The sequence below is a fragment of the Candidatus Rickettsia mendelii genome (assembly GCF_057543435.1).
The window spans coordinates 1-115,343 of sequence record NZ_BTGX01000011.1; the positions used below are offsets into that span (position 1 = coordinate 1).

Genomic DNA, 115,343 nt, shown 5'->3' on the forward strand with positions numbered 1-115,343 from the left:
TAATCATAAAGAAATAATTATGACAATTAAATTACTAAAGCTAATAGTACTAATTTATCAACAATAGGTGATATAATAACTGAATTACAAAACAAAATCTTTGATGATAAAAGATATATATCCAAAGATTAATTTAATAACTTATATTCTCATGAGTTACCTTTATTTACAGGAAATACAGAAAAAATGAAAATCATTTGTTAGATATAGAAGACATAGTTTTATTATGCAAAAGATCGTTCATTCATTGAATCTATATTTAATGTTCTAAAAAAGTCTATGAATCTTAGAGCATTCAAAGCACAAATTACCTATGAACCTCCTATTCTATATCATTCTTGTGTTAATACTTACAATATAAAACTAATATTTTATACTACATTAAGCTAGCTTATTCTGAATTCCTGCCATGTAGGAATGACATAGAATATCTTTTAAATTATACTTGTAACAACATTCATATAGTAGTTGGTTGTAGCCGCATTATGATAATAAGCTTTTTAAATTGTACAATAAAGTTAAGAAAAATCAAGATCAATCAACTTATTTATAGGATATATATTTGTCTCTTAAAATTAATTTAGCTTTCATCACTATAACTATTAGTATAATATTATATTTTGCTATTCCTCCATCTCCTTTGTTAGAAAATATAAGTTTTTCACAAAGAGTGTTTGATAGACATGGTCAATTAATGCGTATTTCACTTTCTAAGGACGATAAATATAGAATATTTACTTCTCTTAATGAAATACCATCTAATTTTATAGAAGCAGTGTTATTATATGAAGATAAATATTTCTATAACCATTTCGGTATTAATCCTATTTCTTTATGCAAAGCTTTCTACTCAACTTATTTAGAAAAGAAGCGTAGAATAGGTGGTTCTACTATAACTATGCAAGTTGCTCGCTTGAGATATAATATAAACTCTTCTACTATTTTTGGAAAAATACAGCAAATTATTAAAGCAATGCATTTAGAGCTACATTTTTCAAAAAATGATATTTTGGAAGCTTATCTAAATTTAGTACCATATGGAGGTAATATTGAAGGAATAACAGCTAGCAGCTATATTTACTTTAATCGTGATCTTAAAAACCTAAATCTAGTTGATATTTTAAGCCTTGTAGTAATCCCACAAAATCCTGTTAAAAGAGGAGGTCACAATATTAATATCTTTGATGCTCGTAAATATCTATTTACTAAATGGCTAGAAGCTTATCCTAAAGATATTATTTATAAGCAATTAATTAATTTACCGATTAAATTTAATAATAATAGAAATCTCCCTTTTATTGCCCCGCATTTTACTTTAGATATACTGGCATGTAATGATAACCCTACTATACATACTACCATAGATAAATATTTGCAAACTATTATAGAAACACAAGTACGACTATATATTAATAATTGGAAAAAATATGGAATCAATAATGCTGCTGTTATGCTTGTTGATTTTACTACTATGGAGTTACTTGCAAGCATCGGGTCAGGAGATTTTTTTAATAAAAATATTTGTGGACAGATTAACGGTACAAAAAGTCATAGATCACCTGGTTCTACTTTAAAACCATTTGTATATGCACTTGCCTTTGATCAGTCATTAATACATCCGTTAACTTTATTAAAAGATATACCTACTTATTATGATCATTATAAGCCAGAAAATTTTGATGGCAGATTTGTTGGAGGATTAAGTGCTAAAGAAGCATTGATAAAAAGCCGTAATATACCAGTAATATTTCTTGCATCTCAATTAAAAAATCCTAATTTCTATGAATTCTTACAACAAGCAAAAATTAGCAATTTACAAAACCCTGCAATATATGGTTTATCTATAGTACTTGGTACAGCAGAAACCACTCTAGAAGAGTTAACTACTCTTTATGCTATGCTTGCTAATCTTGGTACTTATAAGCCGCTTAAAAAAGTACTAGAAAATACAATTCCTAAAAATGAACCGCTACACCTCATCTCCCCTGAAGCAAGCTATTTAACTCTTGATATTATAAAAGATACAACCCGCCCTATTACCTATAATAATATAAGACAAAATTTTCCGATTTATTGGAAAACAGGTACTTCAAGTTCATTTAGAGACGGAATAGCTGTAGGCATATTTGGGAAATACGTACTTGCTGTTTGGACTGGAGATTTTAAAGGTCAAACTCACGGATCATTTACTGGTAATGTTTCTGCTGCTCCTTTATTTTTTAATATAATAGAATCAATAGTCGATCAAAATAAAGATAAAGATTTAATCACTGAAAAAATTAATGAGTTAAATATTACTAAGATAAGAGTTTGTGCTGATACAGGAGATATTGATAATCACATGTGCCCTGTTCAAGCTGAAACTTTATTTATTAAAGGCAAATCACCTATAAAACAATCAGGTATTTATAGAAAGATGTTAATAGATTTAAAAACTGGTATGCCTGCTTGCACTTTTATTAAAGGACAAACGGAATATAAAATAGTAAATTTATGGCCCATTGATATGATATCAGTTTATCAAAAAGCCGGGATACATATATTACCGAGACAGATACCTATAAATCATTGCAATAGTTTAGTAAATTGGTATAATCAAAAACCTAAAATTACCTACCCATTAAAAAATTCTATATACTCAATTAAAGATAGTGATAATATAATTATAAGTGCAATGAGTGATAATAAAACAAATAACATCTTCTGGTTTGCTAATAATGAATTAATAGCCACTGCAAAACCAAACGAAACCATAATATGGAAAGCAAAAGTCGGTAAATTTATTATTAGAGCTATAAATGATAGTGGTGAAAGCGATAGTATAAAAATATATATCAAATATTAATTAAATATTATCAATATGCACATAGTATTTCCTATCTAATATTAAACTTATGCCTGAAGCAGATAATGCATATAACACTTTAATATTTAAATGCAGTATAAATTGGAATTTATCATAAAGAAACAGTTATAACAATTAGCTAATAGTATCAATTTATCAGTAATAGATTATACTAACCGGTTTATTTAATAAACTTATACCATCGTGGGTTATACTTATTTACATGAGATAAGAAAAGAAATCATTTGTTAAATATAGAAAATAAAGTTTTACTATGAAAAAAAAATTGTTAAAAGTTTATGAACCGTAGAGCACTCAAACACACAGATCACTTATAAACTGTTTAGTCTATATCATTCTTGTGTAATGCTTATAACATTAAAACTAATATTTTTAACTCTTATATTCTTAACTTCTATCTATTTTTATCTTTAATAAAAATTAATATTTTAGTAGAAAAATCTATTTTAGGTAAACTTTTATTAGCTGTAAATAAGAATTTTATAAATAAAATTATAATAATAGCCATTAACTGTTAATGTACTTATGCATGAATATAATCAAAAAAAAAACTTTAAACTTTATTACATATAAAAGATATATCAATATATTGATGTAAAGATAAGGATCGACTAATAAATATTAAGATGTATTAATAGAAAAAACTGTTGATTTAAATCAAAAACTATTAAATTTAAAAGAATTAGAAAGCTTATTTGAAAGATGTTACATATATAAGGTTGTAACATTACCTTCTAAATATATGTCTTTACAAATCATAAACAGTACTAGACGCTTAAAGCTGATGTCCATGAATTCAGATCATATGTAAATTTACTATAGGAGATTTAGCAGTATAAGACATATAGGCAATTCTCCTACGTCCATAGGACATAGGGAAGATAATTATAATGATCTTTCTAATCTCTTCTATTACCTAAAAATCTCATCAAATATAGAAAAAGGTTTATAAAATCTAAATATAAAGTGAAAGCTGCCATAATAGAAAGTTTCTGCCCTACTTCATCGTTTCCTGCCATATAATACATAGATTTAATTTTTTGAGTATCCCAAGCGATTAAGCCCATAAACACAACTATTCCAATAAGAGAAATAGCAAAAGAAAGGCCAGAACTCTTTAGAAACATGTTAAATAGTGAAGCAATTATAAGACCTACAAGACCCATAGCAAAAAATGAACCCATAGATGTTAAATCTTTACTTGTACTATAACCATATAAACTCATTGCTCCAAAAACAGAAGAACAAATGAAGAAAGTACGTGCTATTGATGCACCAGTATAGACAAGAGCTAAATACGCAAGTGACATACCTGTTAAAGCAGCATAAACCCAAAATAACACTTGTGCTGTTTGCAGAGTCATGCGGCCGAAACCCATAAAGAAGTACAAAGCAATACCAAGCGGTGCAAACATTATAATAGTACCAAAACCTGTTTGAAACATCAAATTATAAAGAGGCTCAAATGATATAGTAGTTATAGCTGCAGTTCCAGTTAATAAAAGTGCTAAAGCCATATAATTATATACTTTAAGCATATACTTTCTTAAGCCTTCATCAAAAGTTTTATTTTTTGATGCTGCGGTTAAAGTTTTTGTATAATCAATCATAAATAAACCTAAAATTATATTACTTATATAGTATAATATAGCTCTTTAAAGGTGTTTTTTCAAGCTATAATTAATTAAATTTTCGTAAACTTCACACATAGAATAAAGAGCAGGTGGTTTATCTCGTAACCAAATAGCAGCTTTAAGTGCACCATCTGCAAAAGAGTTTTTGTTAAGAGCCTGATGTTGCAGTGTGATAGTTTCATCATCGCCTAAGAACAATATATCATGTGTACCGTAAGCATTTCCACCACGCAATGAAGCAATACCGATCTCATTTCTTTTTCTTACTCTATTGCCACGATTAAATGCTATATCTAATCCTTTATTGCCTGTAATTATTTCAGCAAAATAAACAGCAGTACCTGAAGGTGAGTCTTTTTTGGCCCGATGATGTGTGTCTAAAATCTCAATATCATAATCATCTAATATTCTTGCCGCTTCTCTAGCCAAATAACCAAGTAAATTAGCACCTATACTCATATTTGCAGAATATAAAATAGGTAGACTTTTAGAAGCTCTTTCTAAACATTTTAAATGCACTAACTTAAAGCCCGTTGTGCCAATCACTAATTTAGTACTGTGTTTTAAAGCAAAATGAACTAAATTTTCTAATACTTCAGGCGATGAAAAATCAATAATTACTTCAGATTTTTTACAAAAATCATCTAAATCACTTAATTTACTAGAACTATTAAATTGTGCTGAAATTCTACAATCCTTAAATTTAGCAATTCTTTCGCTAATAGTTCGTCCCATTCTACCGGTAACGCCACAAAGGCCTATATTTATAGTCATCACTTGTCACTGTTGTAAATTTGCATAGGATTTATGGAAATATAATAAAGGATTTAGTTCATTTTTAATAGCAGTATTTATCACTTTACCAATAAATATAACATGATCACCAGCATCATAAGATGCATATTTAAGACACTCTATATGACAAATTGCTCCTTCTATTAAAGGACAATTAGTGTTATTCCCCAATTCATAAGCAGTGTTTACAAATTTATTAGCTTGTGATTTAGCAAAATGCTTAGAAATATCTATTTGGTTTTCTGCTAAAATACTAATGGCAAATTTATCACTTTTTTTAAATCCATTTATACTAAAAGAATCCTTATTAAGACCAAATAATATTAAAGGAGGTTTTAAAGATACAGAAGTAAAAGAACTAGCAGTAAAACCAAAAAATTCGTTATTATAATTTGTTGTTATTATAGTTACTCCTACAGGAAAACGACACATAGCATCTTTAAACTGATTTGCTGTTACTGCCCTAGCCATTTTTTCATAATTCTATTAATGGTTCCATCTTTCTTTAATGAATCAATCGCCTCATTAATTTCATTAATTAGTCCTGAGTCTTTAGACATACCTATAGCGAAATTGGATGAAAATTCCTCTAAGATGCTACTTTCTAAATTGGGATTATTTTCTTTCAATTTTATGCCTTGAAATTCTTCAGAAATAATAGCATCTATGACTTTAGCTTTTAATTCCTCAACTAACATTAAATGATTTGCTAAAGAATGAACTTTAATATTCATTGTCTGTGATAACTCTTGTGCTTTTTTTTCTAAAACACTACCAAGTTGTACACCTACTATTTTATTATCTAAATCTTTACTATTTTGTATATCATCACCTGCCCTATATATTAGAGCAAATCTTGCAGTAGCATAATTATTGGAAAAGCTAATATATTCAGCACGTTCTGGTGTTATAGAAAGCTCTGCTATAGCAACATCGATATTTTCACTAACTAAAGCTGCAAGTAAACCGTTAAAATCAAAATTTTTTATGATAACTTTTTTATTTAGATGTTCACCTACTGCTTTGATTATATCAATATCAATACCAACAATTTCACCGTTTTGAATAAATTCATAAGGAGGATTGTCAGCTGCAGTACCAACTATTAGAGTTGTTTCCGTTTGCTTTTTTTCACAAGCAATTAGTAAGAAAGATAGTAAAAATATCTTAAGAAATTTCATAAAAATAACATTTTTATTTATATAAAGTAAGTTTTTAAATTGTTGAATACCTCCTATAACAGATATTTTGGATATAACAGCTCATCAAGTCTAATAATTAACTTTCTAAGCCATGCTAAGAGATATTATGAATCCAACTTATCTTTTAAAAGCTGGTTTACAAGTGCAGGGTTAGCTTTCCCCGTGGTTTTTTTCATTACTTGACCAACAAAAAAACTGAATAATTTGTCTTTACCACCTTTATATGCTTCAACAGATTCAGAATTTTCACCTATTACCTCTTCAATTACTGCATTTAGCACATTAATATCTGAAACCTGCACAAGCCCTTGTTCTTCTACAATTTTATCAGGTGCTTTACCAGTTTCAAACATAATTTGAAAAACAATTTTTGCAATTTTACCAGAAATAATATTATCTTCTATTAATTTTACTAATTTTGCAAAGTTGCTAGGGGTAATTTTGCATTCACTTATTCCTATCGAGGCTTTATTTAGTTGTCCAAATAGTTCACTAGTTAACCAATTAGCAAGTATTTTAGGATTACACTCATTTGCTGCTTCTTCAAAATATTTGGCAACTAACTCATCAGCTACAATTACCTCAGCATCATATTTACTTAAACCGAATTTACTTGTATATTTTTCAATTTTTTGATCAGGTAGTTCAGGTAAATTTGCTTTTAGCTCATTTATTAACTCATCAGAAATAATGACCGGCAGTAAATCAGGATCAGGGAAATATCTATAATCGAATGCTTCTTCTTTTAAACGCATAGTTCTTGTCTCACCAACATCAGCATTAAACAAACGTGTTTCCTGAATTATAGTTTTACCGCTTTCAATCAAATCTACTTGTCTTCTAGCTTCAAATTCTATTGCTCTAATGATATTACGAATTGAGTTAATATTCTTAATTTCGCACCTTGTGCCGAGTGGCTCGTTGATACGCCTTACTGAAACATTAGCATCACAACGCATAGAGCCTTTTTCCATATCTCCATCACAGCTTCCAATATAACGTAACAAACTTCTTAGCTTTTTAACAAACTCAGCTGCTTCTTCAGGTGATGATATATCAGGTTCAGTTACAATCTCCATAAGCCCAATACCTGCACGATTCAAATCGATAAAACTATAATGTGGAGATTGATCATGTATAGATTTACCTGCATCTTGCTCTAAATGCAAACGATTAATACGAATAGTCTTAAGCTCGCCAGTAACTGCTGGTATTTCTATACTACCATCCTGTACTATAGGATAATAAAATTGTGAGATTTGGTAACCTTGTGGCAGATCAGCATAAAAATAATTCTTACGATCAAATACTGAATATTTATTTATTTTAGCCTTAAGCCCAAGTCCTGTTTTAATTGCTTGATGTACACAATGCTCATTCAATACCGGTAACATTCCAGGCATTGCTGCCTCAACATAGGACACTTGTGAATTTGGGCTTGCTGCAAATGTAGTAGCACTTCCTGAAAAAAGCTTAGATTTTGAGACAATTTGAGCATGAATTTCAAGCCCTATTACATATTCCCATTTTCCTGTCTTACCTTCAATATATGTCATAATTAAAAACCTTTTGGCTCAAATTTAATATGCTTTACACCATCTTCAATAGCAGCTGCTACTTTCAAAACATTATATTCATCTAATTGTTTGCCTATAACCTGCATTCCAAGTGGCAATCCTTTATTTGATAAACTAGCAGGGACTGAAACACAAGGTAAACCTGCTAAGCTTGCAGGAATAGTAAATAAATCATTTAGATACATAATAGTTGGATTATTTTGTTTTTCACCAATTTTAAAAGCTTCTGACGGTGCTGACGGTAATAAAATACTATCTACTTTTGCAAATGCATCATTAAAATCGTTAGCAACTAGCCGACGTATTTTTTGAGCTTTCAGATAGTATGCATCCATAAAGCGAGATGAAAGCACATACGTTCCAATCATAATTCGACGTTTTACTTCATCTCCAAACCCAGCTGATCTAGTCATTTCATACATCTCATCAAGTGTCATATTTTCATGCTCCACCCGAAGACCATACCTAATACCATCATATCTAGATAAATTTGAAGAAGCTTCAGCTGGTGCTATTACGTAATAAACGGCTACACCATATTTAGCATGTGGTAAAGTGATATCAATTATCTCAGCACCAGCACTTTTAAGAAGCTCTATAGTAAAGAGCCACATTTTCATAATGTTAGGTTCAATAATAGAGCCTTCTCCAAGATTTATAGGTACACCTATTTTCATATTTTTTATAGAGCCACCTACAGCAGATTGTAATTCTGGTACTGCCACATTAATAGAAGTAGAGTCTTTTTTATCAAACCCCATCATTGCTTCAAGTATAATAGCACTATCTAGAACACTTCTAGTAAATATTCCTGCTTGATCAAGAGAACTTGCAAATGATACCATACCATACCTTGAGCAACGTCCGTAAGTTGGTTTAAATCCTACAAGACCAGTAAAGCTTGCTGGTTGACGCACTGAACCACCTGTATCACTACCAAGCGCTGCACTAGCCATAAATCCACTTACTGCTGCCGCTGAACCTCCTGAAGAGCCACCTGGAACTAAATCCGCATTATCATCATTCGCTTTCCAAGGACTAATCACATTACCAAAACAGCTAGTGACATTTGCTGAACCCATAGCAAACTCATCCATATTTGTTTTACCAAGCATTACAGCTCCTTTATCAAAAATATTTTGCGTAACGCTTGATTCATAATTAGGTATAAAATTTCTCAATATATTAGAGCAAGCTGTAGTTCTAATTCCTTTAGTACAAAAAAGATCTTTAACGGCAAACGGTATCCCTTCAAGTGTTCTTGCTTTATTCTGAGCATAATTTTGATCAGCAGTCTTTGCCTGATTTAATGCAAGATCAAAAGTTTTAGTAACATACGCATTTAGGTTCTTATGCTTCTCTATCTGTTTAATATAAGCATTGATTAATTCTGTACTTGTAAAATCTTTCTTTTTAAGGCCTTTTATACTGTCTGCTACTGTTAATTTATTTAATTCTAACATATATTTCTTATAAATGAATGGTTAGTAATTTTGTTATAAAATATATGAATTAGTTTATATCAAAGGTGGGAAGAGCATTTCACAACATTATCTAATGACTATTTGATACCATAAACATACTCCAATGTTACTTCCTGCGGAGGCAAAAATCCAGAAAAAAAAATAGAGATAACACGAGTAGTTTACATTTATTATTTATAAATCCTAGCTTTCGCTAGGGTGATATCAAACATGCTTTAAGAGCTTATCACCGACGACATCTTTCATTTTTTATGCTCTTTAATTTACTCAACAACCTTTGGAGTGATAAAATATTTTACTTCTTTAGCAAATTGTGCTTGAGCCCCTTCTACATTATCGAATAATTCATTTGATAAATCAAAGCTTGTAACCTCATCTTTCCTTGTTCTAGCATTCATATTAGAAACCGAAATTAGTGGCTCAATACCTCTACAATCTACTTCATTTAAAATATTAATCATATCCATAATAGCGCTAAGCTGAGTAGAAAATTTTTCTGCTGTATCTTCTTCAAACTTTAATCTTGCCAATCTTGCTATTTTTTGTGCTTCTTCTTTTGTAATCATAAATTTTTTATTCTAAGTTTATGGTAAATTACTTGAAAGTGCATTATTATTCCCGTAATGCAGCGCATGCACAGACACTAATATGTTACTGTCACCTCACAATTATTAGTATCTACTATCATAGGTTACTCTATTAAATATATCCATAACCTCAGCACAACACAATTTTAGTATATTTTACTGCTCAATGTATGCTTAACTAGAATGATATTAGATAAACCTATCAAACAGTCATAATTTCTTGTTCTTTTTGTTTTATTACTGAGTCAACTTTACTACTATAATCATCAGTTAGCTTTTGTATTTGTTCAGATAAACTATGATATTCATCTTTTGCAATAATATTATCTTTTTCTAGCTTCTTAAGCTCTTCATTACCATCCCTTCTAATGTTACGTAGTGAGACTTTCGTATTTTCACCGTATTTATGAGCAAGTTTTGCAAGCTCTTTACGTCTTTCTTCCGTTAAATTTGGTATAGGTATCCTAATTAACTGGCCTTCTATTACTGGAGTTAAACCAAGATTTGCTACTGTAATTGCTTTTTCTACAGACGACACTACTCCTTTATCCCAAACTTGTACATTAATTGTTCGAGCATCGGGAGTTGAAAGAGTTGAAACCTGTGTAAGCAGCATTTTTCTACCATAAACTTCTACGATTATGCCGTCAAGTAGATTAATAGAAGCTCTACCGGTACGTAACCCTTTAAGCTCATGATCTAAGGATTTTAGAGCTTTATCCATCTTTTCTTGCAAATTTTTCTTTAACTCTCTTTTATCCATAATTATTTTCCTCAATTGTCGTATATTCACCTTTATCTTGTATTACTCTGGCAAGATTTCCTTGTTCTTTTATTGGAAATACCCTTATGGGTAATTTATTTTCTCTTGCCACTGCTATAGCCGCCATGTCCATAACTTGCAGGTTATTAGTTATAACATCTTTATAGCTAATAGTGAAATATTTTTTAGCATCTGGATTTTTTCTAGGATCAGAATCATATACACCATCAACTTGTGTTGCTTTTAATAAAATATCACAATTCATTTCGATTGCACGAAGTACTGCAGCACTATCAGTTGTGCAAAATGGATTACCTGTACCACCAGCAAAAATCACTACTCGTTTTTTCTCCATATATCTTTTAGCTTTGCGGTGAATATAAGGCTCGCATACACTCATCATGGGAATAGCAGATAGAACTCTTGTATAGATATTGAGGCTCTCCATAACATTTTGCAAAGTTAAGGCATTAATTACCGTCGCAAGCATACCAATATAATCAGCTGAAGCACGATCCATACCAACTAAAGCAGCATTAACCCCACGGTAAATATTTCCACCACCAACTACAATAGCGACTTCTACACCTAAATCAATTACCTCTTTAATATCTTTTGCAATTTTCCTTATTATGCTGTATTCATGCCCAAATTGCTTATCACCCATTAAGGCTTCACCTGAAACTTTAAGCAAAACTCGTTTATATTTTAAAGTGTTAATATCTAACATCATTTTTACTGCAAGCTATTTTTAATTTTTTCAATCATTACGCCCTTTTTCAAATCATCAATAGATGATTTATTAAGTGCATGTACTAATAACATATTATTATTTACATCTAACGTTACTGTACCAGGAGTTAGAGTAATCAAGTTACTATATACTACTTCGCCGATTCTTTCTAGTCCTTCTGCATCAATCCATTCAAAAGTTGGTACTATAACTATTTTTTTTTGCCAAATAATTTTGATAACTGAGAAAGTAGACTTACCTATTCCTAAGAGAAACCAAGGCAAATATAATAGAAATCTAATTTTAATCTGCATTAATATGTCCGGTTAATTTAATGTTTGAAGTAAAAGGTATTAGTAACATTACAAGCATAAACAATAAGCCCATTATATTAAATATATTATTTATTGCAATTATAAACGCATCATTGTTTAGCCTGTTTGCCAATAAGAAATATGAAGCTTTTTCAGGATTAAGGACTTTTCCGCTTAACAATTCAGTATAGGAATCCAGTTGTTCTATTGCCATTATAGAAGTAGACGAGATATTTTCTGATAAATATTGCATAAAGGTTTTACTATCATTAGCAAGCATAGTACTAATCATTGCAAGTCCTACTGCTCCTCCAAGATTACGAGTAAGATTATAAAGCCCGCTAGCATTAGCCACTCTTTCTTTTGGTATATTTCCAAGAGCTATGTTACTAATTGGTATAAAACAAAACATTAAGGAAAGTCCTCTAACAAATTGAGGAAGCACAAACGCAGCAAATTTAGAATCAGGTGTTAGAAAACTATTTAAGTGACATCCAAGAGCAAAACCTCCAAGCCCTATAATAAGCATAAGACGTAAATCTACACCAATTCTAAGCATTCTACCGGCTAAAGGCGCTGATAAAAATTGTGCTCCGCCTGTTACCATCATAGTAGAACCAATTTGTAATGTATCATATCCAGAAATAGTAAATAAAAATAGTGGTAATATATATACTGCTCCATATAATCCAATACCCATAACAAAAGAATAAAGACAACCAAAAGTAAAATCTTTATAAAGAAATGTTTTTAAATCTAAAATCGGATTAATAAAAGTTAGCTCTCTAATAATTAACAAAATAAAAACTAACATTACAGCTATGCTTAAAAATAATATTAAATTATCCTCAAGCCAGCCTTTTTTATTTCCTTCTTCTAAAACATATTGCAATACCCCAAGTGTAAAAGCTATTAACAATATGCCAATAAAATCAAAATTCTTAAGTAAATTATAATTTGGCTTATCAAAATGCCCATATAAGAAGACAATACTGCAAACAAAAATCCCTGGTATAACATTTAATAAAAACATAAAATGCCATGATAAACTTTCTGTAATATATCCACCTAGAGTTGGACCCAAAGTAGGTGCAATAGTTACAACAAGCCCAATTAAGATTGTAACCGTAGGACGCTGTGATGCTGAAAAAATTATAAAAATAGTACTAAAAACTGTTGTGATCATAGCACCACCAAAAAATCCTTGCAATGCTCTAAAGATAATCATTGATTCAATATTTGTTGCAAGTGAACATAATACACTCATAACAGTAAATCCTAGAGCTGCAATAAAATAAGTAATCCTAGTAGAAAGTAATCTTGCTAAAAAGCCAGTGATAGGAATAATGATAACTTCAGCTATCAAGTAAGATGTTTGAACCCAAGAAAGCTCATTACTTGAAGCAGCAAGACCTGAAGCTATTACAGATAATGAACTAGCAACAATTTGAATATCAAGTACTGACATAAACATCCCAACGACCATACCAAAAAAAGCAATTATTTGCTTTTTGGACAGAGTGGAAGGAATTTGTAAAGTAATATCATTTGACATAACTAAGCTATATGATTTAATTTAATATATTAAAAATCATTGTTGACATATAACATTTTTTTAAATGTTTATTTGAAAATAAAATTAATAAGTGATATAAAAGTACATATTTTAGAGTAAAAACATGTCGTGCAGCTTTCAATTTTTATTAGGGTATGCATATATCAAATCTAAGCCAAAATAATTATTTTGTTTGAATTTAACAAAGTATAGTAAATACATAGTTGATTCATAAAATGATATTTATTATAGTATTAATTTTTTACATAAAATGATTAAATCAAGATGCAAAATCCAACACAAAAATTTATATCTTTTTCAGAACATAAGTCTGACATAGAACGCATAAAGCAATCAATAGAAGATGGGTGGGCAATAGTAAAACTAGTACCTAATAAAGGTGGTTTCATTGGGCTTTTAGAAAAGATTTCATATACAGAAGACGAAACAATATATATTCCTCCAAGAAAAAAGATACTAGTTAATTAGTTTTTTACTTCTTGTTTTATTAGTTTACTTTTGTAGCTTACATCACAAGATATTGCTTTTATAAATTAGCATGTTGTTATTGGCCCTGCATTATAACATCTTAAGAAGTTAATAGCATTGTCTACGACTATACTATGGTTTAAGTGTCTTAGAAATCACCAATTGGATAGCTATTTTTATAAAGTTAGCCATCAACACGCAGCATGACAGCTTTCCAAAAGCTATGCTATGCAAACAGCATAGCAACTCATAATCATACTAATTTAGCATGAATCATAAATATCTATAAGTCATAAATCGGTGCCAATGTAGGGATTTGAACCCTAGACCTACACATTACGAATGCGTTGCTCTACCGCTGAGCTACATTGGCAAAAAAGTCAACATAGTATGTCTTTTGACATTACTACAAAGAAAAATTAGCTCTATTGTGTAATTCCAAAGATATCTTATCATTCTCTACCCAGTATTTTACACTAACCAGTCAGTGATTAAAGTAAAACACTGTAGATTGTTTTTTTAGATACCATATCAAGCCTACTATTCTATATAGCTACAGCAGCACGTACGCAGAGAAAAAGTTATTACAGATGCGTTGAAAACTTCAAATGAAAACGTTGTGTCTCATCATATTTTTTCTTCTTCACTGGAAATCCTAAATCCATTCTGATTGGAGCAAAACGTGTTACCCAAATAAAGCCACAACCAACAGAAGCCCTAAGTGATTTATCATTATAAAAACCATTCGGAGTTTGATATTGTTTCTTACTTAAACCAACTCCCCATACACTTCCTATATCCATAAATACTGCACCTATTAAATTAAACTCTTCAGGAACAAAAGTTGGAAAATTAAGCTCTGTTGAAAATGTGTAATATCTTTCACCACCAAGCCCTTCATTAGTAACTTTTTCACGAGGTCCAACTCCACCACTAGCAAATCCTCTTAAAGTATAATCACCTAAATTAAAGCGATCAGAAATCCTAATAATTTTTTTTCCAAGCCCTGCAATATCACCACCAGAAGCAGACACTTTTAAAGTAAGCTTATTATGCATAAACGATTTATAATATTTACAATCAACTTCGTGTTTTAAATATTTATTGTTACCTCCAATACCAGCAAATTCTTGTGTACCACTTACTAAATAACCATTCTTTGGAATAATTCTATTATCTGTCTGATCATACGTAATAGTATGTCCTATAGCAGAAGTAATAAACTTACCCATTTGCTCGTTTAAGAATATTGAATTTGATGAAATCGGTGCACTTAAAATATCACGTTTAATTAAGTAATCTACTTCATGACTTAAATCCTCTTTAATCTCATAACCACAAGAAGCCTTAACTCCTATAGAGTGAAACTTATAACTTTGATCAGTAGGAGATAATACACTAGCACCATGTCCACTATAATTTCTAAACCCGTTTATGCTAAGAGATAAATCACGATCTAAAAAGTGCGGCTCTGTAATACCACCATAATAACTTGAACTGTTCTTACCTATTTGCACGCCAGCATTAAGCAGTTTACCGGTACCAACTAAATTACGTTCTAAGAAAGAAAAACGTCCAAATAAACCGCCAGCAGTATTATATCCTAAATCAAAACCAACAGCAGAAGTAGATTTTTCATCAACATCAATATTAATATTGTATCTATCTTTAGCTTTAGTCGGAGCTAAACTAATCGCTATTTTCTCAAAATAATCTAAATTTCTAAGATTGCGCTCACCTTTTTCAATATAGGAACGATTAAGTATATCACCTTCTTCTGCTTTAAATTCTCTTCTTATAACATGATCTTCAGTTTTAAGATTATTAATAATATTAATTTTATTGATATAAACTTCATCAGCTTTCTCAATAATAAATTTAACATCAGCAGTGTAAGCAGCATTTTTTATTATACCCGGATAAACACTGATCGCAGAATAGCCAGAAGTTGTAAAATATTTCTGAATTTTTTCAGCGATATCATTAACTGTTTTTATATTAAAAATACTGCCTTGCTTAATATTAATAATTTTATTAATTGGAGCTACATCAATGTGAGTTAATTTATTATCTATTGTAACATTGCCGAAACTATATTTATCCCCTTCTTCAAGAGAATATGTCAATACAAAATATTCTTTAGTACTATTAAGCTCTGCTGATACTGAAATGACTCTAAAATCTGCAAAACCAACAGATTGATAAAATTCTTTTAATAATTCTTTATCATACTCAATACGCTCAGGATCATAAGTATCATTATTTTCTAAAAAACGAAACCAACGCGATTCTTTAGTTAAAAGAATAGATTTAAGTTCTGAATCAGAATAATTTTCATTACCATTAAAATAAATGTATTTAATATCAGTTTTTGGTCCTTCTGCAATATCAAAAATAACCTTAACCCTATTATTTTCTAAATTCTCAATTTTAGGTGTTACTGTAGTAGCAAAACGTCCACTACGTTTATAAATTTCTAATATTTTCTTTACATCCAGTTCAATTTTAGCTTGGCTAAGAGATTCTCCTGACATTGTATAAATCTCTTTTGCTAGCACATTAGTCTTAATTTTAGAATTACCAATAAATACCACATTACTTACAAAAGGTGTCTCAGTAACATGAACAATTAAATTACCTTCATTTGTCATATGAATATTTATATTTCTAAAAAGTGAAGTAGCATATAAACGCTTTATTGCTTCGTCTTCTTTAGAAACATTGTAAACTTCACCTACCTTCAGATTTAAATAGCTTTCAATAGTAGAACGTTCAACTCTAGAATTACCTTCTATAGTTATTTTGTGAATTACTGAATTAGCTAATGAAACGTGATAATAAAAAATTGTTAATAATAAAATTATTAACTTACTAATTGACCTGATCTCCACCTAAAACCTTCTTTTAAGATTTATTATTAAGTATTTATAAATTATGTTAAATATAAACAATGTATTTTATAATATATATAGTAGATAATATAAATTAGAGCAAGTAAATCTGTTATTTAAGAAAACAAATTTTGTATATCATTGGAAATAGAAATTATAATTAAAAAAATTATTATTATTGTCCCTAATTGTAACAAAATATTTTTAGCCTGAGCATTCGGTAATCTACCTGTAATTGCTTCATAGAGTATAAATACTAGATGTCCACCGTCAAGAACCGGTATAGGCAGTAAGTTCAGTAATCCTAAATTAACTGAAAGCATTGCTATAAATAACAGATACATTTCAACGCCTTGAGCTATAGATTTGCCTGATTCCTTAGCAATAGCTACCGGTCCTCCTATCTCATCAAGTGAACGTTTTCCTATAATCATTTGCGATATTGCTTTTAAAGTTAAGACTGACATATCCATAGTAGCATTAATCGATTCTAAAAAACTGGATAAAATTCCTATTTTAGTAGTAATAAGTTCACTTCTAGCTACAATACCCATGCGAAGAGTTTTCTTAATTCCCTCCCCTGGATGGGATATAATTATTTCCTCCGGTATTATACTAACAGTAAATTTCTTACCTTTTCTTTCTATCAACAAAGTACAAGAGTTCCGTCCGTTAATTAATATTTCTTTTTGTACATCACCAAAATTTTTAACTGATTTATTATTAACTTTAATAATTTTATCTCCTTCCTGTAATCCTGCTCTTTCTGCTGGTGATGAAGCTATGACCTCATCAATCATGGAAGGAATTTCTGTTTTTCCGAAGTAACAATAAAAACCAACAAATATTATTATTGCAAGTAAATAATTAATTATAGGTCCTGCTGCAACTATTAAAAAACGCTCCAAACAAGATTTAGCATAAAAAGCCACTTTTTCATTAATTTCCTTAGTTTTATCCATCATAGCACGATCATAACCATAAATCTTGACATACCCACCGAGTGGCACAAGACAAATTTTCCACCTAACTCCTCTTTTATCCATAATACCTATTAATTCTTTACCAAAACCTATAGAGAATTCTTCCACTTTTACATTAAAATATCTAGCAACTGAATAATGCCCAAATTCATGGATAAATACTAAAGTACTAATTGTTATAATAAATCCAACTATAGATAACATAAAATTTTATAAGTTTACTCGCAAGTAATTTTAAGATATAGTTTAGCAAAAATCTTTTTTATGAATTCAAATAAAATTAACAAAAAATCAATTGCACGTATTGCAGCAATACAGGCTATTTATCAGCATATATTAATATTAAGAAATAACGAAGATATAAACTATATAGTGCAGAACATACTTTCTTTTTATCAAAATGATAATTCTATAATAAATTTACCAAAGCATTTAAAAATACAACCAAGTATAAGTCATTTTAAAATACTGGTAAAGTTAGTATTTGAAAATATTAATAAAATTGATGAAATCATTGCTAATCACTTAGTAAATGATAAAGAGCAAGCACGTATGCCAATCTTACTACGAGCTTTATTGCGTGTTAGCATATGTGAGTTATTATTTTTTCCAACTACACCTGCTAAAGTAGTAATCAACGAATATACGGATATAGCAAATGATATGTTAAATGAGCATGAAATTGGTTTCGTTAACTCCATATTAGATAAAATAGCAAAAGAAAATAAAAAAATCCTATGATAAATAACTTAAGAGGTTATAGACATAAATTCGTCAGAGTTAAGACTTCTAAAAAACGTACTGTCTCCTCCAATAAATGGTTAGAACGCCAACTAAATGATCCATATGTTGCAAAAGCACGCATTGAAGGCTTTAGATCAAGAGCCGCATATAAACTACTTGAGATTCATACAAAATTTAAACTTTTTACTCCAGACATGAAAATAGTAGATTTAGGTGCTGCACCTGGAGGATGGAGTCAAGTAGCTTCTAAACTTATCAAAACTACCGATAATAATTTTAAAAAAAAAATAATCTCTATTGACTTACTTACAATTGAACCAATAACAGGAGTAGAGTTTTTTCAAAAAGATTTTTTTGAAGAAGATACCAAAAAATTAATTATTCAGGCTCTAAATGGTAAAGCTGATATAGTAATGAGTGATATGGCATCAAATACTACAGGTCATAAGGCTACCGACCATATAAGAACATCACTTCTATGTGAGCAAGCTTTTGATTTTGCTTTAAAGGTTCTAAACCAATCTGGTCATTTCATTGCAAAAATTTTTCGTGGCGGCACAGAAAATGAATTATTAAATAAAGTAAAACGTGAGTTCTCAACAGTTAAACACTTCAAGCCTTCAGCTAGCCGTCAAGAATCCACCGAAATTTATTTAGTTGCTTTGAATAAAAAATAGTAGGTTAATGTTGAGTAATGTAACAAATGCTAGTTTTTTATAAATAGTCAAAATGAACTTTACTCCAGCGCTAAACACACCACTGTCCACTCTTCAGTAGTACTATTATCACTTAACAAAATAAAATTACATTCATGAGAACTATCAACTATATTTCCAACGATATTTACATTATTTGTTACTACACTTGAAACAGCATCAGTTACATCACTGCTAACTGCTACTACATCTAAAATAACATCAATTATACTTCTACTAACTGCAGATCCACTTCGTGCTAATCTAGCTAAACCAAAAACAATACTATCTAACATACAATTTCTATATAATTATTATTTATAGTACCTATTGACTCAACTTCTTGAGCATAAGTTTGTAAATCACTACATCCCCACTGATACTTATCTACCCCAACTAAACTACTATATTTATCATCAATAACAATTCTATTTGTATCTAATAAAAACATATCATTCCCACTAGATAAAACATTTTTCAATTCTTGGGTATGTTTATTATTTTCTAATATCTTCTCTTTCCAGTCATCCATAGGTAAAATAATCTTCTCTTCTAAATTAGCAAAATTCTTTAGCTTGTGATTACTAATACCTTCTAATATTTTATTAATTCCTAGATATTCTGAAGCTTTGTAAGCAATAGATCCAACTATATTATATAAATATGCCCCCCAACCTTGGACTGTCTGTGATTCTGACTTTTCAACATTATCTAATTTTGAAAGAACTAAATTTACTTTCCCTAAATGACTATTAGTAGTATTAATAATATTATGCTTTGCATTATATACTTCAGAGTGTTTAGATAACCCTTCTAACCCACATGTCACCTTTCCAGTAAATAAATCTTGCTTAATAGCGTATCTAATCACTTCTTCTGAACCAGGACTATCAAAAGTTACAGATTTATTAAAATTTAAATTACGAGAATACAATTCTACTCCCGTTAAATCTGCAGATATTGCCCCAAGCGAATGACCACTAGTATTGAAAGTGTATTCCTTAGCTTCTACAAAACCACCTACTTTTTCGATTACTTCATCAATAAATTTTTTAAGTGTTACTAATTTATTAGGAGCATAATGACAAGCGATACACATATCATCATATATATCATATTTATCTGCTTTTGTACCAGCACTAGCAATATGAATTGCTTTAGTGTTTTTATTTATAAAAGCAACAGCTTTATAACCATATGCAGAAGTATCGAATTTATCACAAGAAGCGGCCAATATACTCCAGCCACTCCCTACTAATTTATTACCATCTGTCATCAATGCTTCTGCAGCATAACGATCTTTATAATCTGTCTTATATGCAAGATTTACTCCTAAATGAGCAAGATCTATATGACCTATACTCTTTGTAGGAATTTCTGCTACATTCAAAGATTTAAATTCTTCCATTTGTATCTCTAAATTATTATATTTCTTAAAACCATAAAATATGGTATTTCTTAACAAATGTCAATCTGAATATGAATAATTTTTAATGATTAATATTCAGATTAATATTTTTTACTTAATATTAATTGTTATTGTATATTATAATCTTTTTTAAGAAAAATAATTAGTTACTCTAAAAATTAAAAGAATATACTAATGTATATCAACTTAAAAGGCTCTTTTTTACCTTGATTCTTATACTCAAAACATTTGAAGAAGATATTAAAATATCTATTGGGCATTTTAATAATGCTATTCCTGAGACTGCGTATGTTAATGTGTTGGTATTGAGTCTTATTTTAAAGCTTAATAATTAAAGCAGTTTTATTTACTATTAAGAATAATTCTTTAAGATAAAGGTTTATCCTGATCTTGCCTAATCACTTCCTGTGCTCTTCTTTCAAAAGCGATAATCACTTTTTCTGTTACTTTAGCAAAATAAATTCCAATTAATTTATCCAGTATTACTGACTTCATTTTAAAATCAATAAAAAATTTTAGTTCTGTGCCCATAAGATGTGGAACAAATTGCCAAGTACTTTTTAAATATTCAAAAGGTCCTGAAATAGCTGTTGTATTAACTGAATGCTTTCCATCATCTGCTATTTCATTAGTAACATACGAGTTATATTTTGCTGAAAAGCCCTTTAACTGAATTACTAACTCAGCAATAATTTCGTGTCTATTTTCTGAAATAATTCTAGCAGCTGCGCACCAAGGCAAAAATTTAGGATAAGTCTGTACATCCCATACCAAATCAAATAATTCTTTTGGTTTATAAGGCAAAATCCTGGTTTGTTTAAACAAGTGCATAATACTAGAAATCAGTTACTTTACCTTTATGTTGCCAGTCCCCATATCTTGTTGGTTCCAAACCTTTAACACCACCAATTTCTTTTTTCTTTGATAAATTTTCTTCTTCTAATATATTATCTTTTTTATTATCCATAACATCAAATTATGAAATTTAATCGTATCTATATTAATAGTCGTTTAACTGAAAATAGCAAGATAGAATTAACTGCAGATCATATTCATTATATTAAAACCGTGCTACGCCTTAAAGTAAATGATCAACTACGTATCTTTAACGGTATAGACGGAGAATTTTTAGTGCAAATTACTAATATCAGTAAAAATAATCTCTTAGTTAAAATTAAGAGGCAGTTAAAAAAACCTTTTTCAGAACTGTTATTAACTCTTGTTATATCTATAATAAAGCAAGATAAATTAGTACTCACAATAAATATGGCTACCCAACTTGGGGTAACTAAAATTATTCCACTGATTACTAAAAGATGCCAATTTAGATCAGTAAATATTAATCGCTTGACTAAATGTGCTATTGAAGCGACAGAACAATCAGAACGTCTTACTCCGCCAATAATTGGGGAAACTATTGTGTTACAGGATTATCTTACAAGAAATAATAATTTTATATTATATGCTAATGAGCATGAAAAAACAAAAAATTCTATATTACAGATTTTATCGCCATGTAACAACAATGTTATAGCTGACATTTCAATCATTATTGGACCAGAAGGCGGTTTTACTAATGATGAGCTTAAACTTCTCGCATCATATAAGAATGCAAGATCTATAAGTTTAGGAAGCAATATTCTGCGAACAGAAACTGCAGCAATAACAGCTATAGCACAAATAAAATTATTGCAAAACATCTATAATATTGTTACAGCAAAAGCAGGAATTCATATTTAAAGAAGCATAAATTTAGAGTTTTTAAAAGAAAGAGAATACAATTTGTTGTATTATGACTTATAGATTCCTTCTTTTAGCCATTAGAATGATATTATTGAGATTACTAGAATCCTAGCAACAATACTTTGCTTTCTATATTCCAGTTTTACAGAATAATTTTCCTAAACAAAGATAAAGAATACGTTAAAGTGTTTTAACAATATCAGAATAGAATTTTTAGTAATTAATCCAATCAAAGTAATTACCATATACATATTTAAGACTATCCGATATTTGCTAAATTCATTCTGTAAATTACAACTAAATTCAATGCTTATATAGTCGGATTGTAAATTTCTATTAACTAAAGTTTAAGAAGAGCAGATTTGCTTTCATTATATCTACGAATTGCTATGAAATTTTTCTAAATCATTATATTCAAGATTTGTTTGAATGATCAATTCTAAGTAAGAATAACAGCATTATCGCTAACCATTGAATGTGGATCCATAGCAAAAATCAACATATCAGATATTTCAGAAAATTGTTTATTCATCATGTTCTTACTAGTAGAAAGTTCCATAGCATACATTATACTAAAAATACTGACCAATGATACTGGGATCGTTACAAACAGAATTAAGGTAATTAAAGCAGACACAAAAAATAAATAAGTGACTAAACCACCTATTAAAGGCTCCAAAAATTGTTTTAAATACTCTATAACCCGATGCTTTCATAGGTGCGCTCTATACATATACATATACAATAGACATACTTATTCATTTTAGTATTGATTTTTTAATTCTTGCTAATTCTTTAGTTACTTCGTTTGATTGTTCTATGACATTAGCTTTTGATTCTTTTATAAGACCAAGCACACATAGTTTAATGCTATTTCAATAGCATTAAATACTAGAAATTATAAAATATACTATTTTTACTGATTGAGATTTATGAAGTTATAGTCTAAATCCTTCTGTCTTTAAAGCTGTCTCTATACATGTTATTATTTCTTTATTCTATATATAAAGCATCAGCACCTGCATAATAACATTGACCTTTATAATAAGAACTGCAAATATCAGCAATTCCTTTAATTTATAGTTTAGTAAAAAATTGTTTCAAGAACTATGATAACCAAACTAAAAACTGTAGCAAATATCAGATGCTTAATACAAATTTTAGATAGTAACATTAGATTTAATGTATATTCTTAGAAAGATTTTATTCTAAACTAGAGTTTTAATAAAAATTTTTACTTTCATTACTTAATTAAGATAGTTTTAATAGTACAACTGATGTAAAATGGCTACATTTTTCTATAAATTAATATAATAAAGTATATATTTTAAACTTTGTAAATATCTGACATTTGCAGTACATAGGTAGTTTGTTATAATTAACCCACATAAAAAATATATTGATGTATATTATTGCTAGTTGTATATATTTATATATAAAAAACATCAATACATATTAACCCATCAAAAGAGAGTGGATTTTATTATGAGTACACAGCACAAAACAGAACTGAAAAAAATGAATAAGACAGAATTTATAACATTTATGACCGAGTCTAGTCATCGTAAGCACCCTTCACATAAATCACTAACAAAAGCTGACGCTGAAAAAGCACTTAATTTGGTACTTGATTCTATAATTAACGCTATTGAACATCGTTATAGTATAAATATAACAGGTTTTGGTTCATTTGGAATACATAGCAGAAAAGAACGAGAAGGTCGTAATCCAAAAACTGGGGCAAAAATGACTATACCTGCTTATAGACAACCTGTTTTTAGAGCAGGAAGAAAAATGAAAGAAGCTTGCAATTTATAAACAATATAATTGTGTAAAAAATTGTTTTTATTTTATATCGTTCAAAAAGATTATCTAAATGTCATTGCAAGTAAAATTACGAAGTAATTGACTAAGCAATTAAGTAAAGAACGCTAGCTTTTTAGCACTTTTCTATTTCATGGATTGCCACCTTAAGTCGCTTGCAATGGCAACAAGTGTCTCTAAAACAACATTTTCAATTACTTGCAATAATTTTTTATAAACTCATGATCCACCATGGTGCCACCTAGCTTACATTATGATAATCGAACGTCTAGAATTTAGCTTAAAACATAATAAACTATATAATAGTTGGCTTATTGAAGCTGAAAATATAGAACAAACTTTGAAAAATGTAGAAGAATTCATACACTTTAAGCTTTTTAACAGTAATATTCCTCTTGAAAATCATCCTGATTACTATTTTGTTGCTAGGGAAACTTCAAGTAGAATTAATGCTAAAAATATAGCTATTGAACAAATAAGAAAATTACAAGCATTTTTAAGCAAAACTTCAGCAATTTCTAAATATAAAGCTGCTATAATTTATGGTGCAGATCTCATGAATTTGAATGCAGCAAATTCATGCTTAAAAATTCTTGAAGATACACCAAAGAATAGTTACATTTTTTTAATTACTTCAAGAGCTGCAAGTATTATTTCTACGATTAGATCAAGATGTTTTAAAATTAATATTAGATCATCTACCCCTAATATTCAAAATGAATTATATTATCAGTGTATCCAATTAATTTTAGATAATGAAAATATAAATTGTAATTTAGAGTTTATTAATCGTTTTACTGCTAAAGACAGAGAGTTATGGTTAGATTTTATTGATAATGTATTATTATTAATGAATAGAATTCTTAAAAAATCTGCTAATATTAATATTGAACTTTTAGATTTAGAAAAAAAGATATTTAATAAACTACCAAATCAACATCCTTCATATTTACTGCAGAAATTTACTAACATAAAAAAGCTAATATATAATACCATTGATTATGATCTTGACTTAAAGGCAAGTTATGTACTAGTAATAAGAGAGCTTTTTGCTGGTCATAATGAATTAATCTAATGCCAGTAGTGTTGCTTACATTGCTTTGAAAAATCTGATTTTTGTATCATGGTTAAGTTATAATATCTAGAAATGTAATATCAATAGTATATTTTTAGAGATTCTACGATTGTAATTGTGCTTCCTCTATGCTTTTCATTAACTCTTCAAAATTATTAAGTTGGAAAATTAGCTAAGTTTATTCTCTAAAACATTTGTCATCACTAACTTATAGATTTATTATTTTATAATTGATAATACAATCTTTTGAAGAGTTCGCTTTATCTGTAGGCTTAATATAATTATCCAAAGTAACTAGCTTGTGTAGTTTAAGCGATCAATTTTTATGTGGTTTTATCAATGCATTATACTCAATGTCAGTTTTAAGCTACTGGATTGCCTATTTTTAGCTATCAGTCATACATAAAGCAGTATTAATCATTACAATTTCTACTTCTTCTCTTATATAACAATTATGAGGTTTAGCTTAAATTATTTTGTTAATGATATGCTTTTTAAGCCCTTTTATTTGAGTCGTATCATAAATAAGATCACCTACATCAGTAGTAATTTCAAAAACCTTTTCATCTCAAGGTATATATTTTATAATAATATTAGTTGTATTAATAGCTGTTTTTACATTTTTGATATACTCTCTTTTGTTTCTGTATTATTCTATTATATGTTATACTTAAGATGTGATAATGCTTATTGGCTTTTTAAAGATTCAATTTGTTTTATGAGTTCTAGCTTTTGTCTTACATACTCTAAATTAGAACTGTTTATCTGTTTTGTAATAATAAGTTTAATAGCTCTTTCAAAAGAAGTTAATGCCTTTTCATAGCACCCTAAACTATATAAGTTTTTTCCTTTTAAAAAATAATAAACACTTGTAATTTTAGACATTGGTTAATCTTATACTTTAAAAGTAATCAACTAGTTAAATGCATTTTATTTATAAATAATTTAAAATGTTAATCATTTTTATATTTTAATTGCTGCTTTATTAAACCTTACGATTACTTCATTGCATTAGTTAAATTCGATATGTTACATAAAAGACACGCAATATTATTGTTGCTAAAACATATTGAGAGAAATATATTAGAATTTTATTAAATCAAATTATTTGTATGTTTAAAACATTAACACAAAATCTAACAAAAATTTTTGATCGTTTAGTAAGCTCTGGTATTTTAACAGAAGAGAAAATAGATGCTGCTTTACGAGATATAAGAGTTGCTCTTTTGGAATCAGATGTTGCATTGCCAGTCATAAAGGATTTTATATCAGAAGTTAAACAAAAAGCACTAGGTCAAGAGGTTATTAAATCTGTTTCACCTGGGCAGATGATAATTAAAATTATCCACGAGGAGATGATAAATATCTTAGCTGCTGATGAAAGTGAAACAAAGCTAAATTTAAATTCGAAACCACCTATAAATTTCTTAATGGTAGGTTTACAAGGTAGTGGTAAAACTACTGCAAGTGCAAAACTCGCTCTATGTCTTAAAAATCAAAATAAAAAAGTTTTACTTGTATCTCTTGATACTTATCGACCAGCAGCACAAAAGCAATTAGAGATACTTGCAAATTCAGTGCAGATTAATTCATTACCTATTGTTCAAGGTGAGCAACCTCTAGATATTGTTAAAAGAGCTATTACTGAGGTTAAAATCGCTACATATGATGTAGTGATCTATGATACTGCAGGACGAACACAAATTGATAAAAAAATGATGGAGGAAGTATTAGCAATAAAAAAGATAGTGGAGCCTAAGGAAACTTTATTAGTAATTGATAGTATGACAGGGCAAGATGCAGTAGTTACCGCAAGTGGCTTCAATGAAAAGTTAGAAATTTCTGGATTAATTTTATCTAGAATTGATGGAGATTCAAAAGGTGGTGCAGCATTAAGCGTAAAATATATTACCAAAAAACCTATTAAATTCTTAAGCAGTGGTGAAAAATTAACTGATTTAGAAGAATTTGATGCTAAACGTTTAGCTTCTCGAATACTGGATATGGGTGATGTTATATCATTTGTAGAAAAGGCAGCAAGTATAGTAGATAAAGAAGAAGCAGAAAAAACAGCAGCTAAATTAAAAAAAGGTAAATTCGATTTAAATGACTATATGCAGCAAATGAGAAGTATAAAAAAAATGGGAGGCTTTAGAAGTATACTTAGCATGTTACCTGGCAGTGGTAAAATTATTGATAGAATAGATCAGTCAAAGTTAAATAGTAAAATAATTGAACATCAAGAAGCAATTATTTTATCCATGACACCAAAAGAGCGTAAAAACCCTGATATAATTAATGCTTCTCGTAGAAAACGTATAGCTGCAGGAGCTGGTACTACAGTACAAAAGGTAAATATTTTATTAAAACAATTTAAACAAATGAGTGATATAATGAAAAAAGTAAGTAAGATGAATCCCAAACACATGATACGTCAAGGGCTTGGAAAATTGTTTTCATAATGCAATCTTTAAAGGATTTAAGTATCTATATCCATTGGCCATTTTGTTTATCAAAATGTCCATATTGTGATTTCAACTCCCATATAGCAAATACTATAGATCATAATCAGTGGCTTGAATCTTATATGATAGAGATCGAGTATTTTAGCCGAATGATTCAAAATAAATATATAAAATCTATTTTTTTTGGGGGAGGCACTCCTTCATTGATGAATCCTATAGTAGTTGAAGGGATAATAAATAAAATTAGCAAGTTAGCAGTGATTAATAAGCAAACAGAAATAACATTAGAAGCTAATCCCACATCATTTGAAACTGCTAAGTTTAGAGCATTCAAGACTGCTGGAATTAATCGTGTTTCAATCGGAGTGCAATCTTTAAGGGAGAATGATTTAAAAAAATTAGGTAGAACTCACAATGCAATGCAAGCTATTAAAACGATTGAAACAGCAAATACAATTTTTCCAAAAGTCTCTTTTGATCTAATATATGCACGCAGTGGTCAAATATTAAAAGATTGGCAAGAAGAGTTAAAGCAAGCAATGGAATTAGTAAGCGGTCATATTTCTCTTTATCAGCTAACTATTGAAAAAGGTACTCCATTTTATAAATTATTTAAGGATGGTAACATGATCTTGCCACATTCGGATAGTGCAGCTGAGATGTATGAATGGACAAATTACTATTTAGAATCTAAAAAATATTTCCGATATGAAATATCCAATTATGCTTTAGAAAAGCATGAATGTTTACATAATTTAACTTACTGGAATTATAATAGTTATCTAGGCCTAGGGCCAGGAGCACATAGTAGGATAATTAATAACCATAATTCGGTATCAGCAATTGTAATGTGGCATAAACCTGAAAAGTGGTTAGATATAATTAATACAAAAAATGTTGGTATTAAAACTAATACTAAGCTATCAAGTCAAGAAATAATTGAAGAGATTTTAATGATGGGCCTACGCCTGAGCAAAGGCATAAACATTTCTACATTAGAGCAACAAGTAAACGCAAAATTAGAGAATATTTTAGATATAAACAATCTTAAATATTATCAGAAGCATGACTTAATCAAGCTAAATAAAAATATATGCCTCACCGATAAAGGCTTAATGCTGCACAATTATATAGTACCTAGACTCATTAGGTAATTTTTTATATTAACACGAATTACTATTGTAGGAATTGCAAATTATAAAATAAAGCTTCAGAGAAAAAGAAATTAAAAGCTTTGCAAGTTACCAACTATAGTAGTATATTTTTATTTATCATCATAATTAAAGATCTTAAGATCACCATATTTTAGATTGCTAAGTTACAGCTAAAGAATCTAGATATGGCTAAGATTAGTTCTACCGCTTGTTATGATGTCACAACTATTTAGAGAAAAAGATACTGCTGCTTACTTTATTGATTCAACCAAATTATCTATATACTACACAAAATTACAAGTAATAATTAAATATTTGGTAATCTTGTTATAAAATAGCAATAAGCAGTTATAGGGAATCTATAGAGTATTCATTTAATATTAACAACTAATATTTTTAATCTCTCTATTCCTAACTTCTATCTATTTTTATCCTTACCTAACATCTAGAATTAGTTATAATATTATATGATTTTTCTATCAATATTTTTATATGTATAATTTTGTATTATTATTTATGGCATCTTTAATTTCTTTTTACATTTATATATAAAAAAAATACAGTAATATGAGATAGTTTTACTATTACTGCAATAAAAGAAAAGTTTTGTAACTTTCTTTTATGAATTCAGACTTTAGATAAATATCTTTCTTTATCTAAACTATCCTCACTGTTATCAATAATCATAGTAATTGTTGCATCACCAGTAATATTAATAGTAGTACGTAGCATATCAAGCACTCTATCGATACCAGCAATAATTGCTACTCCCTCAATAGGTAAATGAACTGAAGAAAGAACCATAGGAAGCATTATCAATGAAGCACCAGGGATACCAGCACCGCCAATAGAACCAAGTGTTGAGGTTAAGATAATCACTAAATAATCATGAGGAGCAAGCGTTACTCCCATCATTTGAGCAAAAAAGATAGTGGTAAGAGATAAATTTATAGCAAAACCATCCATATTAATGGATGCTCCTATAGGAAGTACAAACGAAGTACTTGCATCTGAAATACCTAGTTTTTCACGACAAACTTGCATCGTAGTAGCAAGAGTTGCTTTGCTACTTGAAGTAGAAAAAGCTAAAATTTGATATTCGAAACTTTTTTTGTAAAACGGTATAGGAGATACTCGGCAAAATACATAAATAAGTAATCCAAAAACTAGATATTGAAATGTCATTGCTACGACTACTGCTAAAACAAGCTTTGATAAACTTATCATTACTTCAACTCCTTGTGTACCTATAATCCAGCCAGTTAAAGCAAAAGCACCGTAAGGAGATAACTGAATAACAAATTCTATCATTTTTAATATTAATTTTGATATTAAATGAACTAAATCTGTAAGAGATTCACCTATAGCTTTCATTTTATTTAATGTAATACCGACAAAAATAGCAAAAAATACAACTTGTAGCACATTTCCATTTGCAAGAGCACCAACAGCATTATCAGGGACAATTTTTATAAAAAAATCAATTATATTAAATGAAGTTCTATCAGAAGTTCCTGAAGAAGCAAAATCTATATGTATTCCTACTCCAGGCTTTAACACTAGTGCAACAGTAATCCCAAAAATCGTAGCAAAAAAAGTAGTACCTAAAAAAGCTGCTACTGCTTTCATGCCCACTCTACCAAGAGCAGAAGTATCATTCATGCTAGTGATACCAGAAACCAAACTGAAAAAAATTAAAGGCGTAATGATCATTTTTATTAAACGCAAGAAAACATCACCTATAGGTTTAATATACTCAACATATTGTGGTAAATAGATACCAAATATAATACCTAAGATTAATCCTAAGGTAACTTTTTGCCATAATTTCATAATTTATTTACTTACTTAATTTTAAAACTAAAATTTATTTACTAGAGGTTTATTTACTATTTTGATTAATCCATTCTAAGTACTTTTGAAAGCCATAATCAATATTTATTTTTATTATTTGTGGTAATTCATAATTATGAATTTCAAGGATTTTATTTTCAATTTTGCTGTAATTAGAAGATTTTGCTTTAATTATAATTCTATACTCCTTTTCTAGAACTACTTTACCATTCCATCTAAAATAACTCTTAATATCATCAATTTGTACACAGGCAGCAAGGTTTAATTCTAATAAAACAACAGTTATTTTTTCAGTAATTTGCAAATCATTAGTAGTAGTTAAAATTAAACAGTAATCCTGCACGTATCTAAACCTCAACAAAACAATTAGGCGTTTCAAATAATTTAATGCTAGTTACGAAGAATTTTTTACTTACGAAAAGTTTAGGGAAAATCTCATTCTTTAAATGCAAAGCAATATTTTCGGCAGTTGGATTATATCGCATGTAATATATTTTTTGGCCGGTACAATCTTCTATTTTTTGTCCCATTTCTTTGTCATCTTTATGTAGTATTAAACTATGATCAAAATTTTCGTCAATCCATTTTTTAGCTAAACCCTTAATCAAACCAAAATCAGCTACCATACCGAGATTATCGATTTCATTTGCAGCTATAGCTATCTCAAGAATATAGCGATGACCATGCAAAAATTGACATTTGTTTTGATGTCCGATAATTCTATGCCCTGCATCGAACTCAATACGACGGGTACATTTTATCATTATTATATATGTTTATTATAAATTTAACAATAATTTCTCTGGATTTTCAATGAGCTGCTTAATTTTTACTAAAAATGACACTCCTTCTTTTCCATCAATTATACGATGATCATAAGACAACGCTATATACATCATCGAGCGCACTTCAACTTTACCATCTATAACCACTGCCCTTTCTTCAGTTTTATGTAAACCTAAAATACCTGATTGAGGCGGATTAATAATCGGTGTAGATAATAATGATCCATACACTCCACCATTAGAAATTGAGAATGTACCTCCTGATAAATCAGCCATAGAAAGCTTACCTTCACGGGCTTTTTTAGCTAGGATTCCTATTGCTTTTTCAATATCGGCAAATCCCATTTTATCAGCATCTCTAACAACAGGTACGACAAGTCCCTGCTTAGTTCCAACTGCTACACCTATATCGTAATAATTTTTATATACTAAATCATCATCTTCTATTTCTGCATTTACTGAAGGAATAAGCTTTAATGCTTCAATAGTTGCTTTTACAAAGAACGACATAAATCCAAGCTTTATGCCATGCTTTTTCTCAAATTCATCTCTATATTGTGCACGCAAAGCTATTACTCTTGACATATCGATTTCATTAAAAGTCGTCAAAATAGCTGCTGTATTTTGTGAATCTTTTAAACGCTGTGCAATAGTCTTACGCAGACGTGACATGCGAACACGTTGTACTCTATCTTCATTAGTTTTATTTCCTGAATAGGTAGCAGGAGCAATAGATGAAGAGGTTGCTATCTCAAGTATATCACCCTTAGTAATTCTACCATCTCTTCCTGTTCCTTTTATGTTATTTGGGTCAAGCTTATTTTCAGTAACTAATTTTTGTGCAGAAGGAGCAAGAAGAATATTACTAGTGATAGCAGGTTTTTCTGCCAATTTTATGTTACTTGTCTGCATATTCATGTCTTTCTGGGGCTTAACAACTTCGCTATTACTAGAAGTATTTTCTGTAATATCCCATTCATTAATCTCTCCTACTGCTTCACCAACAGCAACATTTGCACCATCAGCTTTTAATATTTTACCTATAGTACCATTGCAAGGAGCATTAACTTCTAACGTTACTTTCTCTGTTTCAATCTCAAGTAGCAACTCATCGGTTTTAACCTGATCTCCTTCTTTCTTATACCACTTAGCAATAGTAGCTTCTGTTACCGATTCACCAAGAGACGGTACTATAATTTTAACTCCCATATTATTTTACTCCTAAGGCTTCTTTTACTAATCTTTCTTGCTGTTTATTATGTGCTTGAAGTGAGCCGACTGCTGGCGAAGCAGCTTCTTCTCTACCTATATATTTGAATTCATTATTAATGCTAGCTTCCTTTAAAACATCATTTAAATGAGTAACGATATATCTCCAAGCTCCCATATTCTTTGGCTCTTCCTGACACCAAATAAATTCTTTTGCTTTATTATATTTTTTTAATAACTCAACTACAACTCCTTTTTCAAAAGGATATAATTGTTCTATCCTAATAATCGCTACATCACTATTACTACCACGCATTTCAACTAAATCATAATATACTTTACCACTACATAAAATTATTCTGGTAATATCATTTATATCTACTGTATTTACTTCATCTAAAACTGGTATGAAAGTAGTATTTTCACCAAGTTTATCAAGTTTAGATACTACATATTTATGACGCAGTAAAGATTTCGGTGACATCACAATTAATGGTTTTCTAGTGTTACCAAGTATTTGACGACGAAGTAAATGAAAAATTGAAGCAGGAGTAGTTGGATATGTAATATACATATTATCTCCTGCAGCGAGCTGTAAAAATCTCTCAAGTCTTGCTGAGCTATGTTCTGGTCCTTGCCCTTCAAATCCATGCGGCAATAACACTACAAGCCCACTCATACGAAACCATTTAGTTTCACTACTTGAAATAAATTGATCAAAAATAATTTGAGCACCATTAGCAAAATCACCGAACTGTGCTTCCCATAAAATCAAATTTTTTGGATTGGCTAAAGAATATCCATACTCAAAGCCAAGGACAGCATATTCAGACAAATTACTATTGGCTACTTCATATTTAGTAGCTTGATTTTCCAATAAATTATTAAGCGGTATATAAGTAGTACCATCAATTTGGTTATGTAGTACTGAATGGCGATGTGAAAAAGTACCGCGTTCTGAATCCTGTCCAGTTAACCTTATATTAATACCGGAAGTAAGTAGACTTGCAAAAGCTAGCTGCTCTGCTGTTGCCCAATCAATAGGCTGATCTGCTACTAAGGTAGCTTTTCGCGCCTCAAATAATTTAATAAGTTTTGGATTAGCAGCAAAATTTATTGATATCTCACATAACTTAATTCCTAAATTTTGTAAGGTTTTTTTATGCACACCTGTGACCACTACTTTTGAACTAACACGAGAAATACCTTGCCATAGACCTTCTAAAAAATGTACTTCTGGCTTATAATTCTTAGCTTGTTCATATTCCTGATCTAGTTTTGCCTTAAACTGTGCTTTTAATTTAGGGAAATAATTATCATTAATTATACCGTTTTTTACTAAATCATTTGCATAAATACTTCCAGGAGTAGGTTTATTCTTAATAATACTATACATCTCTCCTTGAGTATACATAGGCTCATCACCTTCATTATGCCCATATTTTCGATAACAAATGATTTCTACTACAATATCTTTTCCAAATTTTTGTCTATATTCTACAGCAATAGCAGTTGCTTTTAAAACAGCTTCTATATCATCACCATTAACATGTAAAATTGGTGCTGCTATTATTTTTGCAAACTCCGTAGAATATCTACTAGTTCTAGTATCAGTAGCATTCGCTGTAAATCCTAATTGATTATTAACTACGAAATGCAATATTCCACCAACATTATAGGCAGCTAGAGGTGACATTGATAAGCTTTCTGCGACTACGCCTTGACCACAGAAAGCAGCATCACCATGTACTAAAATGGCTTTGACTTTACTGCGCTTAGTATCTTTTAAAATATCTTGCTTTGCTCTTACTTTTCCTGCAACTATAGGATTTACAGCTTCCAGATGCGAAGGATTGTCAGCTAATGATAAATGTATCTTCTTATCACCCTTTACTCTATCTGCTGAATAACCTAAATGATATTTCACATCACCTGAAACATTTAACTTTTCAGGGAATACATTATCGCTTATAAAGCCTGCAATGACTGCTTTATAAGGTTTACCTACCACTTTAGTGATAGTATTTAATCGTCCACGATGTGCCATACCAATTACTATTTCTTCAACACCGTGATTCATAGATAAATCTATAGCTTTATCTATAGCAACTATAGAAGCATCTCCACCTTCAATAGAAAAACGCTTAGCGCCTGGAAATTTTGTATGTAAATATTGCTCAAATCCTTCTACTTCTACTAAATCATTTAAAATAATTTTCTTTTCTCCTGCAGTAAAGGTAGATGCTACTGACTCTAACCTACTATATAACCAGTTTTTTTCTTCTAAACTTTCTAACTGCTTAAATTCTACCCCTATATGATTTGCATAAATTTCATCAAGCTTAGTAACTAACTCTAATAATTTACAGTTTGCAATACCCATAAATTCATTGCTAATGTTAATATTTTCTTCTAACTTATTATTATCAAAGCCAAAATCTTCTATATTAAGCTTTAAATCATTTCTTGTTTTTAATATCTCAAGACCTAGCGGATCAAGATTTGCTAAATAATGTCCATAATTGCGATAAGCATCTATCATTTCTTTAGCTTTAAAACTGTTTAATGTTTCAGAAGATAAATCATTATTTACTATTTGTGTAGTTTCATTTTGAATAATTATTTTCGCTGTGCTTTTATTAATACTAGGCTTACTATTATCCTTAATCTGATTAAAAAATTCTTGCCATGTTTGATCAACAGAATTTGGATTTGATAAATAGCTGCTATATAATTCTTCAATAAAAAGAGCATTTCCACAAAATAAAAAGCTTGTTTTTTTAAAATAATTGTCCATAAAATTATTTAGTATTGTTTAATTTTATTATAAAATTGTAAATGGTTAGCCACTTTATTGCATGTGTCTCTTACGTGCTATGTATATTTTTCTTCCAAATATTTTATATATATCTCAGGATTAATTTTTTCTTCACCGCTAACACTTTTTAATAAATCAGCTGAATTCTTTAAAGAACCAAAATTCCTAAAACTCTTATTCAGATAGTGATTTAAATTACTGAAATTACCATTTAAAATATCATCTTTTATATTAGGATGAATCTCTTTTACCTTTTTCATTACCATTGACGCAATAATTGCACCATTTGTATAAGCAGGAAAGTAACCAAAACTGCCATTTGACCAATGAATATCCTGAAGGCAACCGCTACTAAAACTAGTAGGTTTGACATTTAAGTATTCTTGCATCTTGTTATCCCAAAAACTCGGTAACTCATCAAGATTCAATTCACCGTTAATGAGTAATTCTTCTATCTCAAAACGTAATATTATATGCATTTGGTAAGTTACTTCATCAGCATCAATTCTTATAAAATCAGGTTTAACTCTTGTAATCTTTTTATATAAATAATCCGCTGAATATTCATCGCCTTTAAGAGCAAATTCATCTCGCAATATCTTTGCTAAGAGATCTATAAATTCCCTTGATCTACCTATTTGCATTTCCATCAATAGAGCTTGACTTTCATGAAAAGCCATCCCTTTCGCTAAGCCTACTTGTTGACTCTTATATACATCAGGCAAATTTTGCTCATATAAAGCATGCCCAGTTTCATGAATAATTCCCATTAAACTACTTACAAAATTATGTTTATCATATCTAGTAGTTAAACGTATATCGTTTGGTGTCCCACCACAAAAAGGATGCATCGATTCATCAAGTCGTCCTTTTGTAAGATCAAACTCCATAATCTCCATAATGCGATTTCCAATACGTTTTTGTATTTCTGGACTTAGTTCACTACTTTTTATTAATTCTTTTTCACTTTTTTGTTTTTCTAAAACTTTGGCTATTAGCCGAGAGAGATTTTTTTTAAGATATGCGAAAACTTTTTTGATTTCGCTACTTGTCCTACTTGGATCGTACATATCTATCAATGCATCATATAATCCGCAATTAAAAGTACTTGCTCGTGCTTTTGCGACTTCCTTTGTATAATCCAAAACTTCCTGTAAATATGGCTTAAATAAATTATAATCATTATTTGTTCTTGCTTTTTGCCAAACAAGTTCAGCTTTAGTAGTAGCTGCTACTAATTTCTTTTGCAATTCCTCATCAACACAACTGGCATCCAATATTTTTTTTTCAATTTCTCTAATATTAGCATTTTGCCATTCATTAAGATCTTTTGATTCTTCTTTTGCTCTATTTAGTAAGTCTTGAAGCATAGGTGATTTGAGCATAGAGTGAACTAACGATGTTAAAGTTAGTATCTCACTCGTTCTACTTTCCCCTGAACCTATAGGCATATTTGTAGCAATATCCCAATATAATATGCTTAGAATATTATTAAAATGTGAGATAGTGCGAAATTTATTTTCTAATTTTATATAATGGTTCATAATTTGTATTTTAACATTACATGTTTATAGGCCTTATTGTATAGATCAGTTAATACTTTTATCATCCTGCAATTAAATTCACAGGATTCTATAAAATACACTACTAAAAATTATTTTTGAGATACCAGTGTACATTTTTTACAAATGCAATAACTCTTTTGCAGCCTTTAGGCTTGCATCAGTAATTGACTTACCTGAAATCATGCGTGCTAGCTCTTCTTGTCGCTCAGCTAAACTTAAGATTTTTACTGTTACTTTTGTCTCTTTTTCTAACTGCATTTTATAAATTTTTATATGCAAATCTGCTTTACCTGCTACTTGAGGCTGGTGTGTAATAACTATTACCTGAGTAACTGAACTAAGTTTTTTTAGCCTATCACCAACTTTATCTGCAACTTCTCCACCAATTCCTATATCTACTTCATCAAATATAATAGCTGGTTTAACCATTTTATCAAACAAAGATGTTTTTAAAGCAAGCATAAATCTTGATAATTCACCACCGGAAGCAATCTTATTGATTGCTTCTATCTCCATTCCAGGATTAGTCGAAGCCTTAAAAACAATATCATCATTACCGTAAGCTGTAGGTTCTCTTTTAGAAGTTATATCAATCCTAAAAATTGCCTTTGCCATTTTAAGCTGTTTTAATTCTTGATTTAACGCATCCTCAAGATATTTTGCAGCAATAAGACGCTTCTTAGATAAAATTTTAGCTAATTTATAATATTCTAGATTTAATTTTGTCTCTTGTACTTTTAAATCAACCTGATTTGCTATTTTAGCTTTTAATACATCTAACTGCTTTAAAGATTTATTTAAAAATTCTTTAATCTCATCGGCAGGAACATTATACTTACGGCTAATTGCTTTTATTAAAAATAATCTTTCTTCTATTTCTTCAATGTTATATTCATCTTGACTAAAATTTTCTAAAAGATTTGATAATTTTTGGCGTGCTTCTTCTAGATTATTATAAGCTTCTTCAATGCTTGCAGCGATACTCGTAAAATGTTTGTTATGTCCTTGTCTTGCTAATAACTTTTCTGCTTTACTAATTGATGTGTTTATTTCAGGATTGTTAATTTGCTCTAGAATATCTTTTATTAGCTGCAAATCCTTATCTCGATTTTGTAAGTCTTTTCTTATATTTACTAACTGCTCTTCTTCACCTACCAAAACATTAAGTTTAATTAACTCTTTAGTGACAAAAGTTAAATAATCAATTTCTTGCTCTATAGAATTTTGCTTTAGCTCCCATTCGATGATTTCATTACGAATACCCTGCCAATCATAATAACATTTAGAAATCTTTGCACGTAGTTCAGAAAGATCACCGTAACTATCTAAAATATTAAGCTGTGTAGCTGCCTCTAGAAGAGAAATATTGTTATTTTGTCCATGCAGTTCAAATAAATAAGTAGCTAATTGCTGTATAATAGCTTTATTAACTACTTGATTATTAATAAAGAAAATTTTTCGTCCTTTTGCTTTCTGTACACATTTTATAAGCAATAATTCTTCAGGTTCAATGAAATTCTGAATTAAAAAATCTTTTATTTCTTCATTTAATGAAAAAACTATATTAACAGCTGTATAATCTTTTCCGTATTTTATTATGTTATTGCTTGCAGTTTTATAACCTAAACAAAATAAAATAGCATCAAGTAAAACAGACTTACCGGCACCGGTCTCACCAGTAATAACGCATAAGCCTTCAGTAAATTCAATTTCCAACTCGTCTATCAGAATAAAATTTTTAACTGAAAGACTATGAAACATAAATTACTCGTGTTCATAACCTTTAACTAACTTATATGCGTAACCATACCATTGGCTATCAGGGTAGTTATAACCAAGGACTGAGGCGTATTTTTTTGCTTCCTCAGGTAAACCAAGCATCATATAACTCTCAACTAAACGGTAAAGAGCTTCTATAGAATGAGAAGTAGTTTGATAATAATTAATTACTTCTTCAAATCTATTAATTGCTGCCATAGGATTCTTTCTCTTTAAGTAAAATCGACCTATAGCCATCTCTTTACCAGCTAAATGATCATTTACTAGATCAATTTTTAAAGATGAATCAATAGCGTATTTAGTATTTGGAAACTTTGCTATTACTTCTTCAAAACTACTTTTAGCTAAGAAAGTTCTAGACTGATCATGATCCACGTCAGAAATTAACATATAATATGATAAACCTTTAAGGTAATATGCATAAGCAATGTCGATGTTTGCAGGATGTAAATTAATAAACATATCAAGGACGTCGACTGCTTCTTCATATTGAGTAGCAAGAAACAAAGAATAAGCTTGCATCAATTCTGCTTGCGGCGTTACTTCATTACCTGGATGTTGGTAAAAAACTCTTTCGAATTGTTCTGCGGCTTTTTTATAATTTTTCTTTTCTAATAAAATAATACCTTCATTATAAAGAGTGAGAACAGGAGTTACTACCTCATCGCTACCTTTGTTGCTTTTACACCCACTTAAATATAGCCCTATAATTAAAATGATACTAAATAATTTTGCTAATTTCATAAGAACTTAAATTTAGTTAATACCTCAATATACATATAGGCCTACAGAATTTCAAGGATTCAATTCTTGAAATCTTGTAAACTTTATATTTTTACTAGGTTCCCCTTATCTGCTGTATGTATTTAGGCTACCACATAGCTTCGAAAAACCTGCTGTTATCACACTAGCTTGTAGCTGCTCTTAAAATAAATCACTATAAGTTGTTTTGTGGGATAACATAGTTATGATATTTTAGCTATTTTTTGAATCGTGTCACAATACCTATTTTTCTTTATAATTTTTTCAATAGCTAACCATGTATTAACCTCTCTATATGCATTATCACATCTTTTTCCTATAGATTTATATATTGCATAGAAAACCTCTCAAGATAAATATCTTGATCGTGAGTAGAAGATGATTTTTAACAAAATAAGGCAAGACTATTATTATATAGCACTGGCTTCCACTAGTTATAAGTGAGAGATTAATTATTTAAAAATTTATCTTCTAACACTTTAATAACATCAATAACATCAAAGATTTTATTTCTATACGAAAAACTCAATCCAAACTCTACGACCATAAGCTTTTCATTTTATTAAAAAAGCTACTATCATTTTCTTTTTCATTTATAGACTCTTTTTTAAATTCTTCCAATAACTCACGCTGTCTTTTAGATAAATTTTTAGGCACTTCAACATGAACATGTGCGAGCATATCACCCCTAATAGTCGATCTCATTTTAGACATACCTTTGCCTCGAAGCCTTAACTGATCAGCATTTTGTGTACCAGCTGGAATTGTTAAATTTACTTTTCCACCTTCTATTACCGGCACTTCTACTTCGCCCCCAAGAGCAGCATTCACAAAACTAATAGGTAATTTACAATGTAAACTTGTTCCATCTACTTTATAAATATCATGAGGTTTTATTGCTATATCAACATATAAATCCCCGCTATTTCCACCCCTGATACCAGCTTCTCCTTCTCCAGGATGCCTTATCCTAGTGCCATTTTCAACACCTGCAGGAATATTTACCGATAAGTTTCGATGTTTACTGTAACGCCCCATTCCATGACATTTTTTACATGGATTTTTTATAATTTGCCCATTGCCCTGACATTTGTGACAAGTTTGCTCGATCGTAAAAAACCCTTGTTGAATCCTAGTTGTTCCACTACCACTGCAAATATCACAAGTAGTTACAGTCTCACCTTTTTCAGAACCACTACCATGACATGAATCACATATTACTTCACTAGAAAAATGAATATTTTTTTCAACACCATGGAATGCTTCCTCTAAATTAATTGTTAAATCATATTTTAAATCTGAGCCTCTAACCTTACTTGATGTCGGGCGTGATGATCTTCTACTACCACCCATAAAATCGCTAAAGAAGTCACCAAATATATCATTGATATCAGGATGAACACCTCCTCCTTGTGAACTTGTGCCTCTTGCTTGATTTTGAAAAGCATCATGCCCAAAACGATCATAAGCTGCTCTTTTTTGCTCATCTTTTAAAACATCATAAGCAGCATTTATCTCTTTAAATTTTTTTTCAGCATGTTTATCTCCTGCTGCTGCATTATCTGGATGATATTGTTTAGCTAGCTTGTGATATGCTTTTTTAAGCTCAGATTGGCTAGCTGTTCTACTAACACCAAGAATTTGGTAATAATCTTGTGACATAATTTATGTTATAATGTTAAGTTTGATTTGGTGATTCCATTAAGAACTTTGAATTTGCATATAAAGATTCTATCTCATCTTTATAAAGGTGTAGATCCAGAATAAAAATATTTAATGTAGTGTAAGAACTCATAAATTTTATAGATTAAAATATAAAAAATTTATTTTTTGCAACTTTATTACTGGATTCCTACTGTTAGCTAAAATGAAATAAGAACTGGTTGTAATATGCAAACCATACTATTTCTTATCTACAAAATCAGCATCTACTATTTTTTCATCGTTATTAGTATTTTCAGTAGCTCTAGCAGCATTATTTGCACTCTGTGCTTTATACATTGCTTCACCGATTTTCATGCTAGCATTAGTTAAGCTTTCTGTCTTTTCTTTAATTAAAGCTATATCTTCTGAGTCAAGAACAGCCTTTAAAGATGCTAAAGCTTCCTCTACTGCTCCTTTATCTTCAGGTGATAATTTATCTCCATATTCCTTAAGAGTCTTCTCAGTAGAATAAACTAAGCTATCAGCAGTATTTTTTGTTTCAATAAATTCTTTACGTTTTTTGTCCTCATTGGCATTTTTTTCGGCATCTTTAACCATTTGTTCTATTTCATCTTCACTAAGACCACCTGATGCCTGAATGGTTACAGTTTGCTCTTTACCGCTTGCTTTATCTTTAGCCGAAACATGAACTATTCCGTTAGCATCGATATCAAATGTTACTTCTATCTGCGGAACACCGCGCGGTGCAGGAGGTATACCTTCAAGATTAAACTGACCAAGTAATTTATTATCTTTTGCCATTTCACGTTCACCTTGGAATACCCTAATAGTTACTGCATGCTGGTTATCGTCTGCTGTTGAGAATACCTGACTTTTCTTAGTAGGGATAGTAGTATTACGATCAATTAATCTAGTAAAGACACCACCGAGAGTTTCAATACCAAGCGATAGAGGTGTAACATCTAATAATAATATATCCGTTACTTCTTTATTGAGTACTCCACCTTGGATAGCAGCACCAAGAGCTACAACTTCATCAGGGTTAACTCCTTTATGAGGCTCACGTCCAAAGAATTTTTTTACTGTCTCTTGTACTTTTGGCATTCTAGTCATACCACCTACAAGCACTACTTCTTGAATATCAGAAGCTTTTAAACCTGCATCATTTAATGCTTTACGACATGGCTCAATAGTTTTTTCGATTAAATCATCCACTAACTTTTCTAGTTCTGCCCTAGTAAACTTAATATTTAAATGTTTTGGCCCTGTACTATCAGCTGTAATATAAGGTAAATTAATATCAGTAGTTAATGCAGATGATAGTTCCTTTTTAGCTTTTTCAGCTGCTTCTTTCAAACGCTGTAATGCTAGAGGATCATTACGTAAATCTATGCCACTTTCTTTTTTAAATGTATCTATTAAATGATTTAATATTCTAGTATCAAAATCTTCACCGCCAAGGAATGTATCACCATTAGTTGATTTTACTTCAAAAACACCATCACCTATCTCAAGAATTGAAATATCAAACGTTCCACCACCAAGATCATAAACTGCAATAATCTTATTTGCTGATTTATCAAAGCCATAAGCAAGAGCTGCAGCAGTTGGCTCATTAATTATTCTTAAAACTTCAAGTCCTGCAATTTTACCAGCATCCTTTGTTGCTTGACGCTGCGCATCATTAAAATAAGCAGGAACTGTAATCACTGCTTTTGTTACTTTCTCGCCTAAATAATTCTCAGCAGTTTCTTTCATTTTTTGTAAAATAAATGCACTAATTTGGCTAGGAGAATATTTTTTATTATCGACTTCAACCCATGCATCACTATTATCGGCTTTTACTATTTTATAAGGCACGATCTCTTGATCTTTCTTAACCATTGGATCATTGAAATTTCTGCCAATTAATCGCTTTACTGCATATATAGTATTGCGAGGGTTAGTTACTGCTTGCCTTTTTGCTGCTTGTCCTACTAATATTTCACTGTTAGCAAAAGCTACAATTGAAGGAGTTGTTCGCTCACCTTCAGAATTTCCTATTACCTTTGGTTCTTTACCCTCCATTACTGCAACACAAGAGTTGGTAGTCCCAAGGTCAATACCTATTACTTTTCTCATATAAGTCCTCATTCTCTTATTTCTCTTATTTTTATTATGACTTTTTATTTGATATAATATGATCGTAATTATTTTACAAGAGGTGAAAATGAAAAAATTACTGATTCTACTAAAAGTTTTATTTATTAATCTTTTTTTGTTAGATAACATATTAGCCTCTTCAGAAACAAACAGTGTTATATTTGAAAAAGCGAAGAAAGCAATCGTAACAATTGATACTAGAATTGCTGTATCAGCATATGAAGAAACAAGTAGTTGGACAGGTACAGGTTTTATTAACGATAAGAAAAATGGTTATATAATTACTAACACTCATGTCGTAGGACTTGCATCTATTGGAACTTATTTTGTTACCTTTTATAATGGCGAACAAGCAGAAGCAAAACTCATCTATTATGATATTTGGCAGGATTATGCTGTTTTAAAAGTAACAAGTGCAGATATACCAAAGTCCGCAACAGAAATACCTTTTTCAGATAAATTACCAAAATTAAATCAAAAGGTTTTTGTAGTTGGTAATACTGAAGCACAAGGTTTCTCATTTCATACCGGTTATTTATCAGATCTTTATAATATTGAAGGAATGATGCCTCAATGTACTTATATTATTAATTTAAATAGTACCGGTGGTGCTAGCGGTTCACCAGTATTAAACGATAAGATTGAAGCTATAGGAGTGTTATATGGTGGAGGTAAGACTTATTCTTTAGCACTGCATGGTGATTATGTAGCTCGCACTTTAGCAAGTTTTAAAGAAAATAGAGAACCTAATAGAAAACATATAGGAATCATAAGTGAGTTATATTCTTTAAACAAGGCTGTTAGACATAATAATTTTCCAAAAGAAGAAATGGACAAATATATAAATAAATTTCCTGACAGTAGAAATAGAGTAATAAGTGTCAAAACAGTTTTAGCTGGTTCACCTGCTAAAAAATTTTTAAAAGCTGGTGATATTATTTGGGCAGTTAATGGTAAAGAATTAGGTGGAAATTTAGCATTACTTGATAGAGAAATGGATAATTTTAAAGGTATGGCTATTAAACTTACTATATTTCGCAATGGTAAAAAATTAGAACAAGATATAGATTTATATGACATAAATAATAATAAAATCACTAAAATGGTCAATTTTGGCGGTGCTATATTTTTTGAAACTGATGATTATTTTAGTAAAAAAGCAGGTATTCCACTTAAAGCATTAAGCTTAGTTTCTGTACAGTCCGGTAGTAGTTTTAGTTCTATACCAACATTTTTTACTAAAGATTATAAAAATGTTTATAGATTACAAATTTCTGAGATAAAAGATCTAAAACTAAATAATATTGATGATTTAATAAAATTATTACCAAATTTTACTAAAGATAAATTTATAACTATTAGATTTAAAAATTATCAACCTTACTATAATCATTTTGGCTATAATGAAGTTATTTCATCACATAACGATATGATCGCTGATATAACACTCGATTCTATAGACACTAAACCATACATATTGAAATATAATAATGTTTCTTATGAGTGGGATATGGAAAACATAAAATTGGATAACTAATCCATTATAATAAATAAATACATTTAGAAAAATTAATAATCAAATTAAGAACCTACTTTCAATTAATTAGCTAAGCATAATAATAATTTACATATTCATCCATTACGATTTACCTAGCTTAGACAATTATGGAAGAAACATCTGAAAAAGTAATATATGATACAACAATTTAAGAGTTACAGATTTTTTATTTAATTAAAGATAAAAGTATATTCTAATATGCTGTAGTCAAAGAGAATGAAGCCAAGTTAGTTAATACAGATGTTAGAATTGATCGTATACTGAATAGAAGTAACATATTATGGTTCAACAATGTTTAACTCAGCAGTTATAAAGAATTACTGACCTAAAAGGTATTAATACAAGCAGTTCCTGATTTAGTATAGAAAAAGATTAATAATATAAAATTCTATCACCACTAGATTATATTAATAAAAATTATAATTTTAGTAAAAATTGCTGCCTACTAAAAGTATTAGAGTATAATCAGCAATCTAAAAAGCAAATTTCTAGCAAAAGGTAGACCAAGCAAGAATGAACTAGTGAGGATAGTGCAGCATAGATTATTTATATGATAAATCATTAGATAAAATAAAAATAACTGAAGCAACTAATCTCAAAACACATACACTGATAAGGAGTCAAAATTTTATCAATAAACTAATATATTATAACTCAGTAACAGCTATTTTTCTTAGGTTTGACATCTCATAATATTTTGTCTCATGTCCATAATGAGATTCAATTCTTACTACATTACCTTGCTCAACTACTATATTTACCTGTTATTCCATGTAACTGCTTTATACTCTAACCCCAGCTCATATTTATATCTTTCAGTAGATAACAACAACTCTCTTGCTGTTTCATTTATTATGCTTATTAGATTCATTGATGTTTTTATATCTGACATTCTTTCTTAAACTCTACTTACACTTTCAGTTAAAAAATATGTTCTAACTTGTGTAAAAAATGTGTTTGCTATTATGTTAGGTTAATTTTTATTTATTTGTTGAAATACCTTTAAAATTATTTAAGGGGTAGCAGTCAGTGTACATAGCTTATTTAAAAATGTCATTTTTATAACGGCGCATGAATTAATAAATGCTAATTATTAGCATTTTCTTTATACAAAATGAAAATAACCTGCTATTAATAATTAAAAAATCTAGCATCCAAACAAATATGCATTCTGTATTTATTATTATGCTCTTTTTTATAAGTGCTTGTAATTTAAAACCTATATATAGTGAAAAATATAACAAAAGCAACGACTTAGAGGTAATTGAGGTTAAACCTATCAAAACAATTGAAGGAGCAGAATTTTATCATCGCTTAACTAGTATTTTACCACAGAAAGCAAAAGCAAAATATCTACTTAAAGCAGAGCTTACAGTAACAACCATGCCTGCTACTATTGAAAAAAACTCTAATGTTTTAAGAGAATATATTAGCCAATCAGTAAGATATAAATTAATCGAGATAGAAAGCAAAGAAATTTTGATTGAAGAAAAATTTTATCAGACTACATCATATAATGCTATTTTTACCCCATATGCTACAAATGTTGAGAGAGATAAGACAGGAATAGAACTTGCTTATCAAGCAGCTGAAGAAGTCCGCAACAGATTGATTTTATATTTTAGTCGGAAATAATAATTTATGAAGTTTTATTTTTTACAAATCAACCAGTTATTTGAACTAATAACAAATGGAAAAATTAAAGCTCTTTTACTATATGGTCCTGATAAAGGCTATATAGATAAAATTTGTAGATACTTAGTAAAAAACTTCAATATGCTGCAAACTTCTATAGAATATGCAGATCTTAATATTTCATCTCTAGAAATATTACTTAATTCACCTAATTTTTTTAGTCAGAAGGAATTAATTAAAATTAGATCAGTTGGTAACTCAATAGACAAAAACTTAAAGTCAATTCTGAGCAGTAATTATACACATTTTCCTGTATTTATCGGTGAAGACATTACTGCTAATTCAAGTTTTAGAAAATTTTTTGAAACAGAAGAATATTTAGCAGTAATTGCTTGTTATTATGATGATGAATCAAAAATTGAAAAGATAATTTCAGATAAACTATGTAAAAGTGGCAATACTATAAGTAAAGAAGCACTTAATTATTTAAAAACGTACTTAAAAGGAGATCATGATCTAATCTGCAATGAAATAAATAAATTGATATATTTTACTCATGATCAAAAAGAAATTACCTTACGTGATGCTCAAAAAGTAACTAGCAATGGGATTATAGCAAGTAGTAGTAATTTAGCTATTTATTTTTCAAAGAAAAATTATAATAACTTTCTGCAAGAACTTGCTATATTAAAAAAACAAAATATTAATGAGGTATTAATTATTAGAGCATTAATAAGATATTATTTAAATTTATATATAGTCTTATTAAAAATAAAGAATGGAGAACGTATTGAATCTGCTATAAAATCTTTATCGCCTCCAGTTTTTTATCAAAATATTAATGATTTTATGAAAATAGCAAATACTATTAATTTAACTGAATGTTTAGAAACTTTAAATCGCTTGCAGCAAGCAGAAGTTGATTACAAATTAAACCCTATGAGCTTTGATTTATTTCAAAAAATTTGTTATGCCAAGACCTAATTTTTCTAATAATTATGATCAAATTCATGAGATTATTAGAGTGAACCATGCTGGAGAGTATGGAGCGAAAAGAATTTATCAAGGACAACTAAAATACATCAAATCCCTGAATGATTATATATTGATTAAGGAAATGCTTAATCAAGAAGAAATACATTTACATTATTTTGAACAAAAATTATTAGAGAAAAAAGTAAGACCAACAGCTTTATTATTTTTTTGGCATCATTATGGTTTTTTACTTGGTGTTTTATCTTCTTTGATAGGAACAAAAACAGCAATGCTTGTAACCCAAAGTGTAGAAGAAATAATAGAACAACACTACCAGCAACAAATAAATTATTTGCAGAGTGCAGGTGTCGAACCAGAATTATTAAATAATATAACCAAGTTTCGCCTTGATGAGATTGAGCACAAAGACACTGCTATAATAAATAATAGCAAGCAAGCGATATTTGCAGAGATAACTAGTAAAGTAGTACAAACAATTTGCCGAGTTGCTATTAGTTTAAGTAAAAAATTCTAACTTTTATATCTTTTTAAGATTGCTGAATTGAAAAATCTTTAACTTCTAAGATCTTGAGAAAAAAATACAAAATATTAATAAAGCTATTAAAAATGGTAATGAAATAAGAAAAATTTTTTGTTAATTTTAAAAGCTTGAGAAGAGTTTATTTCTTCTTTTCTTCCTACATTATCACGTTTAAGAATCAATAAATTTTTGTTAACTCTAATACTGTTTTAATTTCTGTATCAATATATTTCAAACCAAATCTAAACAGTAAAAGATACCAAATATTTAAGCTCTACTGCTGTAAAACAATAACCATCCTATTATACTTCATGATGATTATACTCAATTAATAACAACAGCCCTCTAGTAAGATTATAACTTGTATTCAGTTTTAAGAGATTGCTCTCATAACATATAGAGCTTACACATTATTAATACTCTATAATAATTAGTTGAATAATATTATGAATCAAAGGATTTTAGTTACCATAATAATAATGTCATCTATGGCACAACTAAATGCAGAAAGCGTCTCAGACAAAATAAACGTCAAAGAAGAGGCTAAATATATACTAGATGCATTTCAGAAATTTGCTACATAGCATCTTAAAAGAGCTTCAGTGCAAACTATATTAATAATACTCTGCATTCCTCACATTGTAAACCTCTTGCTCTCTCACAAGTTAATTTATATTACTGTTTATTTACCAGGAGTATATATTCTTTTCTAAGAGCTGTTAACAACCTTACAGTTAACTAAAACCTTTTCTATAGAATTTGCTTTTACATAAACAATAATTTATCTAATATAATAATTAGAACTTAATGACTTGAATTATACAATTAATAAAATATGAATCAAAAAATAATTCACATTATATTGCTAAACAACACCTATTTCATATAGTTAATCCAAGTCCTTGGTTAATTCTAACATCATTTGCTTTACTTCTTTTATTGTAGGCAGTATTTCATTTACGCATGATTAAATTATAATACACATATCTTAGCTTCAGAGGTTATTTCAGTAGTTTACTAGATGTAGTAAGAAGAAATAGTAGAACATCAGCATACAATAGTAGTGAAAAAAGGTTTATAAATTATGGTATATCTTAACAGATTAATAGTATTCTTTGCTTCTTTTTTAAAGCAAGCTTATCACCTGTAGATCTTTTGTATAGTGTGGATTGTAAAGCAAGGAGTTTGCTCTTCACCCACAATTGAAACTTTTGATCAATTTGATATTCTTTTTATCAATACTTTGATACTACTCTTATCAGCTACTACTGTCACTTGAGCTAATTATGCCATAGAGAAAAACATTAAAAAGATTGTGTAACGGCACTCATACTATATTGCTTGGAGTATTTTTATAAGCATATAAATTTATCATGTAGTATTTAAATTCACAGATGGCATGTATGCTTCTAATTTCTACTTAGCAACATGTTTGCACAGAGCTCATGTAATCATAGGTACTATATTTAATGGTTTATTATTTTAGAACAAAAAGATGGGAGTTGAACACCAGAGATAATGAGCATTTAGAGTTTGAATTTGCTGCATTATATTGGCATTTTATTGATGTCGCCTGGTTATTTTTATTTACTTTTGTTTACACATATTTGGCAGTTATTGATATTCATAGCAGCACCCTGTGATTATAATGTTACTTAAAATAAGTGTTTTTATAATATTTTAGTATATTAATTAAATTTGCATATATTTAAGAGTTGATTTATATGTAAATAAACTATACATTGTCCTTTGAATGTTAACTATTTTTGAGGTAAAACATATGAACTTTCATATTCATAAATTAAACAAAGAAATTGATCATACTCTGTCATTACGCTTATTATTTACTATTTTAAGTGTAGCGATTATTATAATGGCTTTCGATAGTTTAGCTGCCGGTAGTAAGGATCCCGTAGGTGATGCATTATGTAACTTAATTAAAATATTTAGAGGTAATACTGCAAGAGGCATAGCTGTTGTTGGTATAATTGTTCTAGGGATTCAAACACTTAGAGGTAAATTACAGTGGGAAGTAGCTTTAGTTATAGTTACTGCAATTATCATATTATTTAAAGCACCTGACATTGTAAATATGGTATCAGGCGATACTAATAATCAAGCCTGTGGTGTTTAACATATTTTAACTTATATAACACCATAAGTGATAACTTATGGTGTTATAGTTTTTACTATTTTTTCATTGTTTGTTATGTCCGTAACGTGGTAACTATTTCAGAGTATCTATTAAAATATAAAATGGCTTAATTCTATTAAGTCATTTTTTTTGATATCATTGATCTATAGATGTAGTATGAGTTCTATGGCTTTAGTATACTTTATAGTTCTCGTACTTTTTCCTCCCGCAGTAACACTAATTTGGCATTCAAATTCACAGATAGTATATATGCTTCTAATTTTTACTTAGCAACAGGTTTGCACGGGACTCATGTAATGGTTAGGTACTGTATATTTTAATAGTTTATTACTTTTTTGTATGATGACTTAAAGCTGTAAATGCCAAGTAATGATAATGTTTTTTAAAATTCTTATCTTAGTTCAGTACATTTCTATAAGAAAAAATAATAAGTAGATTCTTACTTTAATAAAAGTCCTATTCTATTACCTATAACAATATCAATATATTTTGCTGTAATAGGTATTCCTTCAACACTCATTTCCATATATATTGTTTGTTTTGCAGGAATTTTTGCTTGTAATTTTGTAATTGAAACATACTCATCTAAAACATGATTATTATTGTCTATTACTTTAACTTTGATTAAAGGATCAGAAATTAGATAGTCTGACTCATTAGATAGTTTATAAAATATTTTCATGCTACCTATATTCTGAGATTCACCTAAATTAATTTCCTCTATCTTTAATTGATCATATTTACCTAAGAATTTAAAACTATCTACTAGTAATATCATTAAGCAAAAAATTATAAAGCTAGTCCATAATAGTGGAAATGCATTATATTTTTTCTTGCTAGGAATATATGGTAAAATAACTGGTACACGAGTAAGATACTGATCATTATAATAATTTTTTTTAATGCTTTCTACATCTACTTTATCTTTACTAAAATTACTTAATTTACTAGTATTATAGTCCAATTTTTGATACCATAAATGACTACATTTAGAGCATTTTACCCGTCGTCCATTTACACCTATTTGATTATTTGTAACAATAAATTTTGTTTGGCAATTTTGGCAAGTAATATACATAGTTGATTACAATTATTGTATTTGACTTTATGATAAAGTTATTTATTATTTTTAGCAATAAAACTGTTAAAAGATATGTCTGACTTTATAAAAGAAATTGAAGAAGCTTGGCAAATAAAGGATCAACTTATTCAGAATCCTTCAAAACTCATAGCATTAAAAAAAATTCTTAATGACATCATAGAAAAGTTAAATCAAGGTACTGTTCGTGTTTGTGAAAAGAAAGAACATAACTGGCAGGTTAATGAATGGGTAAAGAAAGCTATATTGCTATACTTTGTCACGACAGAATCACAGCTTTATAATAATAATTATAATAGCTGGTATGATAAAGTTGCTCCTAAGTTTGCTTCCAACATCGATCAAAATGTATTTAAAGAAGCTGGAATACGCAAAGTTCCAGGGTCTTTTGTTAGAACTGGTACTTACATTGCTAAAAATGTTGTAATTATGCCTTCTTTCATTAATATAGGTGCTTATATAGATGAAAGAACAATGGTTGATACATGGGCTGCTATTGGCTCATGTGCACAAATTGGCAAGAATTGTCATATTTCAGGTGGTGTAGGAATCGGCGGAGTACTTGAGCCACTACAAGCAAAGCCTGTTATCATTGAAGATAACTGTTTTATTGGTGCAAGATCAGAAATAGCAGAAGGCGTAATAGTAGAGGAAGGAGCAGTAATTAGTATGGGTATGTTTATTGGTGCTTCCACAAAAATAATATACAGAGATACAGGGGAAATTATTTACGGCAGAATACCTGCTTATTCTGTTGTAGTACCTGGAGTATTGCCTGCTAAGGAAACAAATAAGCCTGGACTTTACTGTGCTGTTATTGTAAAACAAGTTGACAAAACTACTAGAGCTAAAGTAAGCATAAATGATTTATTAAGAACATCAGTATTATAGCAGGTTAGAACAAGAAATTAGGTTATTACCATAGTAAAGGTGTTACTGATTATCCTTAGCTATCGTTCCTGTCTTGTAGTGAAGTATCTATTTGTAATAGGATCTAATGTTGTAGCTGTTCTTTGTAATTGGGTTTAGAATCACCTACTTTAAGATTTATATACTGCTAATAATCCCAGTATTAGTACAATTTTGTAGACTATACTCAAGGTAGTAAAAATTATAGGCTATTGGCATTTTTGTTGATTTATCTAATAACTAGCACTAGATGCCTCATAATTTAATACTGTATTATCAAATTGACTCAAACAAGTCTTAAGTAAATTAATCATATAGTTAAGATATTTTTAATTTTATAAATAAAAAAGTAATATTGATCTACCAATTATTGCAAGTAATTTTTTAAAGCACTTATTAGGCTGTCACTAAATATAGATATTGTTACATAATTAATTTAGTTAGGTATACCTTATTGATCTGTTAATTTTAAAAAGCTGTAATATGCTTTAAGTAAACAAAAAATAGAAAAAAAGATTATAATTAGGCTTGTCCAAGGTGAAGCAACCTTTTATCTTGTGGGTTATTTTATACTCTCAAATGCTCACTAGAGCAGGTAATGCTTAACTTCTTTAAAGCTTCATCTTCTACATAATTCGGAGCATGCATAAGTAAGTCCTCTGCTTGTTGATTGAGTGGGAAAGCTATAATTTCACGAATATTAGTTACTTCAGCAAGTAGCATAACGATTCGATCAATACCAGGAGCTACTCCACCATGTGGTGGTACACCAAACTTAAACGCCCTAATCATGCCACCAAATCGTTTATTAACTTCCTCTTCACTATAACCAGCTATAGAAAATGCTTTATACATAATTTCCGGTTTATGATTTCTAATAGCTCCACTAGAAAGCTCAATACCATTACAAACAATATCATATTGGTAAGCAGTGAGTTCCAGCAACTCTTCAATTGTTATTGCTCTTTCTAATGCATCTAAACCACCTTGTGGCATAGAGAATGGATTATGGCTAAAACCAATTTTACCAGTTTCGTCATTCAATTCATAAAATGGAAAATCAGTAATCCAGCAGAATTTAAAGCAGTCTTTTTCTAGTAATTCTAACTCATTAGCAAGTTTTATTCTAACCTTACCAGCAAGTTCTACAGCTTTGTCTTTCTTATCACTAACAAAAAATACAGCATCACCATTTTTTATATTAGCAGTAGTTTTTAAAGACTCTAATTGCTCGTGAGTTAAAAATTTTGCTACCGGACCTTTTGCTTCAGCACTATCACTAAATTGAATATAACCAAGCCCTCCTGCTCCTTCATATATAGCAAATTCTATCATCTTATAGAAGAAGCTACGAGGTAATGAAGCAGCTTTTGGAGCTGGAATAGCACGCACTATTGCACCTTTTTTAATATTTTCTCTAAAAAGAGTAAAATCTGAATCTCTAAATATCTCTGTAACATCAGCAATTATAATAGGGTTACGTAAATCAGGTTTATCAGAACCGTATTTTAGTATGGATTCATTATAAGGAATACGAGGAAAAGGTAATGGAGATACTTTTTTATCAGTAAATTTAGTGAATAAATCATATATTACGGGTTCAATTGTAGCAAATATATCTTCTTGCGTAACAAAAGACATTTCTATGTCTAATTGATAAAATTCACCTGGAGATCTATCAGCTCTTGCATCTTCATCGCGAAAGCATGGAGCAATTTGGAAATAACGATCAAATCCTGACACCATTAATAGTTGCTTAAATTGCTGAGGTGCTTGTGGTAATGCATAAAACTTACCAGGATGCAACCTACTTGGTACTAAAAAATCCCTAGCTCCTTCAGGAGAGCTAGCAGTGAGAATAGGTGTTTGAAATTCAGTGAAACCTCTTGCTGTCATTAAACGACGAATGTAAGCAATAACTTGTGAGCGAAGTATTATATTATTATGCAATTTTTCACGTCTAAGATCTAAAAAGCGGTGTTTGAGTCTTAAATCTTCTGGTGCTTCTTTTTCAGTATTAATAACAAATGGTAAAGTATCAGCAGCTGATTCAATAATTAATTCACAAGCAAGTACTTCAATATAACCAGTAGTAAGCATATTGTTAATGGTACCTTCCAATCTTGCTAATACTTTACCAGTTACTGTAATTACCGACTCATAGCGCAAACGACTTGCATCATCCATAAGTTGTGGGTTTCGATCGGTAAATACAATCTGAGTTATACCATAATGATCACGTAAATCTATAAAAACTAAATTACCGTGATCTCTTCTTCTATGTACCCAACCAGATAATTTAACTTCTTTTCCAACATCAGAAATTTGTAATTCATTACAATTGTGAGTTCTATATTTATGCATTTATTTTCGTTTTTAAAATCTTCTAACTATACTTAAAAGAGCTTAATTTCGCAATTGGAATTATTTAAAATATAGCCTTAATATCTAAGCAACTTAAAAAATTCCTTAGCTCCTGACGGGCAAGTAGATGTGAGCTATTAAATGCTCTATCATATCTTGCAATTTTTAGATCAAGTAATGTTAAGCCTTGCAAAAATAATTCCCTATATATCACACGCTCGCTAAAGCCTTCAATAAGCTCAAAGTTAATTCTTTTTGCAAGTTTAACTAATACATTTCCTACTCGTCTTTTATTTAATGCATCAAGGTTGCTTAGACGATTACGCAGTATTATCCAATCTATACTAGCCCTATCTCTACTAGCACGTTGCACTTTCTGTTCCCAGATCATTTGGCTATAGATTGATGGACTAATAATTTCATCTTTGCTATCAATTTTTGCTATTACATCTAAATCCAAAAAGCTATCATTAATTGGAGTAATGATTGTATCAGCATAAGAATGAGCAAGTCTTGATAAAGCAGTATGACTACCAGGTGTATCAATTACTATATAATTAGCATTCTCATTATTTTTTAAGACTTGCTCAAAGCTACTTGTTTGTTCTTCTTCTAAACCTTCAGTTATATGAAAATGCTTTGGTACTAATACCAATTTATCAGGATTTTCCTTGTTATATAAATCTCGATTTGTGAGGTAGTTAGTTAGAGAACCTTGGCGTGAATCAGTATCTATACTAACTACTGAATAATTCTGATAAAGTAGTGCTATTATCAGATGCATAGAGCAAGTAGTTTTGCCTGCTCCACCTTTTTCATTGCCAATAACAAAGATATAAGGCTTATTGGTATTTGTGTTCATAATTTTCCTTGATAAATTTCTCAAGTAATCTAACACCATACCCAACTGCCCCCTTTGGGCCAAGTAATGAAGTTTTTTTACTATTAGCTACACCTGCTATATCTAAATGTGCCCAATCCATACCTTCTTTAATAAATCGCTTGATAAAATGAGCAGCTATACAACTTCCAGCAGAACCAGGAACACTACCAATATTTGCCATATCAGCTATATCGGAGTTAATCATTGCATCATAATCACTGTGCAAAGGCATTTTCCAAAGCTTTTCATTAACTTCTTCTCCTGCTTTTATTAACTTGTCAGCAAGTTCATCATTATTAGAAAAGCACCCACCATATACACTACCTAATGATACGACTATTGCACCGGTTAAAGTAGCAAGATCAATAATACATTTAGGTTTAAATTTTTCTTGTGCATACCAAATAGCATCAGCAAGTACTAAGCGCCCCTCTGCATCGGTATTTAACACTTCAACAGTTTGTCCAGACATAGTTGTCACTACATCTCCAGGACGCTGTGCATTACCAGATGGCATATTTTCAACGAGCCCTATAACCCCCACAATATTCACCTGTGCTTTACGGCCAGCTAGAGCCATAATAGCACCTACAACCGCAGCAGAACCTGCCATATCATACTTCATTAAATCCATATTACTTGAAGGTTTCAAAGATATACCTCCGGTATCAAAAATAACACCTTTTCCTACCAAAGCAATAAAAGGTATGTCTTTACTTGTGCCTATGTATTTCATCACAACTAATTTCGACTCATTTTGTGAACCTTGCCCAACGCTAAGAAGTGCTCCCATACCAAGATTTTTCATCTCACGTTCACCGATAATATCAACATCTACGTCAAGTTTTTCAAATATATCTGCTACTCTTTCAGCATAAACTTGCGGTGTTTTAATGTTTGACGGCTCATTACTTATATCTCGTGTAAAAAATACTGCTTTAGCAATTAATTTCTTGATCTCAAACAATTCTGCTGCTTCCGAATTATTATTAGTAAAAATCTCAAAAGATTCTACTTCAAATTTTTCTGTTTCTTTTAAAGTAGTTCTATACTTGTTAAATCTGTAAGAAGCAAGAAATGCACCGCTAGCAATTAAAGATGCAACCATTTGTGGTGTAAATTTTCCAATTCTATTTATAAGATCTAAACTAATAGTTGGAATTTTTGCTGCAGTAGCTTGTTGTAAGATTTTACCGCCCAGCTCTTCAATTTTTACTTCAGTTAGCTTTGCTTTATTCCCAAGACCTACTATTATCAAACATTTCACTTCACCTGATTTAACAACCGAAGGGATTGTTTTAATCTGTCCATACTTACCGGTAAATTGCAATTTATTTTGTATAGTTTTAGAAATTAGCCCGTGATGTTGCTGATCAAGTCTTATCAAATTACTATCAAATTTTAACTGTTCATCAATGAAAATTACTAAGCCTTGATTGTTAAGTGATTCTTCATTAGTAAAATTTATATTAAGCATACTTATTCCTTATATTAACTTGCCTAGGTTAATTCTATATTAGCTTAAATGAAACTTTGCAAGTATTATAATTGATCGTTTCAAAATGTTTAAAGAAAAATCATGCTTTATTAAAGAATATTGACATTTTTTAAATTTCTTTATATTCTGCTATTAATTTTAGTTTAAATTTAATAAGTAATTAATTATGCTAGGTACACAAGATATTATCTCACTATTAATTAGAAATAAATATACAGAAATTATAAACATTGATAATGATGGCGATAGTGTTTATGAATTTACCCCTCACCCACTAAGATATAACTCTCTTAAATGCATTTTAACTTTTTCTTCTGCACCTTTGGCACTAATTGTTGGAACTGTAAGGTATTTCACTTTTGGTACTTTTACACCTACTTGGATTAATTTCGCTAAGATTTTTTTAAATAAGATGGATCAAGGAATTTCAAAAAAAATATTACATGGTTTACCTGAAGAAACCGATACAAGTCAGACTATACCTAAAATTGTTGAGTATGTATTTAAACAATATAAGGAACAGCCTGAATTGATGGGTCAGGTTCAGCCTCAAGCTTCATTAATAAGCAAACTCACAGCAAAAATTAGTGAATATATTCCTATTGTTGCAAAAATAGAAAATTTTTGGTCTGGTGGTATTAAATATACTGATGAAATAAATCAGCAGCAAGGTTTAATAAAGCTTATCTATAAGGTAATTATTTCTGAAGCTTATAATGTTGGTAAAAAAGGAGGAAAGCTTGAAATAGCAGATATAAAAGCACTTTTTCCAAAAGTCAATTTTGAAGAAAAAGAAGCAGACTCTGAAGTAATGTGTGAAGTATCTAAAAACGAAAAAGTGGTTGACGCTTCCAAGGATACAAATTTTAAAAAGGATGTACAAAGTAAATCAGAAGATGTGTTAAAAACGTTATATGAAGGAAAAGAAACAAACTCTGCAATAATAAACGAAAAGGTTGTTGATGCTTCTGAGAATGCAAATTCTGAAAAAGATATGCAAAATAAATCAGAAGATGTGTTAAAAACGTTATATGAAGGAAAAGAAACAAACTCTGCAATAATAAACGAAAAGGTTGTTGATGCTTCTGAGAATGCAAATTCTGAAAAAGATATGCAAAATAAATCAGAAGATATGTTAAGAATCTTATGTGAAGAAATTCGTCAACTTTATGCTGAACATTGCTTAGTAGAATTGCAAGTACTTAATAATCAAGAAATAAAAAGAGTTAATATTGAAGATTATTTAGCAAGATTACAGTTAAATTGTAGTAATAGTAGTGTTAATTCTAGTGCATTAGATCAGCTTACATATTCAGAAGATGCATCGGTTCATTTAGCTGCAAACACAAATATGTCACTATTAATAGATTGTTGTTAAGTCAAATAGAAATATTTGATTCATTTAACACAGAAAATCTAGTCCCTTTTTAGCAGGCTAACGAATAATCATTATGATGTTACTTAGTATTTGCTTTAATAAGTTAGATATATGTTATAGAAATATAATAAAATATGAGACACTATTAAACAATCTAATAAAAAGATTATATAAGTTTTTTCATAATTTATCAAAGATTTAAACAAATTTACTTCTAACAATCATGTACTAAAAGACTTAAAGGATAAATATCTTATACTATAGTAATAGTTTTATTATCTTGAGAAATGATTAATACTGTATTACTATAGAGAATCTTACTGAATATTCAAGAAGTTAAAGAAATTATAATAGCACCAGCTAATCTAAATCTTTTATAATCAAAAGTTGAGCTATTTTAATTTGTATTGCAAAAGGTAAGAATTTAATTTTAGTTAGGTATTATTGCATAGACCCAAAAATTTTATATAAACTACTTGCATAACATGCTAGCACTAACAAGATAAACTATAGCCTAGTAAAGTTATATAATGCTTCAACTAACTTGCTGATATTATATAGTGGTTCCAATTAAAAGTGCAATAAAAAGTCAGGAACAAGTTTTTGTTGAATGCTTTAGCCAAACTCTTACTATCTGTAATGGTTTCATTACTCTATTTAAATAATGCTATGGCAGCATTATACTAACCTCTCCCCCTTAGTCATACATTTTCTTCATCAAGCTTTGTAGCTAACTTACGCATTTTATCTATAAAGTAACCTGTTCCAGCAGGTACTAATCGTCCAACTATAACATTTTCTTTAAGTCCTCGTAACTTATCTACCTTACCAGCAATTGCTGCTTCAGTTAAAACCCTAGTTGTTTCTTGGAATGATGCTGCAGAGATAAATGATCTAGTTTGTAGTGAAGCTTTAGTAATACCTTGTAATATTAATTGCGCTTCAGCAGGTTTTAAGCCATTTTTAATTGCTTTTTCATTTATTTCATCGAATTCACGTCTATCTATTTTTTCGCCTACTAATAATGTAGTTCCACCTGAGCCTGTAACCTCTACTTTTTGTAACATCTGACGAATAATAACTTCTATGTGTTTATCATCAATCTTTACACCTTGCAGACGATAAACGGCCTGAACCTCTTTAACAATATAATTAGCTAAAACTTCTACCCCCATTACTTTTAAAATATCTTGAAGTACTGGATTACCGTCAATTAATAAATCACCTTTCTTGACAAAGTCGCCTTCATTAACTACAACATGCTTACCTTTTGGTACCATATATTCAATAGACATTGTTTCATCAATTGGATGTATAATAATACGCCTTTTAGATTTATAATCTTTACCAAATTCTACCCTACCATCTACCTCGGCAATTACTGCATGATCTTTAGGACGTCTTGCTTCTACAAGTTCAGCAACTCTTGGTAAGCCTCCAGTAATATCTTTAGTAGTAGTTGATTCTTTTGGTATACGTGCAATTATATCACCTACTGATATTTGTACTCCGTCTTCTACACTTAAAACTGCTCCAACCGGCAAGTAATACCTAGCTTCTAAACCATTTGATAAGGTAATAACTTCACCTTGAACATCAAGAAGCTGTATACGTGGACGTAACTCTGCACCACGTGAATATTGCTTTGACTCAATAATAACTTTACTTGAAATTCCAGTAGCTTCATCAGTTACGTCACGAATTGAAATACCTTCAACCATATCTTTAAATAAAACTTTACCTGATTTTTCAGTAATAATCGGTATAGTATAAGGGTCCCATTCAGCTAGCTTTTGAGTTTTAGTAACCATATCACCATCATCAACAAGTAATCTAGCACCATATGGAATTTTATGACATGCTTTTTCATTACCATTACTATCAAGTAATAATAATTCACAATTTCGACTCATAACAATTTTGCGTTCTTCAGAATTAATAACAACATTACGGCTTATAATCTTCACCTTTGCATCATATGAAGCATCTACAGAAGAAACCTCAGCTCCTTTTGTAGCAGCTCCTCCTATATGGAAAGTTCTCATGGTTAACTGTGTACCAGGCTCACCTATAGATTGAGCAGCAATAACTCCAATCGCTTCACCTTCAGATACTAACGAACCGGTAGCAAGATCTCTACCGTAACATACACTACATATACCAGTAGTACTTTCACAAGTTAATACTGATTTAATCATAATTCTGTCTAATCCTGCTGACTCAATTTGTTCTAATTTTGCTTCATTAATGAGCTCTCCTTTATTAAGAATAAGATCATTAGTTACTGGGTGAAATATATCGATAGCAGCAGTACGACCTAAAATCTTTTCAGATAAAGGTACTATAATTTCTCCACCTTCAATAACACTTTTGACTTCAATTCCTTTATCAGTTCTGCAATCTTTTTCAGTAATAATACAATCTTGTGCAACATCTACTAATTTTCTTGTTAAATAACCTGAACTTGCTGTTTTTAAAGCTGTATCTATTTGCCCTTTACGCATCCCATTAGCAGAATTAAAACATTCAAATTCAGTTAACCCTTCCTTAAAGTTAGAAATAATAGGAGTCTGTATAATTTGACCATTTGATTTAGTCATTAAGCCTCGCATACCCCCAAGCTGTTTAATTTGCTGAAAAGACCCTCTTGCACCTGAAATAGCCATCATATATATAGCATTTATTTTCTGATGATTCGGAGCATCATTAACCGGCGGTGTAGCAATCTCTTTCATCATATCATTTGCTACTCTATCAGTACATCTTGACCACGCATCAACTACTTTATTATATTTCTCTCCGTAAGTAATTAAACCATTTGAATATTGCTGTTCAAATTCTTTTATTTCAATTTGAGTTTTATTGATATGCTTACTCTTAGATTGTGGTACAACCATATCATCCATTCCAAAAGAAATACCTGAAGAACAAGCATATTTAAAACCGAGTTTCATTAACTGGTCAGCAAAAATTACCGTAGCTTTTTGACCACAATGACGATAAACTAAATCTATAACTAAAGATATGTCTTTTTTAGTTAGCTGTTTATTAATAAACTTAAATTCTATATTAGGATTAGAAGGTAATAACTCACCAACCATTAATCTACCATAAGTAGTATCAATGATAACAGGCACCATTTTACCTTCAGCATTTAGCTGATTTCGACGATATTTTATCTTTGTATGAATAGTTATAAATTTATTATATAAGGCGTGTTCTATCTCAGCTAAGTCCAAGAACATCATACCTTCACCTACTTCATTATCAAATGCAAGAGTTAGATAATATAAACCTAGCACTATATCCTTATCAGGTACAATAATAGGACGTCCATTTGCAGGACTTAAGATATTATTAGTTGACATCATCAATACCCTAGCTTCAAGCTGTGCTTCAATAGATAATGGAATATGTACTGCCATCTGATCACCGTCAAAATCTGCATTAAAAGCAGCACAAACAAGCGGATGAAGCTGTATAGCTTTTCCTTCAATCAATAACGGTTCAAATGCTTGAATACCTAAACGGTGTAATGTTGGAGCTCTATTAAGTAAAACAGGATGTTCTCTTATAACCTCTTCAAGTACATCCCAAACTTCAGGTTTTTCAGCTTCTACCATTCTTTTAGCTGCTTTAATAGTTGTAGCGATGCCGTACAACTCAAGCTTAGAATAAATAAACGGCTTAAATAATTCTAAAGCCATTTTTTTAGGTAAACCGCATTGATGAAGCTTAAGCTCAGGTCCTACTACAATAACTGAACGCCCTGAGTAATCAACTCTCTTACCAAGTAAGTTCTGACGGAAACGACCTTGTTTACCCTTAAGCATATCACTTAATGACTTAAATGGGCGCTTATTAGCATTTTTTGCTGCTCGCCCACGGCGACCATTATCAAATAATGCGTCCACTGCTTCTTGTAACATTCTTTTTTCGTTCCTAACTATTATATCTGGAGCTTTTGATTCTATTAATTTCTTTAAGCGATTATTCCTATTAATTACTCTTCTGTAAAGTTCATTTAGATCTGAAGTAGCAAACCTTCCACCATCAAGCATAACAAGCGGTCTGATTTCAGGAGGAATAACCGGTAAAACATCCATAATCATCCATTCTGGCTTATTTTCTGACTCTAAAAAATCTTCTACTAACTTTAAACGCTTTACTAATTTTTTCTTTTTAACTTCTGAAGTAATATTTTGCAATTCTTCATATAACTCTTGTTTTAATTTAGGGAAATCAAGCTCTTTAAGCATTTGTTGCACTACTTCCGCACCTATAGAAACAGTAAATGCGTCTTCACCATATTTATCTTTTGCTTTCTGTAATTCTTCTTCTGTTAATAGTTCTCCTTTTTGTAAAATTGATAACCCTGGATCTACTACTACATAATTCTCAAAATAAAGGATTTTTTCTATATCTCTCATTGTCATATCAAGAAGTGTACTAATTCTTGAAGGTAATGATTTTAAAAACCAAATATGAGCGACAGGTGCTGCAAGCTCAATATGCCCCATTCTTTCACGTCTTACTCTAGAGACTGTAACCTCAACACCACATTTTTCACAAGTAATACCACGGTTTTTCATCCGCTTATACTTACCACAAAGACATTCATAATCTTTTACTGGACCAAAAATTCTTGCACAAAATAAACCATCCTTTTCAGGTTTAAAAGTTCTATAGTTAATAGTCTCAGGTTTTGTTACTTCACCAAAAGACCATGAACGCACTTGATCAGGGCTTGCTATATTAATCCTTATCTGATCAAATTGTTGAGTATTACTTAATTGTCCGTAAAAATTTACTACACTCATAAATACTTTTCCTTAAAATTGCTTATACTCTAAAAACATATTTTTATTGTCGAAACTTATATTTTCTTCTACATTATCGCACAGATCTTATGTTTATCACTGCAAAAATAAAAATGACATCAAGTATGTTTCTCAAACTATGCTATGACTCTTGTGGTTCCTCACAATAATACTTTAAGTCTACATAAGAATGACACAAATGCCATGCAATAAAAAAAATCATCTCTAACTAACAATAACCCACTATTTAACTTGAGGTTGTAACTTCAAGTTTTACGTTAAGGCATAAAGATCTAAACTCTTTTATCATCACATTAAATGACTCAGGAATACCTGACTCAAAATTATTTTCACCACGTACTATAGAATCATAAGTTTTGATTCTACCATTTACGTCATCTGACTTAACCGTTAACATTTCTTGTAACGTATAAGCAGCTCCATAAGCCTGTAATGCCCAGCATTCCATCTCTCCAAAACGTTGACCACCAAAATGAGATTTACCTCCCAGTGGTTGCTGAGTTACTAAGCTATAAGGTCCTATGGAACGAGAGTGAATTTTATTATCAACTAAATGATGTAACTTTAATAGATATTTTTGCCCAACAGTTACTAAGCGATCGAAATATTCACCAGTTCTACCATCAATTAATCTTACTTGTCCTGAAGGATCTTGATCGGCAAGCTTTAGCATTTCTTTAACATCATGAACTTTTGCACCATCAAATACAGGAGTTGCAAAATGTACGCCTTTACTTGCTTCCTTACAGAAGTTAATAATCTCTTCTTCCGATCTTTCAAGTATAGAATTAATATTCGCTCCATATAACTCAATTAAGAACTTCTTAATTGCTTCAATACCGATCTTTTTATTTTTATACTCCTCCACTAATACGGATATTTTCTTTGCTAAATTTATTGAAGCCCACCCAAGATGCGTTTCAAGAATTTGCCCGATATTCATACGAGAAGGGAGGCCTAATGGATTGAGGACAATATCCACTACAGTTCCATCTTCTAAAAATGGCATATCTTCTTCTGGAACAATACGTGAAATAACTCCTTTATTTCCGTGTCTTCCTGCCATCTTATCTCCAGGTTGTAATTTATGCTTAGTTGCAATAAATACTTTTACTACTTTTAAAGCTCCCTGAGGTAAATCATCACCGCTTTGCAATTTTTCTACCTTGGTAGTAAATCTTTTGTTAAGAGCTTCTTTTTTTTCATCATAATGGTTTTTTATCTGTTCTATTTCATTCATCACACTCGCATCTTCTACAATAAGTTGCCAAAATTGCCCCTTAGATAAACTACTTAATATTTCACTAGTGATAATTTGCCCAGCTTTTACTTGCTTAGGACCATTAATAATTACCTGCCCTACTAAAAGCTTTTCAAGCCAACCAAACACAAAATGTTCAATAATTTCTAATTCATCATCTCTGTCCTTTGCTAACTTTTCAATTTGTTGTTTTTCAATCGCAATAGCACGCTGATCTTTTTCTACACCTCTACGAGAGAATACTCTTACTTCTACTACAGTTCCACTAACTCCAGAAGGTACATGTAAAGACGAATCTTTCACATCAAAAGCTTTTTCTCCAAAAATAGCACGCAGTAACTTCTCTTCTGGAGTAATAGGCGACTCACTTTTTGGTGTTACTTTCCCGACTAAAATATCACCAGCCTTTACCTCTGCGCCTACATAAATTATCCCAACTTCATCAAGATGACGCAAAGCTTCTTCACTTACATTTGGTATATCACGCGTAATTTCTTCAGGACCAAGACGTGTATCTCTAGCGATTACTTCAAACTCTTCAATATGAATAGATGTAAACACATCATCTTTTACTATACGTTCAGATATTAAAATTGAATCTTCAAAATTGTAACCGCTCCAAGGTAAGAAAGCTACAAGCACATTTCTACCTAAGGCAATTTCACCATTATCTGTACTAGGACCATCAGCTATAATATCATTTTTCTTAACATAATGACCGACCTTAACTAAAGGCTTTTGATTAATACAAGTATTATGATTAGATTTTTGAAATTTTAATAAATTATAAATATCAACTGAAGGTGAACCATCTGCTTTTTGTTCAGTAGTTCTAATCACAATTCTATTCGAATCTACCTGTTCAACTATACCGTCATGTAATGCAAGTACTGATGCCCCAGAATCTTTAGCTACTACTCCTTCAACTCCAGTACCTACAAAAGGTGCATCTGTTTTAATTAACGGGACAGCTTGTCGTTGCATATTTGAACCCATAAGTGCACGGTTAGCATCATCATTTTCTAAGAAAGGTATAAGAGAGGCTGCAACTGATACAACCTGCATAGGAGTCACATCAATAAAATCTACCTCATGCGGCTCTACTATTACAAAATTACCACCCTCAACTCGACAATTAATAAACTCTCCCTGTAATGCTCCATCTTTATCAACTTTAGAGTTTGCTTGCCCAATCTTGTATTTACCTTCTTCAATAGCAGAAAGATATACTACTTCATCAGTTACACAACCATTTTTAACTCTTCTATATGGACTTTCTATAAAACCATGTTTATTTATCCTTGCATAGGTAGCCATAGAGTTAATTAGCCCAATATTCTGACCTTCAGGCGTTTCAATAGGGCAAATACGCCCATAATGAGTCGGATGTACATCACGTACCTCAAAACCTGCCCTATCACGACTAAGACCTCCAGGTCCTAATGCTGATAACCTTCTTTTATGAGTTATTTCTGATAATGGATTTGTTTGATCCATAAACTGTGATAGTTGTGAAGTACTAAAAAACTCTTTTACTACTGAAACTAAAATTTTAGAATTTACTAAATCATGTGGCATTACAGTGTCAATATCACCTGCTGACATCCTTTCAATTACAGATTTTTCCATTCGAACAAGACCTATCCTAAATTGATTTTCTATCAATTCACCGACTGATCTAACCCTTCTATTACCTAAATGATCAATATCATCTATAATACCTTTACCATCTTTAAGTTCTACCAAAACTTTTACAATATTTTTTATATCATCAACTGTTAAAACAGTTACTTCTTCAGAAACATTTAGCTCTAACCTAGAATTCATTTTTATTCGTCCAACTTCAGACAAATTATATCTTTCAGGATCAAAAAATAAATTATAAAACAAACTTTCAGCTGCTTCAATATTAGCAGGTTCTCCAGGTCTTAAAACTCTAAAAATATCACATAATGCTGAGTCACGGTCCTGATTTTTATCAGCAAATAAAGTATTTCTTATATATGGACCGGATTGTGGATTGATTACTAATACATTAACAACTTTAATTTTAAGGTTATTAATAACATTTAGTATATCAATAGTTATCATCTCACCGATTTTTGCTAATACTTCACCGCTTTCAGGATCTCTTAAATCTTCAGATAGATATTTGCCAATCAAAGTTTCATGAGCTACCAAAATATTATTAAGCCCTTCCCCAAAATATTTTTTAGCTAGACGTGGAGTAATTTTTTGTCCAGCTTTCAGCAAAACATTACATGTATCTGCATCTACTAAATCATTTATTAAACGATGAGCAGTAACATGTTGAGGCACAAACTTAACTGCCCAACCTTTATTTTTAACAAGCTTATAAGTTGCAGACTGATAATAAAATTTTATAATTTCTTCAGTTCCCATACCTATAGCTCTAAGCAAAGTAGTAGCATGCAGCTTTCTTTTTCTATCAATTCTAAAATAAATAATATCCTTAGCATCAAACTCCAAATCGAGCCACGATCCTCTATATGGAATAACACGAGCAGAATATAAAAGCTTTCCGGAAGAATGCACTTTTCCTTCATCATGATAAAAGAATACACCAGGTGAACGATGCATTTGCGATACAACCACCCTTTCTGTACCATTAATAATAAAAGTACCGTTTTTAGTCATTAATGGAATATCACCCATATATACTTCTTGCTCTTTAATCCCTTTAATTTCTCTGGTATTAGTATCTTCAACTATATCCCAAATACTTAACCTTAATGTTACTTTAAGAGGCGCTGCGTAACTTAAACTTCTTTGACTACACTCTTCTACATCATATTTTGGAGTATCAAATTCATATTTAACAAATTCTAAATTTGCAATATTAGAAGAATCTGAAATAGGAAAAATTGAATTTAATATAGATTGCAAACCTTTATTTTTTCTTTCAGAATCTTTAATATTTAACTGTAAAAAATTTTTTTCATATGAATTTTTTTGGATTTCGATCAAATTTGGTATATCTGCTACTAAATTTATGTGACCAAAATTTTTTCTTATTCTTCTATTATGTGACAAGGGTTGTGCTTCTATATTATCCCTTAATGAAACCATATAATCTCCTGACTGATAAAATTACTGCCCGTATTGAAGTGACTAATTCAAGAAAGCTTAGTAAGCTCCTTACTTAGGTCTTGTGTAGAAGATTTAAATATAAACATATTTAAATCTCTCAGCATATAGCTTTACTAATAAAAATCTACACGTCAAACTTAACTATTCTCTGTTGTGCTCATTCATATCTAGTATACTTCGAATAACTGAAGCGTAATATGCGAAGACCAGCTTAGGAAAAAGCAAAAAACCTATAAGATAAAAATTCAAACTCATAATTATACAGCTCGAACCAATATTCTTATAAGAATTTGTTAACAATTTTTGAAGCTTATCGAGTATACTAGCTAGCACAACCTTAAATTTAATATTTGAACCTTATTGTTTCTTGCTATAGAATTAAGATATATGCCTATTCAAAAAATAATTTTTAAATAAAAAAGCCTTATTCAAATCTAATTACTAAAATAAGGCTTTTAAAATTTTAAAAAACTAATTTAAAGCTGTAAAACATTTTATATGTAACGTAAAAAAAAATATTATTGTAAAATAATTATTTTAATTCAACTTTTGCTCCAGCAGCCTCTAATTTACTCTTCATTTCGTCCGCCTCATGTTTCTTTACATTAAATTTGATTGATTTTGGTGCTTCATCAACTAATTTCTTGGCTTCAATTAAACCAAGAGCTGTAATCTCTCTTACAATTTTGATGACTTCAACTTTTTTATCACCTACAGCTGTTAAGACTACTTCAAAATCTGTTTTTTCAGCTACTCCTTCAGAAACAGGAGTGGCTGCAGCTGCTACAGTAATAGGAGCTGCTGCAGATACTCCCCATTTCTCTTCTAGCATTTTTACAAGTTCAGCTGCTTGTATTAATGTTAATGATGATAATTCTTTTTCAATCTTAGCTAAATCTGCCATAATTTTTCCTTTTTACTTATTATATATTATTATCTAAAATTAATTTTTATCAGTATATGCTTTTATTACTCGCACCACACTTGAAGATGGTGCTTGTAAAATACTTGCTACTTTAGTAGCTGGTGCTTGTAATAGCCCAACAAATTTACTTCTAAGCTCATTAAGTGAAGGTAACTTAGAAAGTTCTTTTATTGAATGTTCACTCAATACTTGATTATCAACTATCCCACCGATAATCTTAAGATTATCATTAATTCTAGCAAAATTAACTACTAACTTAGCAAGCTCAACCGGTTCTTTAGAATAAGCAATAGCAGTAGGTCCTGTAAACAAATCAGCAATATAACTAAGACCTGTTTGGTTTGCTGCTATTTTTGCTAAAGTATTTTTTACAACCTTAAAATTTGCGTCCTTAGATTTAAGTGATTCTCTAAGCGAGCTCACTTGACTAACAGTTAATCCGTGATAATGAGTAATAATTACAAATGGCCATTCTTTATAAATATTTATAATTTTCTCTACAACTACTGGTTTTTCTGATCTTAACACCTTTTAATTCTCCTTATTATAACACACAGCCTTAAATATATTTAATTGATATAAATCATTAGCACAATAACTTTTTTGTATATCTCTTAGTTATAAATTTCTAAGACCATTATTTGTGGTCTTACCTGTTTAAATAAAAACAGTTTATAAAAATAATGCTATACTAGCTAAATCTATCTGCACTGATGCCCCCATAGTAGAAGATAAATACATTGCTTTTAAATAATTTCCCTTTAATCCGGTAGGTTTTGCTTTAATTACTGCATCAATAAATGCATTCAAATTTTTTAGTAAATCTTGATCTGAGAAAGATAATTTCCCAAGCCCTGCATGAATTATACCTGCTTTCTCTGCTCTATACTCTACCTGACCATTTTTGGCATTTTTTATAGCACTTTTAATATCTAAAGTTACAGTACCTAATTTAGGATTAGGCATTAAACCTTTTGGCCCTAAAATTCTTGCAACTGAACCTATAGCTACCATCATATCAGGAGTAGCTATACATATGTCAAAATCAATTTTACCTGCTTTAATTTCATCAATTATATTTGTTGAACCTACTAAATCCGCTCCAGCACTTTTAGCTTCTTCTTCTCTCTCTTCTTTACAAATAACAGCAACTCTTACAGCTTTACCTGTACCAGCAGGCAAATTAACTACACCACGCACCATTTGATCTGAATGTCTTGGATCAATTCCAAGCTTCATAACTATTTCTAAAGTAGGATCAAATTTGACATATGATACCGATTTTAATTGCTCAATTGCATTTGTTAAATTATATAAAGTATCTGATTTTACTTTTTCTCTAGCTTCCCTAATTTTCTTACTACCCCTAGATCTTATAGATCTTATAGTAGTGCCTTTGTTATTTGACATAATAATTAATCCCCTACAACTTCAATTCCCATAGATGCAACACTACCACAAATAATTCTTGTCGCTGCCTCAATATCGTTTGTATTTAAATCTGGCATTTTTAATTTTGCAATTTCACGACAATCATTCATAGTGATCTTAGCTACAACAGCTTCCTTTTTAGTAGTACTAGAGCCTTTTTTAATTTTAGCATATTTCTTTATATAATAAGATGCTGGAGGTGTTTTTATCTTAAAAGAAAAACTATTATCTTCGTAAACAGTAATTACAGTTGGCAGAGGCACTCCTTTTTCTACACCTTGCGTAGCAGCATTAAAATCTTTACAAAATCCTGCAATATTAACTTTCCTTTGCCCAAGTGCTGGCCCTATAGGAGGAGCAGGAGTAGCTTCAGCGGCTGGAATAATTAAGTTAATATAACCTTTTATTACTTTCTGCGACATTTATAAACATCCTTTTTTGTCCTTATTAACATTAACATCTTCTTAATACTCTAACTTTAAGAGATTATTCTTACAACTTCAACTATGAAGATATAGATACTAAACTTTGTAAGGTAAGATAATAACTATAAACCCAAATCATCACATATGTTTGTGTATGCTACGACTTACAGCAAAACATTTTCCTAAATTTCTATCTATTAAGTGAATTTTAAAAAGTTTTTACTTGAACTTAATAGTTCTACAATTTTTTAATCATTTTTTTTTACTTGAGTAAAGCTTAGCTCTATTGGAGTTGCTTTACCAAATATCGATACTGAAACTTTTAATCTATTTTTTTCTTGATCTATGTCTTCTACTGTACCTGTAAAAGTTTCAAAAGGTCCATCTATAACAGTTACTATTTCACCAACTTCACACAGCTTAGAATTTTTTGCCTCTTTAGCTTCTGCCTCTAATTTATTAAAAATATTTTGTACTTCACTTTCTGTAAGAGCTTTTGGTGTAGTCTTACTTCCTAAAAAACCTGTTACTCCTGGTATATTTTTTACCAAATGCCAAGATTTATCAGTCATATTCATCTTTATTAACACATAACTAGGCATTAGTTTTTTTTCTACCTTGATATTCCTACCACGCTTAACTTCAGAAACTCCAAAAACAGGTATTAATATATCTTCAAAAAAATCTGTCATTTTTTGCTTAGCAATTTTTCTAAGCATATCTTCTTTTATGCGTTTTTCTGCTCCTGATGCTGTATGTACTACATACCAGCGTTTTACGCTTTTTTCAGAATGTGATAATATATTACCTAGACTTTGTTCTGTCACAATTTATTCCTTTATACTATTTACCAACATTAAGCAAAATCTGTATCATATTATGTATACTATAATCAAGTACCAAACAAATTAAGCTAAAAATAAAAACTGCTACTACCACTACTAATGTTGAAGCAACTAGCTCTTTTTTAGTTGGCCAAACTACCTTATAAGTTTCTTGTTTAACTTGTTCAAAAAACTTATAAAGCTTATATTCTTTAAACATACTTTTGTTAGGTAATTTATTATTTTATAGTAAAAAAGCTCTAAATCTACAATGGCAGGAGCGACAGGCATCGAACCCGCAACCTCTGGTTTTGGAGACCAGTGCTCTACCAATTGAGCTACACTCCTATCATATTTCTAACAAAAAATCAATAAGATTTATTAATAAAATTTGTTTTTATTAAAAAAAAATAATAATCTAAGGCAAACAACAAGCAATTTTAGCTAATTTATAAATCTTTTATAATCTGTATCTTACCATTCATTTGTTAGAAGTTTATTAATATATATATCTAGTTAGGAATCCTCAATTTATTTTTAAGCTTTGATAATATTAGCTATCTGACTCGGTACTTGATCATAATGAGAAAATATCATACTAAACTGAGCTCTACCTTGAGATAAGGATCTAAGTGTATTAACATAACCAAATATTTCTGCTAAAGGAACATTAGCAGTAATTAATTGCGCATTTGCTCTTGGGTCCATACTTTGAACTTGTCCTCTACGACTATTTAAATCACCAATGATATCCCCCATGTATTCATCAGGAGTAATAACTTCAACTTTCATAATTGGTTCAAGTAATTTAGGATTACCTTTTGGCATCCCTTCTCTAAATGCTGCTTTTGCTGCAATTTCAAATGCAAGCACACTGGAATCTACATCATGAAAAGCGCCATCAACTAAAGTAGCTTTAAAGTCAATCATTGGGTATCCAGCGATAACACCGCTTTCTCTAATATTATTTAATCCTTTTTCAACACCTGGAATATATTCTTTAGGTACTGCACCGCCAACAATTTTACTTTCAAACACAAAACCTTCTCCAGAATCTAAAGGCTCAAAAACAATCTTCACACGAGCGAATTGTCCTGCACCACCAGATTGTTTTTTATGAGTATAATCGATTTCACAAACCTTAGTAATAGTTTCACGATATGCTACTTGCGGCGCTCCAATATTTGCTTCAACCTTAAACTCCCTTTTCATACGATCAATAATAATTTCTAAGTGGAGTTCTCCCATTCCTTTAATAACTGTTTGTCCTGTTTCATGATCTGTTGAAACTCTAAATGAAGGATCTTCAGCTGCCAAACGAGAAAGCGCTAGCCCCATCTTTTCTTGATCAGCTGTTGATTTAGGCTCTACCGCAAGCTCAATAACCGGTTCTGGGAAGTCCATTTTTTCTAAGACTACTTGCTTATGTATATCAGATAATGTATCACCAGTAGTAGTATCTTTAAGCCCTGCTAAAGCTACTATATCACCTGCTGATGCTTCTTTCACATCTTCACGGTTATTAGCATGCATTAATAACATTCTACCAATTTTTTCTCTCTTATTTTTTACTGTATTAATAATAGCTGTTCCAGAAGCAACTTTACCTGAATATATTCTAATAAAAGTTAATGAGCCAACAAATGGGTCATTCATAACCTTAAATGCTAAAGCTGCAAAAGGCTCATCTATAGAAATAGGAAGATCTTTTTCTTCACCAGTATTCACTTCAATGCCCTTTACAGTACCTATATCAATAGGTGAAGGTAAATAATCTATTATGGCATCAAGTAATGGCTGTACTCCCTTATTTTTAAAAGCACTGCCGCATAAAATTGGATAAAACTTACCTTCAATAGTACCTTTTCTAATTAATTTTTTAATCACTTCTACTGTTATTTCTTCACCTGATAAATATTGTTCCATAACATGATCATCTAATTCAACGACCATATCAACTAACTTAATACGATATTCTTCAGCTTTCTCTTTTATATTTGCAGGAATATCTTCTTCGGAATACTTAGCACCGAGTGTTTCATCTTCCCAAATCACTGCACGCATTTTAACAAGATCAACTATTCCTTTAAAATTTTCTTCAATACCTATAGGTAATTGAATAACAAGAGATTTTGCTCCTAAACGATCTTTGATCATTTCAATACATTGATAAAAATCAGCACCCATCCTGTCCATTTTATTGACAAAACATATTCTAGGAACATTATATTTATCAGCTTGTCTCCACACTGTCTCTGACTGTGATTCAACACCGGCTACACCATCAAATACTGCAACAGCACCGTCAAGAACACGTAATGAACGTTCTACCTCAATAGTAAAGTCAACATGCCCTGGAGTATCGATAATATTAATTTGCTTATCTTTCCATCTACAAGTAGTAGCAGCTGAAGTAATGGTTATACCGCGCTCCTGCTCCTGCTCCATCCAGTCCATTACAGCACCGCCCTCATGAACTTCACCTATTTTATGTGACTTACCTGTATAATATAAAATACGCTCGGTAGTTGTGGTCTTACCAGCATCTATGTGAGCACATATACCTATATTACGAATATCTTCAAGTTTCATTTTACTCATAATTAGCTTACCTTATTTCATTTTTTAGGACTAAAATGAGAAAAAGCCTTATTAGCTTCAGCCATTTTATGAGTATCTTCCTTCTTTTTAATAGCAATACCTCTATTATTCGAAGCTTCAAATAACTCTTCAGCAAGTTTATCAATCATCATTTTTTCAGAACGCTTTGATGCAGCACTAATAATCCAACGAGACGCAAGAGCATAGCCTCTCCTCTCATCAACATGGGTTGGAACTTGATAGTTAGCACCTCCTACCCTAACTGAAGTTACTTCCAAATGGGGCTTTACATTATGCATAGCATTACTAAAAGTTTGATATGGATCAACTCTATGCTTCTTTTCAATTTTATTAAAGGCCGAATAAACAATCCTCTCCGCAAGAGCTTTCTTTCCTTCTTTCATAATATTATTAATAAATCTTGCTAGCAAAATACTATTATATTTCATATCAGGTAAAATTATCCGCTTTTCCGCGGCATGACGACGTGACATTTTATTTTTCTCTCTAACTAATAATTATTTCTTTGTAACTGCAACTTGTTTACGAGAAGCACCATAACGTGAGCGACCTTGCTTACGCCCTTTAACTCCAGCGATATCATAAGCACCAAGTACTATATGATATTTTACCCCTGGAAGATCAGGAACCTGGCCGCCCCTTACTAGTACTCTATCATGCTCTTTTACACTATGTTTCTCACCTGGAATATATGCATTCACAGTTCTTTTATTACTTAAACGTACTGTTGCAATCTTACGAAGGGCAGAATTAGGCTTTTTAGGGGTAACAGTTTTTACAACTAAACAAACACCGCTTTTAAAAGGATTGGACTCTAAGGCAGGAGATTTGGTTTTACGAGTTTTTGACTTTCTACCAAAACGCACTAATTGATTATATGTTGGCATTAAAAAAATACTCCAAAAAAAACTTATACATTACTATTGACAATAACTAATACTTAATCATGATAACTAAAAAGTGAATAAATCCTCTATTTTAAACACACCATACAAATACAAGTTATAAAACTTATGTAAATTACACTAAACTTAAATTATAATTACTTTTTCTATAAAAGCAAGTATGTTTTAATTAACAATCATTTTTTTCTCAATTATTTTTGCTATAAAACTAATTAACATTACTAAAATATAATAACAACAAGCAGCCACAAGCATTGGGAGAAAGTAATTATAAGTTTCAATTGATACAACTTGTGCTCTACGCATTAAATCCATCTCACCAAGCATAGAAATAATAGCTGATTCTTTAATTAAACTAATAAGCTCATTTACTAATGATGGGAAAATATTTTTAACTGCTTGAGGCAAAATAATATCCTTCATTATCAAAAACCTTGGAATAGCAAGAGCTTCTGCTGCCTCAAATTGGCCTTTATCAACTGCATTAATCCCTGCTCTAATTACTTCCGAAACATATGCACCTGAGTTAAGAGAAAAGGAAATAGCCCCAGCCATAAATACACTAAACTTCACTCCTATCAAATAAGGTGAAGTAAAATAAACAATACTTAGCTGGATTAATAAAGGAGTACCTCTAAAAATAGAAGTATAAAAATTTGCAAAAAGTCTTATAGAATAATTCTTATGTACCTTACAAACTGCTAAAAATACTCCTATTATTAAACCAAATATAACAGCAATTATACTATATTTTAAAGTGACGAAAGTTCCTTCAATAATAAATAAAATTTTAGGATAAAATTTTACAAAATATTCAAACATTTTATTAAATAATATAGTTTGGTTAAATTGGTACATAGCTTAAAAAATGTTCTATATCACTCTAGCAATAGCTGGAATGTCATCAAACCATATTGATAACGCAAGTTTTATTATATTTTAATATACTCTTTTTGCTGGCGGAATGGTATTTACTTCATCAGTTAAAGTAGCTAAAGTAACAGGTTTATAATCAAGTACTACCTTACCACTTTGATTAATAGAACTAAGTGTATGCTTCATCCAAACTTTATCATTACGATTAGGATAATCATCTCGCGCATGTGCTCCTCTACTTTCTTGTCTTGCAGCCGCGGAACATACTGTCACTAAAGCTTGATCAAGTAAATTACCTAGCTCTAAAGCTTCAACTAAATCACTATTCCAAATTAAAGATTTATCATTAACTTTTATATCTTTATACCTACTTCTTATATCATCGATCATTTGCACTCCTTTATCAAGCACTGCTTGTGTTCTAAATACTGAAGCATGGCTTTGCATAGTTCTTTGCATTTCAAGCCTTAAATCTGCAACTAAAATATTGCCATTGCCATGACGAATTTTATCAAATCTACTAATAATTTTTTCAAGTTTCTCTTCTTTTAAAGGCTTATGTGGCATAGCAGGTCTAATAAGTTCAGCTGCTTTTAATGCACTACTCCTTCCAAATACTACTAAATCAAGTAAGGAGTTCGATCCTAAACGATTAGCACCATGCACTGATACACATGCAGCCTCACCAATTGCCATAAGACCTGTTACTATAATATTATGATTGCTCCCGTTTTTAATTATTACTTGACCATAATAATTAGTAGGTATTCCCCCCATATTATAATGAACTGTAGGTAATACCGGTATTGGTTCTTTCGTGACATCAACGCCAGTAAAAATTCTTGCTGTCTCAGAAATCCCTGGCAAACGACTATATAAAATTTCAGGCGATAAATGATTTAAATGCAAAAATACGTGATCTTTATGCTCTCCGACACCTCGCCCTTCACGAATTTCTATAGTTATTGCTCTTGACACCACATCTCTTGAAGCTAAATCCTTTGCAGCAGGAGCATAACGTTCCATAAAGCGCTCGCCATTAGCATTCACTAAATATCCACCTTCACCTCTTGCGCCTTCCGTTATCAAACAACCTGCTGAATATATACCGGTCGGATGAAACTGCACAAACTCCATATCTTGCAGTGGTAAACCGGCTCTAATTACCATACCACCTCCATCACCAGTACAAGTATGGGCAGAGGTTGCAGAAAAATAAGCACGTCCATACCCGCCTGTTGCAAGCACTACATTATGTGCTCTAAAGCAATGCAAACTACCATCATCTAAATTCCAAGCGACTACACCTCTGCACTCACCATCTTCCATCAGTAAATCAAGAGCAAAATATTCAATAAAAAACTGTACCTTATGCTTTAATGATTGCTGATATAAAGTATGAAGTATAGCATGACCGGTACGATCTGCTGCTGCACACGTACGCTGTGCAGCTTTACCTTTACCGTATTCTGTTGTCATCCCTCCAAAAGGACGTTGGTAAATTTTACCTTCCTCAGTTCTTGAAAAAGGCACTCCATAATGTTCAAGTTCTAAAATTGCATCAGGAGCATTTTTGCACATATATTCAATAGCATCTTGATCACCTAACCAATCAGAACCTTTAACCGTATCATACATATGCCAACGCCAATCATCCTTTCCCATATTGCCAAGCGCGGCACTAATACCACCTTGTGCTGCGACAGTATGACTACGAGTCGGAAATAACTTAGAAATACAAGCTGTGTTAAGACCTTCTTTAGCCATACCAAATGCTGCGCGAAGCCCAGCTCCACCAGCACCTACGACAACGACATCAAATTTATGATAAATAATGTTATATGATTTAGTCATTAAATTAATTTTCTATCTTGAAACGTTCTTAGTTTTATTATTAGGGTTTTGTAAATCACTAAATGTCATTCTCATAAAAATAAGAATCTAGTAAAACTAAATAAAAAATAAATTCTACCTCAAGTTGTAATTTGAGTTAATTTACTGGATCTTCTGCGACTACTCTGCTCTCATTATTTCATAAATTAATTCTTGCTATTACTGACGCTTCTAAATTATTAGTAAAAGATATATCTCTTACACTTCTTAACTATTTCCTATAAAACATAGCTACTATAAAAGCTACAATAGTTACAATGTAAAATAATTGTATTCCTATAATTAATGCATTACGCAACTTAGCGCAGTTTATATAATCCTCAATTACCATCTGCATACCAAGTATAGCATGATATAAAGAAATAATTACTGTAATTAATAATGCTACTAAATTAAAAGGTTTTTTGAGTGCTCCAATAATAATACTGGGATCATTATTTTTGTTATTCAATACAAAATATATTAACCATATAGAACATATAGCTAGCACAATACTGCTAACTCTTTGTAGTAGCCAATGCTGTGAACCACTTTTAGCTGAGCCTAACCCTTTTACTTTTGCAATTTCTACTCTAAAATCATATGACATAAATTTAAATCCACAACAATAACATTAGTACAACAGAACAAATTACTACAGCCCACCCTGATAAATTTACTGCTTTTATAGAGAAACCATAACCAATGTCCCAAAATAGATGACGAATACCATTACATAAATGATAAAACCAAGCTAAACTAACAGCTATTAAACATCCTTTAATAATACAACAACCTGCAAGCTGTAAATAATTATTATCAAATTGGCTAAGAATTAACCACCATACTAATATTGAAACAGCAAAAAATAAAGCTATACCGGTCATACGGTGCAATATTGATAAAGTAGAACTGATTTGAGGTTTATATATAGTCAAGTGTGGCGAAGTAGGACGTTTGTTATAAATTTCCTGTTTTGTTTTACTCATATTAGTCTCTTTGAATCCAATAACCTCTGGCCGGAGCAAGATTATCCGAGACTGCTCTTCTATCGTCAAAAACAAAGCACTCACCTTGCCATAAATTATTTTTATTTTTTGTATCTTCTAAATATTGCAATATACCACCCCTTAGATGATATACATCTTTATATCCAATACTTTTAAGCAAACTTGTGGATTTTTCACATCTAATACCTCCAGTACAAAACATAGCAATTTTTTTACCTTTAAGCAACTCTTCATTCTTCTCAACCCATTTAGGAAATTGCTTAAATGTTTCTGTATGCGGATTAATTGCTGATTTAAATGTTCCAACTTTTACTTCATACTCATTACGAGTATCTATTACTATAACATCCTGTCTTGTAATAAATTTATCCCAATCTTCTGTTTCTATATATTGCCCTTTAAATAAATTAATATTTAAATTATCTACATTCATTGCAACAATTTCTCTTTTTAATCTAACTTTTAACTTCTGAAAAGGATGAATTTCACTGTAATTTATTTTAACATTAATATCTCCTGCATTAGTTAATGTCTTGAGTTCTTCAAGTATAAGACTTACATTTTCATATAAACCTGAGAAAGAACCATTAAAGCCTTCATTTGATAACAAAATAGTACCTCTAATATACTTTCTTTTACTAATAAACAAAAGTTTTGGTATTAAATTTGCTGGCTCTTCTATATTAACAAAACTATATGCACTTAAAATAGCTATTTTCTCACTCATAAATTAAATATTTAAACTTTAAATAAATAATACTGTAATCAAGTCTAGTAGTACAAACGCCCGAGCGTTGTTATATTATACTAGCCAAAGCAGGAGAATCCAGAAGAAATATAGTAAGAATTACAATTCTGATGTAATAAAATACAAAAAACTTGTTCTTCTCTACTCTTTTCACTGGATACCTGATTTCCCCATGTGAATGTTATGAAATACCTTTTCAAATCATACTTGCAACAATATCCATACAGTAATAATCAAGTTATAGTATTACAACCAAATACTCTAAAGCAACGGCAATGGCACGAACATATTATTACTACCTCTTTCAATTAAAAGTAGGATATTTTGCTTGTTTGATTTTTTAGCATTTTCATACAATTCTTCCAACTGACTTACATTATCTATGCTTTCCTGATTAACATTTGTTATTAAATCACCAATTCTAAAACTACCTTCCTCTTCATCAAGATTAGTGATAACTATACCTATTTTATCTTGAGGAATAGTAAATTTTTGCCTTAATTCTTCGGTCAAATTACTAAAAGTAATATTATTTTTAGTAATAGACGAATTATTTTTTTCTTTGCCTACTACTCTTTCCTTATCAACTTGTTCTTTATTAATTTCTTCATTATCTGCAGTAATTTTAATCGGCAGTTCAATTTCTTTTTTATCACGGAGCACTTTTACTTTCACTTCCTGATCAATAGGAATTTCTGCAACAATTACACGTAATTTCTTAGTATTTTTAACAGGCATACCCGCAAACTCTATTATGACATCACCTATTTTAATACCTGCTTTATCACCTGGACCATCTTTTTGTATTTTAGCAACTAAAACACCATTAATATCGCTAAGCCCCAGCCCTTCAAAAATTTCATCAGTTAAATCTTGTATTGTTACTCCAAGACGCCCTCTATTTACCTTCCCATCTTTTTTAAGACGCTCTATGATAGGCTTTGCAGTATTTGAAGGTATAGCAAAACCAATACCTATATTGGTACCAAGCGGTGAAAAAATCGCTGTATTTACTCCTATTACTTTCTGATCCAGATTAAACATAGGACCACCAGAATTACCATTATTAATAGCAGCATCCGTCTGAATAAAATTATCAACTATATTGTCTGTATCTATATCAATATCTCGCCCTTTTGAAGAGATAATACCTGTAGTAACTGTACCGCCAAGATTACCAAACGGATTACCGATTGCAATAATCCAATCCCCTACTCTTGCATCATTTGAATCTCCAAACTCAACAAAAGGCAGCGGTTCTTGAAAATCTATTTTCAAAAGAGCTAAATCCGTTTTAGTATCACTACCTATTAATTTAGCTGGTAATTCAGTATTATTAGCTAATTTTACATTAATTTTATCAACATTAGCAATTACATGACAATTTGTTACTATTAAACCGTCAGGCTCAATAATAAATCCTGAACCAAGCGGTACATTTTTAGGAGTTCGTTCGACCTCCTCCAAATTCAGCGGTATATTAAGACGCTCCAAAAAATCATTAATCCAGTCCAAAGTTTTTTTTTCTTGTAAAGAATCTTTTTCTGCATTCTTTGATTTACTATTAACATATTCTATTGTTGAAATATTAACAACTGCAGGAATTAAAGGCTCAACTATATCGGCAAAGCTATAACGTGTAGCCTCAGTTACTTTTAAAGGTGTAGCACTTACTTTTGTAAACTCATTTACTTCTAAAATTTCTGTTTTTTTAGTATTTTCTCTTGCTAAAGCAGTGTTGCTTAATGTCACTATTACAGCAAAAATACATTTTAATATTTGGAGATTCATAACTATTACTTAGCTAGGTTAAGATATTTTAACATCTCAGCATCAGGTGAAATTATATAATTAGTATCTTCTTTCTTTAAAGAGTTTTTATATACTAACAGTGATTTATAAAATTTATAAAACTCTGGATCAATAGAATAGGCAGAATTATATATTTTTGCAGCTTTTGCATCACCGTCACCTTTAATAATTTGTGCATCTCTATAAGCTTTAGCAAGTATTATTTTGCTTTCTTTATCTGCTTTTGAACGAATACGTACGCTTTCTTCTTGCCCCTCTGCTCTAATTTGGGTAGCTTCCTTTTCACGTGCTGTTTGCATACGACGATAAATAGCAGCACTATTTTCTTTTGGTAAATCTGCTCTTAAAATCCTAACATCTACTACATCAATACCAAAACTTTTAGCCTCTCCATCTACTTGATTTAAAATATTTAGCATTATATTACTACGTTCCTGAGTTAGAAGGCTACTCAGCGAAACTTTACCTATTACCTTACGCATTGAAGATTCAAGGTTTCTAGTAAGCCTAATTTTTACACCTTGATAATCATGCACTGTTTTATAAAACATTACAGGATTATTAATTTGAAATTTAGCATAAGCATCAACAATAACGCGCTTACCATCAGCAGCTGTTAATTCTTTTGCCTCAACCTTAACATCTAAAAGACGCTTATCAAAAAATTCAAGATTCTGAATTAAAGGAATTTTAATATGTAATCCTGGTTCTTCTATAGTTTTCACTGCTTCACCAAATTGAAATACTATAGCAGATTGACGTTGATCAACCGAAAATAAAGAGCTAGAAAGTAATACCAGCCCCAAAATAATTGTAAAAATTATGTAATAAATTTTTTGCATTTAATATTCCCTGTTATTTACAACATACTCGATGTTATTTACTGCATGCACAGTTCTTAAAAAGAATTGGATGTCATTTAGAAAAAAGAAAAGCAAATTGGACCTAAGTTATAACACTCTAAATTTTACTAGTTTAAAAATGAATTTCCACCTTCGTAGGAATAACATCAGCACCGTACAATTAATTATTACGGCTTAATAGCCATATGTGGCAACAATATATTATTAATAATCGTCTTATTTGCACCACTTAATATCTCTTCTGCAACATCTAAATATAAGCGATCTCTAGTTACTTGTTTACCTAAAATATATTGTTTATAAATTGAATTAAATCTTTGACTATCACCTTCTGCTTTTGATATTACCTCTTCTCTATAAGCCTCAGCTTCTTGCACAATTTTTGCAGCTGTACCTCTAGCTTCTGGCAAAATCTTATTGTTATAAGCTTGAGCTTGATTTATTTCTTTCTCCTTATCAGCCTTTGAAGTTTGTACATCCCTATAAGCATCTATTACTTCAGCGGGCGGCTCAGCTTTCAGTAACTGTACCTTCTCGACCATAACACCGGTATTATAACTATCGAGTATCTTTTGTGCCAATTTTTCTATTTTATAGGTAATTTCCTGCTTTTGATCAGATAGTACCCAAGAAATAGGAGCATTACCTATTACTTCTCTAACAGCACTTTCAACCGTAGCCTTTACTGTTTCTTCAGGTTTTTGTACATTAAAAATAAAATCTTCAAGATTATTAATATGCCACATTACGTCACAATTTAAAGCAACAATATTTTCATCACCTGTTAACATAATACTTTCACCAGCAATATTTTTAGTATTATCACTACCACTACGCATAGAACTGCTTGTACGATAGCCAATTTCAATTCGACGTGATTGCTTAACTTTCTCAACTATTATCTTTTCAAATGGGTTAGGTAAATGATAATTAAGCCCGGGATAACCTTTACGCACAAAACGTCCAAATCTTATTACTGCCGCTTCCTCGCCTTCTTTTATTTCATAAATACCAGAAGCAAACCATAAAGCAAATATAGCAATCACTGCTAAAATTATTGTTTTAGTATTAAAATTAAACTGAAACTTAAATTTATCAAAATTAAATTGGTTTTTACGTGGCCTTGTAAATATGTTATCTTCTTTATTGTCATCAAAATCTTTCCATGGAGATTTTTTAAAAATAGGAATATATTTTTTATTAAGCATTTGCTTTTTATGTTATTTTTTTAAAGGTTAAGTGATTATATATGTAATAGTATTTAACGTCAAGTTATGAGCTTTAATCAATTTAAAAAGGAAATTTAATTATGGCGGATTTACACCAGAAGCAAATTATTGATAAACTTCATAATATTACTTTCAAAGATGGTACCTTTTTAAGTAGAATTATATCTAATGTAGTAATTAAAGGTAATAATATTGGTTTTTCAATAGATATATCTGCTAAAGATAGATTAGAAGCAGAAGAAGTAAAAACTAAAGCAATTAACAAGCTTAATGAAATTCCAAATATTGGTAAAATAACAATTATTTTTACTAGTAGTAAGCTTTCAGAGAAAAAAACTCAGAAACTAAAGTTTTTCGTAGAAAATGTTAAAAAAATTATCTTAGTTGCATCAGGTAAAGGTGGAGTTGGTAAGTCTACTATATCAGCACTTATAGCTCAACAATTACATGCTGAAAATTACCGAGTAGGAGTAGTAGATGCAGATATTTACGGTCCATCAATTCCACAAATATTTGGCATTAATGAAGTGCCACAAACAAAGGATGGACGGATAATACCAGTACTAACCCCCAATATTCAAATTATGTCCATAGGTTTTTTTGTTAAAGATTACTCGGCAATTATTTGGCGTGGTCCTATGGCTAGCAAAACTATTTACCAATTATTATCTGTTACTAAATGGGATAATCTAGATTATTTAATTATTGACATGCCACCTGGCACTGGTGATATTCATTTAAGCATGCTCGAGAATTATCATTTAGACGGCGTAATAATCATAACAACACCACAAAAAATGTCAGCAATAGATGCAGTGCGCTCCATCAATTTATATCAAAAACTACAGCTACCTATCTTAGGAATAATTGAAAATATGAGTCATATAGTTGATCAATCTTCTAAAGAAATTTTAAATATATTTGAAGGTAATAGCGGCTGCTATCTATCACAAAAGTATAATATACCTTTAATCGCTCAGATTCCAATTATGCCACAAATAGCTAATGCTTGTGATAAATCACTGCCTCTTACTGCATTATTTAAATTACCTTTAAAGGAATATTTACCATGAGAATAGATTTCTTACAAATGACTGATAATAAAGAGGAATTTGAAGAAGACACTTCACTGCAAACTGAAGTAAACAAAAAAATATGTAAAGATTCAAGTACTGGGTCAGTATCACAACTACCTTTAGACACACCTTATGTAAGAAATCCAATATGGGTATTTGCTGATGATAGAGCAGGCAATACAAACCAAGCTACTGCTCTTGCAGAAAAATTAGGCAAAGAATACACACTAATTAAGATTCAATATAACTGCTTAGCTAAATTACCTAATCTTTTACTAAAATATTATCCTATTCATATAAAAAGTAATCTATTTCAAGGTATTATAGAAAAACCACTACCCGATATAATAATTACTGCTGGACGAAGAACTGCAGTAGTTGCATTTTATTTAAAAAAAAAATTCAAGAATAAACTTAGGTTAATACAGATAATGCAGCCTAATCTTCCTTATAACGTTTTTGATTTTGTTATCTTACCTTATCATGACTTAGTAAATTCAAGTTTGTTGCATAGCTCAATCAAAAGTAAGGTATATCATACTAACTGCAACAGAAATCTAGTAAAAATATTAGGGAAATATCTGGATCCCCGTTTTTATAAGGATGACATCGAATATAAAAACATAATCCGAATAAATGGAGCACTCAACAACGTAACTGCCAAATTTAAATCATCTAGTTTAGAACTACAAAAACATTATCATGAGCCTAAACAATTTATCGCTGTAATAATCGGAGGCAATAATAAAAAATTTAATTTTAATAAAGAAGAAATACTTTTATTTTCTTCATTACTAAACAAAATATACATAAATCAAAAAATACCTTTTTTCATTAGCTTTAGTAGACGAACTCCAAAAGTAATAAAATTAGTTATTACAAATAATATGCCTACTTCTACAATTATTTATAATCCAGATGAAAATCAAGGATATAATCCTTATATTGGCATGCTTGCTAAAGCAAAATATATAATATCTACAGCTGACTCAATTTCAATGTGCAGTGAAGCAACTTCAAGTGGTAAACCTCTTTATATATTTTGTCCATCAAATTTTCATTCCTTAAAACATAAAATCTTTATAAAACAACTGGTAGATCAGAAAATAGCAAGAATCTTTGATCAATCTGTTACTTTATTGGAAGAATATAGTTATACACCATTAAATGAAATTGAAAGAGTAGCAAAAATTATTAGACCTCTGATAAATAATTAACATAGTAATCGCCTTTAAATTAAAGCAGAAATAATGAATCAAACACAGAACACCTATAAACTGTTTTAGTCCATATACCTGCTTGCGTTAATGCTTATAATAAAAAAACAATATTTTTAACTCTTTCTTACTCAACTTTAATCTGTTATTACTGGTATTTTCAAAAATAGAATTTTGTAGTAGTTATTAAGTAATGTATAATAACATTTGCTAAAGTACTAATGATTTAATATATCCTAAAATTAGCACAGATAAAAATTTTTGATGCCTGGTAAGCAACGTAGTGCTATAACATCTTGGGTTACAATAATTCTGTTAGCTTGATCCTCATGAAAATTATCTATCAGTAAAATACTCACAGCAATGCTCTCTAAAAATATCTTTAATAAGTATTCTATTAGTGTCAGTTATTGATTCAAGAAAGTCTTTTTCTAATATTTTATCTCTTTGTATAACTCTTCTAGTTGTAGTAATAGTCATAGCATTATAGTATTCCCACGATCTGCATTTCAGTTTTATCTATAAGTTACAATATATTAGCTTTTATTTCAGCACCATTTTTAAGACAATCAAATAAGAAAACCTTTGTTGTATCTAAAGGTACTATTAGCTTGCTCTATCTCTTTTAGTAATTATAGCTAATTGCTGATTAGTTTATAATTTTTTAATTACTTCAAGATCATAAGATTTAAATTGACTAATTGCTATCTTAGTAGATATATTTTTCATGTTTAATTAATGGCAATTATTATGATATAATCCATGAAGTTTTTAAAAGAATATTTTATCCAAATGAGTATATATGCTGATTACAATATGATATAATATATGATGAAAAACTTGCTGATAAAATATAAAAGAATCAAAAACTATGTTCCTGAGTTTAAGACACTACTAAACACACTTATTGATAGAAATTAAGCTTCATATAACCACTTATTCATTACATTAGAAAGTATACAAAGATTTTATAACACCTTGCAATATTTGTACTTCCGGAGAAGAAAGATTATTTATGCGCATGAATATATTTGTAATATTTTGCTGCATAGCAGATTTTTTCTCAGAAGCTTTAAAGAATCCTGTTTGATCAAGTTTGCTGAATAAATTTGTTAGAAAATATCCTATCTCTTCTTTTGTAGCTAATTTCTGAATGTTATGAATATCTTCTCTTGGATATGAATTACGAAATAATTCATAGCATATTATAATCACAGCCTGTGCAATGTTTAATGAGCTAAATTTAGTTGTATTAATAGTAATTATTTTATTAGCAAGTGTGATTTCTTCATTACTCAGTCCATTATTTTCTCGCCCAAACATTATCCCTACTTTTGCAGAATTTGGATAATCTAAAGGTAAATTTTGTGAAAATACATAATCTTTATTCATAGCACGCTTAACGCAAGTAGTAGCATATAAATATTCAAGATCTTTAACACTATCTTCTAAGCTATTATAAATTTTTGCACTATCTATAATATTAACTGCACTAACCGCATTATTGCGTGCTTGCTCATTAGGCCATCCATCTCTTGGAGCTACTATTCTAAGCTCATTTATGCCAAAATTTTTCATTGCCCTTGCAGTAGCACCGATATTTTCGCCCATTTGCGGCGCAACTAAAATTATTACTGGAGTTAAATTAGTCATCTAAATTCTCATAACAATACAGGTATAAGCAATTGCAACAGCATCAGCTTCATCATAATTAGTGACAAGAGAAGTACCAGGCAATAAAAGCTTGATCATATGCAAAATCTGATCTTTTTCAGCATGTCCGTATCCTGTAACGGTTTTTTTGACCGTATTAGGTTTGAACTCCTGTAAATCTAAACCATATCTACCAACAAGTGACATTATTGCACCTCTTGCATAACCAAGCTTTAAAGAAGTAATGCTATTCATATTAATAAATGTTTCTTCAATTGCTACCATATCAGGTTTATATTCTAATATCACTTTTTCTAAACTACTATTAATAAAAGCAAGCCTGTTGTGATCTAGGTCTTTACTATTTGTTTTAATTGTACCGCTAGCCAAATATTTTAATTTCGTTATTCCCTTTGCCACTACTGCCCATCCAAGATTAGTAAGTGCCGGATCTATACCAAGCACTATCGATCTATACTGAGCACTATCATAAACTATTGTCATATCTTCATATATTGGTAAAAATCAGGATTATTTTCCCACAACTCACGCACTTTGATAAATAAAAATAAATGAACAGGGAAACTAAAAAATTTTTCCATTTGCATACGAGCTTTAGCACCTATCTCTTTAATTTTAGAACCATTTTTACCAAGTATAATAGTTTTATAGCTTTCTTTTGATACTACTATAACTTGATTAATTTTTATGGATTTATCTTTAAGCTCCTGCCACCTTTCAGTTTGCACAGTTAATTTATACGGAAGCTCTTGCTGCAAATTTAAAAATAACTGTTCTCTTGTAATTTCTGCTGCAATAAAGCGCATTGGTAAGTCTGTTATACTGTCTTCTTCATAAAGCCAAGGAGAAATTTTTGCTTTGCTTGTTATATATTTAAGCAACTCATCAATATTTTTGCCTGATAATGCAGAGATAGAGAAAATTAAACTATCAGGATAATGAAGCTTTAAAAAAGTAGTAATATCATTTAGATGTTTTGATTCAATATCTATTTTATTCAACAAAAATACTGGTATAATCTTAAGAGAGTGAAGTTTATCTAAAATATTGTGTGTTATACCATCTAACGGTTTCAAACTATCGATAATTAACATAATAATATCTGTATTATGTAAACTTGACCAAGCACATCTTATCATTGCTTTCTCTAAACTACCTTTTGGTTTAAATATACCAGGCGTATCATACAAAATTATCTGTGTACTTTCGAGAGTAATAATACCAGTAATTATTGATCTAGTGGTTTGAACTTTTGGAGTCACTATTGAAAGCCTCTCACCGATTATTCTGTTTAATAAAGTTGATTTACCACTATTTGGACGTCCAATTATACAAACTGAAACTGTTTTTTGAATTTGCGTGGTCATAAAATTGACATAACATGTCCTAATTTTTCTAATTCTTGTATTAACACTTATCTAAACCTATGAAGATCAGAATTTATTGGTGCTAGTTCTATGGCTTTGTTAAAATTTATAAGTGTCAGGCATATTGTTTTGAAGCATATCAAACTCCAGCGTTATTATAATACGAATAAAAACATTCAGAATTCAACTCAATAAATTCATTAATAGCTTCAAGAGCTAAAATCATATCTACATGAATTACACAATTTATCGCATTTATTATAATAATTAAAAGGCTAATTTTTGCTATAAGTTTTAAATTAGAAGGTAAAAAATTGTAAGTATTTTATCAATGATACTCTTTTATTTTATTATATTTTTATAATAGTTTAAGCCTATGCATTAAAGTTCTTGCAGCGTTTTTCTCTGCTTCTTTTATAGAATAACCGATACCAATTTGTTCATAGTTTTTAACTTTTACAAGAACTGTAAAAATTGATGAATGAGCTACTCCTTCTCTTTTAATAAGCTGATATATAGGTAAATGATGATCTCTACTTTGTACCCATTCTTGTAAAGCAGTTTTAGGATCATAATCTGTTAGGTCTTTAACATTTATAAACTCTGCCCATAATCTTTGAATGATAGCATGCGTTGTTTCAATACTACTATCAAGATAGATAGCTGCAATTAATGCTTCCGTAGCATTTTCTATAATATTAGGATTATCACGCCCGCCTGCTACCTCTTCACCATAAGTCATGATTATATAATCTTTTAAAACTAGCTTAGCACCAACTGCACAAATGGTCTCCTTACAAACCAAATATGATCTAATTTTAGCTAAATTTCCTTCATTATAATTTGCAAAATTATTAAATAAAATTTCTGTAATTATTAAATTTAATACAGCATCACCTAGAAATTCTAATCGTTCATAATCTTTATCAACTTTATATTCATGATGCTGCCTTAAAGAAGGGTGACTTAACGCTTCTATTAAAAGTTCTTTATTTTTAAAACTATAACCAAGCAATTTTTCTAATGCGTTAAATGATATCATTACTCATCCATATTATAAAGACTTTGAAAAATTCTATCAAATCTAATAGATTTAACCCAAGGTTTTAATTTTAATATTAAATTAATAATACCTATATCATTATCCCACCAAGTCATTTTTGTTGAAAACCAAATAAATTGCGCTTTGGCAATAAAATTCTCAAATGGTACAAATCCAAGATCTACTCTACTATCATTCGATTGATCTCTATTATCTCCTAAAAAGAAATATTTTCCTTCAGGGACATAAAAAACATCTGTATTACCATATCTATCATTAGATATAGTTCCAATAGCTGGAGCAATTTTATAAGAAAAATATGTTCTACCGTTTGGTAATGTTTCTTTAAATTTCAAATATTGTTTTCCTTGTTCACTAATATAAGTACCTACTTCTAAGCGTTCTATTTTTTGATCGTTAATATATATCACATCATCAATTAATTGAATTTTATCCCCAGGTAATCCTATCAGACGTTTGATATATCTAACACTCATATTATTAGGTGGACGAAAAATTATAATATCACCACGCTCTGGTTCACGTGCAAATATACGCCCTTTAAAGAGGTGAATAAAATCAAAAAAAGATAAAGAATAATTACTATAACCATAGCTATATTTAGTAGAAAAAACATAATCATTTTCGAGTATAGTTGCCTTCATAGAGCCGGTAGGAACAGTAAATGGTTCCATAATAAGTATTCTAATAAGCAAAGCAATAAATATTATAATTGCAAAAGATTTCCACTCTTGCGCAGCGGTTTTAGTATTGTTTGATTTTGTACCTACTTGCATGATTTTTTCAAAAATTATTTATTCTTTCTTCAATTTCTTTTCTAAAATGTTTTATTAAGCCTTGAATTGGCCAAGCAGCAGCATCACCTAGAGCACAAATAGTATGCCCTTCTATTTCTTTTGTAACCTCGAGCAACTCATCTATTTCAGATTTTTTAGCATCACCTTTAACTAGCCTTGTCATAATTCGCCACATCCATCCTGTTCCTTCGCGACAAGGAGTACATTGCCCACATGATTCATGCATATAAAATTTACTAAGACGTGCTATAGCATAAATAATATCAGTAGATTTATCCATAACTATAATACCACCAGTACCTAAACTAGAACCGGCAGCTTTTAGACTATCAAAATCCATGTTAACCTTCTCACATAAAGATTTAGGCAGCAATGGAACAGAAGAGCCACCTGGAATTATGGCTTTAAGATTTTCCCATCCTCCTCGAATACCACCAGCATATTTCTCAATCAATTCTTTTAATGAAATACCCATCTCCTCTTCAACATTACATGGCTTATTAACATGACCTGATATACAGAAAATCTTAGTACCAGTATTATTTGGCCTACCTAAGGAAGCAAACCAGCTAGCACCACGTCTTAAAATAGTTGGTACTACTGCAATAGATTCCACATTATTTATAGTGGTTGGACAACCATATAAACCAAAACCTGCTGGAAAAGGTGGTTTTAAGCGAGGCATACCTTTTTTACCCTCTAAACTTTCAAGTAGTGCTGTTTCTTCTCCACAAATATAAGCACCTGCACCTCTATGCAAATAGATATAACAATCAAAACCTGACCCACAAGCATTTTTTCCTATCAACCCATCTTTATATGCTTCATTCAAAGCTTTTTGAATATTAAAAGCTTCATTATAAAATTCACCCCTAATATAAATGTAACAATTATGTGCTCCTATAGCAAAACTCGCAAGTAAACTGCCTTCTATTAATTTATGTGGCTCAAACCTTAATATATCTCGATCCTTGCAAGTACCAGGTTCAGATTCATCTGCATTAACTACTAAATAACAAGGTTTTTCTGAGTTTTGAGGCATAAAAGACCACTTCATACCGGTAGAAAAACCAGCTCCACCTCGTCCTCTAAGTCCTGATTTTTTTACCTCTTCAATAATCCAGTCTCTACCTTTATCAATCAAAGCTTTAGTATTAGCCCAATCACCGCGTTTTTTGCTAGATTTTAAATCATGGGCTTGCATACCATATAAATTAATAAAAATTTGATCTTCTTTTTTTAGCATAAATTACTCTTACAAATTACAAGAGGTTATTTTTTATTGTTGAATTTTTTATTAGCAAATAACGTAAGTATAGGAGCAGAAATAAAAATTGAGGAATAAGTACCAGCTATTATTCCAAAAAATACAAGTACGCTAAAACTACGAATTGCTTCACCACCAAAAAGAACAAGTGCTAAATTAGCAAGTAAAGTAGTAACTACTGTTAAAGTTGTTCTTGATAAAGTCTCATTAATACTTAAATTAATAATCTGCGTAATATCTTTTCTATAATATTTACGTACATTTTCCCTAATTCTATCATATATCACCACCGAATCATTCACAGAATAACCAATAATAGTTAAAACCGCTGCTATAGTACTTAAATTAAAATCAAGACTTGTCATACTCATAAAACCAAGGCTTAATATAACATCATGTACCAAAGCAATAAGTATACCAAGACCAAAATACCATTCAAAACGCACCCAAATATAAACCATAATTGCTATAAAAGAAAATAGCATCGCCATAGCACCTGCCTCAATTAGCTGCCTACCAACCTGAGGACCAACAAAATCTACTTTACGATATTCAAAATTATATGGAAAATTATTCTGCAGTGCTGCTTTAATTAATTCAATATTTTTCATTAAATTGTCTTCGCCACTACTACTGAATCTAACAGATAAATCATGCTCGCTACCAAAATTTTGTAAAATTATTTCACCAATTCCAAGATCTCCAAGAACTTGACGCATTTTTGGCAAATCAGGTGTCTGATCAAGCCTTACTTCAATAACGACACCTCCAGCAAAATCAATACCAAAGTTAAATTTGTATATTCCAATCCAGATAAAGCTAATAAGTGATAAAATAAGTGATAAAGTATAGCTTACTTTTTTAAAGTTCATAAAATCAAAACTGACTTTATTAGGTAAAAGTCTTAAAGGATAAAATTGCATTACTAATATTTTATTGAATAAGAATTATATGTATTATATAGTAAATTTAAAAAGGTTAAATGATTTTTTATGTCAGAGGTAGTAGTAAAAGAACAATTAGAACAATATATAAGTAAAATAGAAAGATTAGAACAAGAAAAAGCTGATTTATCTGAAGAAATAAAAGATATTTTCCAAGATGCGTCTTCACACGGGTTTGATATTAAAGCTATGAAATCTATATTAAAGTTAAAAAAACTCGATAAAGATAAGCTTGCAGAACAAGATGCTATGCTTGAGCTCTACAGACAAACTTTAGGAATTTAAGCTTTTGTCGATTAGTGCAAAAAAGCTGTAAGTCTTAACGAAGTACATCAGTGAAGATACTATAATTAGGTACGTTAATGAATTGCTACACTCTTTTATATCGTCATTGTACAGCTTATACAACTCAAAGTCATTCAAATGAAAGCATGAGCCAGGCGAAACATAAAAAACTATATCCCTACCATAAAAAAAATTTGCAGTTCTTAATACTACATAAAATGTTTTCACTCTGGATTACTCTTTCGTGAGGATGATATATAAACAGACATCTTATTACAGTATAAACCCTGCCTATGCAGCACTACGATTACAACTCTAGCAAAAAATTGCTATGCTTTTGTTGTTTTGCTCTTAAGATTTTTAGAAATAGGTACATATCTCTCCTTAATTCTAGCTGACTTACCGCTCCTATCTCTTAAATAATAAAGTTTAGCACGACGAACCACACCATATTTTATTACATTAATAGCATGTACTATAGGAGAATACAAAGGGAAGCGTCTCTCTACACCTTCACCATGGCTAATTTTACGTACTAAGAAAGAAGAAGAAATGCCACAATTTCGTTTAGCAATAACTACCCCTTCATAAGCTTGAAATCTTTCAGTTAATTTCTCTTTTCCGTCTTTTTCAATTGATCTATCAATGATCTTAACAGTAACTTTAACGGTATCACCAGCTTTAAAACTAGGAATTGTTTTATTTTTTGTAAGCTTTAAAATATTTTCCTGTTCAAAACTGTCAATAATATTCATTAGTTTAACTCCTTATAGCTATAACTCTTTCAATAATTCCGGACGGCGCAACTTAGTAATCATAATAGACTGGTTGCGCTTCCATTCCCTAATTAACTTATGATTACCTGACAATAAAACGCTCGGTACTTTTCTTCCTCGCCAAATTTCAGGTCTTGTATATAAAGCACACTCAAGACCTCCCTTAAATTCTCCATTTTCTTCAAAAGATTCAGAAAATATGGTATTTTGATTCATTAAAACACCAGGCAGTAGCCTAATTAAGCAATCAAGAATGGTAAGAGCAGGTATTTCCCCGCCGGATAAAATGTAATCACCAACACTAACCTCTGTTATATTATACTCTTCAATTACACGCTCGTCAATCCCTTCATAACGTCCACATAAGAATATAATATTTGTATTCTGTAATATCTCTTTAGCAAAGCTTTGTGTAAAGACTCTACCACGAGGTGAAAGGTAATAAATTTTACTATTAGGTTTTAAAGATAGAGCATAATCAATACTACTTCCCAGAACATCAGGACGCATTATGAGCCCGTTACCTCCTCCATAAGCTTCATCGTCAACATTTTTGTGCTTAGTTAAACCAAAATCCCGAATATTAATAACATTATAAGACCAAATATTTTTATGTAATGCTTGCCCTGCCAAAGAATGCTCAAGTGGGCCTGGAAACATTTTAGGAAAAACAGTGAGAATTGTAGCATGTAATATAGGCATTTGTTACCAAGTTTAGCTTATTTTGCTAATCTACATAATAAAAATTCATTTTTATAGCAATAGATTTATTTAATTAATATAAAAATGTAACTGTCTTTTTTACCTAACTCAATATTCTTTATCTTTATTTTCTAGCTGCTGCTGTTTTACCATTCTCAAAATCTTTAGCTTTCCTTTGATTATCCTTAATAAATTTGATCACTTCAATATTTTTGCAAGTTACTCTGCTTACTAGATTGCTCATACTGATCTTTTATTTTATCTAAGCATTTCTAATCATTTTTACTTAACTTCACTACCGCTTTTTTCCTTTTTATTCTATTTCTAATGCTATCTTATGACTTTTCTCTTTTAAAGCAAATTTGCTTATAGCATTTACTTTGGACTGTTTGTTCATAGCATCACTATAATGATTTATCTTATCATTTTTAATTTTCTTTATTGCACTTTAACTTTATCCTTTTATTAAAATCTGCTATAATTTCTTTTAAAACTTAAGTTAAAAACCATACTTATAAATGCATGTATCTTATTTTAAGAAAAATATATTTGTAAATTAATTAAAAATCATCAACATAAGCTATAAAAACATTACTACTTCCTCTACCATAATTTGTTCTTCATTAGTTGGTAAGGCACAAACTTTAACTTTACTATCGTGTGTACTTATTACACATTCAGCTTTTTGATTTTTTACATCATCTATCTTAATACCAAGCCATGCCAACTTTTTGGTAATCATCTCACGTATTACAGCAGAATTCTCTCCAATGCCGGCAGTAAAAATTAAACAATCCAGCCCTTCAAGTGCTACTGTTAATTTACCTATCTCAAGTTGAACACGATGCACAAATAAATCTACAGCAAATTTAGCATCAGTTGAACTGCTAGCTAGCAAGGTTCGCATATCAGAACTTTCACCTGATATACCAAGTAACCCCGACTTCTTATATAATAATTCAGTTATTTCTGCTGTAGTCATTTTTTCATGATCAATAAGATATAGAACTACTCCAGGATCAAGGTTGCCGGTTCTAGTACCCATCATAACGCCGTCAAGTACGCTAAAACCCATAGAACTTGTTACACTGATACCATTTTTAAGAGCACATAAGCTACTGCCACTACCTAAATGTGCTATAATGGTACGAGCAGGTAAATCTTCGCTAGTCATTAGCTTAAAATAATTACTAATATATTTATACGATAATCCATGAAATCCATAACGAATAATACCTCTATCATAATATTTTTTTGGCAAACCAAAAGCTTTTACAATAGGCGTATTGGTAGAATGAAATGACGTATCAAAACATGCTATATGAGAAACGCTTTTATATTTATAAAAAAATAAATCCAATACCTGTAAATTATAAGGCTGATGCAATGGACTGAAAGGTATTAAAGACCTTAAATCTTCACTAATTTTCTCAGTAACAAGAATTGATTTGTTAAAAATTTTTCCGCCATGAACAATACGATGACCGGTAGCGATTAAATTCAAATCTTGCTGTTTTTCCCACCAATCCTCAAAAAGATTGATCATTATTTTAATAGGGTCATCGTTAATTTCAGTAGTAGATTCATAATTCTTATTTATATGAAATAATATTTTATTATTTTGCATTTCTAAAAAAATATTATAAATTTTATTCTTAATTTCTTTATTCCAAATTTCAAAAATAGAAATTTTTAAACTAGACGAACCAGCATTAGCTATTAAAATAACATCTTTCATATTATTCACCTGCTTGCATATGTAATTTTGCTTTAGTGTGATTATAAATAAATGAAGCAAGTACACAGGCAATAACACGCATATCCATAGGATCAGCTCTACTTGTGAGAATAATCGGCACACGCGCTCCAAGTACGATTCCTGCCATAACAGCTTGCCCTAGATATTTTAGCTGCTTTGCAAGCATGTTACCTGATTCAAGATCGGGAACCACCAATATATCGGCATTTCCTGAAACTGAAGAGCTAATACCTTTAGCTTTTGCAGCAAATAAAGATATAGCATTATCAAATGCAAGAGGACCATCAACTATAGCATTCATAATCTGCCCTCGATCCGCCATTTTCGATAAAGCTGCTGCATCAAGAGTTGTAGGTATCGCAGAAGTCACTGTCTCAACAGCCGATAAGACCGCAACTCTAACTTGCTTATCATCTTTTATCATATGCATTAAATCAATGGCATTTTGTACTATATCACGTTTTTCCTCTAAAGTAGGACGAATATTAATAGCAGCATCAGTAATGATAAAAGGTTTAGGAAAAGTAGCAACTGCCATGAGAAAAGCATGACTAATTCGACGCCCGGTACGCAGCCCGTTCTCTTTATGAACTACTTCAGACATCAATTCATCAGTATGTAGTGATCCCTTCATAATAGCTGCAACCTCTCTTTTCTTTGCAAGCTCTACCGCTTTTTTTGCTGCATCATGGCTATGCTCAACATTAATAACTTGATAATCTGCTAAATCTACATTATTTACTTTTGCTACCACTTTGATTTTATGCTGTGGTCCAATAAGAATTGGTTTTATTACATTAAATTGTGCTGCTCTAACTGCACCAAGTAATGATTCCTTATTAATAGGATGAACTACTGCAGTTTTAACAGGCTTAAAGCCATCAGCTCTAAGTAATAGATTGATAAAATGCTGTGCTGCTTTATCAAAGTCAGGATCATTATTTTCTTTTGGTGGAGTATAAGTTGTACCTAGTTTCTTAGCTAGGATTGCATCTAAAAAAGTCTCATTTATTATGTGTTGTTTCTTCATAAAAACTCTTAAATAATTAATAACTAATTAAATTAATACATAATCTAATCAATATAAGAAAAATTGAAGGATATTTTGAATGATGAATTTATAAGTGCTATTACCGCAATAGTATATTTATTTACCAATTTCATTCTTGCAACTAAAGCTAATTCTTAAAAAATCTCTCTAATTTTTAGGTAAAGACTTACCTATTTGTACTACTTATCTCTTTGATTGTTAAGTTTTTTAGGTAGATTGTGCATAATTCACACCATTAACATATATGTTTTGCCTACATAGCTCTTATTTATTCTCTAAATCTATAGGAGCTATTGCATAACTCTTGAAACAAAATGTATTTGATGTAATCCTCACTAATCATTGTTGCATAGATCAGTTTTAATGACTTTGCAAGAAAAATCATGAAGTAATTTACAAAAAAACTCAGTAAAAAATTCTTATTTATAGAACTTTTTTATTTTTGCTAGATTACTACACTCCTTATTAGTTGTTCACAATGACTATTGGAACAGCAACAGTAAGCACTCGCAAAAGTAGGAATCTATTTTTAACTAGTAAAAATTTAGATTTGTAAAATGTAAAAGTCTAATTTAGATATTAGATTCCCACAAAAGCTGAAATAACATTATATATTTAAAAAACCATATGATTAACGTTTAGTATATATTATAGTTAGTCTCAAAATAAATAAAGATTTTTGTCTTATATTTATTACTTCATTGACCTTAAATGATCTTCTAATTTTCTTAATTTTCTACCTTCATTTACTACCGGTTTTTTATATGCTTGCATTTTAGCATTTTCTCTATATTTATTAATCTGATCAATCTGGTTATTTACTACATTGGTAATAACTTGTTTTCTATCTTCTATTTTATTCAGTACTTCTGCGCTATATTCATAATTTTTAACATCAGCGTTAAAATTATTAATACCCTCAGTAATCTTCATTTCTACATTTGATGCTGGTTCAGTCTCTTTAACTCTTTGTGCTATCAATGCTGGTATCTCTTCAAGTTTTATATCATCTTTTTTAAAGTAAGTTTTAAGATTATTATAAGTTTTCTCTAAATTTTCTTGGGCTTTTTCATGCATAATATTGTAATGTTCTTGTCTACGACCATACCAATCCTCATTTATAAGTTCTTCATGCTTTCTATGAGCATTATCTATCATATTACGCATCTGAGCATCAGTAGCTTTTTCACGCATAAATCTGTCACCCATGATCACTGGATCATGTCCATCAGATAATTTACTATATATATCATGAATAAGTTTTCTTCTCGCTAATTCTTGATAATATTCCACATCACTTTGTCTACCTGAGCGCTCTAACCTTGCTAAATATTCTGGCGATAATACATCTACTTGCATAGCAAGCGTTTCCTTATTAATCTGCATTTTAAGCTCTTCAAATTCACGTTTTCTTTCTTGATCTTTTAAGTTTTCACTATAAGTTTTAAGCTGTGGATCATTATAGTTGAAATCATGCCACTCAGCACTAGTGAGATTACCTTCATAAGCATCACGTAAATCTTTACCTACTATTGCAGTCAGAGCTTCTCTTTTTATTCCTGTATAACCAGCATATATTTTCTCGCCTATACTTATACGTTTTTGCTCTTTGAGTTCTCTTTTCGCTTTAACACGGTTTTCCATTTCTTGCCAGCTTCTGACTATTCCTATATTCTTACCAAATAATCCGATCCCTCGCTCTGACACATCCTGATGAGCATTAGCATAAGCAATTTGATAATCTCTAGTAAAGCTTGCATCGCTAGCAAGTTCACGTAAATTAGTAGCTTTCAGTAATCCATCAAGTTCAACTTTTTGTTCTTTACTTAATGTACTATAATCTTTCACTCCATATTTATTTTCAGCTATTTTATCTCGAAGCTGAGTAAATTGCATTTGTGATAACTCTTTTGCTTTTAAGTCAGTACCTTTAGGTAAACTATCTAACAACCTTGAGATACCACTCTCATAATCTGCAATAGCATTTTTCTTTACATCTTTATGATCTATACCATATATTCTCTTAACTTCATCTTGCACAGCTTTATTAGCAGAAGAGCTAAGAGCTTTATCTTGAAGCCTTCTCATCATCATACCTTCAAATGTCTTAGCAAAAAACATACTACTTCCTTCTCGCATTACATTTAAAGGTTTACTTACCGCTTTAGATGCATAATTTATCGGTTTATTGATTATTTTTGCAATAGGTGCATAAGATTGTTGATTCACTGCTTGTATCGCTGTTAAATTACCTGAAGTGCCTGAAATAAACTGCGCCGTTGATATAGCAGTGTCATTAAATTTACTTAGTAAATAAATGGATACAAAAATCAATAATATTCCATCAAGCTGAACAAATCTTCCGTTTATAAAATTACTAATTCTTTTTGCATCTTTCACTAAATCTAAAAATGGTAATTCAATATAACGCTCATCCATACACTCATATGCGGCACAATGAGTACCATCATCCTTTATATGATCTTTAGGAACTAATATATTTGCTTTATGAAAATTATTCATACCACCTTTCATTGGTACAGGAAACCACCAATAAAATATAGAATTTCCAAGACTAGGATCTAAATCTTCAAGAAAATTACCAAATATTTGATTTATAGGTCCTAAATTAGGAAAATCATGCTTACATACTGCAAAGCCGAGCGTTGAATATATTTCGCTTCTAATGATCATCGAAATAAAAGCAATACCAACAAATAAAATTATAGGCTGCAATGCATATGATATTAATTGCCTTAACCAATTCTCAAATAACGAACGTGTAATATTAAACAACATGAAACAAATAAATATTGGTCCCATAGTTATAATCATACCAATAGTTATAAGAGCAGTTAAATAGATAATAGTAGCTTTAAATATAAGTAAGAAAATAAAATACAGAGCTATTAAATATAGTATGATATATATAAAACCAAGCCAATCAACAAATAGTAAAGAAAATAATTTAGATAATGTTTGAGGAGAAATAAGTAAACCAAGCAAACTTTGAGAGCCAGGACCGGTAGCTGAAGCTTCATTAATTATTTGTAGTATTTGCTGAACACCATCAATAAAGAACACAAATAAATAATCATGGAAAAATGTCCAAGCTTTATCCGTACTTAATAATATTGAGACTATACTAACTTTTAATATTCTAACTATAAGTTCAACATGTGTAAGATTTATATTCCCTATTAAAAATGAAAAACCAGTAAACATTATATAAAGAGTTAAAATAGCAGAGACACTTAACCTATAACCTGGGGTATCGATTATTTGTTGATAAGTTTGTCTTATAATCCCCGGTTCTTGGTCACTAGTACCGAATAATACTTTTTTTATCAAATCAGTTAAAAATTGTAATGGGTCTGGCCTAGTATCACTAACTCCAGATTTTATCACTAATCTATATTGTCCACTATTATCATCATAAAATTTATCCAAAATCTTAAAATATAGAAGAGATTGTGCATAACTTGCAGGATCTGCATCGTCATCGTCATATTGATAATTTATACCACCTGCCTGCAAGAATTGTCCAGTACTACTAACACTATAAAATGTATAACTATTATTTGGTGTAGGTTCTCCTAAATGCTTCGTTATGCCTTGTGGTTTACGCTGTGAATCTGGCGAAATATTCGGGTCGGTATTTTTAGCAGCAATAAGAAAATAAAGCCCTACACCATTTGTCATTATACATGGGGCATTATAAATAGGTGCATCATTTGGAATATGAGTTTGGCACATATTATTGTCAATAAACTGACATGGTTGTAGTTTAACACAAAAATTAGCTAAAGTTGTTGTATTATTTTTTTGACCATACCATGGGCACCACGCAGATAACTGCCCTGAGGTATTTTTATCGCCAAGTATATAACTCCATGGTCTTACCATAACAGTTAGAGGATAACCATTCACTTTATAACCGCTATCACGCCATGGTGCCACCTGATCTCCTTCTTGTCTTGAAGTGACTTCATCTGAATTATATCTAGAAGAAATATTAAACTTTATAAAACCAAAATCATCCGGATCAATACAGGTATCACCAGTACAACCGGAAAGCAATAATAGCGATATTAATAATGTAATAAAAATATTTATGTTCATTTATTTTTTAAATAAAAATTTATGATTATTTATCTTTTCAGGATGTTACCCCTCCCTGTGCAAGCGAGCCATTTATTGAATAGCTCTTTAATATCAATCCTGCAAAATAAGAATCCAGTAAAAACTATATAAAAAAAACAAAGTTCCTATATGAATATTTCATCAAATTTATAATTTTTGTATAATATTAAACTTTTTTACTTTAGATTTCCACTTTCATAGAAATGACATTAAAATTACTTTTTCTCTCATTCTTCTTTCTTTACATCATTACGCTCAGCTAAGAATTTATTTGTATACTTATTATCTACTTTACTGCCATCTTGAGTAGACCGGGCTCTATAATTTTGATCAATTATTTTATCTTTAAAAATTCTTGCCGGAGCCATTGCAGTATTTTTAATTGGTTGTGTGATTGAACTTATATCATGCATAATAGACAGTGTAGGATTAGAAGGCGCTTGATAATTCCCTTCTATTCGTGCTGGTGTAACATTTGTAAGCATTCCTACAACTATAGTTACAAAACTTACTAAACCATACGACATCAAACAATATGAATAAAATAATAAAGCTGTAGTAAATAATACTAAGAAAGTATTCGTATTATTTGTTAAAATATTAGAGCTACTAATTTCTGGAACATCAGGTATAAAGAAAGGTATTCCTGGTAAGAATGGTAATGTAAAAGAGAAATTTACCGGAATACCAAGATTTGTTAAATCAAGCCCCATTTTGATCGGTATAAGTGTATCCCAACAGGCTCTAACTATTACTTTTAAAAGTTGTTCCGATAAAACTTGATCTATTAATAAAAAGAAAATCAATAATATTGTCGGCTGCACTACATAACTAAACAATATTGATACCCAGTTGTCAAATAGGCTCTTAGTTTTTTCAAATAACATTAATATTATAAAAAACGGCGCTAACGAAATCATAACAGTTAGCCCTATAAATGCAATAATATATCCTATTATAACTTCTAAAATTGCTCTAAAATAAGTAATAAGAGAGTAAATAGCTATAATAGCAATAAACGCTAAACCATTATGTATTTGTAGTAGCTCAATAAACAGTAATCCCCAAATCCGACCATTAGTGTATTTATCAAATATAGGATCAATAAAACCAAAAATATTAGATCTAGAGCTTGTAGCACCAACTACGTTAGTTACAAAGAAATCAATACCGTTAGTAAATGCACTAAAGAAGTATGTATTAAAGAAATTCCAGCTTTCTGGTCTAAGTAAAAAAGATACTATAACTATTTTAAATATACGTGTTACTACTTCTATGGCAGTCAATTTTAACGCCCCCATAATAAACATTAGCCCGAATATACTAACATATAGTGTTAATGCAGCTTTAGCTATATTCTGTAATGCAGAATTTTTGACTAACTTAACATAAAAATTTTGACTAAAAGTTCTAAATTGATCAGTAATAGGTTTAATAGCACCATTATATACTATATCTGAAAACCAAGTCGTACCAGTATAATTAGCATAATTTACACTAACTACTCCTTGTATATTACTATTAGGATTTACCACTCTTAACCACAAATATCCACCTTGCGGTGCATCAGCTGCAAAATTATAATCTACTATTGTACCACGAGCAGATGAACTAGGCAACGTAGCATCTGGTGTGATTAAATATTCTAAATTTATATTTTGTTGATCACCTGGGCTAATAGAGTTTAGCCCATTACCTATTTCAACAATCATTGCATAGCGACCAAAATATAAAAAATTAGCTGACCAATCATTACTACTAATGTAATTTGCAAAATTACTATAATCTGAAAAATTTTTCCTCCAATCACTCATTAAAACTGAATTACTGAACATTCCAGTAGATTGCCAATCGCTAGTAAAATCTATGGTACCACTGCCAGTTGCTTGATAATATATAAAACTGTTTTGAATACTGCCTAATTTTATAAAACTCTGATCACGTCCCTTAATAACCTGCCCACCTACTTTAATGATCATTCCTCTACCTTGATCATAATAACAAGCAGGACTAGTATTTAAATTAGAATTAGCAGGACAAGAATTAATTAAGCTCATAAAATGCTGCAGTACACCTGTTATCATAGGTTTACCAACTAATGCCCAATTATCAGTATTTTTATATTTTGTAGCAGTACCATTACCACTACATACACTCACTCTTGAAGGATCAATAATATCACATATCTGCTGTGCAGATGAGTAAATTATCCTATTATCAAAGCTACCGAGATTACTTTGAGTATAAAGAGCAGAAGCAGCAAATATGGAACTATCAAGCTCTTGCGTTAAAATATTATCTACAGTATTAGGAAAAATTGAAGTATTAGGACTAAAAAAATTATCTTTATTAACTAAGCTAATATTTACTACATCTCCAGCATTAACTTGAATTCTTGGATTACCATTAGAATGGCTAAAATAGCTAACGTAATCAGACATTTTATCAAATGAAAGTGCATCAAGATCTTTATAAGGCAGTATCACACCATTATTTGCTGTACTAAAACTTGGGAACCCTAAAACTTCAAATTGTGATTTAGCATAATTATAAGCTTTAATAAACACTTGTGGAGTATTAAATCTTGGATCGATCCTATACAATACTAGATACCTTCTAGGTTCAGGAGTAATACCTAAAGTAGACCAGTTTATTTTTAACAATTTACCTTTCTCAACAGTATTACCTGTTGAGTGCCATGTCCCTGCAGTAGATAAATCAATACCGAGTTTACCCTCTTGAAAACTTGTGAATTCAGGCACTTCTAAACAACCAAATAAGCTTTTTAACCCTCCAAGATCAGTTGACATCCATGAGTAAGCATTATCACCTTTGGTCGGTGAAGCCATAAACAAAATTAATAAAACTAAACTCTTAAGAATTTTCATCATATTATATTATTTTGCTGTTTTAGGTTCAGGCGATTCTACGTTTTTCTTCTCAAGTTTTCCTTTGAGCATATTCTTCCTATTTTTTTCAGCTTGATCTAATGTTTTATTGCGTTGTTTTAGTCGTTCTTTTGCTCTGCTAGCAATACCTTGTCTTGTATTAGAATCCATTCCTATTTTGCGTAGTACTTTATTTTCTGTAGTATTATACATAGCAGCACCCATACTAGTAGCTGAAGGTCCTGCAGCATTCGTTAATTTTTGTACCATACGTCCTGAAAATTCAACATAACCATACATACCATAAGCAATAATAACTAAAGCTACGATATTTTGCATATTCACTCCCATCATACCTGACATATAATCCATACCCCAAGGGGCAAACCAATTAATACAAAAAATTGGTACATTAAGTAATGCAACCGGTAAAATAGTGCCGATAAACGGAATTTTTATTGGCAAAGCGCATTTCCAACAAACACTATAGCCTAAAACAAAATCCAGATAGATAGTAAATAATTGAGTCAGTACTATAATACCTGCCATCATAACTACCGGTTCTATCATATATCTAATCGTAAAACTCACCCAATTATCAAATAAATACCTAGTAAAATTAAATAATAAGAAGCTAATAAATAAAGGTGCTATACCAATTAATATACAAGTTGCCATAAATGCCATGATATAAACTGCAACTGCCCTAAGGGCTGTAATAATTACTATCATTAGTGCAATAAATGTGATGATAAAATATATGATACCGCTAAGTCCAAGAGAAAGCAGTGCAAGTAATTGAGCAATAAATGTTTGGCTAAAAAATATTTTACTCATTACTGCATCTAAAAACATAAAAGGATTAGAAATATTATTAGTAGAAGTAAATAAACTATATCCACTCATATTAGAAATAATTGCATCTGAAAAACCAACAATTGCATCGAAAAGATAGTTATTAAAAAACTCAAAAGTACTACCGTTTATAAGTCCACCAACAACTCCGATTTTTGCTATTCTAATTACTAACTCTTTTTGATTTATCTTAGTAAATCCTAGTAAAAACATTGCTCCATAAGTCATAACGTAAAGAATTAAAAGCGCTTTAATGTAGTTAAAAAAGTTAGTACAAGATGAATTATCACTAGCTTTATAGCATACCATATTCTCAAAAATAGACTGAGCAGCTCCTTGAACTTTCATTTTGAATAACTCAAGCAATGGATTCATTACTTGAATTGTAAAGCTTCCTACCTGTAGCGATGTTGAAAAATGTACTTTATAGCTACCTTCACTATCTTTATAATCGTTTTGGTCGTTTAGAATTCTCATCCATATATAACCTTTACCACTCACATTAATTTTAGCTTTACCATCACTACTATTGACATTAACACTAGTAGGTGAATAGGTTTTACCACTAGTGTTTGGATTTTCTAAACTAGGTACAATTATATATTGTACTCGCCCACGATCACTGAAAATATCATTAAAACTATTACCGTTCTCTCTATAACACTTAGTTTGTTTGATATTTACAACATACCCACCAGTATTCTTACTAGCATCTTGTGTAGTTGGACACCAAAGCCTATATTGTAGGAAGCTTTTTTCAATATTACTATTAAAAGGTATATTATATATTACTTTATATTGATTACCATATTCATGAGGTTGATCGCTGCTAGCAACAAATTTAGCAAATGTAGGATTAGACGGTAATACTTGACTTACAGAACCTGTATCATTTATCTGATATATTAATCCTGTTGGTCCATTGCCACCATTACCGTCTGCCGTATACCAAAACCTTCGATTTTTTTGGAAATCTCCACTATTACATATTCCTGAAGTACAATTTGTACCACCTATATAATCTTTATCTTTAGGACTACGATCATTTACACTATCAGGGCATTGGCCATTTGGAAGAATATTGGCGTTATTAGAACATTGAATATCAAGATAATCAATAAACAAATGACTAGTATTATTCGCCCAACTAAATGTAAAAGTACCATCATTTTTATAAGCTTCTGGCATTGTACCATATTGATTTACCCATGCTGAGCATGAATCACATCTATATTCTCCACAACATACTTCTCCTAAAAAACATGGACAACCAAGAGCACATCCGTTTAAAAAAGCCTTATTACAGTAATGAGCTGCATTACATCTCCAATAATTTTGCTTTAGTTGACAAGCATTAACATACTGACCAGAATAAATAGAATACTTTCCACAAATTGGATTATAGGTAGTTTTATTTTCTGAACAATCAGCTGTAACCATAGCACCTTTAAAGGCATCTCTAATTGCCGCTTCTGTACCTGTAAAATTAGGGGACACAGAAACTAAAATTCTATCATTAGCATATAATTCAGTAATATTACGCCATTCATTATTTTTTGCATCTATTATTAGTGAAAGTGGTGGACTATCTACATCAGTAATACGCGGAATAGGAATCATTTTATTGTTATCGTCTAAATTAGATTTACCAGGTCTTATGCTTTCAGTAAATTGCAAATTATCTTTTGGTACATAAGCTAAACATAAACTAATTTGACCAACTATTTGTACATTCAATGATTGCTCATCTTCCACTAGAATTTTAGTATTCAACCATTCACCGTAATGAGTGGGATCAGGAATAAGCTGCATTGTACCATCTGATAATATCTTAGAAGTGCTTACATAATTAGCGTTAGCATTAAGAGTTACAGTACTAGTTACAGAATCCATACTGCTTTTATTGTCTGTGTTATATCTCATATAACAACCGTTACCGATGCTTACTGCTCCTATCATACCGAGTGCTGCAAAAATAAAGCAAATTAATGTTGCTATTATAGCGAGTACTCCTAAAACTTTTAATAAGTTACCCTGCATGTTCTATTATTTACCTCCACCTGACGATAAAGCATCTTTACTGACATCTTTAGTTCCTTCCCCTGAAGCAAATGAATCATCCCCCTGAACTCCCCCCTTACGTCTACTTCCACTATCAGGCTTATCTCCAGTCGGCGGTTTACGTTGCGAAGCTTGAGCAGCATCCTTAATAAAGGCTGCTCCTTTCTTTACTAAATCAACGATTTTAGTTGGGCTTGCTGCTACTGCAGACATATTTGGACCATTAGTTAAATCAGCAGCAAATTGTCCTATAGATTTAGAGAAATAATAAAAAATAACTGAAAATACTAATACACATAAAAGTTCTGCAAGAATAGATACGACATCCTTAACAATTGATTTTATTGGAAAAAGTATTACTAAACGCTCTTCCCAACCTTCTCCTGCATAATATTGTAATAGTTTATATCCTAAGCTTTCTTGACATTTATCTGCATTATTGACAGGTAATCTTAACTCAAAAGTACTAAATTGAGTATCATTTTTTTCATAATCATGTCTTAGAAATTCACAATTTTTAAATATTGCTGAATCATACATAGTTATTAATAAAGCTATAAAACCTGCTATTACTGCTGGCTGTAATGCACATGATATACATACTTTCATCCATCCGTCAAAATAAGCTTTCGTACGAGTAAATAGAGCCATAGGAATAAATATTGGAGAAATATATGTCATAACATAAATAGTAATCATGCAAACTAAATAATGTGTAATAAAATATAAAAGTATAGATAAGAATATTATTGAAAATACTAAGCCTGCTGCAAATATAATAATATTTCCTGCCATAAAAAATCCAAACATAACAGTAAAGAATCTAAGTAATCCTACTTTACCTAAATCATTCGGACTATTTTTATCCGGAATACTAAGATTAGGTATAGGTGTATTATTACCACTAGGGCCTGTTCCATTTGTAAAGTTACTTAAAACTCCATTCTTATCAATATTATAAAGCAGATCTAAACCAAGATAATAACCTACACGACAATCAATAGCATCCCATAAACCATAAAATTGATAACCATCTTGATATTTTGAAATATCAAATTGGCATAATCCTCTAGAACCTGAAGCATTAAAGACAATCTGTGCAAACTCCGGTGCTACTCCCATCAAAAGAGGTAATCCATATTTTAACATACCATTTTCTTTTGCTGGTTGACCGCTATCAAAATTTAAAGGACCAAGGCCAATAGAAAAATAAGCAACAAATAAGAATTTTATTATAAAAGTAGCTATTTTTTCAATATTTGCATATTCTTTATTTAGAACCATATTAAAGGCAAAAAACATAGTATAAAGAATTAGTGCTGCACTGATAGCTCTTTTTAAATAACCTTGAAATGTAGAAAAAGCAGCAAGATTAGTTATTCTAGCATTTTGATCTTGAGAATTACAGCCATTTCCAGTAAAAAACACTTTATTAAGCGTTTCACCCAAACACTGAACTGCAAGACCAGAAAAGTTAATTAATGATTGGCTATAACTTGCTCCCGTATAACAACTTTTTCCTATATTACTACACTCTGGGACATCAGGTAAAGTTGGCGGCGGAGTAAAACTTAAAGCTTTACATGCTACCGGCATCGGTCCTCTTGAAGTCGGCATAAATAAACATAAATCATTATGCCATTTTTTAACCGTTAAAACGATATTTTGTAATATAGGATTTGCTCCAAGATAAGGATTATTATCAGTACTCAAATCACTAATTTTTTTAGCATCCCCTTCATTTAAAGTATATATAGTACAAGGCTTACTACTACCTTCTCTATTCTTAAAACAAAAAGTTATACCAAGAGCAGCAGGATCACAATTACATCCCGGCGCCTTCATATCAATACTACGAATTATATAACCATATGCTGTATTTGTTTCCAAATATCCATCTGCAGTAGTTGGTAAACTAGAACATGATTCTCCAAAACCAGCAAAGCTACTTAAAGCAAAACCTTCTAAACAAATTAGAACCAAAATTTTTATAATTTTATGAATTTTCATTGGAATCATTATCTATTCTTTTGCTTCTATCTTCAATTGTTCTGTCACTTCTTTCAGATCTAGTATTTGATTGTGCTTTCACATCTCTTGCCCTACCCTTTTCACTACGATATAATTCTTCTGTCTCTTTCTCAAAAGTTGCTCTTCTTTCACGAATCTTAGCGTTTTTCATTTCTTGCTTTACATATCCGACATCACCTTGTTTTAGTTCATGACTTTCTTGTTCAGTAAATATCCTATCTTGAAGCCCTCTAATAGTACGTTTAATTTTAAGATCACTATCAGACTCAATTTCGGTAGTATGTTTTATTCCGGACTCTTTCTGTATTTCTTGTTTTATTTCAGGAATAGATTCATTAGTGTTGTGTTTAACATTAAGATCTTTAGATAAATCTTCAACCTTATTTTCATTACTATTTCTTTTCACATCAAACTTACTTGGAACAGATGAAGAAGATATTTGCGTCTGCAGATCTATAGGTGTTCTTATATTAGTAGAGTCGATACTTAACCGCCCCTCCTCAGGAGCAGTACTCAGCGTTGCTCCGCTATCTGCAATTTTAGTACTAGAAGTTGCTACTGAAGATGAAATAGTAGAAACTGTAGAAGGCATTCCTATACCTCCACTTGAGCTTATAGTATCACTGCTTCCACTGCCTTTAACGCCTACTAAATCACTTGCACTTCCACCTTTACGACCGATTAAATCGTTCGCCCCGCCCCCTCTACTTGCGACCTTATCCATCCCTTTGCCTGCAGAACCTGCCGAAGCAAGTGCTGCCATAGCAGCCTTAAATATTGCTTGTGGTTTTATAGCAATATTATTAAGAGCTACACCTTCTGTCATATCTGCAGCGAATTCAGCTAGCTGGCTACTAAAATTATACATTAAGTATAAGGTAAAACATGCTGTAATTAATGCTAGCAGAATATCTTTAATTTTTTCAAAAAGTATTTTTGGTGAAATAAAGAACATTCCAGGACTTGAAACTACTCCTGATAAAAACGGAAATTTAGAAAGGAATTTATCTGTAGGAATATCTCCTGGTTTACTAGTAACGATTTCATTTACACTGTCTTTTGCAAAATTAAAAACTGATGTAATTGGATTATTTAACATGTAACCTAAACTATTCTGACAGTTCTTTGCTTCCTCTGTAGTATATTGTGTCCAATCATTATTAATATAAAATACTAAAACATCACGACGAGAAGTACCACCTTGAACTACATCCTCTATACTATTATGAATTAACTTACTACTATATTTACATTTACCGTAGAAACCAACGTCATACACTGAAAACATTGTAATCATAAAAGTGACAACTACCATAGGCTGTAACAAAAATGAGATCATTAGTTTAACCCAACTCTCAAAATAATTGCGTGTATACTGAAATAAAAACATAGGTACAAAAAGAGGAGCTAAAATACCTAGTATCACTATCGATATCATACACATAATTGTTGCATTAACCATAAAAGCAGCAACTGAAATTACAAGTAATGGATAAGAAAGAGCGAGTGATACTAACATCATATTACCAGATATTATTGCTGGAATTAGCAAATAAATATATGGCGGTGCACTAAAACTAAAAAAATCAAAATTTAAAAAATCATGGCTCCGATAAGCATTTTCGACAAGTAACGTAGATAATATATCAAGTCCCAAATAATGAGCTACTCTACAGTCTAATGCATCCCATAGGGCAATATAAGAAATACTGCTATCATAAGAAACATCAGAACCATTAAATTTACACAAATTAGAAGGAGCCGCATTCATAATCCAACTAGCTAAACCATTTATACCATCAAGTAAGAAAGGGAACGCCCACTGAATCATACCGTCCAAGCGATCATAAGGAGAACCGTTACCCTGTGTTATATTAATTCCTATTGAAAAATAAGTTACGAATATCATTTTCAATATAAAATTTATAAATTCACTTTTTGACGGGGTTTCATCTGCAAGTAAAAGTTTAAAACCAAAAAACATCACATATAAAGTTAAGAAAGCCGTAACTATTTTATACATTCCTACTTGAAACTGAAATAATGCACTAGTTTTCCTTGAAGACAAATCAATTACATGATTTACATCTTCAAAGCTACAAACATCTTTACTAATCAATAGTCTTGCAATCATTTGTCTTATACATTCTATAAGAGGAGAAGTCATGACTATTGCAGTTTTTGAAGCATTATAAGCTTTTTGATAACATCCTCCACCTGCTGCACTACATGAAACTAATTTTAAAGGATCAGTTGGAGTAGAATTAGGATCTTCACTAAAATTCTTATCGCCTACATCTATAAAACTATTATACATGGATTTTGGGAAAGGTTCTTTTATATATTTACAACCAACAGGCACATATCCGGTAAATCCAGGTGTTGCCATACATATTCGATCATTATCTTGAATAACTTTCCAAATTATTACTGGAAAACCTACATCAAACATAGTACCGCTCTCGCCAGGCTTAGCTGTATATATGTTATAATAATCTGCCTTCTTATTCTTCCAAGTTTCTCTTATATTATCCCAAGGATCACTACCTGTTAACACAGCTTTAGCAATAGCAATTGCTGATTCTGCAACAGCAGTTGTTCTTGCTACTAAAAGCTTTGTATTACTACATAAACCAAAAGTTAATTTTGGATCATTTGGATCAACTCTATTGTCACGTGTACATTGACCACCAGAGAATTGGCCTCCAAATAATTCATCATCATTTATTTTAAGCTTTAATAACGTATTCATGTATAAAACAGGAGAAACAAGATTCATTATTGCAAAAGTAAAGAACGGAGCAACAATACATGTATGTGAGAATTCACTGCGTAATAAATCACCGACTCCTTGTGTTTCACAAGTTAAGTTACTTAAAGTATTTGTAATGCTGTCAAGGGCATCAGAAGCATTGGTTTTCTTTACAAAGCCAAAATTAAGCACAAAACTTATTATTAACATTGTAAGTACACTACAAGAAAATAATTTCATAGATAAATATTTACCTCGTATGCTGCCCTTGTAGAGAATAAAACGTATTGTATAGATTTTATGTCATTCCCGCAAAAGCTTGAATGATATTGATACAGGAATGACAAAACATGCCTTTCAAGACACAACCACGACACCCATGATCCATCTAATTTATAATGTTTTAACTGCTTCATAAAATATAGGTAACCACTTATCTGGATCATTGCCGTATTTCTCTCTAATTTGATCGAGCAATATTACAGTTTCAACTCTACCAGACAAAACACTAATTATATTATTCATACCGTCTAAATCAACTTTAGCAACTACAGCATCTACACCTTGTTTTATTAAAAAATAACGTGTTGTAGGATCAGTAGTTTTAATTAAAATATATTCACGCTGACTTAACATAAACGCACTACGATAAATATCCGTAGCTTTCAAATTAGGTAGAAAAATCTGTGTGGCTGTTTGTTGAATCAATGTATCACTAATTCTACTTTTTGCTGCATCTTCTACACTCTGTGTAGCAAATATAACAAAAGTATTTAACTTTCTCAACACTTTTAACCAATCTTTAATCTTAGGTGCAAATACTGGATTATCTATTAGTGCCCAAGCTTCATCAAGCACTATCATAGTTTTTTGTCCATCTAAAGAGATATTAATACGATGAAAAATATATAACAATACCGGCGCAAGACTTATAGGATCTTTAAGTAATTCAGTCATGTCAAACCCAAATACTCTTGCTTTTTGTAAATCGATATCATCTATTTCATTATCAAATATCTTAGCGTGCGAACCTTTACCAACCCACATTGCAATCCTACTTGCTAAACTGTTCGGGGTATCAATTCCAAGAAATGCTATAACATTACTAAGACGTCTATCTTTTTTCTCTAATCTAAAATTACCGCTTACTGCTTGAGCAAGTACTTTATTATCTTGTGCAGTTAAACTCTCACCATTAGAAGTTACAAGCACACGAAGCCACTCTAAAATAAATGTCCTATTTTCGCTAGTATCTTCAAGCTGTAACGGGTTAAAGTTACATTTTAACCCAGGATCAATGATTGTATAAACTCCATTTAATGCACGTATAAATATTTCTGCTCCTCGATCTTTATCAAAAAAGAACATACGCGGTTTAAATTTTTGTGCCTCAGCACATAAAAAATTCATAAGAACTGTTTTACCGGCACCAGTGGGACCAATAATCAAAGTATGTCCAACATCTCTTACGTGAAAATTAAAATAAAATGGAGTGCCGGAAGTAGTATCAAGTACTGTGACATATTCTCCCCAATGATTATCTCGAATTTTACCAAGCGGATAATTATGTTGCGAGGCAAAGCTAGCCATGTTTAATGTGTTTATAGTAGATTTACGTACTATATAATCCATATTCCCTGGCAACTGCCCCCAATAGCTAGGTTCCATGTTAATTTTTTCTCTAACAGGCTGAATACCTGAGTTAGAAAGCTCAACTGCTGCCATTGATAATATATCTTCTAAAGCTTTAATATTATTTGCAGAACATAAAAGTGATAAATGATGTTCACCAAAACCAATATCACCGCTAGTTGCCATGTCAAGTGCTTGTGAAATCTCAGCGATTTGTGAAGTAGCTCTATCACCAGATTGTATCATTCGGTTTTGTTGTAATTGCATTTTACCTATTGCTACAGTTCTGTTAGCAAAAACAAAGCTTTGAGTCATCACAAACTCAAAAGGCATTTGCAAAAACCCATCAAAAATTCCTGCTGAAGTATTAGGACCATATTCAAGGATACTCACTATTCCAGCATATTTCGTACCTAGTGGACTTCTTGCTTCAATAGTACGAGAATCAAAAAACAAGCGATGTGTCGGCAAATATTCATCAATAGTACCGCGTGGTAATGCTATTGGTCCTGGTGAATCGCCGCAATTAATTAAAGAGGATAGAAACTCTAAAATTTCACAATAATTACCTGCCTGCGTCTGACGAACCCCGAGTAGTCGTGCTCCATAACCTCTAAATGTATTAGTTATTCTGGCCGACATTTCTTGAAGATTTTCTTTCATCTCTTTCATGTCATTTTCCCAGACAGTTTTATTAGATTTTTGTCTGAGTTTTTTTATAAAATACTCAACTACAGCAGCACCACTATTATCAGGCTTGTATAGAATACTAATGTATAATTCATTAAAAAATGACCTAGCACCTGCATGTTTTTTACGCCATTCCGCCCCTAAATAAGTAATAAAATCATTAGGTACTTTTACAGTAGGGTCATAAGTAAAGTCTGTATCATCAAATATTACTGCTTTACGTCTTCTAATAGTATGGAAATACATGACAATATTGCCTGAAGACATATTTTTTAGTAAAGAATTTCTAATATTTTTTTTTATGTCTAGATCTTCATCATCCGCAGTTTCAAACGAAAACCCATTTATTTTAATTACTTGCAAAAGCGAATTATCTTTAGTTAAAATGGTATTACTATCCCAATGACATTTATAAGGAATAAAATGCGAAGCTTGTTTTTCTTGCTTAGACCTTAATTCTTTAGCTGCTCTAGTTCTAAATAACTTCATTACCTCACCTAATTTGAACTATTTTAATCTATTTATTTACTTAACATCATTAAACCAAACAATATATTTTAAAATACTATAGGATATGTTATTTTCTAGATATTCCCAAGTAAATGAAGAGGTTATTCTATTTTATATTTTAAATACTATATGAATTTGCTCCATAGTAAAATTTATTAGGACATTGGCTTGTCTTTGACATTTTATTTAAATATAATTCTATAAACCTTGGTTCCTTAAAACATATAATATACCCTATAAGATGTAGGGCAGCTGCAACAAATAAAATAGTAATACCATTATTCCAAATAAAAACTATCATAGTCATTATCATATTCAGGGCAGCAAACTTAATACTTACCCCAAATATCATTGGTGGTCTAGTTAACCCTACGAATAAAAGATCCGATGCTAATGTTCCTGCCATAAAAAACCTTCTAATTTTGTATATTTTATTCTATATTTCCTCATATCATTTTAGTTCAGTGTTGTC

The 115,343-nt window shown here is 30.6% G+C and carries 90 protein-coding genes, 2 tRNA genes and 4 pseudogenes; 22 read left to right on the forward strand and 74 right to left on the reverse strand.

Annotated features, from left to right (window positions below; translation table 11 throughout):
- Positions 1 to 562 precede the first annotated feature (562 nt).
- A complete protein-coding gene (gene pbpC, locus AC27F4_RS01545; protein ID WP_487061413.1) occupies positions 563 to 2,845 on the forward strand; it encodes a penicillin-binding protein 1C in 2,283 nt (760 codons plus the stop codon).
- Between the two features lie 920 nt (positions 2,846 to 3,765).
- Here pbpC and AC27F4_RS01550 read toward each other — a convergent pair.
- From AC27F4_RS01550 to AC27F4_RS01600, 11 genes are all read right to left on the reverse strand, one after another.
- Complete coding sequence (locus AC27F4_RS01550) at positions 3,766 to 4,476, reverse strand: Bax inhibitor-1/YccA family protein (protein WP_487061415.1); 711 nt, start codon at positions 4,474 to 4,476, stop codon at positions 3,766 to 3,768.
- 45 nt (positions 4,477 to 4,521) lie between these two features.
- Entirely contained in the window at positions 4,522 to 5,274 is a 753-nt protein-coding gene (gene dapB / locus AC27F4_RS01555) for a 4-hydroxy-tetrahydrodipicolinate reductase (RefSeq protein ID WP_487061417.1), read from the reverse strand.
- A 6-nt stretch (positions 5,275 to 5,280) separates the two neighbouring features.
- Positions 5,281 to 5,766, reverse strand: coding sequence for a flavin reductase family protein (locus AC27F4_RS01560; protein ID WP_487061419.1), 486 nt, complete (start codon positions 5,764 to 5,766; stop codon positions 5,281 to 5,283).
- Positions 5,751 to 6,476, reverse strand: a complete 726-nt coding sequence (locus AC27F4_RS01565; protein ID WP_487061421.1) for an ABC transporter substrate-binding protein — start codon at positions 6,474 to 6,476, stop codon at positions 5,751 to 5,753. Before AC27F4_RS01565 ends, AC27F4_RS01560 begins: the two co-directional genes overlap by 16 nt.
- Positions 6,477 to 6,601: 125 nt before the next feature.
- Complete coding sequence (gene gatB, locus AC27F4_RS01570) at positions 6,602 to 8,053, reverse strand: Asp-tRNA(Asn)/Glu-tRNA(Gln) amidotransferase subunit GatB (protein ID WP_487061423.1); 1,452 nt, start codon at positions 8,051 to 8,053, stop codon at positions 6,602 to 6,604.
- 2 nt (positions 8,054 to 8,055) lie between these two features.
- Positions 8,056 to 9,537, reverse strand: coding sequence for an Asp-tRNA(Asn)/Glu-tRNA(Gln) amidotransferase subunit GatA (gatA, locus tag AC27F4_RS01575; RefSeq protein ID WP_487061425.1), 1,482 nt, complete (start codon positions 9,535 to 9,537; stop codon positions 8,056 to 8,058).
- Between the two features lie 284 nt (positions 9,538 to 9,821).
- On the reverse strand, positions 9,822 to 10,124 hold the full coding sequence (gatC, locus tag AC27F4_RS01580; RefSeq protein WP_487061427.1) for an Asp-tRNA(Asn)/Glu-tRNA(Gln) amidotransferase subunit GatC: 303 nt from the start codon (positions 10,122 to 10,124) through the stop codon (positions 9,822 to 9,824).
- 223 nt (positions 10,125 to 10,347) lie between these two features.
- Positions 10,348 to 10,908 carry a ribosome recycling factor gene (frr, locus tag AC27F4_RS01585; RefSeq protein WP_487061429.1) on the reverse strand — a complete coding sequence of 187 codons (561 nt, stop codon included), beginning with the start codon at positions 10,906 to 10,908 and terminating at the stop codon, positions 10,348 to 10,350.
- The gene (pyrH, locus tag AC27F4_RS01590; protein WP_487061431.1) at positions 10,901 to 11,641 is read right to left on the reverse strand and encodes a UMP kinase; all 741 of its coding nucleotides are present in this window, start codon (positions 11,639 to 11,641) and stop codon (positions 10,901 to 10,903) included. Before pyrH ends, frr begins: the two co-directional genes overlap by 8 nt.
- A gap of 2 nt (positions 11,642 to 11,643) precedes the next feature.
- Positions 11,644 to 11,961 carry a Na+/H+ antiporter subunit E gene (locus AC27F4_RS01595; RefSeq protein ID WP_487061682.1) on the reverse strand — a complete coding sequence of 106 codons (318 nt, stop codon included), beginning with the start codon at positions 11,959 to 11,961 and terminating at the stop codon, positions 11,644 to 11,646.
- Positions 11,945 to 13,510, reverse strand: coding sequence for a DHA2 family efflux MFS transporter permease subunit (locus AC27F4_RS01600; RefSeq protein WP_487061433.1), 1,566 nt, complete (start codon positions 13,508 to 13,510; stop codon positions 11,945 to 11,947). Before AC27F4_RS01600 ends, AC27F4_RS01595 begins: the two co-directional genes overlap by 17 nt.
- A gap of 285 nt (positions 13,511 to 13,795) precedes the next feature.
- Between AC27F4_RS01600 and AC27F4_RS01605 the strand changes: the two genes are divergently transcribed.
- Positions 13,796 to 13,999, forward strand: a complete 204-nt coding sequence (locus AC27F4_RS01605) for a DUF2674 domain-containing protein (RefSeq protein WP_487061435.1) — start codon at positions 13,796 to 13,798, stop codon at positions 13,997 to 13,999.
- A 301-nt stretch (positions 14,000 to 14,300) separates the two neighbouring features.
- Here the strand turns inward: AC27F4_RS01605 and AC27F4_RS01610 are convergent.
- The 3 genes from AC27F4_RS01610 to rseP all read right to left on the reverse strand — a co-directional run bounded on the left by AC27F4_RS01610 (position 14,301) and on the right by rseP (position 18,077).
- Positions 14,301 to 14,372 (reverse strand) — tRNA-Thr (locus AC27F4_RS01610).
- A 211-nt stretch (positions 14,373 to 14,583) separates the two neighbouring features.
- Positions 14,584 to 16,890: an outer membrane protein assembly factor BamA gene (gene bamA / locus AC27F4_RS01615; RefSeq protein ID WP_487061437.1), complete on the reverse strand. Its 2,307-nt coding sequence runs from the start codon at positions 16,888 to 16,890 to the stop codon at positions 14,584 to 14,586.
- A gap of 116 nt (positions 16,891 to 17,006) precedes the next feature.
- A complete protein-coding gene (gene rseP, locus AC27F4_RS01620; protein ID WP_487061439.1) occupies positions 17,007 to 18,077 on the reverse strand; it encodes an RIP metalloprotease RseP in 1,071 nt (356 codons plus the stop codon).
- Between the two features lie 60 nt (positions 18,078 to 18,137).
- Between rseP and nusB the strand changes: the two genes are divergently transcribed.
- Together nusB and AC27F4_RS01630 are read left to right on the forward strand one after the other, a co-directional pair.
- Positions 18,138 to 18,614: a transcription antitermination factor NusB gene (gene nusB, locus AC27F4_RS01625; protein ID WP_487061441.1), complete on the forward strand. Its 477-nt coding sequence runs from the start codon at positions 18,138 to 18,140 to the stop codon at positions 18,612 to 18,614.
- Entirely contained in the window at positions 18,611 to 19,294 is a 684-nt protein-coding gene (locus AC27F4_RS01630; protein ID WP_487061443.1) for an RlmE family RNA methyltransferase, read from the forward strand. The genes nusB and AC27F4_RS01630 overlap by 4 nt, the downstream gene beginning before the upstream one ends.
- Before the next feature lie 59 nt (positions 19,295 to 19,353).
- On the opposite strand, the gene AC27F4_RS01635 is transcribed toward AC27F4_RS01630, so the two are convergent.
- The 4 genes and pseudogenes from AC27F4_RS01635 to AC27F4_RS01650 form a co-directional block, all read right to left on the reverse strand.
- Positions 19,354 to 19,608 (reverse strand): hypothetical protein, encoded by a 255-nt coding sequence (locus AC27F4_RS01635; RefSeq protein ID WP_487061445.1) that lies wholly within the window; start codon positions 19,606 to 19,608, stop codon positions 19,354 to 19,356.
- Complete coding sequence (rlip, locus tag AC27F4_RS01640) at positions 19,602 to 20,720, reverse strand: secreted effector lipase Rlip (protein WP_487061447.1); 1,119 nt, start codon at positions 20,718 to 20,720, stop codon at positions 19,602 to 19,604. Before rlip ends, AC27F4_RS01635 begins: the two co-directional genes overlap by 7 nt.
- A 387-nt stretch (positions 20,721 to 21,107) precedes the next feature.
- Positions 21,108 to 21,572 (reverse strand): type II toxin-antitoxin system RatA family toxin, encoded by a 465-nt coding sequence (locus AC27F4_RS01645; protein ID WP_487061449.1) that lies wholly within the window; start codon positions 21,570 to 21,572, stop codon positions 21,108 to 21,110.
- 4 nt (positions 21,573 to 21,576) lie between these two features.
- A pseudogene (locus tag AC27F4_RS01650) lies at positions 21,577 to 21,690 on the reverse strand (DUF1674 domain-containing protein); the annotation flags it as partial.
- A gap of 29 nt (positions 21,691 to 21,719) precedes the next feature.
- Here AC27F4_RS01650 and AC27F4_RS01655 point away from each other — a divergent pair.
- Complete coding sequence (locus AC27F4_RS01655; RefSeq protein ID WP_487061451.1) at positions 21,720 to 22,481, forward strand: 16S rRNA (uracil(1498)-N(3))-methyltransferase; 762 nt, start codon at positions 21,720 to 21,722, stop codon at positions 22,479 to 22,481.
- Between the two features lie 550 nt (positions 22,482 to 23,031).
- Here AC27F4_RS01655 and AC27F4_RS01660 read toward each other — a convergent pair.
- Positions 23,032 to 23,338 (reverse strand): annotated as a pseudogene (locus AC27F4_RS01660) (efflux RND transporter permease subunit); the annotation flags it as partial.
- Between the two features lie 631 nt (positions 23,339 to 23,969).
- Between AC27F4_RS01660 and AC27F4_RS01665 the strand changes: the two are divergent.
- A complete protein-coding gene (locus AC27F4_RS01665) occupies positions 23,970 to 24,302 on the forward strand; it encodes an HU family DNA-binding protein (RefSeq protein ID WP_487061453.1) in 333 nt (110 codons plus the stop codon).
- A gap of 259 nt (positions 24,303 to 24,561) precedes the next feature.
- The gene (locus AC27F4_RS01670) at positions 24,562 to 25,383 is read left to right on the forward strand and encodes a DNA polymerase III subunit delta' (RefSeq protein ID WP_487061455.1); all 822 of its coding nucleotides are present in this window, start codon (positions 24,562 to 24,564) and stop codon (positions 25,381 to 25,383) included.
- Between the two features lie 687 nt (positions 25,384 to 26,070).
- Here AC27F4_RS01670 and AC27F4_RS01675 read toward each other — a convergent pair.
- Positions 26,071 to 26,268: a tetratricopeptide repeat protein gene (locus AC27F4_RS01675; protein WP_487061457.1), complete on the reverse strand. Its 198-nt coding sequence runs from the start codon at positions 26,266 to 26,268 to the stop codon at positions 26,071 to 26,073.
- Positions 26,269 to 26,495: 227 nt separating this feature from the next.
- Between AC27F4_RS01675 and ffh the strand changes: the two genes are divergently transcribed.
- Both ffh and hemW read left to right on the forward strand, forming a co-directional pair.
- Entirely contained in the window at positions 26,496 to 27,845 is a 1,350-nt protein-coding gene (gene ffh / locus AC27F4_RS01680; RefSeq protein WP_487061459.1) for a signal recognition particle protein, read from the forward strand.
- Complete coding sequence (hemW, locus tag AC27F4_RS01685; RefSeq protein ID WP_487061461.1) at positions 27,845 to 29,002, forward strand: radical SAM family heme chaperone HemW; 1,158 nt, start codon at positions 27,845 to 27,847, stop codon at positions 29,000 to 29,002. The genes ffh and hemW overlap by 1 nt, the downstream gene beginning before the upstream one ends.
- A 627-nt stretch (positions 29,003 to 29,629) precedes the next feature.
- Here the strand turns inward: hemW and AC27F4_RS01690 are convergent.
- The 10 genes from AC27F4_RS01690 to dnaK form a co-directional block, all read right to left on the reverse strand.
- Entirely contained in the window at positions 29,630 to 30,835 is a 1,206-nt protein-coding gene (locus AC27F4_RS01690) for a dicarboxylate/amino acid:cation symporter (RefSeq protein ID WP_487061463.1), read from the reverse strand.
- A 49-nt stretch (positions 30,836 to 30,884) separates the two neighbouring features.
- Entirely contained in the window at positions 30,885 to 31,199 is a 315-nt protein-coding gene (gene cutA, locus AC27F4_RS01695) for a divalent-cation tolerance protein CutA (protein ID WP_487061465.1), read from the reverse strand.
- 4 nt (positions 31,200 to 31,203) lie between these two features.
- Entirely contained in the window at positions 31,204 to 31,620 is a 417-nt protein-coding gene (locus AC27F4_RS01700; RefSeq protein WP_487061467.1) for a 6-pyruvoyl trahydropterin synthase family protein, read from the reverse strand.
- Between the two features lie 15 nt (positions 31,621 to 31,635).
- Positions 31,636 to 32,850, reverse strand: coding sequence for a 2-oxoglutarate dehydrogenase complex dihydrolipoyllysine-residue succinyltransferase (odhB, locus tag AC27F4_RS01705; RefSeq protein WP_487061469.1), 1,215 nt, complete (start codon positions 32,848 to 32,850; stop codon positions 31,636 to 31,638).
- A 1-nt stretch (position 32,851) separates the two neighbouring features.
- Positions 32,852 to 35,647, reverse strand: coding sequence for a 2-oxoglutarate dehydrogenase E1 component (locus tag AC27F4_RS01710; protein WP_487061471.1), 2,796 nt, complete (start codon positions 35,645 to 35,647; stop codon positions 32,852 to 32,854).
- Positions 35,648 to 35,724: 77 nt separating this feature from the next.
- The gene (locus AC27F4_RS01715) at positions 35,725 to 37,215 is read right to left on the reverse strand and encodes a carboxypeptidase M32 (RefSeq protein ID WP_487061684.1); all 1,491 of its coding nucleotides are present in this window, start codon (positions 37,213 to 37,215) and stop codon (positions 35,725 to 35,727) included.
- A gap of 135 nt (positions 37,216 to 37,350) precedes the next feature.
- Positions 37,351 to 38,994 carry a DNA repair protein RecN gene (gene recN, locus AC27F4_RS01720; RefSeq protein WP_487061473.1) on the reverse strand — a complete coding sequence of 548 codons (1,644 nt, stop codon included), beginning with the start codon at positions 38,992 to 38,994 and terminating at the stop codon, positions 37,351 to 37,353.
- A 3-nt stretch (positions 38,995 to 38,997) separates the two neighbouring features.
- Complete coding sequence (locus AC27F4_RS01725; protein ID WP_487061475.1) at positions 38,998 to 39,756, reverse strand: outer membrane protein assembly factor BamD; 759 nt, start codon at positions 39,754 to 39,756, stop codon at positions 38,998 to 39,000.
- A 555-nt stretch (positions 39,757 to 40,311) separates the two neighbouring features.
- On the reverse strand, positions 40,312 to 41,436 hold the full coding sequence (gene dnaJ / locus AC27F4_RS01730) for a molecular chaperone DnaJ (RefSeq protein WP_487061477.1): 1,125 nt from the start codon (positions 41,434 to 41,436) through the stop codon (positions 40,312 to 40,314).
- Between the two features lie 240 nt (positions 41,437 to 41,676).
- Positions 41,677 to 43,560 carry a molecular chaperone DnaK gene (gene dnaK, locus AC27F4_RS01735; protein ID WP_487061479.1) on the reverse strand — a complete coding sequence of 628 codons (1,884 nt, stop codon included), beginning with the start codon at positions 43,558 to 43,560 and terminating at the stop codon, positions 41,677 to 41,679.
- A gap of 67 nt (positions 43,561 to 43,627) precedes the next feature.
- Between dnaK and AC27F4_RS01740 the strand changes: the two genes are divergently transcribed.
- Positions 43,628 to 45,118, forward strand: coding sequence for a S1C family serine protease (locus tag AC27F4_RS01740; RefSeq protein ID WP_487061686.1), 1,491 nt, complete (start codon positions 43,628 to 43,630; stop codon positions 45,116 to 45,118).
- Positions 45,119 to 45,896: 778 nt separating this feature from the next.
- Here AC27F4_RS01740 and AC27F4_RS01745 read toward each other — a convergent pair.
- The gene (locus AC27F4_RS01745; RefSeq protein WP_487061481.1) at positions 45,897 to 46,031 is read right to left on the reverse strand and encodes a hypothetical protein; all 135 of its coding nucleotides are present in this window, start codon (positions 46,029 to 46,031) and stop codon (positions 45,897 to 45,899) included.
- Positions 46,032 to 46,303: 272 nt separating this feature from the next.
- Between AC27F4_RS01745 and AC27F4_RS01750 the strand changes: the two genes are divergently transcribed.
- The 7 genes and pseudogenes from AC27F4_RS01750 to AC27F4_RS01780 form a co-directional block, all read left to right on the forward strand.
- Complete coding sequence (locus AC27F4_RS01750; protein WP_487061483.1) at positions 46,304 to 46,774, forward strand: hypothetical protein; 471 nt, start codon at positions 46,304 to 46,306, stop codon at positions 46,772 to 46,774.
- A gap of 6 nt (positions 46,775 to 46,780) precedes the next feature.
- Positions 46,781 to 47,758 carry a DNA polymerase III subunit delta gene (gene holA, locus AC27F4_RS01755; protein WP_487061485.1) on the forward strand — a complete coding sequence of 326 codons (978 nt, stop codon included), beginning with the start codon at positions 46,781 to 46,783 and terminating at the stop codon, positions 47,756 to 47,758.
- Positions 47,745 to 48,284 carry a demethoxyubiquinone hydroxylase family protein gene (locus tag AC27F4_RS01760; RefSeq protein WP_487061487.1) on the forward strand — a complete coding sequence of 180 codons (540 nt, stop codon included), beginning with the start codon at positions 47,745 to 47,747 and terminating at the stop codon, positions 48,282 to 48,284. The genes holA and AC27F4_RS01760 overlap by 14 nt, the downstream gene beginning before the upstream one ends.
- A 452-nt stretch (positions 48,285 to 48,736) precedes the next feature.
- Positions 48,737 to 48,874 carry a hypothetical protein gene (locus tag AC27F4_RS01765; RefSeq protein WP_487061489.1) on the forward strand — a complete coding sequence of 46 codons (138 nt, stop codon included), beginning with the start codon at positions 48,737 to 48,739 and terminating at the stop codon, positions 48,872 to 48,874.
- 244 nt (positions 48,875 to 49,118) lie between these two features.
- A pseudogene (locus AC27F4_RS01770) lies at positions 49,119 to 49,933 on the forward strand (cytochrome c oxidase subunit 3).
- 137 nt (positions 49,934 to 50,070) lie between these two features.
- Entirely contained in the window at positions 50,071 to 50,424 is a 354-nt protein-coding gene (locus tag AC27F4_RS01775; protein WP_487061491.1) for a TrbC/VirB2 family type IV secretion system protein, read from the forward strand.
- Positions 50,425 to 50,669: 245 nt separating this feature from the next.
- Positions 50,670 to 50,747, forward strand: a pseudogene (locus tag AC27F4_RS01780) (cytochrome c oxidase subunit 3); the annotation flags it as partial.
- A gap of 137 nt (positions 50,748 to 50,884) precedes the next feature.
- On the opposite strand, the gene AC27F4_RS01785 reads toward AC27F4_RS01780, so the two are convergent.
- The gene (locus AC27F4_RS01785) at positions 50,885 to 51,523 is read right to left on the reverse strand and encodes an MJ0042-type zinc finger domain-containing protein (RefSeq protein WP_487061493.1); all 639 of its coding nucleotides are present in this window, start codon (positions 51,521 to 51,523) and stop codon (positions 50,885 to 50,887) included.
- Positions 51,524 to 51,598: 75 nt separating this feature from the next.
- On the opposite strand from AC27F4_RS01785, the gene dapD reads away from it, so the two are divergent.
- Positions 51,599 to 52,435: a 2,3,4,5-tetrahydropyridine-2,6-dicarboxylate N-succinyltransferase gene (dapD, locus tag AC27F4_RS01790; protein ID WP_487061495.1), complete on the forward strand. Its 837-nt coding sequence runs from the start codon at positions 51,599 to 51,601 to the stop codon at positions 52,433 to 52,435.
- Between the two features lie 585 nt (positions 52,436 to 53,020).
- Here the strand turns inward: dapD and aspS are convergent.
- From aspS to AC27F4_RS01805, 3 genes are all read right to left on the reverse strand, one after another.
- On the reverse strand, positions 53,021 to 54,817 hold the full coding sequence (gene aspS, locus AC27F4_RS01795; protein WP_487061497.1) for an aspartate--tRNA ligase: 1,797 nt from the start codon (positions 54,815 to 54,817) through the stop codon (positions 53,021 to 53,023).
- Between the two features lie 64 nt (positions 54,818 to 54,881).
- Positions 54,882 to 55,679, reverse strand: a complete 798-nt coding sequence (locus tag AC27F4_RS01800) for a division plane positioning ATPase MipZ (protein WP_487061499.1) — start codon at positions 55,677 to 55,679, stop codon at positions 54,882 to 54,884.
- Entirely contained in the window at positions 55,660 to 57,177 is a 1,518-nt protein-coding gene (locus tag AC27F4_RS01805; protein WP_487061501.1) for a leucyl aminopeptidase, read from the reverse strand. The genes AC27F4_RS01800 and AC27F4_RS01805 overlap by 20 nt, the downstream gene beginning before the upstream one ends.
- Positions 57,178 to 57,364: 187 nt before the next feature.
- Between AC27F4_RS01805 and AC27F4_RS01810 the strand changes: the two genes are divergently transcribed.
- Positions 57,365 to 58,576, forward strand: a complete 1,212-nt coding sequence (locus AC27F4_RS01810) for a hypothetical protein (RefSeq protein WP_487061503.1) — start codon at positions 57,365 to 57,367, stop codon at positions 58,574 to 58,576.
- Positions 58,577 to 59,277: 701 nt separating this feature from the next.
- Here the strand turns inward: AC27F4_RS01810 and rpoC are convergent.
- The 20 genes from rpoC to hflK form a co-directional block, all read right to left on the reverse strand.
- The gene (gene rpoC, locus AC27F4_RS01815) at positions 59,278 to 63,396 is read right to left on the reverse strand and encodes a DNA-directed RNA polymerase subunit beta' (RefSeq protein WP_487061505.1); all 4,119 of its coding nucleotides are present in this window, start codon (positions 63,394 to 63,396) and stop codon (positions 59,278 to 59,280) included.
- A 247-nt stretch (positions 63,397 to 63,643) separates the two neighbouring features.
- A complete protein-coding gene (gene rpoB / locus AC27F4_RS01820; protein WP_487061507.1) occupies positions 63,644 to 67,768 on the reverse strand; it encodes a DNA-directed RNA polymerase subunit beta in 4,125 nt (1,374 codons plus the stop codon).
- Positions 67,769 to 68,321: 553 nt separating this feature from the next.
- Positions 68,322 to 68,693 (reverse strand): 50S ribosomal protein L7/L12, encoded by a 372-nt coding sequence (rplL, locus tag AC27F4_RS01825; protein WP_487061509.1) that lies wholly within the window; start codon positions 68,691 to 68,693, stop codon positions 68,322 to 68,324.
- Positions 68,694 to 68,732: 39 nt separating this feature from the next.
- Complete coding sequence (gene rplJ, locus AC27F4_RS01830; protein ID WP_487061511.1) at positions 68,733 to 69,242, reverse strand: 50S ribosomal protein L10; 510 nt, start codon at positions 69,240 to 69,242, stop codon at positions 68,733 to 68,735.
- Between the two features lie 144 nt (positions 69,243 to 69,386).
- Positions 69,387 to 70,124, reverse strand: coding sequence for a 50S ribosomal protein L1 (rplA, locus tag AC27F4_RS01835; protein WP_487061513.1), 738 nt, complete (start codon positions 70,122 to 70,124; stop codon positions 69,387 to 69,389).
- A gap of 5 nt (positions 70,125 to 70,129) precedes the next feature.
- Positions 70,130 to 70,567 (reverse strand): 50S ribosomal protein L11, encoded by a 438-nt coding sequence (rplK, locus tag AC27F4_RS01840; RefSeq protein WP_487061515.1) that lies wholly within the window; start codon positions 70,565 to 70,567, stop codon positions 70,130 to 70,132.
- A gap of 251 nt (positions 70,568 to 70,818) precedes the next feature.
- On the reverse strand, positions 70,819 to 71,397 hold the full coding sequence (gene nusG, locus AC27F4_RS01845) for a transcription termination/antitermination protein NusG (RefSeq protein ID WP_487061517.1): 579 nt from the start codon (positions 71,395 to 71,397) through the stop codon (positions 70,819 to 70,821).
- Between the two features lie 16 nt (positions 71,398 to 71,413).
- Positions 71,414 to 71,614 carry a preprotein translocase subunit SecE gene (gene secE, locus AC27F4_RS01850; protein WP_487061519.1) on the reverse strand — a complete coding sequence of 67 codons (201 nt, stop codon included), beginning with the start codon at positions 71,612 to 71,614 and terminating at the stop codon, positions 71,414 to 71,416.
- A 52-nt stretch (positions 71,615 to 71,666) separates the two neighbouring features.
- Positions 71,667 to 71,742: transfer RNA gene (locus AC27F4_RS01855), tRNA-Trp, on the reverse strand.
- Positions 71,743 to 71,931: 189 nt separating this feature from the next.
- Positions 71,932 to 73,995, reverse strand: a complete 2,064-nt coding sequence (gene fusA / locus AC27F4_RS01860) for an elongation factor G (protein WP_487061521.1) — start codon at positions 73,993 to 73,995, stop codon at positions 71,932 to 71,934.
- 17 nt (positions 73,996 to 74,012) lie between these two features.
- Positions 74,013 to 74,489, reverse strand: a complete 477-nt coding sequence (gene rpsG, locus AC27F4_RS01865; RefSeq protein ID WP_487061523.1) for a 30S ribosomal protein S7 — start codon at positions 74,487 to 74,489, stop codon at positions 74,013 to 74,015.
- A gap of 24 nt (positions 74,490 to 74,513) precedes the next feature.
- Positions 74,514 to 74,903: a 30S ribosomal protein S12 gene (gene rpsL, locus AC27F4_RS01870; protein WP_487061525.1), complete on the reverse strand. Its 390-nt coding sequence runs from the start codon at positions 74,901 to 74,903 to the stop codon at positions 74,514 to 74,516.
- Positions 74,904 to 75,086: 183 nt separating this feature from the next.
- Complete coding sequence (locus tag AC27F4_RS01875) at positions 75,087 to 75,743, reverse strand: amino acid ABC transporter permease (protein WP_487061688.1); 657 nt, start codon at positions 75,741 to 75,743, stop codon at positions 75,087 to 75,089.
- A gap of 117 nt (positions 75,744 to 75,860) precedes the next feature.
- Entirely contained in the window at positions 75,861 to 77,651 is a 1,791-nt protein-coding gene (gene sdhA, locus AC27F4_RS01880; RefSeq protein WP_487061527.1) for a succinate dehydrogenase flavoprotein subunit, read from the reverse strand.
- 250 nt (positions 77,652 to 77,901) lie between these two features.
- The gene (gene sdhD / locus AC27F4_RS01885) at positions 77,902 to 78,279 is read right to left on the reverse strand and encodes a succinate dehydrogenase, hydrophobic membrane anchor protein (RefSeq protein WP_487061529.1); all 378 of its coding nucleotides are present in this window, start codon (positions 78,277 to 78,279) and stop codon (positions 77,902 to 77,904) included.
- A 4-nt stretch (positions 78,280 to 78,283) separates the two neighbouring features.
- Positions 78,284 to 78,658 (reverse strand): succinate dehydrogenase, cytochrome b556 subunit, encoded by a 375-nt coding sequence (gene sdhC, locus AC27F4_RS01890; protein ID WP_487061531.1) that lies wholly within the window; start codon positions 78,656 to 78,658, stop codon positions 78,284 to 78,286.
- A gap of 1 nt (position 78,659) precedes the next feature.
- A complete protein-coding gene (gene trhO, locus AC27F4_RS01895) occupies positions 78,660 to 79,406 on the reverse strand; it encodes an oxygen-dependent tRNA uridine(34) hydroxylase TrhO (protein ID WP_487061533.1) in 747 nt (248 codons plus the stop codon).
- A gap of 282 nt (positions 79,407 to 79,688) precedes the next feature.
- Positions 79,689 to 81,218 (reverse strand): Do family serine endopeptidase, encoded by a 1,530-nt coding sequence (locus tag AC27F4_RS01900; protein WP_487061535.1) that lies wholly within the window; start codon positions 81,216 to 81,218, stop codon positions 79,689 to 79,691.
- Positions 81,219 to 81,223: 5 nt separating this feature from the next.
- A complete protein-coding gene (hflC, locus tag AC27F4_RS01905) occupies positions 81,224 to 82,081 on the reverse strand; it encodes a protease modulator HflC (RefSeq protein WP_487061537.1) in 858 nt (285 codons plus the stop codon).
- 188 nt (positions 82,082 to 82,269) lie between these two features.
- On the reverse strand, positions 82,270 to 83,310 hold the full coding sequence (gene hflK / locus AC27F4_RS01910; protein ID WP_487061539.1) for an FtsH protease activity modulator HflK: 1,041 nt from the start codon (positions 83,308 to 83,310) through the stop codon (positions 82,270 to 82,272).
- A gap of 101 nt (positions 83,311 to 83,411) precedes the next feature.
- Here hflK and AC27F4_RS01915 point away from each other — a divergent pair, with 101 nt between their 5' ends.
- Together AC27F4_RS01915 and AC27F4_RS01920 are read left to right on the forward strand one after the other, a co-directional pair.
- The gene (locus AC27F4_RS01915) at positions 83,412 to 84,404 is read left to right on the forward strand and encodes an Mrp/NBP35 family ATP-binding protein (RefSeq protein ID WP_487061541.1); all 993 of its coding nucleotides are present in this window, start codon (positions 83,412 to 83,414) and stop codon (positions 84,402 to 84,404) included.
- Positions 84,405 to 84,421: 17 nt separating this feature from the next.
- On the forward strand, positions 84,422 to 85,624 hold the full coding sequence (locus tag AC27F4_RS01920; RefSeq protein WP_487061543.1) for an ELM1/GtrOC1 family putative glycosyltransferase: 1,203 nt from the start codon (positions 84,422 to 84,424) through the stop codon (positions 85,622 to 85,624).
- A 336-nt stretch (positions 85,625 to 85,960) separates the two neighbouring features.
- On the opposite strand, the gene AC27F4_RS01925 is transcribed toward AC27F4_RS01920, so the two are convergent.
- The 8 genes from AC27F4_RS01925 to secF all read right to left on the reverse strand — a co-directional run bounded on the left by AC27F4_RS01925 (position 85,961) and on the right by secF (position 92,715).
- Positions 85,961 to 86,104 (reverse strand): hypothetical protein, encoded by a 144-nt coding sequence (locus AC27F4_RS01925; protein WP_487061545.1) that lies wholly within the window; start codon positions 86,102 to 86,104, stop codon positions 85,961 to 85,963.
- 468 nt (positions 86,105 to 86,572) lie between these two features.
- A complete protein-coding gene (locus AC27F4_RS01930; protein WP_487061547.1) occupies positions 86,573 to 87,277 on the reverse strand; it encodes an RNA methyltransferase in 705 nt (234 codons plus the stop codon).
- A complete protein-coding gene (gene ruvC, locus AC27F4_RS01935) occupies positions 87,278 to 87,781 on the reverse strand; it encodes a crossover junction endodeoxyribonuclease RuvC (protein ID WP_487061549.1) in 504 nt (167 codons plus the stop codon).
- Positions 87,778 to 88,665, reverse strand: coding sequence for a GTPase Era (gene era / locus AC27F4_RS01940; protein ID WP_487061551.1), 888 nt, complete (start codon positions 88,663 to 88,665; stop codon positions 87,778 to 87,780). The genes ruvC and era overlap by 4 nt, the downstream gene beginning before the upstream one ends.
- 358 nt (positions 88,666 to 89,023) lie before the next feature.
- Positions 89,024 to 89,707, reverse strand: a complete 684-nt coding sequence (gene rnc / locus AC27F4_RS01945; protein ID WP_487061553.1) for a ribonuclease III — start codon at positions 89,705 to 89,707, stop codon at positions 89,024 to 89,026.
- Positions 89,707 to 90,504 (reverse strand): signal peptidase I, encoded by a 798-nt coding sequence (lepB, locus tag AC27F4_RS01950; protein WP_487061555.1) that lies wholly within the window; start codon positions 90,502 to 90,504, stop codon positions 89,707 to 89,709. Before lepB ends, rnc begins: the two co-directional genes overlap by 1 nt.
- Before the next feature lie 7 nt (positions 90,505 to 90,511).
- The gene (gene nuoF / locus AC27F4_RS01955) at positions 90,512 to 91,771 is read right to left on the reverse strand and encodes an NADH-quinone oxidoreductase subunit NuoF (protein ID WP_487061557.1); all 1,260 of its coding nucleotides are present in this window, start codon (positions 91,769 to 91,771) and stop codon (positions 90,512 to 90,514) included.
- 26 nt (positions 91,772 to 91,797) lie between these two features.
- Entirely contained in the window at positions 91,798 to 92,715 is a 918-nt protein-coding gene (gene secF, locus AC27F4_RS01960; RefSeq protein WP_487061559.1) for a protein translocase subunit SecF, read from the reverse strand.
- A 69-nt stretch (positions 92,716 to 92,784) separates the two neighbouring features.
- On the opposite strand from secF, the gene AC27F4_RS01965 reads away from it, so the two are divergent.
- Complete coding sequence (locus AC27F4_RS01965; protein ID WP_487061561.1) at positions 92,785 to 93,021, forward strand: DUF2312 domain-containing protein; 237 nt, start codon at positions 92,785 to 92,787, stop codon at positions 93,019 to 93,021.
- 329 nt (positions 93,022 to 93,350) lie between these two features.
- Here the strand turns inward: AC27F4_RS01965 and rplS are convergent, their stop codons facing one another.
- The 11 genes from rplS to AC27F4_RS02020 form a co-directional block, all read right to left on the reverse strand.
- Complete coding sequence (gene rplS / locus AC27F4_RS01970) at positions 93,351 to 93,776, reverse strand: 50S ribosomal protein L19 (RefSeq protein ID WP_487061563.1); 426 nt, start codon at positions 93,774 to 93,776, stop codon at positions 93,351 to 93,353.
- A gap of 18 nt (positions 93,777 to 93,794) precedes the next feature.
- Positions 93,795 to 94,499 carry a tRNA (guanosine(37)-N1)-methyltransferase TrmD gene (gene trmD, locus AC27F4_RS01975; RefSeq protein WP_487061565.1) on the reverse strand — a complete coding sequence of 235 codons (705 nt, stop codon included), beginning with the start codon at positions 94,497 to 94,499 and terminating at the stop codon, positions 93,795 to 93,797.
- A gap of 580 nt (positions 94,500 to 95,079) precedes the next feature.
- Entirely contained in the window at positions 95,080 to 96,237 is a 1,158-nt protein-coding gene (locus AC27F4_RS01980) for an acetate/propionate family kinase (protein WP_487061567.1), read from the reverse strand.
- 1 nt (position 96,238) lies between these two features.
- Complete coding sequence (locus AC27F4_RS01985) at positions 96,239 to 97,288, reverse strand: phosphate acetyltransferase (protein WP_487061569.1); 1,050 nt, start codon at positions 97,286 to 97,288, stop codon at positions 96,239 to 96,241.
- Between the two features lie 714 nt (positions 97,289 to 98,002).
- The gene (locus AC27F4_RS01990; RefSeq protein ID WP_487061571.1) at positions 98,003 to 101,431 is read right to left on the reverse strand and encodes a TrbL/VirB6 family protein; all 3,429 of its coding nucleotides are present in this window, start codon (positions 101,429 to 101,431) and stop codon (positions 98,003 to 98,005) included.
- 248 nt (positions 101,432 to 101,679) lie between these two features.
- Positions 101,680 to 104,340, reverse strand: coding sequence for a TrbL/VirB6 family protein (locus AC27F4_RS01995; protein ID WP_487061690.1), 2,661 nt, complete (start codon positions 104,338 to 104,340; stop codon positions 101,680 to 101,682).
- Between the two features lie 9 nt (positions 104,341 to 104,349).
- Positions 104,350 to 107,235 carry a TrbL/VirB6 family protein gene (locus AC27F4_RS02000; RefSeq protein ID WP_487061573.1) on the reverse strand — a complete coding sequence of 962 codons (2,886 nt, stop codon included), beginning with the start codon at positions 107,233 to 107,235 and terminating at the stop codon, positions 104,350 to 104,352.
- Between the two features lie 6 nt (positions 107,236 to 107,241).
- On the reverse strand, positions 107,242 to 109,266 hold the full coding sequence (locus AC27F4_RS02005; RefSeq protein WP_487061575.1) for a TrbL/VirB6 family protein: 2,025 nt from the start codon (positions 109,264 to 109,266) through the stop codon (positions 107,242 to 107,244).
- Positions 109,253 to 112,279 carry a TrbL/VirB6 family protein gene (locus AC27F4_RS02010; RefSeq protein ID WP_487061577.1) on the reverse strand — a complete coding sequence of 1,009 codons (3,027 nt, stop codon included), beginning with the start codon at positions 112,277 to 112,279 and terminating at the stop codon, positions 109,253 to 109,255. The genes AC27F4_RS02005 and AC27F4_RS02010 overlap by 14 nt, the downstream gene beginning before the upstream one ends.
- A 153-nt stretch (positions 112,280 to 112,432) precedes the next feature.
- Positions 112,433 to 114,850, reverse strand: coding sequence for a VirB4 family type IV secretion/conjugal transfer ATPase (locus AC27F4_RS02015; protein ID WP_487061579.1), 2,418 nt, complete (start codon positions 114,848 to 114,850; stop codon positions 112,433 to 112,435).
- A gap of 139 nt (positions 114,851 to 114,989) precedes the next feature.
- Positions 114,990 to 115,277, reverse strand: a complete 288-nt coding sequence (locus tag AC27F4_RS02020; protein ID WP_487061581.1) for a type IV secretion system protein VirB3 — start codon at positions 115,275 to 115,277, stop codon at positions 114,990 to 114,992.
- Between the last annotated feature and the right edge of the window lie 66 nt (positions 115,278 to 115,343).

Coding starts and splice junctions, on each gene's coding strand:
- AC27F4_RS01550 (WP_487061415.1), bottom strand. CDS start 4,476: ATGATTGATTATACAAAAACTTTAACCGCAGCATCAAAAAATAAAACT.
- dapB (WP_487061417.1), bottom strand. CDS start 5,274: ATGACTATAAATATAGGCCTTTGTGGCGTTACCGGTAGAATGGGACGA.
- AC27F4_RS01560 (WP_487061419.1), bottom strand. CDS start 5,766: ATGGCTAGGGCAGTAACAGCAAATCAGTTTAAAGATGCTATGTGTCGT.
- AC27F4_RS01565 (WP_487061421.1), bottom strand. CDS start 6,476: ATGAAATTTCTTAAGATATTTTTACTATCTTTCTTACTAATTGCTTGT.
- gatB (WP_487061423.1), bottom strand. CDS start 8,053: ATGACATATATTGAAGGTAAGACAGGAAAATGGGAATATGTAATAGGG.
- gatA (WP_487061425.1), bottom strand. CDS start 9,537: ATGTTAGAATTAAATAAATTAACAGTAGCAGACAGTATAAAAGGCCTT.
- gatC (WP_487061427.1), bottom strand. CDS start 10,124: ATGATTACAAAAGAAGAAGCACAAAAAATAGCAAGATTGGCAAGATTA.
- frr (WP_487061429.1), bottom strand. CDS start 10,908: ATGGATAAAAGAGAGTTAAAGAAAAATTTGCAAGAAAAGATGGATAAA.
- pyrH (WP_487061431.1), bottom strand. CDS start 11,641: ATGATGTTAGATATTAACACTTTAAAATATAAACGAGTTTTGCTTAAA.
- AC27F4_RS01600 (WP_487061433.1), bottom strand. CDS start 13,510: ATGTCAAATGATATTACTTTACAAATTCCTTCCACTCTGTCCAAAAAG.
- AC27F4_RS01605 (WP_487061435.1), top strand. CDS start 13,796: ATGCAAAATCCAACACAAAAATTTATATCTTTTTCAGAACATAAGTCT.
- rseP (WP_487061439.1), bottom strand. CDS start 18,077: ATGTTATCTATAGTTGGATTTATTATAACAATTAGTACTTTAGTATTT.
- nusB (WP_487061441.1), top strand. CDS start 18,138: ATGAATTCAAATAAAATTAACAAAAAATCAATTGCACGTATTGCAGCA.
- AC27F4_RS01630 (WP_487061443.1), top strand. CDS start 18,611: ATGATAAATAACTTAAGAGGTTATAGACATAAATTCGTCAGAGTTAAG.
- AC27F4_RS01635 (WP_487061445.1), bottom strand. CDS start 19,608: ATGTTAGATAGTATTGTTTTTGGTTTAGCTAGATTAGCACGAAGTGGA.
- rlip (WP_487061447.1), bottom strand. CDS start 20,720: ATGGAAGAATTTAAATCTTTGAATGTAGCAGAAATTCCTACAAAGAGT.
- AC27F4_RS01645 (WP_487061449.1), bottom strand. CDS start 21,572: ATGCACTTGTTTAAACAAACCAGGATTTTGCCTTATAAACCAAAAGAA.
- AC27F4_RS01655 (WP_487061451.1), top strand. CDS start 21,720: ATGAAATTTAATCGTATCTATATTAATAGTCGTTTAACTGAAAATAGC.
- AC27F4_RS01665 (WP_487061453.1), top strand. CDS start 23,970: ATGAGTACACAGCACAAAACAGAACTGAAAAAAATGAATAAGACAGAA.
- AC27F4_RS01670 (WP_487061455.1), top strand. CDS start 24,562: ATGATAATCGAACGTCTAGAATTTAGCTTAAAACATAATAAACTATAT.
- AC27F4_RS01675 (WP_487061457.1), bottom strand. CDS start 26,268: ATGTCTAAAATTACAAGTGTTTATTATTTTTTAAAAGGAAAAAACTTA.
- ffh (WP_487061459.1), top strand. CDS start 26,496: ATGTTTAAAACATTAACACAAAATCTAACAAAAATTTTTGATCGTTTA.
- hemW (WP_487061461.1), top strand. CDS start 27,845: ATGCAATCTTTAAAGGATTTAAGTATCTATATCCATTGGCCATTTTGT.
- AC27F4_RS01690 (WP_487061463.1), bottom strand. CDS start 30,835: ATGAAATTATGGCAAAAAGTTACCTTAGGATTAATCTTAGGTATTATA.
- AC27F4_RS01700 (WP_487061467.1), bottom strand. CDS start 31,620: ATGATAAAATGTACCCGTCGTATTGAGTTCGATGCAGGGCATAGAATT.
- odhB (WP_487061469.1), bottom strand. CDS start 32,850: ATGGGAGTTAAAATTATAGTACCGTCTCTTGGTGAATCGGTAACAGAA.
- AC27F4_RS01710 (WP_487061471.1), bottom strand. CDS start 35,647: ATGGACAATTATTTTAAAAAAACAAGCTTTTTATTTTGTGGAAATGCT.
- recN (WP_487061473.1), bottom strand. CDS start 38,994: ATGTTTCATAGTCTTTCAGTTAAAAATTTTATTCTGATAGACGAGTTG.
- AC27F4_RS01725 (WP_487061475.1), bottom strand. CDS start 39,756: ATGAAATTAGCAAAATTATTTAGTATCATTTTAATTATAGGGCTATAT.
- dnaJ (WP_487061477.1), bottom strand. CDS start 41,436: ATGTCACAAGATTATTACCAAATTCTTGGTGTTAGTAGAACAGCTAGC.
- dnaK (WP_487061479.1), bottom strand. CDS start 43,560: ATGAGAAAAGTAATAGGTATTGACCTTGGGACTACCAACTCTTGTGTT.
- AC27F4_RS01745 (WP_487061481.1), bottom strand. CDS start 46,031: ATGTCAGATATAAAAACATCAATGAATCTAATAAGCATAATAAATGAA.
- AC27F4_RS01750 (WP_487061483.1), top strand. CDS start 46,304: ATGCATTCTGTATTTATTATTATGCTCTTTTTTATAAGTGCTTGTAAT.
- holA (WP_487061485.1), top strand. CDS start 46,781: ATGAAGTTTTATTTTTTACAAATCAACCAGTTATTTGAACTAATAACA.
- AC27F4_RS01760 (WP_487061487.1), top strand. CDS start 47,745: ATGCCAAGACCTAATTTTTCTAATAATTATGATCAAATTCATGAGATT.
- AC27F4_RS01765 (WP_487061489.1), top strand. CDS start 48,737: ATGAATCAAAGGATTTTAGTTACCATAATAATAATGTCATCTATGGCA.
- AC27F4_RS01775 (WP_487061491.1), top strand. CDS start 50,071: ATGAACTTTCATATTCATAAATTAAACAAAGAAATTGATCATACTCTG.
- AC27F4_RS01785 (WP_487061493.1), bottom strand. CDS start 51,523: ATGTATATTACTTGCCAAAATTGCCAAACAAAATTTATTGTTACAAAT.
- dapD (WP_487061495.1), top strand. CDS start 51,599: ATGTCTGACTTTATAAAAGAAATTGAAGAAGCTTGGCAAATAAAGGAT.
- aspS (WP_487061497.1), bottom strand. CDS start 54,817: ATGCATAAATATAGAACTCACAATTGTAATGAATTACAAATTTCTGAT.
- AC27F4_RS01800 (WP_487061499.1), bottom strand. CDS start 55,679: ATGAACACAAATACCAATAAGCCTTATATCTTTGTTATTGGCAATGAA.
- AC27F4_RS01805 (WP_487061501.1), bottom strand. CDS start 57,177: ATGCTTAATATAAATTTTACTAATGAAGAATCACTTAACAATCAAGGC.
- AC27F4_RS01810 (WP_487061503.1), top strand. CDS start 57,365: ATGCTAGGTACACAAGATATTATCTCACTATTAATTAGAAATAAATAT.
- rpoC (WP_487061505.1), bottom strand. CDS start 63,396: ATGAGTGTAGTAAATTTTTACGGACAATTAAGTAATACTCAACAATTT.
- rpoB (WP_487061507.1), bottom strand. CDS start 67,768: ATGGTTTCATTAAGGGATAATATAGAAGCACAACCCTTGTCACATAAT.
- rplL (WP_487061509.1), bottom strand. CDS start 68,693: ATGGCAGATTTAGCTAAGATTGAAAAAGAATTATCATCATTAACATTA.
- rplA (WP_487061513.1), bottom strand. CDS start 70,124: ATGTCAAATAACAAAGGCACTACTATAAGATCTATAAGATCTAGGGGT.
- rplK (WP_487061515.1), bottom strand. CDS start 70,567: ATGTCGCAGAAAGTAATAAAAGGTTATATTAACTTAATTATTCCAGCC.
- secE (WP_487061519.1), bottom strand. CDS start 71,614: ATGTTTAAAGAATATAAGCTTTATAAGTTTTTTGAACAAGTTAAACAA.
- fusA (WP_487061521.1), bottom strand. CDS start 73,995: ATGAGTAAAATGAAACTTGAAGATATTCGTAATATAGGTATATGTGCT.
- rpsG (WP_487061523.1), bottom strand. CDS start 74,489: ATGTCACGTCGTCATGCCGCGGAAAAGCGGATAATTTTACCTGATATG.
- rpsL (WP_487061525.1), bottom strand. CDS start 74,903: ATGCCAACATATAATCAATTAGTGCGTTTTGGTAGAAAGTCAAAAACT.
- AC27F4_RS01875 (WP_487061688.1), bottom strand. CDS start 75,743: ATGTTTGAATATTTTGTAAAATTTTATCCTAAAATTTTATTTATTATT.
- sdhA (WP_487061527.1), bottom strand. CDS start 77,651: ATGACTAAATCATATAACATTATTTATCATAAATTTGATGTCGTTGTC.
- sdhD (WP_487061529.1), bottom strand. CDS start 78,279: ATGTCATATGATTTTAGAGTAGAAATTGCAAAAGTAAAAGGGTTAGGC.
- sdhC (WP_487061531.1), bottom strand. CDS start 78,658: ATGAGTAAAACAAAACAGGAAATTTATAACAAACGTCCTACTTCGCCA.
- trhO (WP_487061533.1), bottom strand. CDS start 79,406: ATGAGTGAGAAAATAGCTATTTTAAGTGCATATAGTTTTGTTAATATA.
- AC27F4_RS01900 (WP_487061535.1), bottom strand. CDS start 81,218: ATGAATCTCCAAATATTAAAATGTATTTTTGCTGTAATAGTGACATTA.
- hflC (WP_487061537.1), bottom strand. CDS start 82,081: ATGCAAAAAATTTATTACATAATTTTTACAATTATTTTGGGGCTGGTA.
- hflK (WP_487061539.1), bottom strand. CDS start 83,310: ATGCTTAATAAAAAATATATTCCTATTTTTAAAAAATCTCCATGGAAA.
- AC27F4_RS01915 (WP_487061541.1), top strand. CDS start 83,412: ATGGCGGATTTACACCAGAAGCAAATTATTGATAAACTTCATAATATT.
- AC27F4_RS01920 (WP_487061543.1), top strand. CDS start 84,422: ATGACTGATAATAAAGAGGAATTTGAAGAAGACACTTCACTGCAAACT.
- AC27F4_RS01925 (WP_487061545.1), bottom strand. CDS start 86,104: ATGACTATTACTACAACTAGAAGAGTTATACAAAGAGATAAAATATTA.
- AC27F4_RS01930 (WP_487061547.1), bottom strand. CDS start 87,277: ATGACTAATTTAACTCCAGTAATAATTTTAGTTGCGCCGCAAATGGGC.
- ruvC (WP_487061549.1), bottom strand. CDS start 87,781: ATGACAATAGTTTATGATAGTGCTCAGTATAGATCGATAGTGCTTGGT.
- era (WP_487061551.1), bottom strand. CDS start 88,665: ATGACCACGCAAATTCAAAAAACAGTTTCAGTTTGTATAATTGGACGT.
- rnc (WP_487061553.1), bottom strand. CDS start 89,707: ATGATATCATTTAACGCATTAGAAAAATTGCTTGGTTATAGTTTTAAA.
- lepB (WP_487061555.1), bottom strand. CDS start 90,504: ATGCAAGTAGGTACAAAATCAAACAATACTAAAACCGCTGCGCAAGAG.
- nuoF (WP_487061557.1), bottom strand. CDS start 91,771: ATGCTAAAAAAAGAAGATCAAATTTTTATTAATTTATATGGTATGCAA.
- secF (WP_487061559.1), bottom strand. CDS start 92,715: ATGCAATTTTATCCTTTAAGACTTTTACCTAATAAAGTCAGTTTTGAT.
- AC27F4_RS01965 (WP_487061561.1), top strand. CDS start 92,785: ATGTCAGAGGTAGTAGTAAAAGAACAATTAGAACAATATATAAGTAAA.
- rplS (WP_487061563.1), bottom strand. CDS start 93,776: ATGAATATTATTGACAGTTTTGAACAGGAAAATATTTTAAAGCTTACA.
- trmD (WP_487061565.1), bottom strand. CDS start 94,499: ATGCCTATATTACATGCTACAATTCTCACTGTTTTTCCTAAAATGTTT.
- AC27F4_RS01980 (WP_487061567.1), bottom strand. CDS start 96,237: ATGAAAGATGTTATTTTAATAGCTAATGCTGGTTCGTCTAGTTTAAAA.
- AC27F4_RS01985 (WP_487061569.1), bottom strand. CDS start 97,288: ATGAAGAAACAACACATAATAAATGAGACTTTTTTAGATGCAATCCTA.
- AC27F4_RS01990 (WP_487061571.1), bottom strand. CDS start 101,431: ATGAACATAAATATTTTTATTACATTATTAATATCGCTATTATTGCTT.
- AC27F4_RS01995 (WP_487061690.1), bottom strand. CDS start 104,340: ATGAAAATTCTTAAGAGTTTAGTTTTATTAATTTTGTTTATGGCTTCA.
- AC27F4_RS02000 (WP_487061573.1), bottom strand. CDS start 107,235: ATGCAGGGTAACTTATTAAAAGTTTTAGGAGTACTCGCTATAATAGCA.
- AC27F4_RS02005 (WP_487061575.1), bottom strand. CDS start 109,266: ATGAAAATTCATAAAATTATAAAAATTTTGGTTCTAATTTGTTTAGAA.
- AC27F4_RS02010 (WP_487061577.1), bottom strand. CDS start 112,279: ATGAAATTATTTTCTTGTAGTGTACTTACAATGTTAATAATAAGTTTT.
- AC27F4_RS02015 (WP_487061579.1), bottom strand. CDS start 114,850: ATGAAGTTATTTAGAACTAGAGCAGCTAAAGAATTAAGGTCTAAGCAA.
- AC27F4_RS02020 (WP_487061581.1), bottom strand. CDS start 115,277: ATGGCAGGAACATTAGCATCGGATCTTTTATTCGTAGGGTTAACTAGA.